Raw genomic sequence first — 115,343 nt, 5'->3', positions numbered from 1 at the left:
ATCTAACGAGAGTCGAACTTTGTCTAGCTGTTTTCGTACTTACTTATTCTTGCACATCCCAGACCTGCAGGATGCGTAGCCCCAACGGGATTCGAACCCGTGTTAACGCCGTGAAAGGGCGCCGTCCTAGGCCGCTAAACGATGGGGCCGAGACGCCATAAACCTCATGGCTTCCGACGCATAAGCATACGGTCTACCGCCCGGGAATCTCAAATCGAGAGCAAAAAGTGTTCCTTCCGGGGGTGTCGCAGGCATTGAGCCCGTGAATTTCCCAGGTTTCGCTTGGCGGGCCGCTAGATTCAAGGGGGGTGTTTTTACCCTGTTGTTGTTACTCTGAGTCGGTCTCAAGCAGTAGCAGATGTGTGTAACGAGCCCGATCGGGGAGTAATGAAGCGCACGGCAGTTCTCTTCAGCCGGGAAGCACGAGCGGAAAAGGGGGGTGACGGATCCGCGGGCAGCAGGCGCAGTCGCCGCCACCGTGTCAGCCTGGCGACCGGTTTCGTCGCTGCGCTCTCCCTCTTTGTTTCCCTCATCGGTCCGGCCGGCCCGGCCCAGGCCATCGACTATCCAACGTGGCAGGACGTGCAGAACGCCAAGTCCAACACGGCCGCCGCCTCGGCGCAGGTCAGCCAGATCCAGGGTCTGATCGCCGACCTGCAGACCCAGGTGGAGCAGACCCAAGCCGAATCCGAGGCCCGCGGAGCGGAACTGCAGGCGGCGCAAGAGAAGTTCGACGAGGCCAGCCGGCGCGCCGCCGACCTCGAGGCGCAGTCCGCCGCGAGCTCCGCGGTGGCGGCGACCGCGACTCGCCAGGCCGGCCAACTTGCCGCCCAGCTCTACCGCACCGGCGGCACCGACCTGAGCGTGAACCTCTTTCTCGACGGCGAGGGGCGCGGCGAAGACGCCGATGCGCTCCTGTCCAAGCTGGGCAGCATGAGTAAGCTCGTCGAACGCAGCAGCAGCGTCTACGAGCAGGCGCAGACCGCCACCAACGTGGCCGAGTCTCTGGGTGACCAGGCCAAGGTCGCCCAAGCCGAGCGCGAGAAGCTTCGCGTCGCGGCCGAGGAAGCGCTCGTCGCTGCGCAGGCCGCCGCGCAGGCGGCCGCCAGTGCCCTAGCCGAGTCGGAGGCGAAGAGAGTCGAACTCGACGCCCAGCTGGCGTTCATGCAGGATGCGCAGGCCACTACGTCGGCCGGCTACGAGGCCGGAGTGGCCGAGCGGGCGCGACTGGCCGCCATCGAAGCGGAACGGGTGCGCGTCGAGCGCGCTGCGGCCAGCGCGCGGGCGGCCGCAGCGGCCGCAGCTGCAGCGGCCGCGAGGCCGAGCAACGGGGGAGGCTCGTCCAGCAGCTCCGGCGGCTCAGTCGGCGGCGGTGGCTGGGCGGTTCCATCCGGCGGGCGCATCACGGACGGCTACGGCCCGCGTGCGCAGATCTGCGGCAACGAGGGCTGCAGCAAGGGCTTCCACAGCGGCACGGACCTCGGCGCCGGCTGCGGCTCGGGAATCTACGCGGCCAGCAGCGGCACCGTCGTCTACGCCGGTCTCTACGGAACCTACGGCAACTTCGTTTTGATCCAGCACGCCAACGGCATCTCCACCGGGTATGCCCACATCCGCTCGGGCGGCATCTTCGTCTCCAACGGCGAGAGCGTCTCCGCGGGGGAGAACATCGCCAGCGTTGGGGAGACCGGTGCGGCCAGCGGCTGCCACCTCCACTTCGAGGTGCGCACCAACGGCAGCCAGATCAACCCGGTTCCGTTCATGTCGGACCGGGGCGCTTCCCTTGGCTAGGGACACCGACCGACGGGGGTGGCGCAAGAAGCCCTCCCGTCTGTTCGCGGCGGTCGCCCTCGGAGCTGTCTCGGCATCCGTGGGCGTCGCGGCGCCGGCGGCGTTCGCCGTGCCCGGCTACCCCAGTTGGGACGACGTGGCGAAGGCCAAGCTCAGCGAGGCCACCAAGCAGGCCGAGATCGAATCGATTACCGAGCTGCTCCAGGGCCTGCAGATCTCGGCGGCGGCGGCCACCAAAGCCTCGCTGATCGTGGCGGAGGCCTACCGGGTCGCGCTAAACGACCTCGAAGCGGCCACGGCCCGTGAAGCGAGCCTGGCGAGGCAGGCCCAGACGGCGGAGGCCCGTGCCGCGACCTCGAAGCTGCGGGCTGGCCTGATCGCAGCCCACCTGGCGAAGACCGGCGCCCAGGATCTGTCGCTGAGCCTGTTTCTCAACGGCGACAACTCCGATGAGTTGCTTGGACGGCTCGGCACCGCGAGCAAGCTGAGTGAGCAGTCGGACACGATCTACCGCGAAGCACTGCAGGATAAGAACACCTCCGAGTCGCTCGGGAAGCAGGCGGCATCCGCTGCCGAGGAACGCACCCGGCTCAGCGCGGAATCGCTGGCCAGGTACGAGGCGGCGAATGTGGCCGCGCAGGCCGCCGAGACGGCCTACGAGACCGAGCAGCGGCGCTCCACTGAGCTGTTCGCGCAGCTGGCCCTGTTGAAGGACACCACGGCCGAGGCCGAACGCGCCTACCAAGCCGGTCAAGATGCCGAGGCGGCGACGGCGGCCCTCGCCCGGGCGCAGGCGGCGGCCGCCCAAAAGACCGCAGCCGACGCCCAGAAGGCCGCGGGCGGCAAGAGCACGCCCCGGCAGCCGGCGGCCCAGCCCGCGCCCCAGCCCGCAGCACAGCAGCCCGCTTCACGGCCGGTCACCCCGGCCCAGGCGGCCCAGCCCGCTGCCGCGGCAGCTCCTGCGGCTCCGGCCCCGGCAGCTCCTGCGGCTCCTGCGACTCCGGCCCCGGCGGCTCCGACCACCGCGGCCCGGGCCCCGAGCGCCGGAGCGGTCGACACGGCGCTGTCATTCGCCACCCAGCAGCTCGGCGACCGCTACGTGCTCGGCGGCTCCGGGCCGAACGTCTGGGACTGCTCGGGGCTGACCAAGGCCGCCTACGCGGCGGCGGGCATCTACATTGGCTCGCACTCGGCCACCAACCAGTACCGCACCATGGCCAACGAGGGTCGCCTGGTGCCCTTCAATCAAGCTCAGCGCGGCGACCTCGTATTCTGGGGCGGTGGTGGCGACTACTACCATGTGGCTATCTACGTGGGCGGCGGCAAAATCCTCGAGGCCCCGAACCCGTCCTCGCCCGTGCGCATCCACGGCATCTGGTCTGCGGGCGACGTGGCTCCCTACGTGGGACGACCCGGCTGACCGGCGAAACGGATCACCGGGTTGTCGGGTGCGCGGGCATCCGGGGCGTGTCTGCGAATTCGTGTCACCACACCACGATGGCGCTCAGGACAGCTCCGCCCCGGTAAGTGAGGGCGGGTTTGTCGTGGCGAGTGGCAAGTCCGCGCCACAGCTTGCGGGTGTGGCAACCCGGCGTCGCCGCTCGAGGAGCGCGGGGACGAACGAGGCGGCAGCACGTGTGGGGTCGCCACTTCATGGGTTGCAGCAGTCGCACCATTCTGGGGCTGCCAGTGCGTGATTTCGTGGTGGTCGGATCTGGTGAGTCCACCGGCCGCAACCGTGGATATCGGCTGTGATGGCCTGGGTTGCCGATCCGCAGAAGGAGCAGGGCAGGCCGTGTTCGACGTCGACGTGGCCAAACCCGGGCGCCCGGGAGGCCGGACACTCGGTTGAGAGACGCTGGGCCATTTTCTCGCACAGTGCTCGGATGGCTGCGGCGCGGGATGGTGCCTTGTGGGCGCGGTAGTCCGGAAGTATCGCAACGGATTGGTGCTGTTTCAGAAGTGCTTCAGCGGTGTCGCCGAGGATCTCGAATTGGGTGATGCTTTTGTGGGTGACCGTGTGGTTCTTCTGTGTGCCGTGCAGGATCACGCCCTGGTCCAGGAAGCCGATAGCCGACGCGAACGTGATGGCTTCGCTGGCGCTAACGATGTGTCGTCTTCCGGCCACTGGCGAGGTGCTGACGCTGCCTTCGGCAATCTCCGGGCCCAAGGTGGTTCACGTCCCGCCGGGCGACTGCATCCCGGCGGGCACGCGGGCCCGGTGTGGCTGGACATCGGCGGGATGATCTCCGGTCTGCGCGTGATCTCGGCCCGGGACGAGTCCCGGCAGCCCGCCCTCACTCACGCCCGCCCTCACGGCAGTACGAGTCACGGGTCGACTCTGCCGACAATCCTCACCGGACTGAAGGAGACGCGTCCTAGTGGCCCTCTTCCGCCAGTTTCGTGAGGCCGTCGCGCACGATCTGGTCGGCCTCCGCGGCGTCGCCCCAGCCCTCGGTCTTGACCCATTTGCCGGGTTCGAGGTCCTTGTAGTGCTCGAAGAAGTGCTCGATCTCCTTGCGGGTGTACTCCGGGATGTCGGTGACGTCCTGGATATAGTCCCAGCGCGGGTCGCCCGCGGGAACCGCGATGACCTTTGCGTCTGAGCCGCCGTCATCCGTCATATTGAACACGCCGACCGGGCGAACCGACAGGCCGACCCCTGGGAAAAGGGGAAACTCGATCAGGACCAGGACGTCGACCGGGTCGCCGTCGAGTCCCAGGGTGTTCTCGAAGAAGCCGTAGTCGGTCGGGTACACGAAGCTCGTGTAGAGAACCCGGTCCAGGTACACCCGCCCGGTCTCATGATCGACTTCGTACTTGTTGCGGCTCCCGCGAGGGATTTCGATTACTGCGTCGTATGCGGCCATGGCCTGGTCTCTCCCTTGTTCACAGTCTGTCGATAACGTTACTGGATGGAGTCCCCACGCCGCCCGAGGCTCACCCCGGCGATCGCCGATGTGCGCCGCCATGTACGCACCCTGCTCACCGAGGCCGGCCCGGCCCGCGGCGGCGGCCTGGTGCTGGTCGGCCTCAGCGGGGGAGCCGACTCGCTCGCCCTGGCCGCAGCCACCGCTTTCGAGGCGCCGCGCGCGGGCCTGCGCGCCGGGGCGGTCATCGTCGACCACGCCCTGCAGGCCGGCTCGGCCGGCGTCGCGGCGGCCGCGGCCGGGCAGGCGCGGGAACTCGGCCTCGACCCGGTTCTCGTTCTTCGGGTCACGGTCGACCACGGCACGGATGCCGGCGGTCCGGAGGCCTCCGCCCGCACCGCTCGGTACGCGGCCTTCGACCAGGCGCGGCGGGAGACCGGCGCGAGCCACATCCTCCTCGGGCACACACTCGACGATCAGGCCGAGACCGTGCTACTCGGCCTTGCCCGGGGATCGGGCCCCACAAGCCTGCAGGGAATGAAGCCGGTCGGCGGGCCGATTCTGCGGCCGCTGCTGGGCATCCGTCGCGCCCGGACCCGGCAATTCTGCGTGGATGCCGGCCTGCACCCCTGGCAGGACCCGCACAACGACGACCCCCGCTTCCAGCGGGTGCGGGTACGCCAGACCGTGCTGCCCGTACTCGAGCGGGAGCTGGGGCCCGGCGTGGCCGAAGCACTCGTGCGCACGGCCGGGCAGCTGCGCGAGGACTCGAGCGCGCTCGACGACATGGCCCGTGGTCTCAGCGAGCAGCTGAGCGAACCGCTCAGCGACTCTGCCGACGGCGCCGGAATCCGGCTGGACGCGAGCCGGCTCGAGACGAATCCGCCCGCGGTGCGCCAGCGGATCATCCGATTCTCGGTCGAACGGGAGTTCGGGGTGTCCCTGGAACGCGTGCACACGCTGGCCGTGCTGCGCCTGGTCACCGACTGGCACGGGCAGAAGCCGCTTGACCTGCCAGGCGTTAGGGTTATACGGCAGGACGGCTGGCTGATATTGACCGCGCCTGGACACGCCCCGAGTAAAGGACCCTCCCGCTCCCATGGAACCCCGCGACATTGAAGGCGACCTCACCGAGATTCTGATCGAGGAGGAGCAGATCCGCACCCGGCTCGCAGAGCTGTGCCGCCTGATTGAGGCGGACTATGCCGGCAGGGACCTGTTGCTGGTCGGCGTGCTCAAAGGAGCGGTCATGGTCATGGCCGATCTGGCGCGCGAACTCGTGCACCCGATCACGATGGACTGGATGGCGGTCAGCTCCTACGGGTCCGGCACGCAGTCCAGCGGCGTCGTGCGCATCCTGAAGGATCTCGACACCGACCTGCTCGGCCGCAACGTGCTCATCGTCGAGGACATCATCGACTCCGGTCTGACGCTCTCGTGGCTGCTGTCCAACCTGAAGTCTCGCGGCCCGGAATCCGTTGAAATCTGCGCCCTGCTGCGCAAGCCGGATGCCGCTCGCGTCGACATCGACGTGAAATACCTCGGTTTCGACATTCCGAACCAGTTTGTCGTGGGCTACGGTCTCGACTTCGACGAACGCTACCGCAACCTGCGCTCGGTGGGCGTTCTCGCCCCGCACATCTACAGTTGAGCCTGGTAGCGCTTTGGGCGAACACACGGTCTTCGTCCAGCGCGGTCACGGTAGCCTGTCACCACGATGAACGTCAAGAAGCTACTGCGCGGGCCGCTCCTCTACATTCTCCTGGCGATTGTTGCTGTGTGGGTAGGGTCGAGTCTCATTACCATGTCGGGATTCAAAGAGATTCCGACCCAACAGGGACTGGAGTTCCTGAAAGACGGGAAGGTTTCCGAGGCCACGATCGTCGACGGCGAGCAGCGCGTCGACCTCACCCTGACCAAGGCGGATAAAGACCTCGGTAGCGAGGTCCAGTTCTACTACGTCGCCCCGCGTGGCGAAGAGGTCATCACGGCCGTCACCACTGCCAATCCGGCCGACGGCTTCACCGACGAGGTGCCGAAGTCCAGCTGGATCCTGTCGCTGCTCGGCATCATGCTGCCCCTGCTCCTGATCGGCGCTTTCTTCTGGTTCATGCTCGCCGGCATGCAGGGTGGCGGCAACAAGGTGATGCAGTTTGGCAAGTCGAAGGCCAAGCTGGTATCCAAGGAGAGCCCCCAGGTGACGTTCGCGGATGTCGCGGGCGCCGACGAGGCCATCGAGGAGCTCGAGGAGATCAAAGATTTCCTCAAGGAGCCGGCGAAGTTCCAGGCCGTCGGGGCGCGCATCCCCAAGGGCGTTCTGCTCTACGGCCCTCCCGGAACCGGTAAGACCCTCCTCGCCCGGGCCGTGGCCGGCGAGGCCAACGTGCCGTTCTACGCGATCTCGGGCTCCGACTTCGTGGAAATGTTCGTCGGCGTCGGCGCGAGCCGCGTGCGCGACCTGTTCCAGCAGGCCAAGGAAAACGCCCCGGCCATCATCTTCATCGATGAGATCGACGCCGTTGGCCGTCACCGCGGCGCCGGCATGGGCGGCGGGCACGACGAGCGCGAGCAGACCCTCAACCAGCTGCTGGTCGAGATGGACGGCTTCGACGTCAAGGCGAACGTCATTCTCATCGCGGCCACCAACCGGCCCGACATCCTCGACCCGGCGCTGCTACGCCCCGGTCGCTTCGACCGTCAGATCGGCGTGGACGCGCCCGACATGCTCGGTCGCAAGCGCATCCTGGAGGTGCACTCCAAGGGCAAGCCGATGGCTCCCGGCGTCGACCTCGAGGTGCTGGCGCGCAAGACGCCCGGCTTCACCGGCGCCGATTTGGCCAACGTTCTCAACGAGGCCGCGCTGCTCACCGCGCGTTCCAACGCGCAGCTGATCGACAACCGCGCCCTCGACGAGGCAGTCGACCGCGTGATGGCCGGTCCGCAGCGCCGCAGCCGTGTCATGCGTGACAAAGAGAAGCTGATCACCGCGTACCACGAGGGCGGCCACGCGCTCGTGGCGACCGCAATGCGCAACACCGACCCGGTCACCAAGATCACGATCCTGCCCCGCGGCCGCGCCCTCGGCTACACGATGGTTATGCCGGTCGAAGACCGCTACTCCGTCACCCGCAACGAACTACTCGACCAGCTCGCCTACGCAATGGGCGGTCGGGTGGCCGAGGAGATCATCTTCCACGACCCGACCACCGGCGCCTCGAACGACATCGAGAAGGCCACCTCGACCGCGCGCAAGATGGTCACCGAGTTCGGCATGAGCTCGGCTGTCGGCCCGCTCAAGCTCGGGCAGGGTTCCGGTGAGGTTTTCCTCGGCCGCGACATGGGCCACCAGCGGGACTACTCCGAGCGGGTCGCCGAAAGCGTCGACGCCGAAGTGCGCCAGCTGCTTGAAGACGCGCACGACGAGGCTTACCAGGTGCTGATCACGAACCGGGCCATCCTCGATGAACTGGCCGCCGAGCTGCTCGAGCACGAGACGCTCGACCAGCACGCGCTGGCCGGGCTCTTCACGGGCGTCGTCAAGCTGCCCCCGCGGCCGCAGTGGCTGTCCAGTGACAAGCGTCCGGTCTCCGACCTGCCGCCCATCGCGATGCCGACCCCCAAGGCCCTCATCGAGAGCGGAGTCGCCGATGGCAGTACCGCTGGCGAGACCGCCGCGCGCACTCCGGCCCGCACGCCGGCCCGTACCCCTCGTCCTGCCACCGCGTAGGCCCCCGGGTGGCAGTGGACAGGGTTCGGATCGAAGCCGCGGTCGCCGAGATCCTCGCCGCAATCGGTGAAGATCCCGCCCGTCCGGGCCTCAGGGCGACCCCTCGCCGGGTGGCCGAATCCTACGGTGAGCTCTTTGCCGGGCTGGCGGTGGACCCGGTCGACCACCTGCGTGACGCGATCCCGGTGGGCCCGCACACGGGTGAACTGGTGCTCCTGCGCGACATCGCCTTCCGCTCCGTCTGCGAACATCACCTGCTGCCCTTCCTCGGCATCGCCCACCTTGCCTACGTGCCGAACGAACGGGTCGTGGGTCTGGGCAAGCTGCCGGCTGTCGTCGACACGATCGCCGCCCGGCCCCAGATGCAGGAACGCCTCACCGAGGAGATCGCCGAGGCGCTCCAAATCGGGCTCGCACCGCTCGGCGTACTGGTCGTGCTCGACGCCGTGCACGGTTGCGTGACCGCCCGCGGTTCGCGCCAGACCGCCAGCTCGACCGTCACGATGGCCAGCCGCGGGTCCCTCGCCGAACCCGTGAAGCGCGCCGAGATCATGGCCCTGATCGGCTCCGGCCGGTGACCCGGCCGCGCACCCTGATCATGGGGGTGCTCAACGTCACACCGGATTCCTTCAGCGACGGCGGCCGGTGGGCATCGACGGATGCCGCGATCATCCACGCCCTCGACCTGCAGTCCCAGGGAGCCGACCTGATCGACGTGGGCGGCGAGTCCACGCGCCCCGGCGCCGGCCGGGTCGCGCCCGCCGAGGAGCAGTCCCGGGTGATCCCGGTGATCAGCGAACTCGCCCGGCAGGGGCTTTCGATCAGTGTCGACACCCTCAATTCGAGCACCGCGGCCGCCGCGGCCGCCGCCGGGGCGCAGATCATCAACGACGTCTCCGGCGGCCTGGCGGACCCGCAGATGGCATCCATCGCCGCACGCAGTGGGCTGACCTACGTCGCCATGCACTGGCGGGCGCACGCCCCGAAGATGGACGACCTCGCTGTCTATGGCGACGTCGTCGCCGAGGTGCGGGCCGAGCTGGTTTCGCGGGTCGACATGCTCACCGCGGCTGGCCTGCCGCCGGAGAAGATCGTGCTCGACCCGGGGCTCGGCTTCTCGAAGCTGCCCGATCACAACTGGCGTTTGCTGGCCCACCTGGACGCCTTCGCCGACCTGGGGTTCCCGGTCATGGTCGGTGCCTCTCGCAAGCGGTTCCTCGCCGGGGTGCTCCCGGCCGACGCGGGCGTGCTGGAACGCGATCTGCCGACCGCCGTGGTCAGCGTGCTGGCCGCGCAGGCCGGCGCCTGGGCGGTGCGCGTGCACGACGTCGCGGCGACGCGAACGGCGCTGAATGTGCTGGCACTGGCGGATTCCGCCAGAATGGGACCATGAGAAGCGACTCCATCACGCTCACCGGCCTGCGGGTCAACGCGCACCACGGCGTCTACGACTTCGAGCGGGAAAACGGACAGGACTTCGTCATCGACGTAACGGTTTGGCTCGACCTGCGGCGTGCCGCCGCGAGCGACGATGTGACGCAGACCATCCACTACGGCGAGCTCGCCGTGGAAGTGACGGATGCTGCCCGGCACAACCCGGTCGACCTGATCGAAACCGTCGCCGAGCGCATCGCCGTTGCGGTGCTGGCGCACGACGCCGCCGACACGGTGCAGGTGACGGTGCACAAACCACAGGCACCGATCTCCGTACCGTTCACGGATGTCGCGGTGCAGATCGTGCGGACGCGCGCATGACCGACGCGACCCCGGCGCTGCTCGCCCTGGGCAGCAATCTCGGCGACCGCATGGCCACCCTCACCGCGGCGATCGACGCGCTGGAGCAGGTGCCCGGGCTCGAGCTGACCGGCGTCTCCCCGGTCTACGAGTCCGCCGCGGTGAAGGTCGGCGGCGTCGACGACGAGGCACCGCGCTATCTGAACCTGGTGGTCGGCATCCGTTACACCGGGCACCCGCACACCCTGCTCGACGCGGTGAACGCCATCGAGAACGACCACGGTCGGGTGCGGGTCGAACGCTGGGGCGACCGCACCCTCGACATCGATATCATCGTCTTCGGAACGGCCTCGCTGCACGACGAGCGCCTGACCATCCCGCACCAGCGGGCCGCCGAGCGCGACTTCGTGCTGGCCCCGTGGTTGGACCTCGACCCGGCCGCAGTGCTGCCGGGCCGCGGCCCGGTGCGCGCGCTGCTCGGCGCGATCAACACCACCGTGCAGCGGTACCCCGCACTGCCGTCCGCGGGCGGCAACCGGTGAAACGTACGCAGCCGTCGGCGCTGATCGCCCTGGGTCTGGCCGGCCTGGTCGTCGTGTTCCTGCTCGAGCTGGCCGCCGCGGCCGGCGGCTCGGCGATGTTCCTGCCCCCGGCCACCCTGCCGATCGCGTTGATCGCGATCGGGATCGGCGTCCTGGCGCTGGCCTGGCCGATCCGTCAGGCCATTCGCGGCACGGTGCGGAAACACGTCAACCCGTTCCTGGCCATCCGGGTGGCGCTGCTGGCGAAGGCGTCGGCGCTGAGCGGGGCGCTGCTTCTCGGCGGCGGACTGGGAATCGTGCTCTACATCCTGACCCGCTCGGTCGTGCCGGCGGTAACATCGTTATGGCCTGCAATCGGGACGGCGGTAGGCGCCGGGATCCTTCTGACCCTGGGGCTCGTGGCCGAGCACTTCTGCACGCTTCCCCCCGATGACGACGATCAAGAGCAGGGAGAAGTGCGTGCCTGACGCGGCTGTAGGACTGGACCTCCCCGACGTGGAGGAGTGGAAGCGCGTCTCCCCGCGTTATGTGGTGGTGGAGACGGTCGGCACGATCGTCTTCGGACTGGTGCTCACGGCCATGGCCGCGGCGGTGTGGCTGCTTCTCGACGTGCAGTGGGCGCTCTACGTGATCGGCGCGATCGTGTTGATCACCGGGGCCAGTGTCGCCTTCGAACCGCGCCGGGTGCGGGCCATCGGCTATCAACTGCGACGCGACGACCTGCTCTTCCGCCGGGGCATCATGTTCACCCGGTTCGTGTCCGTCCCTTACGGGCGGATGCAGCTGGTCGATATCACGCGCGGCCCGATCGCGCGCTGGCTGGGTCTGGCCGACCTCAAATTCGTGACCGCGGCGGCCTCGTCGGGGGTGCTCATCCCGGGGCTCGCCGAGGCCGACGCGGAGAGCCTGCGCGACCGGCTCGTGGAGTTGGCCGAGAGTCGCCGGGCCGGGCTGTGACCACGCTCGCCGACGGGGAATGGCACCGGCTGCATCCGGCCAGCCCACTGCTGCGCGGCGGCATCTTCATCGTCGCCGTGCTCGGCTTCATCATCGCCAACCTCCGCGAGCGGCTGATCGACGTCTTCTTCGGGGTGCCGAGATACGGCGGCGACCCGATCGACGCGATCCTCGAGCGCGGCGTCGTCGGCTGGGCGCTGCTCGCGGTCGCGGTCGTGCTTGTGCTGATCCTGGCGGTCTTCTACCTGTCCTGGCGCATGCACACCTTCCGGGTCACCGGGGAGGTCGTCGAGGTGCGTAGCGGAATGCTCTTCCGCAGCAACCGCCGGGCCCGCCTCGACCGCATCCAGGGTGTCAACATCGTGCGCCCGTTCATCCCTCGCCTGATCGGCGCCGCGAAGCTCGAAGTCAGCGTGGCCGGTCAGGACGCCAATGTGCAACTGGCCTACCTGGGTTCGACCCTGGCCGACCAGCTGCGACGGGACATCCTTCGCCTCGCGTCCGGACTGCGGCAGCAGGCCGTTCCCGCCCCGGATGCCGCGCTGGCCCAGACCTCCCGTCTCAGTCACGCTCCCGCGTCACCCCTCTCTCCCGCGACCGCCGCCGCCGACCGGGCCCGGGATCTCTTCGCGCCCGAGCTGGACCCCGACGCCGCCCCGCCGGAATCGGTGGTGCGGATTCCGCCCGGGCGGCTGATCGGATCCGTCGTGTTCAGCGGCTTCACGGTTTTCGTCGTGCTCGCCGGAATCGCCCTGATCGTCGGCGTGACCGCCGGCGGCAGCGACTGGCTGCTCGTAGCCTTCATCCCCACCCTGATCGCCAGCGTCAGCTTCTATTTCACCAGGGTCATCAAGTCGCTGCGCTACAGCATCGCCGGCACCCCCGACGGCGTGCGGGTCGGCTTCGGGCTGCTCACTACTAGCAACGAGACCCTGCCGCCGGGCCGGGTCCACGCGATCGGCGTCTCGCAGCCGTTGCTCTGGCGCCCGTTCGGCTGGTGGCAGGTGCGCATCAACACGGCCGGCCACTCCAGCACCCAGGGTGCCGCCGGCGAGGCCAACACCACAACCCTCCCGGTGGGCACGCTCGCCGACGTCGCCCGGGTGCTCGAATTGATCCTGCCCGGGTTCGACTCGGCGGAGCAGCAGGCCCTGATCGAACGGGGCCTCCGCTCGAAGGGCGGCGACGACGGCTTCACGAACGCGCCGCGCCGGGCGGCCTGGCTGCATCCGTTCTCGTGGCGCCGCACCGGCTACACCGTCGTGGGCGGCATCGCTCTGCTCCGGCGCGGCGTGATCTCGCGGGAGCTGGTGCTGGTGCCGCTGGCCCGGTTGCAGAGCGTCGCCATCTCGCAGGGCCCCGTGACTCGGATGCTGCGCCTCGCCTCCGCCCGGCTGCACACCGTCGCCGGGCCGGTCTCCGCCTACCTCGGGGTGGTGGCCGCCGCAGAGGCCCTGGTTTTCTTCGACCGGATCGCCTCCGGGGCCATCTCGTCGGCCCAGTCCGACACCAGCCACCACTGGAACCAGCCGATCCAGGACCAGCCGACCGCGGCCCAACCCACCTGGAAGCAACCGAACGGAGTCATCGAATGACGCCGCGTCCCGGACGCCTCGGAATCGGCATCATCGGTGCCGGCCGGGTCGGCCCCATCCTCGGCGCCGCCCTCGCCGGCGCGGGCCACGCGATCGTCGGGATCTCCGCCATCTCGCAGTCCAGCCGTGACCGGGCCGAGGCGATTCTTCCGGGCGCGCCCATCCTCACCGTTCCCGAGATCGTCGAGCGCAGCGAACTGGTCATCATCGCCGTGCCCGACGCCCAGCTCGAGAGCCTCGTCAGCGGGCTCGCGGCCGCCGGAACCTGGCAGGCCGGCCAGCTTGTGTTGCACACCTCGGCCCGGTATGGCACCTCGGTGCTGGCCCCGGCGCTGGCCGGTGGCGCAATCCCGCTGGCCATCCACCCGGCCATGAGCTTCACCGGCACCAGCATCGACCTGGCCCGCCTCGCCGACAGCTACTTCGCGGTGACGGCGCCCACGCCAGTGCTGCCGATCGGGCAGGCGCTGGTCGTGGAGATGGGCGGCGAGCCCGTGATCGTCGCGGAGGCCGACCGGGCTGCCTATGCCGAGGCCGTTGACACCGCCACGGCGTTCTCCACCTCGATCGTGGAGCAGGCCACCGGGCTGCTGGCCGGCATCGGCATCGAGCACCCCGGAGCGGTGATCGCGCCGCTGATGCGGTCCGCCATGGAGAACGCGCTGGCCCGAACCAGCCCCGACCGTCTCGACCTCTCCCAGCTCGACGCGCTGGACGCGCTCGACACCCGCGACCAGGACGGTTTCGACGAATGACACAACCGCAACACACCGGAGGACGAGTGAACGTGCTCACCAAACCAGCAGTCATCGGCAGCATCGAGGAACTGCGGAGCCGCCTGACCGACGCGCAGAGCCGCATCGAGAGCGCGCGCGCCGGGCGCGGCGAGGCCGGGCTCGGGCGACCACGCATCGTGCTGGTCCCGACCATGGGGGCCCTGCACGCCGGGCACCTGACCCTGGTTCGCCGGGCCCGCAGCCTCGGCGACATCGTCGTGGTGTCGATCTTCGTCAACCCGCTGCAATTCGGGGTCGGGGAAGATCTCGGCAGCTACCCGCGCATGCTCGAGGCCGATGTCGCGGCTCTGGCCGCGGAGGGCGTGCCGTTCGTATTCGCGCCAACCAGCCAGCTGATGTACCCGGACGGCGCCGCTTCCACCCGGGTTGTCGCCGGCGCGGTCGGCAGCCTCTTCGAGGGCGCTGCGCGCCCCGGGCATTTCGACGGCATGCTGACGGTGGTTGCGAAGCTGTTCAACATCGTCGGCCCCGACGTGGCCGTGTTCGGCCAGAAAGACGCGCAGCAGGTCTTCCTGGTCGAACGGATGCTGGCCGACCTCAACTTCCGCACCCGCATCGAGGTCGTCCCGATCGTGCGCGAAGACGGCGGCCTCGCCCTCTCCAGCCGCAACCGCGCGCTCGAACCGGCGCAGCGCGCCGCCGCCCGGGCGCTGTCCGCGGGGCTCGAGGCCGCAGCATCCGTCGCCGCCCAGGGGGTCGGCGCCGCACTGCAGGCCGCCCACGCGCGGATCGACGTGCAGCCGCTGGTTAAACTGGACTATCTCGTTGTCGTCGACCCGCGGACCTTCCTTCCGGTCGGGGGCGAGCATCACGGCCCGGCCCGCATGCTGGTCGCCGCGCTGGTCGGCCACACCCGGCTGATCGACAACGTGGCCCTGGACCTTCCCTAGGCCGCACCACCCGCACGACCGTCACCAGCCAGACCCTCACCAGCCCGACCTTTCATCAACACGTCGTCACATCAATGAGCACGCGCGGGAGCGACGGGCATCGCCCGGCCGCCACCTGCCACGGAGAACCGCATGAGCGAGCAGAACCCAGCACCGACCGAGGCCGAAATCGTGGCCGCCGCAGCGGCGGAGGCCGAGACCAACGAGCAGAAGGTCGTGCGCCTGGCCAAGCGTGACCGGTTGAACGCCGCCGCGACCAGTCCCGCCGGCGGCGCCTACCCGGTGTCCGTGCCCGTCACCGACACGATCCCCGCCGTGCGTGCGCAGTTCGGCGACCTCGAAGCGGATGCCGTCACCGGCGTCATCGTCGGCCTCGCCGGCCGCGTCGTGCACCTGCGCAATACCGGCAAGCTCTGTTTCGCGAGCCTGCAGTCCGGGGACGGCAGCCGCATCCAGGCCATGATCTCCCTGGGGGCGGTGGGGGAGGAATCCCTCGCCGATTGGAAAGACCTCGTCGACCTCGGCGACCACCTCTTCGTCTCCGGCGAGGTCATCTCCTCCCGCCGCGGCGAGCTCTCCGTCATGGCGTCGGAGTGGCAGGTCGCCGCCAAGGCGCTGCTGCCGCTGCCGAACCTGCACACCGCGCTCAGCGAGGAGACCCGCGTGCGCAGTCGGTACCTCGACCTGATCATTCGCGAGCAGGCCCGCCGCAGCGTGATCCAGCGCTCGCAGACCGTCGCTAGCCTGCGCCGCACCTTCACGGAGCTGGGCTTCATCGAGATTGAGACGCCGATGCTGCAGGTCATGCACGGTGGCGCATCCGCTCGCCCGTTCACGACCCACAGCAATGCGTTCGACACCGACCTCTTCCTGCGGATCGCGCCGGAGCTGTTCCTCAAGCGCGCCGTGGTCGGCGGCATCGACCGGGTCTACGAGATCAACCGCAACTTCCGCAACGAGGGCGCCGACTCCACCCACTCGCCGGAGTTCGCGATGCTGGAGGCCTACGAGGCTTACGGCGACTACAACTCGATCGCCGACCTCACCCAGAAACTGATTCAGGATGCCGCGTTCGCCATCGCCGGCTCGCACGTGGTGACCTGGGCCGACGGCACCGAATTCGACCTGGGCGGCGACTGGGACCGCATCGGCATGTACGACAGCCTGTCCGCGGCCGTGGGCTACGTGATCTCGCCGGCCACTCCGCTCGCCGACTTGAAGGTGCTCGCCGACACGGAGGGGCTCGATATCGACCACCCCATCCACGGCAAGTACGTCGAGGAGCTGTGGGAGCACTTCGTGAAGGGCGGCCTGACCCGCCCCACGTTCGTGCTGGACTTCCCGATCGACACCAGCCCGCTCGTGCGCGGCCACCGCGGTGTGGCCGGGGTGGTCGAGAAGTGGGACCTGTACGTGCGCGGCTTCGAGCTGGCCACCGGCTACTCCGAGCTCGTCGACCCGGTCGTGCAGCGTGAGCGCTTCGTCGAACAGGCGCGCCTCGCCGCCGGCGGCGACCCCGAGGCCATGCGCCTCGACGAGGAATTCCTGCGGGCCCTCGAGCACGGGATGCCGCCAACCGGCGGCATGGGCATGGGCATCGACCGTTTGCTGATGGCGCTGTCCGGGCTGGGAATCCGGGAGACCATCCTGTTCCCACTGGTGAAATGATCATCCGATGAGGTCGAATCCGCCTCGCGAGCCTGTGCCCGGCGAGCCTGTGCCCGGCGAGCCTGTGCCCGGCCAACCGATCCCGCGCGTCCGTCGTCGTCCGTCCCTGCTCGAAATCTCGATCTGGGTCGGCGTCGGGGGAACCGGGATCTACGCAATCGGAACCGGTATCGCAGGGCTGCTGAACACGTAAACGCCGCGCGCCCGCCCGCCGTTTTCCCGTATCGTTGGAGACATCATGGATAACTTCTGGGTCAGCGCTTTCTGGGCGCTCCTGCCCACCGTCGCCGTCGGGCTGATCTTTTGGATCGTGATGCGTTCCATCGTGCGGGCGGACCGCACGGAGCGTAAGGTCTACGCCCGGATCGAGGCGGAAGAGCGCGCCAAGCTCGGGCTCGATAAACCGGTTACGTAGCACCGAATGTTCGGCATCGACATCTCGACCATCATCCTCGTGATCGCCCTGGTGGTCGATTTCTCCATTCGCGTGGTGGCAATCGTCGTCGTTCCTCGCAACCGTCGGCCGACATCGGGCATGGCGTGGCTGCTAACGATCTTCTTCCTGCCCTTCATCGGCGCCTTACTCTTCCTGCTCATCGGCTACCGAACCCTGCCGAAAAAGCGACTGGAAATGCAGGAGGAGATCAACCAGTTCATCCTCGACAGCACCGAGGGAATCGATCAGGTGCGTCGCGATCATCCGTGGCCGCTCTGGCTCGACTCGGTCGTCGAACTCAACCGCAATCTGGGGGCGATGCCGCTGGTCGGCGGCAACGAGGCCCGCCTGCTCGGCGACTATGAGGGCACGTTCGCCGAGATGGTCACGGACATCGATCGGGCCCTCAATTTCGTGCACGTCGAGTTCTACATTCTTTCCCTGGATCCGACCACGGCACCATTCTTCGACGCCCTCGAAAACGCCGTCAAGCGCGGCGTGACCGTGCGCGTGTTGATGGATCATATCCAGTCGATGCGCAAGCTCGGCTACCGCGAGACGCTGCGCCGGCTCACCGACTCCGGCGTGAAGTGGGAGCTCCTGCTGCCGCTGCAGCCGCTCAAGGGAAAGTGGCAACGGCCGGATCTGCGCAACCACCGTAAGGTGCTGATCATCGACGGCACGGTCGGTTACATGGGGTCGCAGAACGTCATCGACCGCACGTACAACATGCCGGGGAACATCCGTCGCGGCCTGAAGTGGAAAGACCTGATGACGCGGGTCGAGGGACCGATCGTGTCGGGTCTCAACGCGATTTTCATCACCGACTGGTACAGCGAGACCAACGACCTTCTGACCCGGGACATCCAGCCGGTGTCAACCGAGGTTGTGCCGCACTCCCTGGACTGCCAGGTCGTGCCCAGCGGACCCGGCTTCGAGGGCGAGAACAACCTGCGTCTGTTCCTCGCTCTGCTCTACTATGCACAGGAGCGCATCATCATCACGAGCCCGTACTTCGTGCCAGACGAGTCGATCATGTACGCCATCACGACGGCCACTCAGCGCGGGCTGCGGGTGGAGCTGTTCGTTTCCGAGGTCGGCGACCAGGCCCTCGTCTACCACGCGCAGCGCTCCTACTATGAGGAGCTGCTTCGGGCGGGCGTGAAGATCTACCTGTACAAGGCTCCCTACGTGCTGCACGCCAAGCATTTCACGATCGACGACGAGGTGGCCGTGATCGGGTCGAGCAACATGGACATGCGCTCGTTCAGCCTCAACTTCGAGGTATCGATGATGGTGCGCGGACGCTCCTTCGTGCAGCAGTTGCGGGCGGTGGAAGACGGCTACCGGGAGGACAGCCGTGAACTCACCCTGGCGGAATGGATGAAGCAGCCGCTGCGCTCCACGGTGCTCGACAATCTCGCCCGGCTGACCTCCGCGGTGCAGTAGCGGCGTCCGGCTCGGCTCCGAGCCCCGGCACCTCGCCTCACCCAATTCGGCGGTGGTCGAGGGGGCACTCCCTCGACGATGCGCGACGTGCCCAACAGGCGTTCACGAGCCGGAGACCGCACGACCAGGAGCTCGGTTCGGTGGTGAACCAATTCGACGGAGATTTTGGGAAAGAGGGAAGTTTTTCAAGCTAACCTAACCGCTTTTGCCAAAATCTCCGTCGAATTCGTTCGGGGGCGCGGGTGAAACGTGTTTTTGGCCGGTGCCCGTGCAGAGGCGTGTGTGCATAGTACGCTTCCGCTCATTCTCGCCACGTTCATGTTCTTGCTCACGGTGCTGCGGAGCATCCGTTCTGACGGCGTGATCGCTCTGGTTTTCTTCCTGGCTCACCTGGCGATGCAGATCCGGGTCGAGGTGATCGCACAAATCTTTCTCCCGCACAGGGGTTTTATGCCGGTCGACTTGGCTGGTTCCGAACCCGGGGCGCGCGGTTCGAAAGCGCCGTCTCCGGGTTCCTGCTGGACATCGTCGCCACGGCCGCCTGTGCGGCCGTCGTCGGACTCGCTGAAACTCGAGCAGAGGCACAACTCCACGCCCGATCTCAATACCTGCGTGCACTCACTGAGACCGAGTGCGTGGAGCCGGTCGCAGGTGTCCTCAGCCGGTGGCTGGGTGCAGGCTCGACGCAGCGACCCGCGCCACCCGGGGAAGGGGTGCGTTCTCCCCGGATACGATGCTGCGAATGACGGCGATCGGCAGTTTGGGCTCCCGGTTCGCGTCGGTCAGGCCGTTGGTCTCCTGCATTGTGTCCGTCAGCTGGGTGTAACAAAAGCCCGAGAGGATCGGGTTGTCCCGAAGGCTTCCCACGAGACCTGATACACGATTTTCGAAGTCCTCATGGCTTGTAGCTGTCGTGTAGCCCCACGAGTCATCGGCAGCATCGGGCGCGAAGCTGACCCCGCCGAATTCAGTGACCATGATCGACTGGCCATCGACTTCGCGGGGGATGAGCTGCAGGCGACGCCCTGCCGGACCCATACCCGCAACGAGGGATCGGATGGCGTCGATGTCCTTGTAATTGGCGTCGAGCTGCTCGGCCGTGCCCGCATAGTCGTGGATTGTGAGGATGTCAGATATGGCGTGTTCCCAGCCGTCATTGGAGATGACGGGGCGGCTCGGATCGAGCGCGCGAGTCAGGTGGTAGAGCGACTGGGCGAAGCTCAACTGGGCGTCGTCGTGTGCGATCTGTTGAACACCCCAACTCTCGTTGAGGGGAACCCAGGTGACGATTGACGGATGCGATCGGTCGCGGCGCACTACTTCGGTCCATTCGCGGGTGACTCGCGATACTGCCTCCGAAGAGAACTCGTAGGTGCTGCCCATTTCACCCCAAATGAGCAAGCCGAGCCGGTCCGCCCAATAGAGGAATCGAGGGTCCTCGACCTTTTCATGGATTCTCGCGGCGTTGAACCCGAGGGCCTTGATGAGTTCCACTTCGGCTCGCAGAGCTTCGGCCGAGGGCGCAGCGAGGTGCGACTGCGGCCAGTAGCCCTGCTCCAGCACCGATCGTACGAAGTACGGTCGGTCATTGAGCAGGAACCTGCCGCCCGCGACACCGACGCTGCGAAGCCCGAAATAGGAGAAGGACTCGTCGAGAATGCTTCCGTCGTCAGCAATGATCGAGACATGCGCGTCAATCAGTCGTGGGTTTTCCGGTGACCAGAGGAGAGCTTCACAGGCCTGACCGTTCGCCTGCCGAGAAATCTGAATGGTTGCCTGTGATCGCGGCTCAACGGCCAAGAAAGACTGCCGGGCGAGAATTTCGCCCGCGATGGACAGTTCCACCTGAACAGTAACGCTCGGCGCCGGTCGCCGCGTCAGCTCCACCTCGATCGCGACGTCCCCAGCCGGCACGTTTGGAATCCAACGCAGTGCCGTGATGCGCTGATCCGGCACAGACTCGAGCCAGACCGGTTGCCAAATCCCCGTAGTGCGGTGGTACCAAATGACGTGCGCATCCTCAAGCCAATCCTGTTTGCCCCGCGGCTGAGCTACGTCGTGGGGGTCATCCTCGGCACGAACCACGAGCACGCAGTCCTCTTGGGGCGACAGAGCTTCGGTGATGTCAAAGGAGAATGGCGTCTGGCCGCCCTCGTGAGACCCGATGAACTGGCCATCGATCCACACAGATGCGCGGTAGTCGACCGCCCCAAAATGCAACACCACTCGGTCACGCCCGCGGGACAGTCCGCTCGCGGCCACGTCTTCGGGGCTGATGATGCGGGAATACCAGACAACGGGATGGAAGCCCGGCTCGGCGATTCCTGACATCTCCGACTCAGGCGGAAACGGAACAGTGATGACCCGGCCAAGGTGTGCAGGGTTTGCGAACCACTTCTCGCTTCTGCCGATGTCGTGATCGTCGTGTTCGAATGCCCACTCGCCGGCGAGATCGTGCCAATTCGGGCGGACAAGTTGCGGGCGGGGATACACGCCACCCTGGGCACTGGCAGAAATCGGGAGAGAACGCGACATACCGCAATCATGCCGCCAAATTACAGCGCTGTAAAGTCTGAGTGTCGGTCGAGGCGTCAAGGAGCAAATGGAGCGCTCTCGCGCACCTCGAGTGAATGCCCCACGATCCTGTGGCGGCCAACCCCCCGGTATCCAGCGATTCGTTCCTCGAGGAGATCGAAAGCAGCCGCGGCGATAGCGGTCTTCCTCGGCGCCACGGAGGTGAGTGTCGGGGACGTGTACGCGGCCAGGAAGGTGTTGTCCCAACCGACCACGGCCACATCTGCGGGTACCGATCGCCCGGAATCATGGAGGGCTTTCAATGCTCCGATCGCAAACCGGTCGTCGCGGCTGACCACGCCGTCAAAACACACCCCGCGCTCAATCGCCTCGGCAACCGAACGAAGGCCTGCTTCAGCCGTGAATTCCAAGGCCGTGAATACCAGCTCAGGATCCAGCTGGACCCCGGCCTCCAGGAGACCCTGTTGGTAGCCGAGAAGGCGCTGATTCGTCGAACCAGTGATGTCCGCCGCTATGACACCGAGAAAAGCGATGCGTCGACATCCTCTCGCTAAGAGGTGCCGCGTGGCATCGAGAGCGGCCGAGATGTTGTCGATCATCACGTGGTCTGTCATGACAGGCATGGCCGCCTCGCCGAGCAAGACCAGCGGAGTGCCAGGATCGAGCTTCGCAATGTCGAGCGATTCCATGCGGACGGGGTGAAAGATCACGCCGTCGACCAGCCCAGCCTCCCGATCGCTGAGTACCGCCCGTTCCGCGACGGGATCGCTCAAGGTCTGCTCGATGATGACTCGGTATCCTCGTCGAGTTGCTTCTTCGGCAATGTGACGGGAGAGTTCCGAAAAGTACGGGTGGTCGATTTCGGGGATTGCCAGGGCGATCATTCCGGTTCTTCCGGTAGCCAGACGCCGCGCCGTAAGGTTGGGTCGGTAGCCGAGCTGGTCAATTGCCGCTTGCACCTTCTCGCGGAGCGCCGGGGCCACGTGAGGATAGTTGTGAACGACGTTTGAGACGGTCTTCATGGATACGCCCGCGAGCTCCGCGACGTCTATTAGTCGAACCCTTGCCATGTTTGTCCCGTCCCGTCCGGTCCATCCTAAGGCGACTGTGGCCAGGCGCTGGAAACGGTGTTTGTCGCGGATCCTCGCAGACTAGACAAACATCTTTCTAGCGCTGTACATTGACGGAAGGCGCTCGTCTGCCGCTCCGATTGGTGCGGGGAATGGGCGGCCCGCTTCGCGCATGAGTCGCGGAGCGATGTTTTCGATGAGGAGGACGAACGATCATGAAGCAGAAAGACTTCCTGGGGCGGCGAGTGATTGGGGCCACAGCTCTCGGTGCCGCACTCATGCTGGTACTGGCCGGATGCTCTGCGGGCGGAACCGGGCAGGCGGCGAGTGAGCCCTTCACCGGTGAATACACCGGACCTGAAGTGGAGCTGTCCTACTGGAACGGCTTCACCGGCGGGGACGGTCCGTTCATGGAGAAGATGGTGTCCGACTTCAATGCTGAGCATGACAACATCACGGTTGTCTCGAACACGATGCAGTGGACCGACTTCTACCAGAGACTGCCCGCAGCGGTGACCGCCGGCGAGGGTCCCGACGTCGGCGTGATGCACCTGGACCAGCTCGCGTCGAATGCCGCGCGAAACGTCATAGTACCGATCGACGATCTCGCTGAGGACTTGGGTCTCACGTCAGATGACTTCAGCGACGAAGTCTGGAATGCCGGCGTCTATAAGGACGCCCGATACGGCATTCCGCTCGATGTGCATTCACTGGCCATGTACTACAACACCGAACATTTCGCCGCCGCTGGGATCGAAGGGGCCCCGACCGACGCGGCTTCCTTCCAGGAGGCGCTCGACAAGCTCAAAGCAGCTGGGTACGAAACTCCATTCTGGATGCCGACGCGGTGGCCGAGCCACCTCATGAACCTCTCCGTGCTGTGGCAGAACGACGGTGAACCATATGGTGACGACGGGGCAACGTTTGATTCAGCAGCCGGGGTAGAGGCACTTGAGTGGCAGCGCTCCATCGTGGACGACGGTTACAGCCCGAGTGACGTCGCCATCGACTCTCAGTACGTCGCCTTCAAGAATGGTGAGACCTCGATCACATGGGACGGCATCTGGCAGATCAACGATCTCGCCGAGTCCGGTCTGCCTTACGCGGTCGCCCCGGTCCCCACAATTGGTGACACGGATGCCGTATGGGCCAACTCCCATAACTTCTTCCTTCCCCGCCAGGCAAACGCGGACCAGAACAAGGTCAACGCATCGAAGGTGTTCATCGCCTGGATGAGCGAGCAGTCCGCCGAGTGGGCAGGCTCGGGCATGATCCCCGCTCGCCAGTCGGTGCGTGATGCGGGTGCCCTCGACGGCCTGCCGCAGGAAGCAATCGCGGCAACGATCGATTCGATGCGTTTCTTGCCGCCCATTCCCGGGATCGGTGGGGTTCAGGCCGAGACCCTCGAAATCGCAGTCGCCGACGGGGTTCAGGGAACGACGACGCCGAGTGACGCGCTCAAAAAAGCCGCCGGCACGGCGACGAAACTCATGGCCGACAACAAAGCCTCGTTCGGGGACTGACCAGTGTCGACGAAGGTCGGTGAGCGCGCCCTCCCCATGGGGAGGGCGCGCCGCCCCTCGGCCTCCGACCCGGAGTCGCAGAAAAATCGTGGAGTGCGAGCGGGCACTCGGCGGCAGGGGATAGCCACCCCCTGGCTATTCCTTGCCCCCTACCTGCTTCTGTTTGGCAGCTTCGTCGTCCTCCCGGCAGTTTTAGGGGTGTGGATCAGTCTTCATTCCTGGGACTACACGTTGCCGAACAAACCCTTTGTCGGCCTCGACAACTACGTCGCCTTGTTCTCACCCGGATCGACGGTTTTTGGCCCGTTCTGGGGGTCCATGCGGGCCACCGGCATCTTCACGGTACTCAGCGTGCCATTGCTCCTGATCGTCCCGCTCGCCGTTGCCTTACTCATGAGCAGGAAGTTTCCCGGACGGGACTTTCTCCGAGCAATCTACTTCGCCCCCTACGTACTCGGCGTCGCCGTCATCTCGGTGCTGTGGCGATACCTGCTCGACAACAACATCGGGCTGGTGAACCACTATCTGGGACTCCTAGGACTTCCGGATGACACCGCTTGGACAACAACGACGCCCGCGGCCTGGGTCGCGCTCGTGGGAGTGACCGTCTGGTGGACGCTCGGATTCAACGCCGTCATTTACCTTGCCGGCCTTCAGGACATCCCGATCGAACTCTACGAAGCCGCACGTGTTGATGGGGCCGGACCGTGGATGCAGTTCCTGCACGTGACGATCCCCGGGCTCAAGCCCATCCTCTCGTTCATCACGATCATCACCCTTCTTGCATCCGCCAACATGTTTGGCCAGTCCTATCTCATGACTCAGGGCGGCCCCGGACGTGAAACGCGCACGGCCATATATCAGATCGCCGACGCGGGTCTGCGCAACTTTCAGATGGGCAGCGCCGCAGCGATGAGTTATGTACTGACCGTATTCCTCATGGCGATCAGTGCTTTTGTCTTCTACATCTTTCGCGAGAAACAGCCCAAGAAGCTCAAGAAGGAGGTGCGCTCGTGAACGCTCTCACGACCAGGATCAGTGCAGGTTCCCGTGCACGCAGTGCACGTCGACGGAGTGGCACAATCACTCGGGTCGTCGTTCTCGGCGCGATCGCAATCGCGTTCATCAGCCCGATCATCTTCATGATCGTGACCAGCTTCAAGACCCGGGCTGACGCAACGGCTATTCCACCGGCGTGGATTCCCAATCCAATTTCCGTACAAGCTTTCGCGTCTATCCTCGCTCCCGGGACTGCGACTCCGGTGCTGCAATGGTTCGCAAACAGCATGGTCGCAGCCGCCCTCAATGCCACGCTCGTCGTCGTCACGGCGTCATTGGCGGCGTATCCGCTCGCACGAATGCAGTTTCGCGGCAAGAATTTCGTCTTCGTCATCATCGTCGCGACATTGCTGGTGCCGCCGGTAATCCTGGTGATTCCCAACTACCTCATCGTGAGCGAACTGGGGTGGCTCAACTCGCTCGTCGCGATCATCATTCCCACGGCGGCGTCCGCATTCGGAGTGTTCTTCATGCGACAGTTCTTCGTCGGCCTGCCGATCGAGTTAGAGGAGGCCGCCCGGCTCGATGGGGCGAACCGATTCGTCATCTTCATGCAAGTGGTTCTGCCGCTCGCCAAACCCGCACTTGCAACACTCGCGCTGCTCGCCTTCCTCGGCAACTGGAACGACTTCCTCTGGCCCGTCTACGTCTTGTTCAGCCCGGAGATACAAACACTGCCAGCTGGACTGTCCACGCTTCAGTCCGCAAATGCGGTGCGCTACGACCTTTTGATGGCCGGCGCGGTTGTCGCGAGCGTGCCCGTGCTGGCGCTGTTCATCTTCCTCCAGCGCTTTATCATCGAGGGCGTTTCTCGCTCCGGAGTGAAGGGATAGCACGTGTTGACCTCTGCTCGCCGCGCAGCGGTAGCGTGTGTGGCTGGAGCCATCATGACCGCCTTCGCGGTGAGTGGCTGCACGGCGGCTCCGGAGCACTCGGCACCTCCGGCGTCTGCCGCAGCAGGCGCTGCGGTACTCAACACGAATTTCGCAGACCCCGACGTGGTGGAGGTCGACGGCACTTATTTCGCGTATGCCACCAACGACAACAACCGCAACGTGCAGGTCGCCTCCTCCACCGATCTCCTCGATTGGGAGGTGTTACCGGACGCGTTGCCGGATCTCCCAAGCTGGATTATTCCGGGAAAGACCTGGGCGCCTGAGGTGACGAGACTCGCCGATGATTCATTCGTCATGTACTTCACGGCGACGAATTTTGCGCCAACGCTGCAGTGCATTGGTGTAGCCACTGCCAGCGACCCGGCCGGACCGTTCATCGTTCAGAGCGACGCCATGATCATCTGTCCAGAAGACGAAGGCGGCGCGATCGATGCAAGCACCGTGCTCATCGACGACGCCTTGTACCTCGTCTGGAAAAATGACGGTAACTGTTGCGACCTCGACACCTGGATTCAGGCGGCCACGCTGTCTCCCGACGGGCTCAGCATCACGGGCGATCCCATCAGGATCCTGAAGCAAACCGAGGATTGGGAGGGCAACCTTATCGAGGCTCCCACCATTGTGGTCCGAGGTACAGGACTCCTGATGCTCTACTCCGCTAACTCTTACGGAGACGACCGATATGCGGTCGGTGCTGCAACGGCTGCCTCAATCGATGGCCCGTGGACGAAGGAAACGGGTCCGATCCTCTCGACCGAAGGGTCGGGGGGCCTATATCGCGGCCCTGGTGGCCAAGACCTGGTCTTTGGTCTGAATGGCAAGGACTATCTCGTCTTCCACGGGTGGGACACGGACTACACGTACCGCGCACTTCACGTTGCCGAGACCGAATGGGACGCCGACATTCCTCGGGTCCTGACCCCCGAGTAACCCAATTGGGGTGCGACCTTTCTTTCGCGGCGCCATCCTGGCGCCGTGGCCGAACCGAGTCGTGGATGGAAAGTACACATTCGGTGGTGTCGAGCAACAGCTCAGCATCACCGAGCCGTCGAGGGGTCACGCTCTCCATGGACTCGTGTCCTGGTTGAACTTTGCAGTGGTCAGGCAGGCGGCCGATCGGCTCGTCCTCGCGGCAACCGTCGAAGCGCGGCCTGGATACCCCCACCGGGTGACGCTGGAGGTGGATTTTGCGCTTGACGCCGGTGGCCTTCGAACGGCAGTTACGGCAGTGAATGCCGGTCCAAATGCCGCCCCTTTTGGCGTCGCTCCGCACCCGTACCTTGTTGCCGGCGATGGCCGCGTCAACGACTGGACGCTGGAGCTCGCAGCCCAGCGAATCCTGACCGTGACTCATGACCGCCTCATTCCCCTTCACCTCTGTGATCTCGATGCTGGTGATCTTGCCGTGTTTGACTTCCGCACGCCGCGGACTATCGATGACACCTTCATCGACCATGCATTCACTGGCTTCGACCGGGACGATGAAGGCATGGCGACACTTCGATTGACGACGACCGCGGGCAGTGGAGTGGAAATGATCTGGGGTCCCGAATGCCCGTGGGTTCAGGTGCATACGGCTGATCAATTAGTACCCTCGATCGACAGAATTGGACTCGCCGTCGAACCAATGACCTGTCCGCCGGATGCGTTCAACTCTGGAATGAACCTGAACGTCCTTGAGCCATCCGGCTCAACGCGCGCCTCCTGGACGGTTCGTGCAATCGACCAGCTATGCAGACCGCTCCGGAATTGACGCGACTCGCGTCGCCGAATGACCAAACCGGCACAATAGCGCTTGACCGACGATTTCACATACGTTCTGACGCGGTGGTCGCTGAACGCCCGATAGCCGAACGGCTAGCGGCCGTTCCGTCGTAAGAGAGAATGCCTCGGTACCCACCTCGGTGCCCACCTCGTGGTGTCGACGAGGCACCCCTGGCGCTGGCAGGGGGCAACGCGCAACCCGAATTCGGTCGCATCCTCGCAGTGGCGGGTCATGTGCGATCGTGATAGATCTGGGACATGCACATTTTCCGCGCAGCCTGAGACTCTGCCCGGACATTCACCGTAAATGCACCTCCGAAAGTGAGGGCGGATCTTCCGTCTTTCATGGTCAAAATTTAGGGAGTGAAAGAAATGAAAGCAGTCGTTTATAAAGGCCCCAACGCGGTCAACGTTGAAGACGTTCCGGATGCCAAGATCGAACGCCCCACTGACGTTCTTGTTCGCATCACAGCGACAAATATTTGCGGTTCCGATTTGCACATGTACGAGGGACGCACCGATTTCGAGGTCGGGCGCACCTTTGGTCACGAGAACATGGGTGAGGTCATCGAGATCGGGAACGGCGTCGACGCCGTCAAGGTCGGCGATCGGGTCGTGCTGCCATTCAATATTTCCTGCGGGTTTTGCAAGAATTGCGAACGCGGTTTCACGAACTACTGCATGACCACTCAACCAAACCCGGTCGGCGCGGGCGCCGCCTACGGCTTCGCTGGCATGGGTCCGTATCCCGGCGGGCAGGCCCAAATGCTGCGTGTGCCCTACGGCGATAACAACTGCTTGCGCCTGGGTGAAGACGCGGTAGAAAAGCAAAACGATTACGTGATGCTGTCGGACATTTTCCCTACCGGTTACCACGCTACCGAGATGGCCGGAGTGATCCCCGGTGACACGGTCGTGATTTACGGTGCGGGTCCAGTCGGACTGATGGCCGCCCTGTCCGCCACGATCAAGGGCGCGAGTAAAGTCTGGGTCGTGGATCGACGCCCTGACCGGCTGGCCCTCGCCGAGCAGATCGGTGCGATCGCCATTGATGACTCGAAGACGGACCCGGTTGAGTTCGTTTTGGACCAGACCAAGGGTATCGGCGCGGACCGGGGATGTGAATGCGTGGGTTATCAGGCCCACGACCCCCAGGGCACCGAAGATCCCGCCATGACTCTGAATCGGCTGATCCAGTCCGTGCGCATCACCGGGGGAATCGGCGTTGTCGGAGTCTTCCTTCCGGCAGATCCCGGCGGCTTCGACGATAACGCCAAGCAGGGCAAACTTGCCATTGATTATGGCCTGCAGTGGCTTAAGGGTCAAAGCATAGGCAGCGGACAATGCCCGGTGAAGAAGTACAATCGGCAGTTGCGCGACCTGATCGCCGCGGGCAAAGCCAAGCCATCCTGGATCGTTTCCCACGAGATCCCCCTCAGCAAAGCCGCGGATGCCTATAAGAACTTTGGCGAACGCACCAACGGTTGGACCAAAGTCATCCTCAAGCCGGAGTAGGCCAACCGATCCTTCGTTGGGTATCCGCGCGTGCGCCGCCGCACGGCTACCCGGGATGAGGGCAGCAGCGCGTTCCGCGATGGCGACGACGGCGGCATCCGTGTTGCCGGACATTGCCGAGGGCATAATCGAGGCGTCTGCGACACGCAGTCCGACGATTCCGTGCACCCGTAATTCCGGGGGGCAGCGGCCCGACCGTCATCAGACCGTCGGTGCCCCGGATCACGGCCCTCCGTCGTCTCACCGCGCCGATCGTGCTTCCATGCTCGGCAACATGGTGCTGATTTGCTCGGCGGTGGACCGGCCGCGGTCATCGACCACGCGACCATCGGCCAGGAGGATGATGCGGTCGGCACAGCTGGCGGCCTGCAGCGCGGCGATGACCTGCGTCTGGCTGAGCCGCAGCGCCTCTTCCCAGGCGGTTGCGATCGGATCCGAGGTCACCACCTGTTCGGCCGACGAGGCCGCCACGTGCGGTCGAGATCGCCCGCCACACCTTCCGAAATCGGCCGAAGGTGACGAGGTCGGAGCCGGTGCGCGACGACATCCGTCACGCCTGCGGCGAACAGAGGCACTCATTTCAGGGTTCGCTCGTTACTCTCGATGTATCGGCGCCACAACTGCCCTGGCGCCAAGGGAGCGATCACATGTTTGAGAGATTTACCGACCGAGCTCGACGCGTCGTTGTTTTGGCCCAGGAAGAGGCCAAAATGCTCAACCACAACTACATCGGTACTGAGCACATCCTGCTCGGCCTGATCCACGAAGGCGAGGGAGTTGCGGCCAAAGCCCTCGAGAGCCTGGGTATTTCCCTCGACGCCGTGCGTGAGCAGGTGCAGGACATCATCGGTCAGGGCCAGCAGCAGCCGACGGGGCACATCCCGTTCACGCCGCGCGCCAAGAAGGTTCTCGAACTGAGCCTGCGCGAAGCACTGCAGCTCGGCCACAACTACATCGGCACCGAGCACATTCTGCTCGGCCTCATCCGCGAGGGTGAAGGCGTTGCCGCCCAGGTGCTCGTCAAGCTCGGCGCCGACCTCAACCGGGTGCGCCAGCAGGTCATCCAGCTCCTCTCTGGTTACCAGGGCAAGGAGCAGGTGCAGGTCGGCGCGAACGAGCAGGCGAGCGGTCCGGCGGGCAGCCAGATTCTCGACCAGTTCGGGCGCAACCTCACGCAGGCCGCCCGCGACAACAAACTCGACCCGGTCATCGGGCGCGAGAAGGAGATCGAGCGGGTCATGCAGATCCTGTCCCGCCGGTCCAAGAACAACCCGGTTCTGATCGGTGAGCCCGGAGTCGGCAAGACCGCCGTCGTCGAGGGTCTCGCCCAGGCCATCGTCAAGGGCGATGTACCCGAGACGCTGAAAGACAAACAGCTCTACTCGCTCGACCTCGGCTCGCTCATCGCCGGAAGCCGCTATCGCGGTGACTTCGAGGAGCGGCTGAAGAAGGTCACCAAGGAGATCCGCACCCGCGGCGACATCATCATCTTCATCGACGAGATCCACACCCTCGTCGGTGCCGGTGCCGCTGAGGGCGCCATCGACGCGGCCAGCATCCTGAAGCCTCTCCTCGCCCGAGGCGAGCTGCAGACCATCGGTGCCACCACGATCGACGAGTACCGCAAGCACTTCGAGAAGGATGCCGCGCTCGAGCGACGCTTCCAGCCGATCCAGGTGGCCGAGCCGTCTCTGCCCCACACCATCAATATCCTCAAGGGGCTGCGCGACCGGTACGAGGCGCACCACAAGGTCTCGATCACCGACGGCGCTCTCGTGGCCGCGGCGAACCTGGCCGACCGCTACGTCTCCGACCGGTTCCTGCCGGACAAGGCCATCGACCTGATCGACGAGGCCGGCGCCCGCCTGCGCCTGTCGATCCTGTCCAGCCCGCCCGAGCTGCGCGAATTCGACGAGAAGATCGCCGTGGTGCGCGCCGCCAAGGAGACCGCCATCGAGGAGCAGGACTTCGAGAAGGCCGCCGGCCTGCGCGACGAGGAGAAGAACCTCCTCGGCGAGCGTTTGCGCCTCGAGAAGAAGTGGAAGTCGGGCGATGTCAAGACGACCGCCGTCGTCGACGAGGGCCTGATCGCCGAGGTTCTGGCCCAGGCCACCGGCATCCCCGTCTTCAAACTCACCGAGGAGGAGTCCTCGCGGCTCGTCTTCATGGAGAAGGCGCTGCACCAGCGCGTCATCGGTCAGGAAGAGGCCATCTCGGCGCTCGCCAAAACCATCCGTCGCACCCGTGCCGGACTGAAGGACCCGAAGCGCCCGAGCGGTTCGTTCATCTTCGCGGGCCCCACCGGCGTCGGAAAGACCGAGCTGGCCAAGGCGCTCGCCGAGTTCCTCTTCGACGACGAGGCCGCCATGATCTCCCTCGACATGAGTGAGTACGGCGAGAAGCACACCGTGTCCCGACTGTTCGGCGCCCCTCCCGGGTTCGTCGGCTTCGAAGAGGGCGGCCAGCTCACCGAGAAGGTGCGCCGCAAGCCGTTCTCCGTGGTGCTGTTCGACGAGATCGAGAAGGCCCACCCTGACATCTTCAACTCGCTCCTGCAGATTCTTGAAGAGGGCCGATTGACGGATGGCCAGGGTCGCGTCGTCGACTTCAAGAACACCGTGATCATCATGACCACGAACCTCGGCACCAAGGACATCAGCGGCGCGCCCGTCGGTTTCCAACTCGAGGGTGACACGTCCACCGGTTACGACCGGATGAGCGGCAAGGTGAAAGAGGAGCTGAAGAAGCACTTCAAGCCCGAGTTCCTCAACCGCGTGGACGAGATCATCGTCTTCCCGCAGCTGACCAAGCCGGAACTGCTCCAGATCGTGGACCTGTTCATCAAGCGCTTGAGCGAGCGCCTGCTCGACCGCGACATGACCGTGGACCTGACCCTCGCCGTGAAGGAGCACTTGATCGAGGTCGGCTTCGACCCCGCACTCGGTGCCCGTCCGTTGCGCCGTGCGATCCAGCGCGAGGTGGAGGACCGCCTGTCGGAAAAGATCCTGCAGGGCGAGCTCAACGCCGGCGACCACGTGCACGTGGATTACGTGGGTGGGGAGTACATCTTCACCACGACGGTGCGCGCCTCCGCCGTAGCCGTCGGCGTCAACACCACGGCCGCAATCGGCACGGGGCCGGGCTCACCCGACCTCGCGGTGACCAGCGAGTAGCGGTAACCCGTTGGACAGGGCCCGGCGGAAACATCCGCCGGGCCCTGTCTCGTGCTCGCCCGGCCCCGACTCCCTGACGAATTCGGCGGAGATTTTGCTCCTGCGGGCCTGTTTCGGGCTCAAAACGGGCAGGTTCGGCAAAATCTCCGTCGAATTCGCTCCCCCCACAGCTGCCTAGACTGAGCTGGTTGGTTCGCGTGAGTGAACCGAGAGAGATCGGTGGACAGCGAATGCAGGAGTTTTTGGTGCGCCGGGCACGCACCACCGATGTGCCCCGAATCCAGGCGCTCGTGGCGCCGCTGGTGCAGGAGCGCATTCTGCTCGGCAAGGAAAGCGTCGTCTTCTATGAGGCGGTGCAGGAATTCCGGGTGGTCGAGGATGCCGACGGCACTCTGATCGGCTGCGGCGCCCTGCACGTGATGTGGGAGGACCTGGGCGAGGTGCGCACCCTCGCCGTGACCGCCGACCGGCTCGGCCACGGCGTCGGCCACGCGCTGATGGACCGGCTCGAAGCGGATGCTCGCGAGCTCGGGCTCAGCCGCCTCTTCTGCCTGACCTTCGAGGTGCCATTTTTCGCCCGGCACGGCTTCACCGACATGGGCTCCGAAACGGTCGACCCGCAAGTGTACGCCGAGCTCGTGCGCTCGCACGATGAGGGTGTCGCCGAGTTCCTCGATCTGGCCCGGGTCAAGCCGAACACGCTCGGCAACACCCGGATGGTCAAGCGGCTCGACTGACCGTCTGAAAGCTGACCGCAGTGGGCAGAAGACAGCGAGAGACAACCCGTTCAGGTGCCGCTCAGGTGAGGGTAGTTCTGGAGATTTCTGCTCATCCGAGCGAAACGCTCAAATTCACTGATTGTTACTTCGCAGGTAGCGCACTGGCAACACCGCGTCCGTAGCATGGCGATCACTGTCGATCGTTAATAGCTGAGGAAAACTATGTCGCCTGCACCGAACAGCCGTCTGAAACTGGCTTTTTCTGCTCTACTCGGAGTGGGGCTGGTCGCCAGCCCCCTGGTGGCCCTGCCCGCCTTCGCCGACGTCGGCGGCACCGGGGTCGTGATCAACGAGGCCTACCTGAACGGCGGCAGCACGGGAGCGACCTACCTCAACAAGTTCGTCGAGCTCTACAACCCCACGGACGCTGCCGTCTCCCTCGACGGCACCTCGCTGCAGTATCGGTCGGCCACAGGCGCGGCGAACCCGTCCGGCACGCTTGCACTGAGCGGCTCGATCCCCGCCAAGGGGTACTACCTGGTGCAGGGAACGGCCAACTCGACCAGCGGCGCGGCGCTGCCCACCCCCAACGCCACCCTCGGCTTCTCTTTCGGCGGCGGAGGCGGAACCCTCTTCCTCGCCAGCCAGGCCACGCAGCTGACGGCCCCGGCCACGGGATCCCTCCTCAATGCCCCGGGCGTCATCGACCTACTCGGCTACGGCACGTCGCTCACGTTCGAGACCACGGTGGCGTCCGCCGCATCCGTCACCACCGCGCTCACCCGCGCCACGGGCCTCGACACTGACGTCAACTCGGCCGACTTCATCGTCGCGGCTCCCACCCCGACGAACGCCGCAGGCGAGGCCGCGGCGACCCCGGTCGACCCGACCGCGACGCCCACCCCGACGCCCACCCCGACGCCCACCGCGACGACTCCGCCCGTGCCTGCCGCCGCCCTTGCGATCAACGAGATCCAGGGCTCCACGGATGCCGGCGCCCAGACCGGTAAGGTCGTCACGACGACCGGCGTCGTCACCGCCACATATCCCACGGGCGGTTTCAAAGGCTTTTACCTGCAGACCCCCGGCACCGGCGGCGCGGTCGACCTGACCACGCACACCGCGTCCGACGGCCTCTTCGTCTACACGAACGCACTGGCCGCCCCGGTCACGGCAGGCGACTACGTCTCCGTCACCGGCACCGCGAGCGAGTTCTTCGGCCTCACCCAGATCACGATCACCGCGCTCAGCGACGTGACCGCGTTGGACAAGGCCGGGATCGTCGGCCCGGTGCCGGCCACGGTCGGCCTCCCGTCAACGGATGCCGCACGTGAGTCTCTCGAGGGCATGCTCGTCTCCCCGCAGGGCGACTTCACCGTCACCAACAACTACGCGACCAACCAGTACGGCGAGATCGGCCTCGCGGCCGGAACCACCCCGCTCGTCGGCCCGACCGTCACCGCCCGCCCGGGAACGGACGCGTACACCGCGGCCGTCGCCGGCAATAAGGCGCGCGCGGTCACCCTCGACGACGGCGCCACCACCAACTTCTTGTCCAGCATCAACAAGGACAAGCCCGTCCCCTACCTTTCGACGACCAGCCCGGTGCGCATCGGCGCGGCCGTCACGTTCGCGACGCCGGTCATCCTCGACTTCCGCAACAGTGCCTGGAAGTTCCAGCCGACCACCGAACTGGTGCCTGCGACCGCCGCAGCCGTGCAGCCCGCAACCTTCGCCGACACCCGCACCGCGGCACCTCGATCGGTGGGCGGCGACATCCGTCTGGCCACCTTCAACGTGCTCAACTACTTCGCCACCACCGGGGACTCGATCACCGGCTGCAGCTACTACACCGACCGGGCCGGCACACCGATCACGGTCAACAGCGGATGCGACGCCCGCGGCGCGGCCACCCAGGTCAGTTTCGAGCGCCAGCAGGCAAAGATCGTCTCGGCGATCAACGCCCTCGACGCCCACGTCATCACGCTGGAAGAGATCGAGAACTCGGCCCGCTTCGGCAAGGACCGCGACTTCGCCCTCGCCAACCTCGTCACCGCCCTGAACACCGACGCGGGCAGCCCGGTTTGGGCGTTCGTACCCTCACCGGCCGCCCTCCCGGCCAGCGAAGATGTCATCCGCACCGCATTCATCTACAAGACCGCCGCGGTCGAAACCGTCGGCGGATCGACCATCTTCGACGACGCCGCGTTCGTGAACGCCCGCCAGCCGCTCGCCCAGGCGTTCCAGTTGGTCGGCGACGCCGGCAGCAGCTTCCTCGCGATCGTCAACCACTTCAAGTCGAAGGGTTCTGGAACCGGCGCCGACGCCAACACCGGCGACGGCCAGGGAGCCTCGAATCTGTCCCGCGTGAACCAGGCGACCGCGCTCGTCAAGTTCGCCGACACGCTGAAGACCAGTACCGGCATCGCGCGCGTCTTCCTCACCGGTGACTTCAACGCCTACGACCAGGAAGACCCGATCAAGGTCATCACCGACGCGGGCTACCTCAGCCAGGAGGCCAAGAGCGGCGAGTACACCTACGTCTTCGGTGGCACCGTCGGCTCGCTCGACCACGTGTTCGCGTCACCCGAGGCAAATGCCGCGGTCACCGATGTGGACGTCTGGAACATCAACTCGGTCGAGTCCGTTGCGCTCGAGTACAGCCGCTACAACAACAACGTCACCGACTTCTACGTGGCCGACGCGTTCCGCTCGTCGGACCACGACCCGGCGATCGTCGGCTTGGACCTCGCCAGCCCCACCGACGTCGACATCAACCTGCTCAACATCAACGACTTCCACGGGCGCATCGACGGCAATACGGTGAAGTTCGCCGGAACGATCGAGCAGCTCCGCGCGGAATACGGAGACGCGTCCACTTTGTTCCTCTCCGACGGTGACAACATCGGCGCCTCCCTGTTCGCCTCGGCGTCGCAGGGCGACAGGCCCACCATAGACGTGCTGAACGCGCTCGGCCTCAAGACCTCGGCCGTGGGCAACCACGAGTTCGACCAGGGCTTCGCCGACCTCACCGGGCGCGTCGCCGACGCCGCCGACTTCGACTACCTCGGCGCGAACGTCTACCTGCTCGGAACGACGACCCCGGCGATGCAGGAATATGCGATCTTCGACGTCGACGGCGTCTCGGTCGGTGTGATCGGCGCCGTCACCAAGGAGACCCCGGCGCTGGTGTCGCCGAACGGGATCGCCAGCCTGAGCTTCGGTGACCCGGTAGCCGCGGTCAACCGGGTCTCGGCCCAGCTCACCGACGGTGACCCGGCCAACGGCGAAGCCGACGTGCTGATCGCCGAGTACCACGAGGGTGCCAGCGCCGGAACGCCGGACAACGCGACCCTCGAGCAGGAACTCGCCCTCACCGACAGTGCGTTCGCAGTGATCGTCACGCAGACCTCAGCCGAAGTCGACGCGATCTTCACCGGCCACACGCACAAGCAATACGCGTGGAACGCACAGTTGCCCGGTGCGCCCGCCGGCATCACCCGCCCGGTGCTTCAGACCGGCAACTACGGTGAGAACATCGGCCAGGTCGTGCTGAACTACGACATTGCCTCCGGTGACACCACGACCGTGAAGAACCAGAACGTCAAGCGCTCGGTCACCGCCGACGCCACCCTGGTCGCCGCCTACCCGCGGGTCGCCTTGGTGAAGACAATCACGGATGCCGCGCTCGCCCAGGCGGCCGTCATCGGCAACCAGCCGATCGGCTCCGTCACCGCCGACATCACCCGCGCCTGCCTCGGTGGCACCGCACCGTGCGCGGAGAACCGGGCCGCACCATCGGCGATGGGCACCTTGGTGGCCAACTCGCTGCGCGAATCGCTGGCTGACCCGCTCAAGGGCGGCGCCGAAATCGGCGTGGTCAACCCCGGCGGCATGCGCGCCGAGCTGCTACTCGCACCGGACGGCGTCGTCACCTACGCCGAGGCCAACGCGGTGCTGCCGTTCCTGAACAACCTGTGGACGACCAGCCTCACCGGGGCCCAGTTCAAGACGGTTCTGGAGCAGCAGTGGCAGCGTGACGCGGCCGGCAACATCCCGAGCCGTCCGTACCTGCAGCTGGGCCTCTCCGACAACGTCAACTACACGTTCGACGCGAGCCGGACCGAGGGTGACCGCATTACGGGCATCTGGATCAACGGCTCGGCAATCGACCCGGCGCGCTCCTACCGGGTCGGCTCGTTCAACTTCTTGCTCACCGGAGGCGACAACTTTCGGGAGTTCAAGAACGGAACGGGCACGCGCGACTCCGGTCTCGTCGACCGGGACGCGTGGATCTCCTACATCACGGCCAAGAGCCCGCTGACGCCGTCGTTCGCCACCCGCCAGGCCAGTGTCACGGGTGTCCCGACCGTGGCGGTCGAGCGCGGCGCCTCGGTCACGTTCACCGTGGGCAACCTGAACCTGAGCTCGCTCGGCGCGCCGAAGAACACGGCAATGTCGTTGGTCTGGGCCGGCAGCAGTGCCGGACTGGGAACGGCAGCCGTTGACGCAACGGGTGCGGCGACGGTCACCGTCTCGGTGCCGCAGGATGCCGCGGCGAACAGCGTGCTCGAACTCACCACCACGGAGTCAGGCACGATCGTGCGGGTGCCGATCACGGTCGTTGTGCCGGTTCCGCCGACGACTGAACCGGTCGCCGCCAGCCCGAAGGCGCTGACCAAGGCACTCAAGAACGCGATCGTCACGGACGCGGCCACGTATGCCGCGGGTGCCCCGGTCACGGTCGACGTCGGAGTGGCGCGTGCCGGTGAGTTCGTCTCCGTATCGCTGCAGTCCAAGCCAGTGGAGAACCTGGGCGGCTGGCTGCTGGTGAACGCGCAGGGTGAGGTCAGAACGACCCTGCCGGCCGACACCCGTGCGGGCAAGTACAAGCTGGTCGTTCAGGACGAGAACGATAACGTGCTCGGCTGGACCGAGATCAGGGTCGACAAGGCGCCGCGCGGCCGGTAGTACCGCCCGGAGCAAACCGGACCGGCGCGGAACCGAGCCTCTCGAGGTCGGCCGCGCCGGTTCGGCGTTTCCCGCCCGACACGCGCACGACACGCACAGCATTGCCGGCGGCGTCGGTATACCTCGCTAGCCTTGGGTAATGTCGACGATCAAACATCCGGTCGGCCCCCAGTCCAGCAAGGTGTACTGGCGCCGTCGTCTCGTGGTGGGCCTCGGCCTGCTCATCGTGCTCGCCCTCCTCATCCTGGTCATCTCGTCCATCGTGCGCCCGGCCGCCGGCGCCGGTGTGCCCGACAGCACTCCGGCGCCCGCGGCCGAGGCGGCCGGAGCGGAGGTCTCCGCCTCCGACCCGGCGGCCGACCCGGCCGCGTGCGACCCCGCATCCGTGCAGATCGAAGCGACCACCGACGCGGTCAGCTACGAACCGGGGGCGCAGCCGATGCTCTCGCTCAGCGTCACCAACATCGGCGACGTGCCGTGCGTGCTGAACGCGGGTACGGCGACGCAGGTGTTCACGGTGTCGAGCGGCACGGATGTCTACTGGACGTCGACCGACTGCCAGCAGGAGCCAGGCGACGCCGACGTCAGCCTGCAGCCGGGTGAACCCGTGAGTTCCGGCGAAGCGATCGCCTGGGATCGCACCCGTTCGAACCCGGACACCTGCGGCGAAGCCAGCCGCGATGCCGCGCCGGCCGGCGGAGCGGCCTACAACCTGACCGTGAGCGTCGACGGCATCGAGTCGGTGAACCCGAAGCAGTTCTTCCTCTCCTGATACCGGCCCGGCCGCCGTTCGCTCGTGGCGTGCCCCCCAAGGGTCGGATTCGGCGTGTCACTACCGCGCCAACTGGTTGAATGGAAGCCGTGACTGACGCTACTCCACCGACGCATTCCCCTGCCCTCGCTGCCGCTCTGGCCGCCCAGGATGTGGTCGCTGTGGCCTATGCCCTGCGCAACGACGTGATGATCGTGCCGCAGCTGGTCGTCAACGGGCAGGCGGAACAGGTGCGGGTCTTCGGCCGTGAAGGCACCGACCGCCGGATGCTGCTGCTCTTCTCCTCCGCCGAGAACTACGCCCGCATGGTTCCCGACGAGATCGATCCGCAGATCATGGTCGGTGACGCACAGTGGCTTCGCGAATTCCTCACCGTGCACCAGCAGGTGCTCGAGATGGTGTTCTTCGACGTCGCCGGTCCCCATGTCATGCAGGCCGCACCGGCGGACCTGATGCGCGCCCTCGGCCCGCTGCCCGGCGAGGAAGAAACCGGCACGAGCGAACCCGGCCGGTAGCGCCCGATTGACCCCCTCAGGCTGGGGGTCCCCAGACCCCCGGCCGCGGAGTCGGCCCGCGCTAGGCTGGCGCTAGACAGTGTTCGGCCCGCTCCCGAAGCGGAATCCGACGGACTTTTCACGGTCAGCATTCAGCCTGTCAGGGAGCAGGTCAATGTGGTGGAGACCGAACAGGGTCTGACCGATGCCCGCCTCGCGGGCGTCGAGCGACAGTACTGGATCGACCGCAATGTCGCCCTCCGGGACGCCGAGGCCTGGCTAGCCGAGTTCGGCGACGGGGAGCACGGAGCGACTGCGCGACGGCTGCAGGTTGTCGTCGCGGCTGTGCGCATCCGTCGCGGCGACCCGAGTCAGAGCGCCGTTGACGTGCAACAGATCCTGAGCTGGGCGGAGCAGCACGGCGAGCTCGCCCTGCAGTCGCGCTGTCACGACGTGCTCGGTTCCGTGTTCGAGATGGTGGGCGACCGCGCCCTGGCCCTGGAACACGCCGTCGCCGCGAACGACCTGCTCGAGGAGTCGGAGGTTCCACTCATGCGTGCAGCCGCCCGCAAGTGCCTGGCCGACGCGCTCGGCTCGGCCGGGTCCCTCGACGAGGCGCGCCGCCGCTACGACGATGCCCTCCGCCTCGTGATCGATGACCCCGAGACCATCATCCGCTACAACATCCTGAACAATCTCGCCTACACCGAATACCTGGCCCACAACCAGGTCGAGGCCCTCGCGGCCGTGGAACAGCTGATCGGCCTGTCCGAGGTGGGCGACCGACAGATCGGCATGTACGCCCTCGACACGGTCGCGCGCGTCTACCTGACGGCGGGGCGGCTGGACGAGGCGGAAGCGAAGCTGCTGCCGGCTATGGACCCGGCCGTGGGCAACCTGCATCCCGACGGGTCCGCAGTGGCCCTGGTCACGCTGGCCGAGATCTATCGCACGCAGGGCAATCTGGCCCGAGCGCAGACCGTCATCGACCGGTGCCGCGAGCTGTCCCAGCGGTTCGGGCTCACCCGCTGGTCGACGGAAGCGGCAAGGGAGCAGGCCGAGATCCATGCGGCCAACGGCGATTTTCGCGCCGCGTTCGAGGCGTACCGGCACTTCCACGAACAGTCCGAGGCGCTCGGTGCGAGCGAGAACGAGTCGCGCGGGCGCATCCTCGAGGCCATGTTCCAGACCGCGGAGTCCCGCCGAGAGAGCGAGCGGTACCGAGAGCTGGCTGAGCGCGATCCGCTCACCGGGCTGCACAACCGCCGGTTCGTCGACGAACATCTCAGCGCCGCGCTGATGCGCCTGCGCGAGGGTGGGCCGAGCGTGGCCATCGCCATGGTCGACCTCGATCACTTCAAGCGCATCAACGACACGCTGTCGCATGAGGTCGGCGACACTGTGCTCCGCGAGGTGGGCAGCATCCTGATCGCCGCTGCGGCATCCGCGGCCGACGGCATCGCCGCACGCCTGGGCGGCGAGGAATTCCTGCTGATCATGCCGGGGATTGACGCCACCGAGGCGCACCGGCGTTTCGAGGCGGTCTGCCGCTCGATCGCTGATCACGACTGGTCGCCGATCACCGGCGCCCTGCCGGTGACCGCGAGTCTCGGGATTGCCCTGGCGCCTGCCGACGGCCAGCAGAGCTCGGACCTGCTGCGCGCCGCCGATGTGCGTCTGTACGTGGCCAAACGCGACGGTCGCAATCGGGTCGTTCACGCCGCCATCGTCTCCACGTCGACCCCGGAGGCGGAACTGCTCGAGGCCCGATGATCACGGTGGGTCGGGCTTCCCGCTGGTCGAGCGCCCGGTGGTTGAGCTTGTCGATACCCCGGTGACCCGAACCTGCCGCTCGCCCGGGACATCCGTGGCGGCCCGCGCCGGATGCTCCCTGCTAGAACGCGCGGTCGAGCTCGGCGTCCCGTGCGGACTGGCCGGTCGCGATCGCCGCGGCGACCGCGGTGCCGATCGCGCCGGCCTCGGCATCGAGTCGGATGGTGAAGCCGAGCCGGGCGGCCTCGGCTGCGCGCAGCTTGGCCGCTGACACCGGTCGCACCTCGCCGGCGAGGCTGATCTCGCCGAACGCCACGGCCCCTTGAGCGATCGGCTTGTCCTTGAACGCGGACGCGATGGCGAGGGCGATGGCGAGGTCGGCGGCCGGTTCGGTGAGACGGATGCCGCCTACGGTCGACACGTAGACATCCATGCTGCCCAGCCCCGACAGGCTCGCCCGGCGCTCGAGCACCGCGAGGAGCATCGCCACCCGTGAGGAGTCCACCCCGTTGGTGACGCGGCGGGGGTTCGGGGCCTGGGTCTTGATCACCAGAGCCTGCACTTCGACCGGCATCGCCCGGCGGCCCTCGAGTGCCACCGTGACGCAGGTGCCGGACACGGGGGTGGAGCCGCGGCTGAGGAACAGCGCGCTCGGGTCGGGCACCTCGGCGATGCCGTCGCCGGTCATCTCGAAGCAGCCCACCTCGTCGGTCGAGCCGAACCGGTTCTTGAGCGCCCGCACGAAGCGCAGCGCGCTCTGCCGGTCGCCCTCGAACTGGCACACTACGTCGACAAGGTGTTCGAGCAGGCGGGGGCCGGCGATCGAGCCGTCTTTGGTGACGTGCCCGACGAGCAGGATGGGCAGGTTGCGGTCTTTGGCCACCCGGATCAGCGTGGAGGCCACCTCCCGCACCTGGCTGGGCATGCCCGCGAGGCCGTCGGAGAGCGAGCTGGCCACCGTCTGCACCGAGTCGACGATGACGAGGTTGGGTTGAATGGCGTCGATCTGGCCGAGGATGGTGGCCAGGTCGGTCTCGGCGGCGATGTACAGCTCGGGTTGCAGCGCCCCGGTGCGCTCGGCGCGCAACCGCACCTGGCTGACCGATTCCTCGGCGCTGACGTAGAGCACGCGGGACTTGGCGGCCGCTGCCTTGGAGGCCACCTCGAGCAGCAGTGTCGACTTGCCGACGCCGGGCTCGCCGCTGAGCAGGATGACCGAGCCAGGCACGATGCCGCCACCCAGCACCCGGTCGAACTCGGCGATGCCGGTAGGCCAGTGCGAGACGGCCGTGGTGTCGACGTGAGTGATCGGGCGGGCGACGCCCGCGCCGGTGACGCTGGCCGGCTTGAGCGCGCGGGCCAGGCTCGCCTTCTCGGTGGTGTCCACCACGGTGCCCCACTGCTGGCATTCGCCGCAGCGGCCTGCCCACTTCAGGGTGGTCCAGCCACACTCGGTGCAACGGAAGGAGGAAACGGGTCTGGCCATTCTGCGAGCCTAGCTCGGGCCGCTGACACCACCCGATTCCGAAGTGTTCGCCACCGGAGTCGACGCGGGTTCCGGCGTGGGGGAGGGCAGGCCGGCCGGCACGGCCGAGGGCAGGCCGGCAGGCGCGTTGGGGGCATTCGGCCCGGCCAGGTCGGCAGGCCGGATGCCCCGCACCAGATGAGCGCTCAGCGCCGGAACGAACGCCTCGGCCCAGGCCCGGTAGCCGCGGTTATTGGGGTGGAACAGGTCGCCCGCGACGTGCGTGGCGACGCTGCGCAGCCCGAGCCGCTTCGTCGTGGCGTGGAGCGGCACCACGCGTAGCTGGTACTCCGCGGCCACCTGGCGGATGATGCGGTTGGCGACGGCGACCATCCGTTCGTTGCGGGGCAGGTGGAAGCAGGGCAGGTCGGCGACCAGGGCGTGCGGGGGCAGCGCCGCGCAGACCTGCCGGATGCCGGCCTCGAAGACGGCGGCGTCCCAGAGGGCGATGTCGTTGGCGCCGATCGCGACCGTGACGATGTCCGGGGTGAGCTTCGCGAACGTGGGCAGCTGGTCGCGCACAGCCATTTCGACGGTGGCGCCCGACACGCTCAGGTTCACCACGCGCACCGAGCGGCCGGTGGAGAGACGGATGTGGTCGGTCAGGATTCCGACATAGCCGCGGTGCGGGGAACTCGCCCCGATCCCCTGCGCGGCACTGTCTCCGATGACGGCGTAGATCAGCTCGCCCTTGTCTTTCGCGCGGGCGCGCCACCAGAGAGAGTGCACCGGCAGGGTCTCATTGAGAATCACCGAGCTCTCGGCGATGCGACGCTGGAAGCCCCGGTAATTGACCACGGCGGCGGCGCCGAGGCCGGCCGCTGTGGCCAGGGTTCCGGCAGTGAGGGCAAGGGAACGGAGCCTGTGGTTCACGGTGATCACCCGGTGAGAATACCGCTTCGTGCTGGGTTCTCGTCGTTCAGGGCCGTTCGGGGCCGTTCAGGGCCGTTCAGACACGGATGTTCGCCGCCGCGATTCGCGCAAGGCCCCCGATTTCAACTAAACTCTCTCTCGGTACCGTGTCCGAGCGGCCGAAGGTGCAACTCTCGAAAAGTTGTGTGGGGGAGACTCCACCGTGGGTTCAAATCCCACCGGTACCGCCACAGAAAACCCTCTGCAGCCCTGTGTTTCACTGGGACTCAGGGGGTTTTTTCTCGCCGGGATTTCCCCAGCGGTAACGCAGCGGTAACGGAACATCTGTGAGCGGGTGTGAGCAAGTGCGAGTTGAGGCATGCGGTGGATGGTGACGCACGTGACTGCCGGGTGGCCCGCACCTTCCTGGCGACGATCTCCATGGTGCGCTGTGGCGGCTCGAGAGCAGTCGAATCGACGTCCTCGCATCGGTCACGGCGAGCCCGGTGCGCTGCCGGTGAGCGCGGGGGGATACGCGTCCTCGACACGCCCGACGTGTCTGGGAATAAGCTGTGTGGCCGCTATCTCCGAAATGCACACATACACATTCACCCTCGCCGGTACGTGTACGTGTACGTGTACGTGTACGTGTCCGGAAGCGGTGCGACCCATACGAGACAAGGGGAGCGGGCATATCCAGCTTCAACGGTCGTACACATTCTCGCGGCGACAACTCAAGTTCAGGACCCCCCCCCGGCGCGCACAGATTCAAGGGAGTTGGGAGGAGAGTGCACATCTGTACACATACTTATCGTGGGCGCGAGCAGAGTCGCTAGGATTGTCGATCCGGCGGTACAAACGGCAGAAGCGGTCCGTCCACCCGAGATCCGCGTAAATCCGCGGAGGTTAAGGGAAATTCGCAGGGTTTTCGATTTTTCAAAAGCGTTACATCGCCGGTGCTTTTCCGGAGGGCTCGCGCCTGACGCACGACGACCGCCACGTCTGAACGCATGATGTGCTAACAAACTGCTCTTAAGGCAGGGAGCCGGAGCCACCGGAACTTAGTCGCACTATCAGAGGCGAGTGCCGTCGTTCTTGTTCCAATCTGGAGGCCACTCCTTGCGCGCAGCGTCCACCCACTCCGGTGACCTGTCTGGCCAACCTGTCGGCAGTGTGTCCCTTTGAACGTAGTAATGGCTTCGGTGCTCCGCGCCGCCCGTCCCCAGCACAGCTCCCCCAGGAGTGCGGCGCCAGGCGCGCCATACTTGTCCTCGCTCGGCGGTCTCGACCACGAATCGAAGATCAAGTCCGCCAAAAAGCACTTCGCCGCGATCGGCATCGACGACTACGCAAAATCGAGCCCGGAGAATTGGAATCTGTGATGCATATGCGCTGGCGTCGATCGATTTGAAGGGTGATTCCCCGCTAGTTGTTTGCATAGTCATTGCCGGTTTGCTGCCCGAGTCACCAGAGACGGGCCTCCGCGAATTTCCCGGTTCTGATGTGCTCAAGACTCGTTGCCAGAATCAAACGTCGCCAGCGGAGCGCTACCGGGATTGAAGCTCAGGTTGGGCGATCCTCATGCCAATCTGGGTACACCCCAACTAGACGTCAAGCGTACGTATTCAATGCCGTCAGGATAGGGTCATATCTGGATAGTTTGACAGCCCTCGTTTCTGGGTCTTAGAGTTCAACCTGACAGAAGAGGCAGGAGATCCCCGTGACGGGTCAACGAGTTGGCTACGTGCGAGTCAGCACTCTCGATCAGAACACCGTTCGCCAACTGGATGGCGTCGACGTCGACCGTGTGTTCGAGGACAAGGCGTCGGGGAAGGATCTGAATCGGCCTGAGTTAGAGGAGTTGATCAAGTTCGTTAGGGATGGCGATACTGTTCTCGTGCACTCGATGGATCGCCTTGCCCGCGATTTGGAGGATCTCCGCTCGATCGTGCGCCGTCTCACGGCGAAGCAGGTCCGGGTCGAGTTCGTGAAAGAGCAGCTCTCTTTCACGGGTGAGGACAATGCGATGGCGAACCTGCTTCTCAACGTTATGGGAGCCTTTGCTGAGTTCGAGAGGTCTCTGATCCGGGAACGTCAACGCGAGGGCATCACCCTGGCAAAGACGCGCGGGGTCTACCGAGGTCGCGCTCCGTCGCTCGACGCTACGCGCGCCGCGGAATTGCGCGAGAAGGCTGCCGCGGGGGTTCCGAAAGCCGCTTTGGCTCGAGACTTTGGGATCAGTCGCGAAACTGTCTACGCCTACCTTCGCGCCGAGGTCTGAAGATTCTCTGCCTAAGGCAAATCTTCACGCCATTGGCTGGGGTGATCAGATCGAGTTCGCAGTCTCTCGCTGTGGAATAGGCCGCTGGTGGATCTCGCTCGCGGGCGCTCGAGCTGTATGAGTGGAACGCGAGGCTAAGCGCAGCTTTTTTGCATGACCTGAGCCATCTGGAAGTCGGCCTTCGCAATGCGTGCGATCGACAGCTCGCGGCCGCGACGCTACCGGGTGACACGCATTGGACGGATCCAGCCACGCTTTTGACGCTGTTTCCCATTGTGATGCGCAAGGACCGGGACACAGGTCGCACGCGCGACGTAAATAGAATTCCTCGGGGCAATGTCGAACGGGCTCGGAACAACGCTGCCGGGGCACCCTCAAGCCCACCCTTGCCGGGCAAGGTCGTCGCCGAACTCATGTTTGGTTTCTGGACGTATCTCTTCGTGGACGCTCACGAGAAAACCATCTGGGTTCCACACCTCCACAAAGCCTTCCCGGCTGGCACCGATAGAAACGCGCTTAACGACGCCTTGGCTGCTCTTCGAGATTTTCGAAACAGAGTGGCTCACCACGAGAACATCCTCAGTGGCTCTGAAAGCGAACGCCGCCGAATCGTCTACGTTATTCGGTTGCTTTCGTCCGACGTGCTTGCCCATGTCAAAGCCAGTAGTGAGGTGTCCGCCATCCTGGCAGACCGGCCCTAGAGCCATCTCTAATGGTTAGTAGCTGGCCTGGGGCTGGCTGGCGAGCTGGTATCGGCCTTTCCCAACGTGACTCAAGAGCCATCTGTCCCGCGCAAGCGGTGGCTTTCACACGACCTGTCCGCTGGGCTAGGTCGGTGCCGGCCTGACACGTTTCGATGGCTTCATAGAAGGTTGTCCACCCACGCTCCGGCGGGGGTGTGACTCATTAGAGATCTGCCTCGCGACGATTCTCCCAGGCCCGGATACGAACCATTTACCGGAAGAAGACACTTCGTGAGCACCGTGGCTGACACATACAAATACGTCATCGGCGTGGATACCCACGCCAAAACGCGCACCTACGCAGTCGTTGCTGCCGCTACTGGCGCAGTCATTGACACCGCTTCATTTCCCACCACCGACGCTGGCACCGCCCGCGCGATCGCATGGATTGAGCGACGCTCGGATGGGCAGCAGCTTGCCGCTGTCGAGGGCACCGGCTCCTACGGAGCCACCGTGACTCGCGCTCTCACCATCGCGGGGATCCGCGTCTGCGAGGTCAAACCACCCAAACGGCAGGCCCGGGATGGTCACGGCAAAACCGACCAAATCGATGCCGTGGCTGCCGCCCGCACCGCGCTTGGCACCGATGCGACCGCGCTGATTCTGCCGCGCGCCGACGGGCTTCGCAGCGCCCTTCGAGTTCTGCTCGTCGCGAGACACAGTATCGATTCCCAACGCACCAGCGACCGCAACGCGCTCAACGCGCTCCTGCGGATAATCAACCTGGGCCTCGACGTCCGCGCACCCCTGACCAACACGCAAGTCGACATCATCGCCGCATGGCGCGATCGCTCCAGCGATGACACTGCCGCTGCCGTCGCCCGATCTGAAGCCCGCAGGCTCGCCTCCGCGATCCACCAGCGCACTCGCGAGTTGGAAACGAATCACGCGGCCCTGTCAAAGCACGTCGACGAACTCGCTCCAGGCATCTAGGACATCCCCGGTGTCGGACCGTTCACGGCCGCTATCATCCTGACCGCTTATTCCCACCAAGGCAGAGTGCGCTCGGAAGCCGCCTTCGCGGCGTTGGCTGGCGTTAGCCCAATTCCGGCATCATCGGGAAATACGACCCGGCATCGCCTCAACCGCCACGGCGACCGTCAACTGAACCGAGCGCTCCACATCATTGCCCGCTGCCGCATGATCACCGACCCCACGACGAAAAGCTACGTTGACAGAAGAACCGTCGAAGGCAAGACCCGGCGAGAGATCCACCGCTGCCTCAAACGATTCATCGCCCGCAGCATCTATCGCTCACTGCGACCCTTACTGCTTGACTTCAACCATAGAAGGGTCGTGTGATGTGTCTTTCTGTGAGTTCTTTGATCGGTACTCACTGACCATCGCACGATGGTTTCCTACGTTGTTAATCCAACGCCCCAAGACCGGGAACTACACCACTCCACGGGACGTAACCCAATTCTCAACCGTCTCCGACAAACTCTGCAGCTTTCTTCGTTGAGAAGCCGCACCGCTGACAACCGCTCTGTGTGGAGGAGTGGTCGGGTTTGCGATAGCGAGAGGTCACTCGTCACACCCCCTTTCGCCGTGCTTGTCCCGTCTCCTCGCAGGGGTGGGGCTCCGGTTCGGTGTGCGAGTGCGGGGGCCGGGGAGCGTCTCGCGCCGGCCTCAGTGGGCGACGCCGGAGCGCTGGTGTCGGGCGCGGGCTTGCGCCCGCGCATAAATGAGCGTAGTCCTTAATGAATCAACTCATTGGAGGTGTCATGGCCGGTCTGCCGGATTACCCGGACGCGAAACGCAGCCCTACCCGAGGCCGCCGCGAACGAAGCATGCAGGACAAGCAGTTGCGGATCTTCAAGTCCGCGGCCGCTCTCTTCACAGAGCGCGGGTTCGACGCGGTGGGGACGCAGGAGATCGCCGAACGCGCCGACGTGGCTGTCGGCACGGTGTTCCGGTACGCCTCGTCCAAGGCCGAGCTGCTACTCATGGTCTACAACCGCGAACTGCGCGACGCGATCAGCACCGGCGTGCGGGCCTCGGCCGAGGCCGCTGACCCGGTCGAATCGGTGAACGTGCTCGTCCAGGCCGTGCTGGCGAGCTCGGCGCGCAACCCGGCCAACGTCATCGCCTACCAGCGCGAGCTGCTGTTCGGTTCGGCCACCGACGAGCACCGGACCGCGGGCCTCGCGCTTGTCGGCGAGCTCGAGGACGCGATCGCGTCCCGCCTCGCCACGGCGGCCCGGTCAGCCGGGGTCGATGGCGAGCCGGTCCTGCGCGAGGGACAGCGGGCCGCCCGCACCGTTTTCGCGGCGCTGGCGCTCCTGCTCGCTGGGCCGTCCACGGGCGCGCATCCCGGAGCGGACCCCATCGAAGAGCTTCGCGGGCAGGTCACGCAGATCGTGCGCGGCTTCCTCGCCACCTTGCCATCAACCATCGAAACATACTACGGAGACTGACTATGTACTACAGCAGCGGCACTATGGAGGCGTTCGCGCGCCCCCGCAAGCCTGAGGGGGTCGAGAACAAGACCGCGTGGTTCGTCGGCGCCGGCCTGGCGTCGATGGCCTCGGCGGCGTTCATGATCCGCGACGGACAGATGGACGGGTCGAAGATCACTATCCTGGAACGGCTGAAGCTGCCCGGCGGGGCCCTGGACGGGATCGATGAGCCCAAGAAGGGCTTCGTGATCCGCGGCGGCCGTGAGGTGGACGACCACTACGAGTGCCTGTGGGACCTGTACCGGTCGATCCCCTCGATCGAGGTCGACGGTGCCTCCGTGCTCGACGAGTTCTACTGGCTCAACAAGGACGACCCGAACTTCTCGCTGCAGCGGGCCACCGTCGAGCAGGGCAAGGACGCCGGCACCGGCACCCTCTTCACTCTCTCGAAGCAGGCGCAGAAGGAGCTCACCGGGCTCTTCCTGGCCACCCGTGAGTCGCTGGAAAACAAGCGGATCAACGAGGTCTTCGGCACGGAGTTCTTCGCCAGCAACTTCTGGATGTACTGGCGCACCATGTTTGCCTTCGAGGAATGGCACTCTGCGCTGGAGATGAAGCTGTACGTGCACCGCTTCGTCCACCACATCGGCGGCATGCCGGACTTCGCCAACGTGCGGTTCTTCAAGTACAACCAGTACGAGTCGATGGTGCTGCCGCTGTACCGATGGCTGCTGGACCAGGGAGTGACGTTCCAGTTCGACACCGAGGTCACCGACATCGACTTCGCGATCACCGCCGACCGAAAGCAGGCCACCGCGATCCACTGGATCCGTGAGCGTGTCGTCGGGGGCGTCGAGCTCGGCGAGAACGACCTTGTGCTCGCCACCATCGGCTCTCTCACCGAGAACTCCGACAACGGCGACCAGCACACCGCGGCGAAGCTCGACGAGGGACCGGCCCCGGCCTGGGACCTCTGGCGGCGGTTGGCCGCCAAAGACCCGTCATTCGGGCACCCGGACGTGTTCGGCGCACACATCCAGGAGAGCAAGTGGCAGTCGGCCACCGTCACAACGCTCGACACGCGCATCCCCGCCTACATCGAGAAGATCGCCAAGCGTTCGCCGTTCGGCGGCAAGACCGTCACCGGAGGGATCGTCACGGCCCAGGACTCCGCCTGGCTGCTCAGCTGGACAGTCAACCGCCAGCCGCACTTCAAGAAGCAACCCGAAGACCAGATCGTGGTCTGGGTGTACTCGCTGTTGGTCGACGTCCCCGGCGACTATGTGAAGAAGTCGATGCAGGAGTGCACCGGCGAGGAGATCACCCAGGAGTGGCTGTACCACATGGGTGTCCCCGTGGCCGACATCCCCGAGCTCGCGGCGAATAGTGCCACCTGCGTGCCGGTGATGATGCCCTACGTCACGGCGTTCTTCATGCCCCGGCAGGCGGGCGACCGGCCCGACGTGGTCCCGGCCGGCGCCGTCAACTTCGCGTTCCTCGGCCAGTTCGCCGAGACACCCTCCCGGGACACGATCTTCACCATCGAGTACTCGGTGCGCACCGCGATGGAGGCGACTTACCAGCTGCTCGGCATCGACAGAGGCGTGCCGGAAGTCTTCAACTCCACCTACGACGTGCGTACGCTGCTCGCCGCCGCCAGCCTGCTGCGTGATGGCAAGGAGATCGAGGTGCCCGGCCCAGCCATGGTCCGCGATCTGCTGATGAAGCAGATCAAGAACACCGAGATCGGGGAGCTGCTCAAGGAGTCCGGCCTGCTGACCTGACCGAGCCGGCGAACCATGCGCGGGGCCCGGGACACGACGTCCCGGGCCCCGTTGCGGCGGCCGATCTAAGGCTCATCGACGAGTACGAGCGCATCGATGCGTCGGTGAAGGTCGCCGTCAAGGCTGAGGAAGTCGGCCTTGACGTCTTCGCGATGGGCGAGCACCACAACGCCCCGTTCGTTTGGCACGGCTCCATTCGCACCCCCGAGATCGCAGAGCAGGCGGCGTCCGTCTCATCACCAGCGCTGTGCTCGGTGTAGCGGGGCCACGGCTCGGCTGCCGTCGCATCGGTCTCAGTCACGATTCCGATGTATGTGTCACCGTCATAGACGCGCCACACCTGAGAATCGACCTCCGCTAGGCGGTAGGTCTTACCGGCGAAGTCATAGGAGCCTTCTGCGAACTCTGGGCCGTCTTCCATGACCCCACATTGCTAGGGTCGGCGCGGCAGCGTCCGCGAAGTGGTGGCGCGTTCCAGGGCCCGGTAGACCGTCGCGCGGCCGATCGTGAATAGCTCGGCTAGTTCCGCGATCGAGTGGCTGCCGGCGGCGTGCAATTCGACCAGGTGATTTTCTTGGGCGGGGGAGAGCTTGGGGCTGCGCCCGCGTAGCCGGCCCTTTTCTCTGGCCACCGCCATGCCCTCACACGTTCGGGCCCGGATCAGGTCTGATTCGAACTCTGCGACCATCCCCTACCGGGCGCCTGGTCCGGTAGCCGTGTTGAGCTCAGATGCGTTCCAAGTCGGCCGGCCCGGACCTCCTGAAGGAGAGAGCGGCGCTTTCATTCGGAACCCCTACCGTCATCCGGCATGATCACCACAGATAGGACTGGCTGACGTCGTAGCCCAGACCCTCGAGGTAGACGTTGAGCTGCTGTTGAGCATCGGCGCGGTTCCGGAAGCCGGCGAAACTGAATCCGCTCATGTCGGCATCCTCAAGAACCCTGAAAATCATGGCGGTGCCAAAGGCGAGGACACTGATGTGGGCCATACCGAAATTCCTACCTGTTTGGGCTGTAGCTGCTCGATGCCAAACGAACGAGAACAGCTACGACTTTTTGGGCTGGCGAAGCACTTGGTTACCCAAGACTTCTTTCACACTGGCGTCCGTAGGGTCCATGGTCGCGACTCGGTCCCGTTTGTGAGCGGCGGCGCGGATGGTTGCTTGCAGAGCCTCGTCGTTCGCCCAGGCCCAGTTTGCCTCCTCGCCGTCGAGCGAATTGCCAGCATCAGTCAGCTCGGACAGCAGATCCGCGTAGGCCTGGCTTATCTGGTAGGCCGCCTCCGCTCGGTCCTCGGCGTCGGGAAGGCCGGCGAGGTAGTTCTTGACGGTTTTCTTGATTTCTTCGTGACGTGCCATGCCATGACCTTAGCTAAAACGAGCACCGTGACCGGTCGCCCCGGTGGAGGAGTGGCCAGTTAACCATCCCGTAATGCGCGACACGCCGTAGACCGAAGACGACCCAGGCACTTTCCTCTGTGTCCTTGAGTAGCGCCACCCGCATCCCTGGTTGGCGAGCTGTGTCATGGGAAGCCCTGAACGGTACAAAACCGACGAATCGTTCATGAAGACGGGCGTGTGTTTGAGCGATTTCGAACCAAGGTCTGAGTGATCGCTCTCCCACACATCCTTTGGACAACGGGGCTGCACCCTTCCGCTTACCCCCGCTATCCGACGAGCGCATGGCCCGATTGAGGCCTCTTTTTTGGCCCTAAACTGTGACTTAGGCGGAAGCTAAAAACCACTTCGTGAGATTTCAGATTTCGCTTAGAACAAAAGTGGCCCAGTACTCGCTGGCGAGAAAGCTAGCAAGTCTGGGCCGAACTATGAGCAAGTAAGACAAAGTCGGTTACCGCCGACTCCTGCAAAACCCCATGCACCAACGAAGGAACGGACCCCATTTTGGACCAAGGATCAAGCACGAACATGTCTGACTCTGCACACAACGATAGCGCACCGTCTGAGAATCAGAAAAATGCGCCTTCGGCTTGGCCGGGCCGCTTTCGATGGCTTCGGACGGTGATATCCATGCTCCCGGACATCAGACGGATCATCGACATTGTTGAAGCGTTCATGACTCTCATGCGCTCGTTTGGGTTCACGCTCGCTCAAGTCGCGTAAGCGGATATCGTGACCGGTCAGGCCTCCGCGCGGTCTGGTGGCTTGATCGGTCTGTGTATCTTTGCTGGGGTGGGTCAGTCGAGACCGCTGACTGGTCGATTCCGCATGAGATTCTCGATCACCGTCGGCGATCCAGTCAGCACATCACGCTCTAGCCATCGGACCGGGTGAACGAGGGCGACGGGACCATCGTCAGCGTCTTGTATCCCATGGGATACAAGACGCCGGCTCCGGCTCCGGCTCCGGAGCGATGCGGGCATACAGCTCAATACGCCAAATAGCGATCACAGAACGCCGCCACAAAGCACAAACAGTCACATTGGACGATTTGGTCGTCGTTTGCAGCACGCAGAATAGATGACTGGTTATGTGACAATTTCTGAGTCCGTTGAGATGACGATCACGTTGTCACTTAATCGGACGTTTAAATGACAGGGGTCGAGCATGCTCGTCGGATACATGCGCGTGTCAAAAGCTGATGGTTCGCAGAGCACTGATCTACAACGAGACGCACTCCTGGCCGCCGGCGTCGCTGCAGGGGATCTCTACGAGGACAAGGCATCCGGCAAGAAGGACGACCGGCCAAACCTTGCGGCCTGCCTGAAGGCGCTTCGTCATGGTGACACGCTCCTGGTTTGGAAGCTGGACCGGCTCGGCCGAGACCTGCGTCATCTGGTCAATACGGTGCATGACCTCACCGACCGTGGCATCGGCCTCAAGGTGCTCACCGGAGAGGGGGCAGCGATCGACACCACGACGGCACCTGGGAAGCTCGTCTTCGGAATCTTTGCTGCTCTCTCCGAGTTCGAGCGGGCGCTCATTTCTGAGCGCACTGTCGCCGGGCTTGCCGCAGCTCGAGCACGGGGGAGGACGGGCGGGCGGCCGTTCAAGATGACGCCGGCCAAGGTCCGCCTGGCCATGGCCGCGATGGGTCAGAAGGAAACGAAGGTTGGCGACCTCTGCAAGGAGCTCGGGATCACCCGGCAGACGCTGTACCGCCATGTCTCACCGGCGGGGGAGCTGCGGTCGGACGGTGCGAAGCTCCTATCGAAGAAGTAGTGGCCCCACCTGGTCACTGTCAGTAGGGAACGCCTTCCGGGCTTCTCCTAGACTCGGTCCCGTGAGTGGCAATGTGGTTCGGGATGCATACGCCGGTCGGGCGGAGGAATACACAGCGCTGCTCGGATCGATGGCTCACACACACGAATCGGATCAGCGGCTTGTCACCCAGTGGGCGCGCGACCTGCGCGGCGCGGTCATCGACGCGGGGTGCGGTCCTGGACATTGGACCGATTTCCTGAAACGGCGTGGTGTCGATGTGGAGGGTGTCGATCAAGTTCAGGCGTTCATCGGGCAAGCGAGAAAGAGATTTCCGACGGTCCCGTTCCGAGTCGCGTCACTGTGCAATCTCGAGGTCCGAGACGGATACGCAGCTGCAATTCTTGCGTGGTATTCCGTTATCCACCTTGCCCCGAGTGACTTGCCAGCGGTTTTGCGCGAGTTCGCCCGCTGTATTGCTCCTGGAGGCAGCCTCCTCCTCGGTTTCTTCGAAGGCGACACCGTCGAGCCGTTTCCGCACGCCGTTACGACCGCCTACTTCTGGCCTATCGGTGAGATGAGCACGCAGCTCGAGGCCGCAGGGTTTCACGTTCAGGCGGTGAACACCCGAACCGATCCGGGCAAGCGGTCCCACGCCGCGATCATCGCCCATCGAATCGACGGTTCAGCGCCCTCAGAAGCTCCGCGCTAGCCACAAGCTCCGACGCCGATTCGTCCAAGGAACTTCAAAGATCTATATGTAAACAGCCTGTGTCAGAGGCCGAACCTCCTGCGGGTCACGGTCGGATCTCACGGATCTCAGGGATGTGCGGTGGTCGCGACAGAGATTGGCCGGTTGGATCGTGAAGTTCGCCGTTAGAGCTCAAATGGCCGGCCGTCGGTGCCTCTGAGCCCCATATGGTGGGTGTTACGCTCGGCAGAACTGTGATGGTGGGTGGGGAGTCTCAGAGGTGGCAACAGTCAGTGAATCGTTTGAGTTTCGTGTTCGGGCGAGGGTTGCGGGAATGTCCATGTGGCGCTTGGCCCTCAGCGCACTATTTTTCGCTGCTGTAGCGGTTGTGGGAGGTATTTCGGGTTCAGTGATGATCCTGGTCTCGGGTGTGCTTTTTGAGAACCCTTGGTTGGTGGCGTTCTGGGGCGCCGCATCAGCAAGCCTTATTTTGTCTTTCCTAACGGTATTTCTTTTGGGTAAGCAGATGAAGCGGGAATTTGCGGCGGGGTACACGACCAGTCGGTTGGGGTATCCGAATTTGGAGCAGGTGGATGAGTCGACCGGTCTCATTGTGCGTGCGGCTGGGGAACCCTTGATATCGCGGCAGGAGCACCGCACTCGAGTTCAGGCATTTAGGGCAAGCCTCGTGGACTTGTGAAGGCGAGTTCGCCGCGCTGGACGGTGATCGCACCGGGGGCTGTGTTCGGCGCGGCCATGGTGGGCCTTACCATCTATCGGATCCTGCGGGCCTCGGGCGATGATCCCATGAAGGCATTGGTGTTCTTTGGCGGTCTGATTGTTGCCTTGTGCGTGGTGGCTGCCATCGTGGTGCTGACGTATCGTGCCGCGTCGACATCGACCCAGAGCGTGCTGACGGTTCTGGAAGAGAAACACCAGGGCCAGGCGTTCGCCATCTTGAAGACCGAGGGTCTGCAAGCAGATGTAGCAACCCTGGCTCCCGCACTGCGGGGCGCACCTTGGAGCAAACGCACGGTCTACGCCGTGGTCATGATCGACGCCGATTCGATCACGTTCTGGGATGGCCCAGTGAAAGCACCGTTCGTGACCGCTCGGTTGGCCAGAAGCGAGGTGACAAGCGTCGAGGTCTCCCGCGGCCTCACGAGATTCTTCACAGTTCGCGCCTATGAGGTTGCTCTCCTGCATGCCGGGACGATGCTGCGGGTGACGTTCGCGCCCGTCGTCGTCGGAGGCCTGATCGCGCGGCCGATTGACGATGATGCTTTCATGGCCTTGCGATCTCTTCTGACCGACACGAGTGACGCGTCACTCGGTCCCGCCTGAATCAGAAATCAGCGATTCAGCGGCGCGGCCTGCGTCGAGGAAATGAACGGGTGTGTTGGCACTCGAGCGAAACAAGTTGGGATGAATTGCCGAGACAGGGCTGGGCTCGCTCACTGTTTCGCAGCGGGACCTTGACGGCGCAGATTCGGCGGCGAATTCGCGGAGGTACCGAAGACTTGGGGGGAGTGGCTTTTTGGAAGCCCAAGCGCGCAATGCTCTGGCCGTTGCGGCTCAGCTAGCCGGTCATCGACTTCCAACGGGGCATTTCTTGTACGGTCTTCGGGGGTACTCGTCGAAGCCGGATGGACGATCTGAAGTAAAAGAACGCCAATGACGCATCGAGTACTGCACCAAGCACGTACGTGAAAATCAAGTCGCGCGGCTCTGAGACCGCACCATACACGCCGGTAGCGGTACCAAGGATAAGCAGCGACCCGATGACAAAACCGGCTCGCGGACGAGAGGTCATTCTCCACCAGAAGCGGGGCGGCCCAATTGGTTCCCCTGCACCGCGGAAGGACCGCACGCCTCCGACATAAAGCAGGACGTCAAGTAAGTTTGCAATCAATGGGTAGATCGGATTCGGGAATATGTAGGGACGAATCGCGGCCTCGAGCACGAAAATAACGACAACGCCCACAGCAATATAGCCGATCTTCCAGCGCGTTCTGCGGATGCGGAACATCGCCTAAGCCTAGCGAGACAAGAACGTGCCGGTTTCTCTACCATCGCTCAGATCTTCGAGGCCAACTCTTCACGGGATCGGTCGCGGAACCTCTGTCAGTGCCCCAAAGGGGACCCTCATGGGCACAGAGCCAAGGCCCGTGGTGGCGTAAATGAGCGGTGCCTGCGAGTGCGGAATTTGTGCTGCCGAGTACGGAAATCGACACGAAACGGCCAGGGAGCTTCTGCTGAAGGGGCCGTCCCGTTTGCTCCGCCCGGGAGAATTCGCAGTCAGGCGCGTCTAAAGGAACGTCGGTCCCGTGAATAGCGCCGGGAACTTCACGCTCTCCGTCTCCACATCTGGATGACGTTGTCCGCGGCCTCCGTCTCGACCACAACCCGCTCCCGTTCTTGCTCTGCGGCCTGGCGTGCCCGAACTTTCCCTCCCACGTCGAGCAGGTCCCACATTTGCTCGCCGGTCACTGACACGCCGCGGGCGCCGGTGCGCCGGGTGCGGCCGCGGATGAGGGCGTAGTGGGTGCGGAACACGGGTGCCCCGATCGCAGCTTGGGCGTCGTGGAAGAACACCACGTTGGATACCGGCCCACTGCCGTCGTCGAGGGAGAGGAAGACTACGCGTTTGCCGCTGCGCATTGGGGGTGTGTGGGTGGCGCGTCGGACCCCGGCGACGAGTACCTCGGTGCCGCCCGGCAGGTTCACGAGCTCCGACGCCGGCGTGACTCCGAGTTCTTTGAAGAGTGGGTAGAAGCGGGTCATTTGGTGCTGGCTGACGGCGAGGCCGAGGTCTCGGAGTTCGACGTCTGTTTGGGTGCGGCCGCGGAGGTCGAGGGCGGTGACCGACCGGTAGAAGTCGGGCAGGGGTAGTTCAATGTCGAAGGCGAGCTGGTCGGGGCCGACGGGCAGGGCCTTGCCGCCGAGGCCTTGGATGTGGGCGAGGAGGTCGCCGCGGCGGGCACGGTCGTAGCCGATGAACGAGTCGAGGGCGCCGACCCGGGCCAACGCTTCGAACGTGCGCCGGCGCGGCCGCACCCGGTCGCGGAAGTCCTGCAAGGAGGAGAACGGTTGATGCTCCGCGATCCGCTGCCGCTCCACCGCACTGGACCCGGCGAGTTCGGGCAGGGCCAGGCGGATGGCGAGCTGCCCGTCGCCCAGCTGCTCCACCCGGTAGTCCAGCGCGGACTTCTGCACATCGAGGCCCAGGACGGGCACGCCGAGGTTGCGGGCTTCGGCGACGATCAGGTCCTTGGGCCACATGCCCGGGTCGTGGGTGAGGAGCCCAGCGAAGAACGTGGCCGGGTGGTGCGTTTTCAGCCAGGCGCTCTCGTAGGTGGTGCGGGCGAATGCGGCCCCGTGTGCTTTGGCGAAGCCGAAACTGCCGAACCCGGACAGCACCTTCCACGCCCGGTCGATGACCGGGGCCGGGAACCCGCGGGTGGCGGCCTGTTGCCGCACGTACGCTTCAATCTCCGCGAGGTCGCCGGATTTCCCGAGGTGACGGCGGAACACATCCGCCTTGCCCATCCCGCAGCCGGTCAACTCATCAAAGAGCCGCATCACCTGCTCGTGAAAAACGACGACACCGTTGGTTTCGGCGAGGAACGATTTGAACCGGGGGTGCATGTGGTCGGGTGCGACCTCCCCGTGCCGTGCCTTCAGATATTGCAGGGGCATGTTCGCCTGCATGGGGCCGGGGCGGAACAGGCTGATCTCTACGGTCAGGTCGTTGAAGACTTCAGGTTGCAGCTTCCCGATCAGTTCCATTTGCCCGGGGGACTCGAGTTGGAAGACGCCGAGGGTGCGGGTGGTGCGGAGCATCTCGTAGGTGGGTTCGTCGTCGAGGGGGACCCGGTCCAGATCGATGGTCTCCCCGGTGATTCGCCGGTGCTCCTCGATCGCGTAAGCCATCGCCGATTGCATCCGGACGCCGAGGATGTCTAGCTTGATCAGACCCATCGGGTCCATATCGTGTTTGTCGTACTGGGACATCGGTAGCCCCATCCCGGAGCGTTGCACCGGGGTCCGGTCCAGGAGAGACGTGTCGGAGAGGATGACGCCGCAGGGGTGGACGCTGATGTGGCGGGGGAGCCGGTCGAGCTTCGCGGTCAGGTCCACCAGCTGGTCCAGCTGCTGCGACTTACGCACCTGCGCGGCAAGGTCCGCCAGCTCCGGCTTCTCCTCGAGCGCCCGGCGGAAGTCGCGGGCGTTGAACCGCCACATCTGCTTCGCGATCGCCGCGACCTGGTCTTCGGGCATGCCGAGGGCGAGCCCGGCGTCCCGGACGGCGCCCCGCCCCCGGTACGCGTTGGTCATCGACATCAGCGATACCCGGTCGGCACCGAAGACTTGGAACACTTCCCGGTAGATGTCATGGCGGCGCGCGGATTCGACGTCGATATCGATGTCGGGGAGGGTCTGCCGTTCGGGGGAGAGGAACCGCTCCCAGATGAGCCCGTTCTCGATCGGTTCGACCGAGGAGGTGCGAAGCGCGTAGTTGAGGACGGAGCCGACACCGGAACCGCGCGCTTGCACCCGGACGCCCATGCCGCGGATCAAGTCGGCGACCCGTGCCACGGTCAAGAAGTAGGCGGCGAACCCAAGGTGCTCGACCGTCTCCATCTCATGTGCGAGCTCCGTGTGGGCGGCGCTCACGAGGGTGGTGCCGGCGTAACGTTCGTCGATGCCGTGCCGGGCCCGCCGCCACAGCTCAGCCACCGGGTCGCCGACCACCCCGATGATCGAAGCCTCCGGCATCCGAGGTGTGCCGAGTCCGATGTCCGCGGCGGGGTCGAGGGCGCACCGGTCCGCCAGCTCCTGGGTGGTGCGGAGCAGTTGGTCGAGGGCGCCGGGGTTCCGGGCGCCGGCGTCGACGACCATCCGGGCGACCTGGCGCATGTGCGACCAGTCTTTCAGCCATGCTTGCCCGTTTGCCTGCGGTTCCTCGAGCTGGGCGAGTGGGGTGAGGAGCCGGGTGGCGTCGGCGAGATCCGCGGTCGTCGCGTCCCCCGGCTCCCCATAGCGGACGGCGTTGGAGAGGATGGCGGGGGTCCCGGTGTCCTCGGCGAGGCCCAGCATCCGGGTGGCGGCGGCCACGGAACCACGCAGGCCGGTCGGTGCCAGGTGGCAGACGACTTCGAGGGTGACGGAGCCGATCGGCATGACCCGGAGCCACGCGCGCAACTCCGCGACCGATTCCGCGCTGTCCCGGCGTTCCACGGCGAGCCCCACATCAGAGAGCGGCCCGAGGAGAACAGTCAGGGCATGACTCTCCGCCCAGGTGGCAAGCCGTCGCCGGTCGATGCTCGGCACCCGGCCGGCCTCGTGCGCGGAGCTCACGGCCCGGCAGAGCGCGGCATACCCGCGTCCGTCGCCGCCGTGCGCGAGCAGGGTCACCCGGCCGAGTGGCCGGTGTTCATCGTCGTGGACGGCCAGGTCCGCGCCGAGGCCCGCCCGGATCCCAGCGTCCGCACACGCCCGCACGTGCTTGACCGCCCCGTATAGTCCATCCCGGTCGGTGAGGGCGAGGAAGTCTGCACCGGCGGCCAAGGCCTGGTCGACGAGGGCTTCGGGCATGGTGACGCCGTAGTGCGGCGAGTACGCGGAGGCGACGCGGAGGTGCGGGAAGCTCTGTCCCAATCCGTACCTCCAACCCCTGCTATCGAACGTTTATTCGATATGGGGAGTGTAGGTCCGGGGTCTGACACTGGCAAGGGCTGCCTGCGACAGACGGAAGTCGCAGTCGCATCATCTGCGTTGCAGGAGCTGATACAGACGTTGAGGTCATCGGCAGACACCGACGCGGTGACGACACGGACTCTGCCCGCCGGCGTCGCCAGTTCGGCTCCTCGGACGCTGGTCAAGCCAAATAACGAGGAGTCCTGGTGCCCGACTGTATAGGTCGGAGCACGTCAACTTTGTTGCTTTTCGTCTGGGGGATTGTTCACTGCGTGCTGCCGGCGTCAAGCCGTCGTCACAGTTTCAGCAAAAACTCCTTCCCCCGCTGCGCTCCTGCTCTGGGCGGTTAGCGATCGTTCGATATGACTCCAGCTTTTAGCTGTTGCGTGCGGGGTCTTTTTCCTTAAGCAGCAAGTCCGTCGTCTCGCTTATCGTCAGAATACGAAGGTCGTCATTGGACACTCGCTTGGCGAGCCACGTGTGCCCTGATGCGAAGACAACACCGTCCAGGTTTCGAGCATCAATGGCCAATACGACTACTGGCTGGCGCTGGCGTCGTGAAGCGCTGAGTGCGACATCAACGGAATCTGTCATGTGCACCCACTGGCGTTGTCCCTTCCGAATACCGTCCTGCGCCTCAAGGATCGACGGCAGATTGCGGAGGGGAGTGGCGTGAAAGAGTGTTTCAGGTGGTCGACGAGCCTCGTATTTAAGCGCAGCTTTGGTCGTCGAATGACCATACGATGAACGGATTTCATCGCCGTCCAGTTCAAATCGCGGTTCGCCTAGAGCTCCCGCGATTAAGAGCAGTTGAGGAGCGGTCACCTTGTGTCCGTTAACTGTCAGCAGATCTGCCAGTTCCTCGGCGTGGATCCACCCATCCTTCGTCACAGGAGCTTTTTCATTGTGACGGAGATGAAATGACATTGCGCGACTGATCCTGCGCCTTTCAGCGTCCACAAGCGGCACAAGTTCATCGTCGGAAGCCATCCCGGTTCGCTTGGCCCAGGCACGAACCAAGTGGTTTGCGAGGGCACCGACAGCAGACCCGGTGAACTCCCTGGCCACCGAAACTAGGAGTTCACCACCGTGCGCCCGAGACTGACTGTCGAGTAGCGGGCTGCTCAAGGTTCGCACGGCGCGGGCCAGAACGCCCGCTGCATAGAACTCCAGCAATTCCTGTTCAGAGTATTTGAGTTCAACCCCAAAGAGCGTTAAATCTTCGACATAGGTGCGCAGGCACGTGGCCCTAGACGACCAATCATGAACATCGAAAACAGGCGTATCCTCCAACAACTGGGCTAGCTCATACCCGAACGGCCGCCATCCAATTGATTCGAGATCTACGGCAACGATCCGCGCGTCACCCTCGACCAGCCAGTTCATGGCATGAGCATCTCGCCGCGGCAAGGTGGGTGCCGACTCGAGGCATTGCCACCATTGACGGAAGAACTCAGAGCGTTCTTCACCAACTGAGATCGAGCGAAGCCACCGTCCCATTTCTGTTTCCCAGATGGAGCGCCTGACACCCGACACCTCGTCGGAATAGCTGGGGTTGGCGTGGATCAGTGCCAAGAACGTGATTGTGCGGATCACAAGCCTGCGTGTGCCCAATTCTCCGGCCATGATGACGGCGTGGAGTGTCCGACCATTTCGGAATCTGCGGACCGACACGACTGCGTCAGGTGATGTGTCCACAAGCCCAGCTGCCTCGGGCGACATCGTCGACAAGTGTTCGATGACACCGAAACGCTCGGACAGGCCCGCGTCGGTGATTGCTTGGGTAATCGACTCCGTCGCTAAGCGATCACGTTCGAGAGCGATTTCTCGTGAGACCTTGTAGACGAAAGTCTGGCCTATTCGAGTTGCGGAATCACGCAGCGCGATCACGCCCCCTCGCCCGCCGAGTGCAATTCGAGCGAGATCGTGACTCTGGGTCGCGGCCCGAGCGGCACGTTCATACAGAGCTCGACTATCACCATTACGTATAAGAAGGGCGAGCTCGGATTCCACTGGCAGCAGTGCGCCTATATAAGGACCGTGGTTCTCGATGTCCCTAGCGAGAACGCTCAATCGAGTTGCGCTTTCGGCATTGGTATCAGCGTCACTCGCAAGAAAAAGCAGGCCGAGCATTCTGGCTTGCGGGTTAGAGGCCAGTTCAGCGAGAAAGAGCTGGTCTTCCGCTTGCGCCAGGCCGACACGCCTGCCCTTGAGCTGCCTTTGGTTTCCCAGCCCTCGGCGAAGAGAGATAGCCTCAGTCACCAGTTTGACGGCCTTGGCTGATGAAGACCTCCCATCTCTCGCCATGTACGAAAGCAATTCAGCAGTTACGTCCCTGTACAGATAGCTGCCGGCCGAAGCGCTGGCTCGAAGCCGACCAGCGATTTCATCTCCAAACGCATAAAACTCTGACGGCAGGTCAATATGAGTCGTGCGCAGTGCGAACGGGAATCGCACTCCGCTGCATCCCAGTTCTCTCAACGAACTGCTTGTTCTATCTCGTAGAGCAGAGAGATAAGCGTCTTGCATTTCAAATGCAAGGCGATCAATCACATGACCAATCGACTCTGGGTCGACACGGTGGAGCGTGTTTAAAGCCTTGTCGAGAAAGCTGTTCTGAGCCGGGTAGGACGAGGCACAGCTTGCCAATTTCGACCAGACTGCCGCTGAATTTAGGACCCACGATATGTTCATGGGCGAGGTCGATGCATCGTGTTTATTGATGGTTCTAGCGGCTAATTGCAGTGATTCTCGTAGGTCGAACGCGTCGTAGAGCCAGAGGCAGCCTTCAAGGAAATAGGTCAGCACATGTTCGTTCATTCCGTCGTGTGCTTCCAACAGAGTCGCGCACGCCGCTTGAAGTTCCTCTTCGCTAACCAGGGCAAAACGAGCTGTCAGAATCGTCGCAATCCCAAGCCGGGCGGTTAGCAGCGCATTGTGCTCTCGTCCAGCGATCTCGTCGGCTTCGAGTATGAACTCGAGATATGCGCGAGCCAGCCTCAGTGTCCGGGCGAACACTGTCCGACGCTCCCAAGATGTTTCGAAGGCCGCGTCGTATGCAGCTCCGGCGACATTTATACGAGCTCGAATTAGGCAAGTCTCGAGCGTCATACCGTTCATCTGTAGGTAGGGAGCAATTTGAGTTGCTCTTGAGGACAGCTGCGCCTCTTGGATCAGCCGCCCGAGCAAGGGAGTCTTGTCGGTGACCGCCGCGTCCCTGGATCGCATCGCGAGTTGTGGTCCTGAAGTTGCATTGTCGACCCAATCGGCAACTGACGCGCTGCCGGCTATTTCTATCCAGGCCTTGACGCTCGGTCGAATGTCTACGCCGGTCTGCTCGGCTGTCCAGAGCACGGATGGGAAAGACTCCCGCAGCTTTTTTGTAATGCTGTCGGCCGATTCTCTCGTCCGAAGCAGCTCGGTGCGGGCGGCGAGTTGAGTCGGCGACGGGATGTTCACTGGACACATCTCGGAGGCCAGGCGAACAGTTCAGGACTGACGTTCCTGCAATCAGACATATCCCCCCAGGGCATTCTCACAAAGTCAGTGTCGAAGACTGACACCACATTTGAATCCTACGGTGCGGCGTGCGGTCGAATGCCGGAGTATATATCCCGGCCATCCCCAGTTTGGGTGATCGGTCGAGTCCCGGAATACGGGCGCCTAAGGCGAACAAATTCTAGCGGCGGCCGCGAGCGATTTTTACGGAAACTGCATGCAGGCGAGTTCATGGGCTCAACGGGTTGAAGACTTTTTTACTTCCCGAAGAGCGATGCCTAGGCGGTCGGCAACTTCTGCACGCGGTGTGCCGAGTTCAACCATGGTGTTAATCACTGCGGCAGCGGTCGAGCGCGCAATTGCACTTTGTTTCGCTGCGCGTTCCTGGATGGTTGCGATTTCCGCTTGTGCTGCCGCGTCGATCTCGTCGAGCGAGTCAGTGGCGACGAAGTAGTCGGTGGCGAGCTGCTCGAGATTGTCTTCTTTTGCGCGGAACTCTGCTGCTTTCTCGCGTGCGCGAGAGCGGGCGGCAGTCTGCTTCGCAGACTTACGGACATCGGCCATGGGTGTACCCCTTTCGTGGGTGAAGAACCAGTATGCGGGAGTACAGCGCGCATGCTTAGCCGCCAAAAGCCAACGCCGGGGAGGGTGCCCGGTTGCGCAGGGAGGCGCGCGTTCAATTGCGAGCTGTGCACTGCCTGCTCCGCCAACTCGATAGCCCCTATCTACAGTCACCCGTCGATCTCAGCCTCAACATCCGAGCACCCCAATCTTCGATCGTGACCACCCTGCATCCTCATTCTTCGTACAAGTATTTGTCACCCCCTGGCATTAGTAATAGACGAGGTAAAGTGAGCGGGTGATGACCATGCATATCCTCTCTGCGGGAGACGGGTATGTGTACTACACCAACGAGGTCGCGACCGGTGATTCGAAGCGGGAGAGCGGCCGTGAGCTGGGCGATTACTACACCGAGGATGGCAACCCTCCCGGTGTCTGGGTCGGCGGGGGACTGGCCGCACTCGGCGTCTCCGGGGTTGTCACGGAGGAGCAGATGAAGGCCCTCTACGGTGAGGGTTTGCACCCCGACGCCGAACGGATCATTGCTGAGGCGCAGGCGCAGGGCAAGACCGTGGGTGAGGCCACGAAGGCTGCCAAGCTCGGCCGCTCGTATTACGGCTACAGCGTCGACGGCACGGACCTGTCTGCGGAGATCGCCGCCGGCTACACCGACTTCACGAAGGTGAACGGGCGCGAACCAAACGTCGCCGACCGCCGCGCGATCCGTGCCCGTGAGGGCGACCTGGCGTTCCACGACGCGAAGGGCCGGCCGCCGGCGGACAAGGACGAGCTGGGCCGGTTCATCACAGCGGCGACGCGTCCGACGCAGCAGGCTGTCGCCGGATTCGACCTGGTGTTCTCGCCCGCGAAGAGCGTGTCCGTGCTCTGGGGCCTCGGCGACGAGGACACCCGGAAGACGATTGAAGATGCCCAGGCCGTCGCGATCCTCGACACCGTCTCGTACCTCGAGCGGGAAGCGATCGCGACCCGTGCGGGCACGAACGGGGTCGCACAGATCGACGTCGAGGGCGGGCTCGTGGCGACGCGGTTCCGTCACTATGACTCCCGGAATGGTGACCCGCAGTTGCACGACCACCTGGTCGTGGCGAACAAGGTCAAGGGTATCGATGGGAAGTGGCGCACGATCGATTCCAAGCTCCTCCACCGTCAGGGTGTTGCCGCGTCCGAGTTCTACAACCAACGCGTCATGGACGAAGTCACCACCCGCCTCGGCCTGACCACGGAGCTGCGGGAAGTCACCCCGGGCAAGCGGCCCGTGGTCGAGATCGCCGGTGTCGACGAGCGCCTCACCGGGGCGTTCTCGACCCGGTCCGCGGACATCAAGAAGGTCGTCGGCCAGCTCGAGAAGGACTACCGGGCCACCCACGGGCGCAGCCCGGACGCGGTCGCCCGGATCAAGCTCGCCCAGCAAGCCACCCTCGAGACCCGCCCCGCGAAAGCTCACGCCCGCTCCCTCGCCGGCCTCCGCACCGAGTGGGCTACCAAGGCCGCGGAACGCGTTGGAACCGCCACGGTAGAGAACCTCCTCAAGGATGCCCGGTCCGTGGCGCCGGCCACGAGTGGCAGGGCGGGGGAGCCGCGCCTGGTGGATGTGGACCGGGCTGCACGTGAGGTCGTGGCGACGGTGTCGGAGCATCGCGCGGTCTGGGGTCCGCACATGATCGAGGCCGAAGCCCGCCGCTGGGTCCAGAAAGAAACCAGCCTCGGACCCGTACCCGCAGACACCGTCGAGCAGATAACACGCCGTGCACTGGAGACGGACTCGATCGCTGTGACCCCGCCTGCCCCGCACGGTTCTTTTGAGCCTCTGACTCGCAGGGATGGGTCGAGTATCTACGAGCACAAGGGCCGCATGCTCTTCACCTCCACTGGCCTCCTCGCCGCCGAAGACACCCTCCTTGCTGCTGGCCAGACCCGCACGATCGCCCCCATCACGGTGGCCGAGTTCGACCGCGCGGCCGCCCGCCACACCGGACCCTTGGATGCCGGGCAGCGGGCCCTGGCCCGTGAGTTCACGACCTCCGGTACGCTCCTCGTCGTCGCGACCGGGCCCGCCGGTGCCGGGAAGACCACCGCCCTCGCGTTGGCTGCCCGCGCCACCGAGCAAGCTGGCGGCCGCCTGATCGGGTTGGCCCCGTCGGCGACGGCGGCCGCCGTGTTCCGCGACGCCGTCGAGGTCCCGGCGGCCACGATCCACTCCTTCGTCCGCGCGTACGACACCCACGGGGATGCCAACCCGGACAGTCGCCACCCGGACGAGTTGAAGCTGCGGGCGGGGGACATCATCGTCGTCGACGAGGCCGGCATGGCCGGCACCCTCAACCTCGCGAAGGTCACCAGCATTGCCGAGCGTCACGGGGCGCACGTACGTTTGATCGGTGACGACCGTCAGCTCGCCGCCGTCGAGTCCGGCGGGGCGCTGCGCCTACTTGAACGCGAAGTCGGCTCCGTCAAGCTCGAGGAGATCCACCGGTTCACATCCCCAGCCGAAGCCGAAGCAACCCGGCAGCTGCGCGACCCAGCCACCGTGGGGGACCCGTTCCGCTGGTACGTGGACAACAACCGGGTCACCGGTGGCAGCATCGACCGGATGACCGACCACGTCTTCGCCGCCTGGCAGCACGACGACGAAACCGGCAAGAACACTGTCATGCTCGCCCAACAAAACGTGACCGTCGCCGACCTCAACACGAGGGCTCAGGCGTACCGTATGGGCTCCGGCCTGGTCTCCGGGAAGAAGTCCTCGCAGCTGCGCGACGGATTGGCCGCGTACCAGGGCGACCGGATCGTGACCCGGCTCAACGACGCCACCCTCCGCACCGGGCGCGGCACCGACCGGGTCAAAAACGGTGACGTCTGGACGGTGGGAAAGGTGCAAGCCGACGGGGCGTTGACCGTCACCCACGCCGGGCACGGCGGCCGCATCACCCTCCCCGCCGAGTACGTGCAGAACAATGTCGAGCTCGGCTACGCGTCGACCATTCACCGGGCCCAGGGCATGACCGCGGACACTGCTCACGTCCTCGCCGACTCCTCTACCTCCCGCGAACTCGTGTACGTCGGGTTGACCCGTGGGAAGGAAGCTAACCATCTCTATGTCGAGACCGAAGACGCCCAACCCATGAGCGACGTCCTGGCCACCATCGCCGGCCATAGCGACGGGATGCTCTCCGCCACCGAAACCATCCGCGCCGAACAAGCCCGAGTCGATAACCTGGTCACTCTCATCGACCAATACGGTGACGTCGCCGAACGCGCCAACACCGTCCGCTTCACCCAACTCGTCGGCAACACCCTCGGGGAGCAGGACGCCCGGAACCTCACCGGTTCCGAGAGCTGGGGGGCCGTCACCGCCGCCCTCACCCGCGCTGAAACCCAAGGCCTTGACCCGGCTCAGGTGCTGCGGGCGTCGTGGAACGAGCGAGAACGCGGCACCGCCGATGACGTCGGCGCGGTCCTCTCCCACCGGATGGAACGACGCATCGAAACAGCCCCCGCCGACCCGGCTCCGGTGTCAGCGGTCGACCTCTCGGAAGTACCGGCGTGGATCGCCGATCGCCGGGTACTTGACGCAGCCGGCACCGCTCCCGCATGGCGGGACCACCTGGCCGAACGGTACGAGTACCTCGCTGTGCGCCTCGAGGAACGCGGCACGGCGATCGCTGTCGAACAGCCCGACTGGGCGCAGCAGCTCGGCGACATCCCGGCCGAGGGCGCCCGCCGGCAGGAATGGGTGCGCCTCGCGGCCGAAGTCGACGTGTTCCGTGACCGGTACAAGGTCGAGCCCACCCAGACGCAGGCGATCCCTGAGGCGTATCTGGAGCGTAGCGTTGGTGCGGAGCTCGCGGCGCGCGTATCCGCACTGCAGAACACCCAGGCTCAGAGCACCCAGACGAATGGCCCCGAGGCCGGCCGGCAGAAGCCAGCCACAGCGCTCGATGCGATGCGCGTCGCTAATCGCGCCGCGGCCGACCGGCAGCGCGAAGCGCAGCGCGCCGCTGGCCTCACGGTGAATGCCCGCCAGGCCACCACCCGTGGCGACCAAGCGATACCCGCTGAGCAGCGCACTCGCGACGATGGCCGCGAACGGTAAAGGAACGGGCGTCCGCGGCCGTTGCGGTCACCATGCTGGACGTTGCAGAGCTCAGCACATATCGACCTCTATGCGGTGAGTTTGGGTTGTGCGGGTGAGGCGCCGACTCCGTCTACGAAGTAACTGACGGAAGCGCTCAGGAGCTCCGATTCCGCGAGATCGTTGCCCAAAACTGGATGCACGGCAAGCCCGAACAACATCGCCAGCAGCGAGATCGCGGCGAGTGTAGGGTCACACTCGGCGCGAACCCGGCCAAGGTTCTGCTCCGCGGCGAGATACAGGGCGATATCGTTTGGCGGCCCTTCCAGTGGCATCTGTGCCCGTTCTCCGAGCGGCGGGGCGAGGGTCGGGTCGGCGATCATCGCCTGCTCCAGCGGCAGCAGGTCCTCCTGAAGCTGGGCAAGGTTTCGGACGACCTCGAGCAGGTTGCCCAGTACCGTGCCCTGTCCGGCCAGGGAGGGCAGCGTCTCCGTTGCTGCGACGATGGGTGCGTTGCGGTCCAGCACCGCGGCGTAGAAGAGTGACCGTTTGTCGGCGAAATGCCGATAGAGGGTGCCCTCGGCGACACCAGCCGCCACCGCTATCGAGCGAGTCCTGACGTTCGCGTAGCCGACCTCTCGAACGAGGGCCGTGGTCGCGTCGATGAGGCGTTTTCGGGTGCTGTCTCCGCGGATGGTCATAGGTCTATCCAATCGGACTATTCGGTTATCGGTCTGCGAATGAAGATCACAAGCCCGATGATGAGGCCGACCGCCGCGTAGATGCAGCCGATCAGAACGGCGCCCGCAAAAGACAGGTCATCGGTTCCACCCTGCGCCAGTGCGGTGAGAGTAGTTCCGGGCAGCCACTGGCCCGCGTCACTCGACGCGGTCTTGATGATCGTCTCGATGAGGAGAACCCACCCGACCCCCACCGAAATGGCGATCGCCGAGGAACGGCTCAGCAGGGCGAGCACGAGTCCGATGATTCCCCAGACCACGCTGGCGCTGAACGAAGTCAACCAGGCGCGTGCGATCTCGCTGACCAGGTCATCCATCCAGAAGTCAGTCGAGATTTCCGCGGCTTCCGCCGAGGGGAGCGCGGCCGCCAGGTTGACGACTACCGCCACCGTCGTTGCCAGGACCGTCCAGATCAGCAGGGCGCCTATCTTTCCGAGCAGCAGCCTCCAGCGGTGTGGCTGGGCGGCGGCAAGCAGGCGGATCAGGCCCGTGCTGTAGTCCGAGGCCGTTGCAATGGCCCAGAACGAGAGCGTGATCACTCCGAACATGCTGGCCGCCGAGGAGACTCCCGCGACGATTCCCGATGAACTCTCCAGAGTCGCCATGCTCGGGAAAGCGACTCCCGGACCTCCGCCGGGAGGTGCAGACCCGTTCGCTGCGATTGTGTAGATCACCGTGTTGATCAGCACGGCGAAGACCGCCATGAGGCCCAGCCACCCGAGCCAGATTCCCCGTCGGTTGAGGCGGGTGAGTTCGCTTCGTAGCTCACGCATTGGTGGCAGCTTTCTTTCGGGCGCCCTGAGAGGCAGCTACTGGGTTGCGGGTCGGTGCCGCCGTCATCTCGAGAAACACGTCCTCGAGGGATTCGTCGATCGGGGTCAGCCGGCTGAGCGTGATGCCGGCCTCGTGTGCAGCGCGATTGAGCGCCGCCGCGTCGGCGGCGGAGCCGTGCACGACGAGCGAGTCATCCTCGATCGACCACCCCGCCGCGGCAAGAGCAACGCGCAGCCGGTCGACATCAGCGGGATGCTCCGGGGCAACCTCGATGCGCGCGCCGGCCTTGTCGAGCAGCTCGCCCATCGGTCCCGAGAACATCAGCTCGCCGAAACGGATGATGACGAGATAATCGCATGCCGCCTGGATCTCGGCGAGCAGATGGGATGAGACCACCACCGTGCGCCCCTCAGCTGCCAGAGTCTTGAGCAACTGCCGAATCTCCACGATCCCAGCCGGGTCCAGGCCGTTGGTGGGCTCATCGAGGATCAGCAGGGCGGGGTCAGGCAGCAGCGCCGCGGCGATGCCGAGCCGCTGCTTCATCCCGAGAGAGAAGCGGCGAACGGATTCGTTTTCCCGACCCTCGAGACCCACGATGCGAATGACCTCGGCGACACGGGTCGTGGGCAAGCCGCGCAGACGAGCCAGCGACAGGAGATTCTTGCGAGCCGAGAGCCCCGGAACGAACGACGGTGCCTCGATGAGCGCTCCGACGTCGCCCGCGTAGCGGGCCGGTTTCGTGGTCGGGTGGCCGAGCACGGTGGCCTGGCCCGACGTGGGAGGAATGAGCCCGAGCAGGATGCGGATCAGAGTCGACTTGCCGGATCCGTTGGGGCCGAGGAGGCCGACCACACCGCCCCGGGGAAGAGTCACGGTGACCCGGTCAAGTGCAGTCAGGCTGCCGAACTGGCGCAGCAGGCCGTCAGTGGTGATGGAGGCTGCGGACGTATCCGTTTCGATAATTGATGTGAGCACTCACTCACATTAGACGGCAGAATCGCCCAGGGCAAGAGCGACTTCGCAGGACGGGCGTGAACATACGCAACGACTGACCCGTGGGGGCTGCCAAACGCCGGCCGAACTCGCCGTATCCCAGTGTGAATCGTGGGAGTTCGCGCTGTCTTCGACTTTCGCCAAAGCCGTTATCAGGGGAGCTCTATTCAGCACATTCTGCAATAGATGCACTTTAAATCTGACATAATGACCATTATCGGTCATATTGGGTGGGATTCGGGCTGGGATATCTAGTGTCACTGGTACTGGTATGGAGGTAGGCTATATACATGTCACTAACCACTCCCGGACTGCGGGCATACGAGATTTCCATTCGTTCGGATGTTGCTGAACTTGTCGGCCAGCTGCGCGAGATCCTGGGCGCCCAGCTGGTTGCTTATCTGGGTTCCGTCACGGAAACCCGCGCCGTACGGCAGTGGGCCGATGGCGTCCGAAAGCCACCGGCCGAGGTCACGCGCCGGCTGAGGCTCGCGTACCAGGTCGCCGGGCTGCTCACCGAGCGGGACCAGCCTCGTGTGGTTCAGGCCTGGTTCCAAGGGATGAACCCCCAGCTCGAAGACATCGCGCCGGCACGACTCATCCGCGAAGGCAATCCGGACGAAGTTGGCCCACGCGTGCTGGCCGCTGCTCGCGCGTTCGCCGCCGTCGGATAGTGGACAACACGCCGGACAGAGCCGATCGCATGGCCGTCCGCCCCGACCCCGGCGAGGTCTGGCGCATCGGGTACGGGCCGGCTCCCTGGAACTGGGTTGATTGGGCACACGCCATCAACGGCCGATTCAACGGGCGCTGGGACTCGCTCGACTCGGCCTACCGTACGATCTACGCGGGGTCGAGCCTGTTCGCCTGTCTCGTCGAAGTCCTCGCGCGCTTCCGCCCTGACCCGATACTCCAAACCGACATGGGCGGCATCCGCGTCGATGAAGCCGATGCCTCCCTCTATGCGTCCGTACCCGTCGGCATAGTCGACGAGTCCTGGCTCAGCGTCCGTCAGGCCTCCCGCGCAAACTTAAGCGGCAGATACTGCGACGTCGCAGACTCCGCAACGATCGCTGCACTTCGCCCCACTTTCGGCGCACTCACAGTTGGCTTTGGATTGGCTGATTTCGACTCGTCGGCACTTCAGAACAGCGAACCACGTGAGCTCACCCAGCGCGTCGGCCGCGAGATCTACGAGATGTCAAACGACGACGGACAGCCCTTGTTCGATGGCGTTCGGTTCCTTTCTCGACACGGCAACGATCTGGAACGGTGGACTATTTTTGAGCGGTCGACTGATGGCGCGTTCAGCGCGCAGCTGAGCAATATCGTTGTTGGTGACCTTCGCCCTGGTGACCCAGATGTGGAGGCAGCGATGCGGCTCCACGGTCTGAGCTGGGGATAACAGCAGCCCGCGCAGATCCAATTGCTGCCCCGTTTGACGCACGCGACTACGAATCCCTTCCGGGCGGGGTTTACGCGACGGCTCCTTCGGCACAAGTCCCCGGATCCTATTCGTGGCGCCGGCGTGTGGTCAAGGTCCCCTCTACGTGAAACTGCGTTATCCATTCCAATCGCGATCGATGAGAATCAGGGTCCGCCCTGAGCTGTCGGTCCCTGTGATTACCTCGGTAAAATATCGGCCGTGAGAGAAGGACATCACACCGTCGGTGGATACAAAACCAAGTCGCTCGAATCGCTCCATTCGGTACGCGTTGAACATTCCGGCCGGAACAGGCGGAAGCTCAGGTGGTTCAGCAGCCTCAGGCAACCGCACGAGCCCCCACTCAGATCCGGCGAAGAGAAATTTACCCGTTCCGGAATCAAGAACTTCGCTGTTATCAGGAAGGTCGAGTCGCCCTACGCCCTCGAGAAAAGACAACTTCAGGTCGACGCAGCTGTTCGGGTCATAGACCGCGCAAGTTCCCGTAGACGTTTCTTGCATGGGCCAGATGAAAGCTTTGACGGCGAACCAGCCAGCGAAAATCAGCATCACGCACACAGCAACAAGCATGATCACGGTGAACAGGGCCTTGCTTACCCGACCGGTGTGCCCTGGCAAAGCAGTTTGTTCAACGGCGTCGGGCATCAGGTCTCTAATGTTTCCCATCAAGCCACAGCATAGAGGTCGACAAGTCCGACGGATCGGCGAGTGCAGATAGCGCCTTACGGTGTCTCACAGAGTGGCGGCCGGACGACCAACCTTGATCGAGGGGCCCTGTCCATGCTGAAACGGAGCGGCGATACGATCAATTTCATGAGATCGCCTGCCCAGACCTGTTTCGCCGCTGTCCTTGTAGTGATTCTGGGAACCGTTATCACGGGATGTGCGACCCAACCTCAACCCGACAAGAGCACCCAGACCCCCTTGGCCAGCTGCGACAAAATTCTCCCGAAGAAATTGGCGCAGGATATCCTCGGGAGGTCCGGCACGGTCATGTGTGCCTCCGATGTCTGAAACTGCTCTCATCCAGCTCATGTCCACACCAGGCCGAAACGTTGCCCTTACGCAGTTCCTATTTCGCAGAGCCGACAGCGCAGGAACGAACGTGCCCGCACCGCACCCGCACACGGGCTCCGCCACTGTGAGCGCCCGCAGAGGGTTCCGCTACCGGGACGCTGGGGACTTACCAGACATAGCCGATGAGCGTGCGCTCATTCCGCCCAATAGGACTGTGTCTAGCGACCTCAGTAGATTCTATCTATGATAAGCACGACCGCGGAGGGCAGAGCCTTGACCGACCTTTATCTCGAAACCAAGTTCATATGGGACGTTGAGACAGTTGTCGACAAGGCAGCGACTGCGGCCACCCTGATGGACCTTCGGATTCACAAGCGAACTCCCAACGGCTTTGTCGCCGGTAGTCAATGGTGGGGCAGTTATGAACTGGCGATCCACGCGAACACGGTCTTTCGGACCAAGCTCACGGTGGGGGCGAGTACCTTGAAGATCGGCTTTCAGGACACGCTCAGGAAGCGGGCACAACTCTTCATCGACTTGGCGCGTGACCCACAGAACGCAGTCGGCCGGCGTGAGGGCGTAGAGATCGTTGAAAGAGCCCCCACCGTTGCCTATGGTGACTGGAAAGAGTTCGTTCCCGATGACGACAACTCGGACGTTGTGCAGACCCAGACGCTTGCAATGCAGGCGGACAGAGGGCGCCTAGCCATCGAATCTCTGCGCAAACGAGTGAAGAGTATGCGCGGCGTCGACTTGGGGACCGGCCAATGGGATCAGCTGAGTGAGATCACGGCCGAGGCCCTTTCAAGTGCGCCTGCCACTCTGCCGATCTACGTGGAAACGCCGCTGGACATCGAGCGCTGGTACGGATACCTGCAAGAGCAATGGGCACTGGCACCTGAGATGGTCGAGTCGTTGTCAGAGGCCATGAACGAGAACCGTCGGCTCAACGCCCAATGGTTTCAGGCGAACGGGCACGGCGGTCACTGAAGGGCGGATACCCCCGCAGAGGCATGCGCACACGCCCGATCACCCGGGGAGCACTGCACGTCGAGGTTCGAGGCGCCATCTTGCTTAACCCTGTCGACACCACCGAGCTCCTGGTGATCGTCCGCACCAGCTTCTTGGCCATTACCCCTCGGGCTCAGCATCCAATTGCCGTCTGCTTCGCTCTCGGCCACAGCAAAGCACGAATCATCAATTATGCGATCCTCATCGCCTTCTTTGGGGCGGTGTGGCTGGCATTCCCAGTTATTCGACACGATTTGGACAGCATTGCAACGGCCGTCAGCAGCCCAATCTTCTACGCGACAACCCTAATCGGAGGCGCGTCGGTCCTCCGCACATCAGCGCTCCTGGCAATACGCGCCTACCAAAACTGAGCACTCTAGGATCGCAATCGGGACTGCCCGCCGGCAATTCGCTATCCGTCGAACCGCGCCGAGACATCTGGAATCCGACTGGCGAACTGCCCGTGTGAGGTTCGGCTACGGGCTTTGACTCTGTAGGCCGGCGATTCCTTCGTTCCAGTCTTAAGGCGCTTACACGGTGTCTGGCAGCACGTAGTTTATTCAGTAGGGGGTACACGAAATGCAACTGCAAAGACCGGCTTTTCCCGTGCTCCTCGCCGTGACTGCGCGGTCTTGGATCCTCGGCATTTCGTCGATGGCCCTCATGGCCTTGGCTGGGCTGCAGCTCGCGTTCATCTCACATGCGGGCATCGGTGAATCCTGCTATCAGAATCCCGAGCTAAGCAATCTGGCTCTGCCCTCAGCAGGATGGACCGCGGACGGGGCACTTTCGTTCTTTCCCGTTGGAGTCCGATGCTCTTATTTCACGAGCGACCACGAACTCCTCCTGGTGCACACCCAGTCGAGCGTGTGGGACTGGGGAATCACCTTCGCCGCGATCCTCGGAGTCATTGGCGTTGCGCTCTTCCTGACCGCCCGGCTCGCCACTCGACGAACCTGGCACGCATCGCTCTAAAGACTCAGACCCAGACCGTCCCGATGGCGGTTCCCGTGCGGACCATGGACGGGGTCACCCGCCACCCGCCCGTCTCGCGCAACGAATGCTAGGAGACGCCCGGTCCCCGAGTTCAGCCGAGACTCAACGGCGGCGCATGAAGAGCGGGAGTATTGCCAGCGTGAGCATCGGAATGTAGAACGCCCACGTCAGCATCGGGACCAGGAGGAAAGTGAGGGGGAAGGAGAAGCCGCCCAAAACGAAACTCAGGGTCATCGCTGTCACGAGGAATACGGCCTGTTAACGCCGACCCAAAACAGGGCCAGTAGTGCCGTTTGAAAACAGGGCCACTGTGTGTGTTTCTACTATGCCGTACCGGGTCCGGCTGGTGGCTTCTGAGCCGGTAGCTGGTGCCTTTGAGGCTGATCACGTCGGCGTGGTGGACGATGCGGTCGATCATTGCGGAGGCGACGGTCGGGTCGCCGAAGACCTCGCCCCAGAGCCCGAATGACAGGTTGCTCGTCATGATCAGCGACGCGTGTTCGTAGCGGCTTGCGACGAGCTGGAAGAACAGGTTCGCAGCGTCCTGATCGAACGGGATGTAGCCGACTTCATCGCAGATCAGGACGCTGTAGCGGCGCAGCCGGGTCAGCTCCGCGGCGAGTTTCCCGCGGGAGTGGGCGTCTTGGAGGCGGGCGACCCAGCCCGTTGCGGTGTCGAAGAGGACGCGGTGGCCGTGTTTGGCGGCCTGAACGCCGAGTGCGACGGCGAGGTGTGTCTTGCCGGTGCCGGGTGGGCCGAGGAGGACGACGTTCTTCGCCTCAGTGACGAAGGTGCTCGTGCTCAGGTGCGCGATCAGGTTCCGGTCGGCGGAGGGTTGGTGATCGAAGTTGAAGTCCTCCAACGTCTTGTGCCCAGGGAACCGGGCGGCTTTGATCCGCAGCGCCGCACCTGACGCTTCCCGCTCAGAGACCTCGCGGGAGAGGACCGCGGCGAGGTATTCCTCGTGCGACCAGCCGGCGTCGCGGGCTTGGTCGCCCAGGCGCCGGAACGCGTCGCCGATCCTCGGGGCGCGCAGCGCGCGGGCGTAGTACTCGATCTGAGATGCGGTCGCGCTCATGCGATCAGGCTCAGATCAGTCAGGCCGCGACCGGTGTCAACACCAAACACGTCGTCGTAGGACGAGAGGCTGGCTGTCTCGACGAAAGCGACGTGAGCCTGGGGTCGTTGATGGCGGCGCAGCGTCTGAAACTGGCGGCGCAACACGGCCGCCTGGGCGACGTGGTCAGGGTCGGTGACGGTCAACTGCCTGGCCCACGCGCGGTCGTGGGAGGTGACGGTGACACCGTTGTGAGCGACGTGGATGCGCTCGAGGTCAGCGGTCACGTCCACGACCCGGCCGATCAAGGCCGGCGCGACGGAGTAGTCGTTCGAGTGCACCCGAACGTAGTAATCCCGGGGCAGCCGAACCGTGTTGCGGAACAAAACGTCTGGGACCACGGGTGAGAGTGGGCGCATCGCGGCCCGGTCCTGGGCGATCAGGTCGATCGGACTGGACCGCCGTGAGCGGGAGTACCGCGCGTTCGCGATCGGCAGCCAGGCCGCCATCTGTTCGTTGAAGTCCTGCGGTGAGGTGAAGTCGCGGCCCGGCATGAACGACGAGCGGAAGAACCGGTTGCGGCGCTCGACCATGCCCTTGGACTCCGGATCAAGCGCCTTGAGGAGCTTGATCTCGGTGCCCAGCGTCCCGGCGAACGCGGCCGCAGGCTCGGTGAGTTTGCCGCGGCCGATGCCGGTCTCGTTGTCCCAAAGCAGCCGTTTCGGCACCGCCTGCGCGGCTTGCAGCAGAGACCACATCCCGCCGAGCAGATCGGGTGTCTTCCGCGACGGCAACATCACCGCCTGGAAGAACCCGGAGAACCTCGACGTCATCACCAGCACCGGCGGCATGCCCTCTTGCCCGTGTCCCAGCGGCAACGGCTCGTGCGGGAACCACAAGTCGCACTGAACCTGCCGGCCCGGCTCGTGAACGAGGCGGTCCGCGGGATCCGGCGGGACATACTCCGGCCGGACGCCGGCGACCTTCTCGCGGAACACCGACGCGGACCCGGGCCAGCCGACGCGCTCGGCCAACGTCGACGCCGGCATCGACGGCGTCACGGCCAACAACGCCCGAACCTGCGGGGCGAACGCGTCGAAACTCGACCCGACAGCGGGCCGCTGGTACTTCGGCAGCCGGTCCGTTTCCAGCGCCCGCTCCACCGTCCCCCGCGAGACGCCGACGAGCCGCCCGATCTCCCGCTTCGAGTACTCACCCGTCGAAAACAGTTGGCGTATCTTCGCCCAATCGTCCATATTGATCACCTTCCATACTGGTCGGTGGTCCTGTTTTCAATCGGCGTTAATGGTCCTGTTTTCGGTCGGCGTTGACACACTAACAACGGAACCTCTTGGACCCGCATCGCGGCCGTCAAGCCGAGCACGCAGTTCCCGTCTCTCACCCGTACCTCCCAGCCGTCGCTGTACGAAACACCGGTTCAGCTGGGCACGATGCCGGCCGGAACCCTGCTCCTGTCGGGCATGATCATGCCCACCGATCGCTCGAGCAGCCGCCTGGTGATGTACAAGAGCCTCGACCACGGGGTGACCTGGTCGTTCGTGAGTACCGTTGACACCGGAGGGCCGGCCACGTACGACCCGAGCCCGACCTCCACCACCTCGACGGTTTGGGAGCCATCCGTCGCTGTCGACGCCAACGGGGGTCTGGTCACCTACTTCTCCGACGAGCGGCAGAAGGCCAACAACGTTTTGCAGGCGGTGAGCTACCGCCGGTCGACCGACGGCGGCCTCACCTGGGGCGGGGTGGTGAACGTTTCGGCGCCGACCAATTCGAGTGATCGCCCCGGCATGATCACTGTGACGCGGCTGCCCGATGGTCGCTACCTGGCCACCTTCGAAGTGGTTAACCGCCCGAGCCAGCAGAACAACACAGCTCCGGTGTATTTCAAGACGTCGCCGGATGGTTTGACCTGGTCACCGGAGACGAGCATCGGTACCAAGATCGTGCTCGCGAATGGGCGCGGCATCGGTTCGTCCCCCGAGGTACGTTGGGTGCCGACGGCTGGCACCGCCAACGGTATGATCGTGGTCTCGTCGAAGTGGGCGCTCGATGCGTCGGGCAACATCAGCGGAGGCCAGAACTTTGTCGTCAATCGCAACCTGGGCAGCGGGTCCTGGGAGCAATTGCCGTACGCAGTGACCTACGACTCTGCGGACACCGAGGGAGGAACGTTCAGCGGCTTCGCACAGGGCTTCGACAGCAGCGCCGATGCCAAGACGCTTTACCAGGCGACCAACGTCGAGAACCTGACGACTACGTATAACGACGTCCGGGTCGGGTCCATCCCGATCAACGCCCAACAGTACGAGGCCGAGTTGGCGTCGCTCACCGACACCAGCCTTGTCACACAGCCGGATGCTAAGGGCGGCTCCAAGGTTGGCAACATCAACAACGCCACCAGCATCGTGAAATTCACGGTGCAGGTGGCGACCGCCGGAAACTACACAATGAACGTGCGCTACGACAACGGCACGGGTGCCGCGAGCACGCACACCGTCAGTGTGAACGGAGGAGCGCTCTCGTCGGTGGCGTACCCGGCCACGCCCAACTGGGGTCGCTTCGGCTGGGCGCAGAAAACGATCGCTCTGGTGGCCGGCACCAACACGATCACCTTCACAAAGGGCACTGGCTTCGCCGAGCTGGACCAAATTCAGCTCTACCAGCCGTAGTTCCTGACTCCGTTGACGCGAACGGGTACCTAAGATCAGGCCGACGTCCTGCTCGAGCCAACGGCCACGAAAAATGTTCAGAAAGGCGGGCTGTGAAACCCAGGGTCGTCGGCCCCACCCATCGGGGTGGGGCCAGACAGCCGTCCCTGATTTCCTGCCGCTTTCTGGTGATACGACTCGGACGTGCCCAAAAATACCCGAGAGAGGTTTGCGAGCGATCGGTTCGTGTGCTTGATCGTTTAAAGGACTGCCTGTCACTGTGGCGGGGTGTCACGGCCAGACGACGAAGCCGAGCTGCTCGGCAGAAAACCTGCGGAAGCCGGTCGCTCAGGCACAAGCTGAGGCACGGGACGTGCGGCGGAACATCCACAATCGCGGTCACCTTATACGTCGGCTACTCTGCGCCGCTGAGCGCCATATCGTTGCGCGTGTGTTGAATTCCACAGAGGGCACCCCGTCAGCTACCGCGTCCAACCCTTAGGTGTGACGTGGTGGCAACTTCGAGAGTCGTCCACATGACCAGTTTACGAGGCCTACTTCAAACCGGGCAATAAGTTCACAACAAGGTCACGGTGCGAATAGAGCGGCTCGTCCTTGAGATTAAGCCGCTCTCGCGGGACGAGGAGGCTTGTTGGTGGCGGTAGAGAGTCGCTCGGCTCCAGCCCACGAGGTGGGCCGCGTCTTCAGTGGTGCGCCCCTTCGCTCGAGCGGCGGTTGCGATCGCGAGTTTGTCGGCGATGACGGCTGGGTCTGAAAAAGGCCGGCCGAAGCGGGTGCCGGATTGACGGGCGGTGGCGATGCCAGAGGTGACGCGCTCGACGATGAGTTCCCGTTCGTATTCGGCGAGAGTGGCCAGCATGTTTAGCATGAGCCGTCCGGTGGTGGTGGCTGGGTCGATGCCGTCCGAAATGGACCGCACATTCACGCCGCGCTCGCGCAGCAGAGTGACCGTATTCAGGACATCGATCAACGATCGTCCCAAGCGATCCACCCGCCACACCATGACAGTGTCATCAGGATCGGCATACTCGAGCAACTTCGTCATCCCCGGCCGCTCAATCGCGGTCTCACTCCCGGGCGGGATATCAGCGAACACATCTCGCTTCTGCACCCCGGCGGCGGCCAGCGCATCCAGCTGAAGTTCAGCCGCTGGCTCCGGGGCCTCACTGCACCTCATCAGCACCGACGGCGCCCCCACAGGCCTCGTTATGTTGACCCCGGCGCGAGCCGGAAGAGTTGGACGCCAGCCCAGCTCCTCGCCGACGTACTACGATCCAGCTAACCAATCAGCTCATCGTACTGGCCGCGATCGTGTTTTCGCATGTTGCGGCGAATGTCTAGTTAGTGCGATCACGCTGTGGTCCGACGTGAACATCCGTGTGGCGGCCCTGTTGCTGGTGACTTCCGCGATCGGGATCGTCCCCGGGACCCTGATCGCAAAGTCGCTGCCGGCCAGCTGGCTCGGTATCCTCATCGGCGGCGTGACGCTCGCTGCTCTGGCCGCGACGGTATTCCTGCGCAAAAGCAAGCTCTTCGTAGGAGCGCGGGGCACCGGAATCGCCGGCGCCCTGTCCGGATTCATGAACGTGACCGCAGTCGTGGGCGGGCCGCCAATCGCCATCTATGCCAACTCCACCAACTGGGAGTACAAAGAGTATCTGGCCACCGTCCAGCTTTACTTCGCCGGTCTGAACGTTCTGTCGCTGCTCGCACGGGGAGTGCCTGACCTCCCGACGGCAGGATGGGCGGTCGCGGTGGGAGCCGCGGTGGCAGGTCTCGTGATCGGAAACCTCCTCAGTTCAACCATCAACGAGTCGGTCGCGAAAAAGGCGGTCCTGGCCATCGCGGGTATCGGCTCCCTAGCAACAGTGGTCCAGGGCGTGTTGACTCTTTAGAACGACCGACGAAAGCCACGATCCCCGAACGTCAACGACATGATCCGCCCAATCGCTGTGATCGGCACCGGAACGTCTTTCCTGCGACCGCCTGATGCTGTCCACAATTTGGCGGGAAGAAAGAGGGCGTGGCGAGAGAGCGTCGCGGGCCCTGATTCCTCGCGGCGGGTGCTCCAGCATCCTGCGGAATGGTGATGCTCGCTGGGGTCTGGGGTTTCACTCGCTTCCCGTTGGCGCGGTCAATGGCCATGTAGGTGCCGGGTGTGGGATAGATGAAGCGCTGGAATCCGTCCTTGTCTGGTCGGCCTTTCGGCTTCATCGCCTCCGGACTCGTCTTTCGGGCGACTTCCGACGAGGGTGAGAGCACCCCTCGCCGGCGTTCCGGAAGGATTCCACCAGCCCTCGGGCGAGTATTAGGGGGCTGGCGCACAATAACTCGGCATGCGCTTGCACTATTGCAAGCGCTTGCAGTAGCGTGACCCGAGGGTGTAGTACCTCGTTTACCGAGTTCCGCTTCCGCGGCCCGCTCGCAATCGCCCGTTCCCAATGGAGCGCGTCGGCGTGGTTCGCTGGCGCGCGCGACAAGGAGTTTCATCGTGCGCAGATCAACCCGTCCGTTGTTTGCAGCGGTGGCCGGCCTGGCCCTAGTCCTGACCCTGAGCCTCGATGTAGGAGTGACAACGCCCCGGGCGGATGCGAGTCCGCCGGGTGCCAAGGACGTCACGGCGACGCTTTTCGAGTGGTCCTTCGCATCGGTCGCCCGGGCCTGCACGGATACCCTCGGTCCCAAGGGGTATGGATTCGTCGAGGTCTCGCCGGCCCAGGAACACATCCAGGGCTCGCAGTGGTGGACCTCCTACCAGCCGGTCAGCTACGAGATCGCCGGGCGACTCGGCAACGAGGCCGCCTTTTCGAGCATGGTCAGCACCTGCCACACCGCCGGTGTCAAGGTCGTGGCCGACGCGGTGATCAACCATATGAGTGCGGGTTCCGGCACGGGCACGGGGGGCACCGTCTACAGCAAGTACGACTACCCGGGCTACTACCAGAACCAGGACTTCCACTCCTGCCGGACCCCGATCACCAACTACAGCGACCGCTCCGACGTGCAGAACTGCGAGCTCGTCGGCCTCGCCGATCTCGACACGGCGAGCACCTACGTGCAGTCCACCATCGCGGCGTACCTCAACCACCTCAGCGCCCTCGGCGTCGATGGTTTCCGGATCGACGGCGCCAAGCACATGGCCGCGGCCGACCTCTCCGCCATCAAAGCAAAGCTGACCAACTCGAGCGTCTACTGGGCGCAGGAGGTCATCGCCGGCGGGAACGAGGCGGTCCAGCCGGGCGAATACACCTCGACCGGCGATGTCGACGAATTCCGTGGGGCCTTCGACCTCAAACGCATGTTCACCAGCGACAAGATCGCCTACCTGAACACATGGGGCGAGTCCTGGGGCTACCTCGCGAGTAACAAGGCGCGGGTCTTCGTGGACAACTGGGACACCGAGCGCAACGGCTCGACCCTCAGCTACAAGGACGGCAACACTTACACGCTCGCGAACATCTTCATGCTCGCCTGGCCCTACGGCTCGCCGAACGTGTACTCGGGCTATGAATTCAGCAACACGGATGCCGGCCCGCCGACTGGCGGAACGGTCAACGCCTGCTACAGCGACGGCTGGAAGTGCCAGCACGCCTGGCGGCAGATCGCGAACATGGTCGCCTTCCGCAATACCGTGACGGGCACCTCGGTGACGAACTGGTGGTCTAACGGCAACAACGCGATCGCCTTCGGTCGGGGGAGTGGGGGCTTCGTCGTGATCAACCACGAGGGTGGCGCGATCAGCCAGACGTTCAAGACCTCCCTGCCCGCAGGAAGCTACTGCGACGTCCAGCACGGCGACCCCGGCGCGGGCGGCTCCTGCTCGGGCCCAAGCTACTTCGTCGCCGCTGACGGAACCTTCACCGCTACCGTGGGCGCCGGCGACTCGATCGCCCTGCACGCCGGAGCCCGCACGTAAGGGGATAGCCAACGCCATAGCTAGGGCTTCCGCGGCCTCGATGACTGGCCAACACCGACGTGCATTCCGTCTCAACGTGGCGATCGCGATGTGCGTTGAGGGTCGCCCAGACCAGTTCGTCGCGGTCGTACGCGCCAAACACGCGAAAGCCCCGGTTCCAGAGGTCTTGAGTGGCATCGGCATCCAACAGCTCGTGCGGGGTGGCTGGCGTGAATGGGTAGTCGGCGTTGTTTGTCTTTTCCAGCTCATACAGATCGGCCGAGGAGGTCACAGTCAATTCGAAAACGCTGAGTCCGGCAGCCTGAACTCGCGAGAGCGCCAGGCGGAAGTTCGACAGATTTGGCGGATCCGCCAGTTCAAGCCGGGCACTCCAAGATCGGCCGACGACAGTGAACCCTCGTGCCTCCAAGCCCTCTCGCTGTGGATCAACGTCTCGCAACACCAACGATCACCGCAACGACGAGTGCCGAAGGTGCCACGTGGAAGGAAGGCGTCGCGGCGCTGGAGGCTCGTTTGCGTACTCCAGCGGGTGGGAGTAGCTCGTCGTGTGCTGCTGTCTCCCCAGCGGCCCTGTCGCTGCGACCTCCCGGCCGCACCGCTGGCAGCATCTGGCGAGGCGTACGCCGTGCAGACGGGGGTCTCGGCGTCCGGTCAGGACGTGAGCACCGTCCAGTCAAGCGCGGGCGTAGCGCGACGCGAGTTGGCGCAGGGTGGCTTCGATGCCGGCGGCGTTCTTCCGAGGAACGCCGAGCAACTCAAAGACCTTGCCCTGCACGGCTGGGACGGTGCTGTAGTCGAACGTCTCAGTGACGCGCGTAGACGTGAGCGTGAGTGGTGTGAGTTCCCAGCGCCACCGGTGGCCCGCTGGGTGACGCCATTCCAGAAGCCGACCGTCCTCGAAGCGCGTCACCGTGCTGGTAATGCGATACGGGATGCCGAACTGCTTCATCGCTACCGAGAATTGTGCGCCCTGGCTGAGCCGCCGCGGACCCGACACTGTGTCGCGGACGGTGCCCGAGCCGTCCAGCTCACCGTGACGGTGCGGATCAGCCACCAACGCGAAGACGTCGTCGGCCGAAGCCGGCACCTCGACAGTGCGCGCGACTTGGCGCGGTCCTTGCTCAACCTGTTCAACCGTCATGCTCGCTAGCCTAGGTCGTTCCCAACCGCCACTCCCCCGAAACTTCAGGACCTCGGTGACTTGGCGCCGAATCTGCGTTCGTCGAGGTCCGGCCTGCGGACAGCCCGCAGCTCAGTGTCGCCGAGATTGGGAACAATGGTCTTGATGACGAATTTAGATTTAGCGCCAGATGTTCGCCTTGCATTCTCACCTCTGTCTCCTGACGATCTCGAATCAGTTTTTGGCGTCTTCAGCGATCCCGACACGTGGCGGCACTTGCCCGTGGGTCGTCACAACACTCGAGAGCAGTCCAGAAGGATCGTCGACGACGCCATCAAGAGCCGGCGAGAACATGGCATTGGTCAATGGGCTGTTCGTGTGGGCGACCGGGGATCGGATGATGCGCTGAGAGCTGGCACGTTCGTCGGTACGGGTGGAGTGAACATGACTCCAGCGCCCGTCTGGAACCTCGGGTACCGTCTCTCCCCGGCGACGTGGGGGCGAGGTTTCGCGACGGAAATCGCCATTGCTGCGGTCGTTGCCGTCCGAGCACAAAGTGACTCGGTTGCGAGATCCCGTCAATCTGGTGCTGGCATTTTAGCGGTTGCTAAGCTCACGACATGATGTCCGGACTGGAAGATCAGAATGTTCCCGCCCCCGATCGTGGGCCGGGGGGGATGCGAAGCTTCCGTTCGGAGCTTGACAGCACGCACTACACCGCGGTCGACGAACACTGGGCAGGCGGTCTCCCAGCACAGTACGGTGTCGCTCCGCGGGTGCGAATTGGTAAGAGCAAGTGGTTCAACCTGTTGTGGTTGATTCCGATCGGCTTGGTGCTCCTGGTCATCGGCATCGCGGTAGCGAAGGGGATACGCGAGCTCCCTGCCGTGCAGGATTTCATTCAACAGTATCCGGGCGAGTCTGAGCTTCCGGAGAACGCGCCGGTGGGTTTCCCTGCATGGCTGGGCTGGCAGCACTTCCTGAATGCTTTTCTGATGATCTTCATCATCCGCTCCGGCGTCACAATCATCGCCGATCACCCGCGTTTGTACTGGTCCAGACACTCCACACCGGGTAAAGACTGGTTGCGTATGCAGAAGCCGGTGCCGAGTGATCCGCTGTATACGTCGAAGCAGGATTCGATCACCTTGCCGGACGGCGTCGGCTTGCCAGGGCGTCGTCACTCCATCGGGCTCGCCCGCTGGTGGCACCTCGGCGTTGACACGTTGTGGTTACTCAACGGAATCGTGTTCTACGTTCTGATCTTCGTCACCGGCCAGTGGATGCGCTTGGTCCCCATGAGTTGGGACGTCATCCCGCATTCCATTTCGGTCGCAATCCAATATCTGTCGCTGGACTGGCCGACGGAAAACGGCTGGGTCAACTACAACGGTCTGCAACTGATCGCCTACTTCATCACCGTGTTCATCGCCGCTCCGGCCGCTCTCATCACCGGGCTCGGGATGTCACCGGCGTTGTCGACCAAATTCCGGACCATCAGTTCGGTCTTCAGTATCCAGGTCGCACGATCACTCCATTTCTTGGTGCTCGCCTGGTTCGTCATGTTCATCATCATCCACGTGACCCTCGTGCTGACCACCGGCGCCCTCCGCAACCTCAACCACATGTACGCGTCACGGGACGACAGCTCCTGGGTCGGGTTTTTGATCTTCGCCGCCTCGATGGTGGTCATCATCGTCGGCTGGGTGGCGGCGACACCGTTCACGTACCGGCATCCGCGTGTGGTGCAGAAGGTGGGGTATGCGCTGATCGGTCCCGCGCAGCGGTTGTTCGAGCACATCGATTCGAAGCCGGGTCAGTACACGGAGAAAGATATCTCTCCCTATTTCTGGCATAACGGTAAGTTCCCGGAATCGGAGGAGTACAAGAAGCTCCAAGCTGGCACCTTCACGGATTACAAGCTGCAAATCGGTGGGCTCGTTGATAATCCGGTGGAGTTGGACCTTGAGCAATTACGGGCGCTGTCACACCACGAGCAAATCACGCAGCACTTTTGCATTCAGGGCTGGTCGGGTGTTGCGAAGTGGGGCGGCGTCTCAATGCAGACCATTCTTGACATCGCGAAGCCGAAGCCGGAAGCGAAGTGGGTGATTTTTTACTCCTTTGCGGTCGGTTCTGATGGTGGGATTTACTACGACGCTCAACCGATCGAGCAGATGAGTTACAAACTGACCATGCTGGCCTATGACATGAATGATGAAACGCTGTCGTTCGGTCACGGTGCTCCGCTGCGGTTGCGCAACGAGGTGCAGCTCGGTTTCAAGCTGGTCAAGTGGATTAAGGGCATCGAATTCGTCGAAGACTTCTCCGAGGTCGGCGGTGGTCTGGGTGGGTACGACAACGACCATGAGTTCTTCGGCTATCGGCAATCCATCTGACATCCCACGCACTGACCGACAGGTTGGAACAACTTACGATTGGAAGTCGGCTAGCCACAGGTCGGGGCCGAAGACTTCGTATTGGATGTCTTTTGCGGGTACGCCGCGGGCGATTAGCGCGCTGCGGACGGATTGCATGAAGACCAGCGGGCCGCACAGGTAGTATTCGGCGTCCGTGGGCAGTTCGATGGTGCTGACGTCCATGAATCCGGCGAGTTCGCCGTCGATAGTCTGCGTGGATTTCGTGGGTTCCACATACCAGGTGATCAGGGATGCGTCGGGAAATTTGCCAAGTCTGCCCTGATTTGGTTACGCAAGGCAAAGGTGTTTGCTGAGTTGCCAGCGTGGAGAAAAGCCACCTTTCGTTGGCTGCCGGTCATCACAAGGTGGGAGAGCATGCCCGCCATGGGCGTGACGCCGATTCCAGCGCTGGCGAGAACCACCGGCCGGCCGGTGAACTCCAGGACCACATCGCGGCCAAGAGCCCGAAAGCTGGACGGGTTAGCGTTACGGGAACAAGTCGCCGTGATGCTCACCGATCGGTTCAGCCCGGAATAGGTCGCGGGCCGACTGAAAGTCGAACATCCGGAGAATCCGGAGATGCAGGTGTCACACGAGACGATCCACCAGGCCCTCTACGTGCAGGGCCGCGGATCGTTGCGCTTGAAAGTTGCCACCGCGTTGCGGTCAGGGCGTGTCACACGGCGCCCGCAGCGGTCGGAGGGTCCGCGGCCGCAGAGGTTCCGGGAGATGGTGATGATCTCCGACCGGCCGCCGGAGATCGAGGACCGCGCCGTTCCCGGGCATTGGGAGGGCGACCTGATCATCGGCTCGACCTCGTCGAAGTCCGCGATCGGAACCCTTCTCGAACGGACTACGGGATACGTGATGCTGCTGCATTTGCCCGGGGATCACACCGCTCGCACCGTGGCCGACGCGATGATCGTGGCAATGAATACCCTCCCCGAACAGCTGCGCCGTTCGACCACCTGGGATCAGGGAGCGGAGATGTCTCGACACCAGGAAATCACGATGGCGACCGGGATGCCGATCTACTTTTGCGCTCCGCACTCGCCCTGGCAGCGTGGCAGCAACGAGAACACCAACGGGCTCTTGCGCGAGTACTTTCCAAAAGGCACAGACCTGTCCTTTCACGGGCCCGGGATCCTCGAGAACGTCGCTGCGGAACTCAACCGCCGGCCCCGCAAACGCCACGGCTACCGAACGCCCGCAGAGGTCCTCGCCACGCTAACCTCGAACCCAACCAATCAAACCGGTGTTGCAGACACCACTTGAATCCGCCCGATATGAGGCGCCTAGGTTAAGTGACACACTAGATCGCGCAGGAGTGGTTCACTCCTAAGTGAAAATATCCAGCGATCAGAGCGACCTTGGATGCGAACCGCTTCAAGACCGCCCGCTTAGTGTTCCGGCCTCATATCCTGCGGTGCATGGGATCTCCGTAACGCTCGGTCGTCTCGTTGTTGCACTGGTGTCCACTTGCACGGATCACGTGGAGGGTTACATCTGGTCCGGCCTGTGCCAGCACCTGGGCACGTCGACGGGCCCGCCGAGGTCGAGCTGGCCGTGGAGCAAGACGCCGGGGATTCCGGCGAGACGGTCATCATTACGCAGCAGTTGGTCTTCCTCGAGCCGGGCCCCGTACGTGAAGTAGTGCGTCACGATGCGGGCGAACTGTAGCTGGAATGTGGGTCGGTGAAGCGAGGGCTGGGTGCCGAGCCGTGTTCGAGCGAGACGGCGGCGTCTCCCCAGTCGCACCAGCGCTGCGCTGCGTATCACTGTGGCGTCGTCGCTGTGGTTGAGTAGGCGGTCGTAGGCGGCGACGCGGTCACCGTCGCGCTCGGAGGCGGGGACTCCCTCGTGGAAGCGCTGTCATTTCTCGGGCAGGTAGCGGCCGGTCTCGTGGCGGAGCCAGCGCACGTCGCTGCGCTGGGTCATGGTGACGGAGACCAGGACTAGGGTGCGCACGTGCTGCGGGTAGCACTCGGCATAGGTGAGGGCCAGTGTGCAGCCCCAGGATCCGCCCCAGAGTCACAGCTCGGAACGGTGGAGAACCGAGGGTGGCTTGTGGCCTATTCAAATACCCGACGCTAAGTGTTTGTGGCGTTCGGCAGCGATCGTTCGCACGACATGCCCAGAAGTGGAGGAGCGCGTGTCACTTACCGTGTAAGCACCAAGGTAATGAATGCGACTCTGAGCGATACGTCATCCCGAGGCACCCATCGAGTCCACCTCGCCAAATCGATCTCGGTCGTGCTTGCGGCACTGACCTAGGGTGGACGCATGGACGCTGACATCAACTTCTACTTCGACCCGGTCTGCCCCTTCGCCTGGATGACGAGCAAGTGGGTGCGGCAGGTGCAGGAGCAACGCGACTACACCGTGGACTGGCGGTTCATCTCGTTACGCCTGATCAATGCCCAGGTCGACTACGACACGCACTTCCCTTCCGAGTACGAAGCTGGACACACCGCCGGACTCAGGCTCCTGCGGGTAGCCGCCCGCGCGCGAGCGGAGCACGGCCGCGAGGCGATGGCGCCGCTATACGCCGCCTTCGGGACCCACATCTTCGACACCGCCCCCGGCCCGGACAACCATCGGACCGAGGGTGAGGTGCGTGAGCTCCGCGGGACGCGTGAGTTTGCGGAGCCGATCCTCGCCGAGGCGGGCCTACCGCCCGAGCTGGCGGAAGCTCTCGACGACGAGTCATGGGACATCGAGATCCAGCAGGAGACGGACGAGGCACTCTCGCTGACGGGAAAAGACGTGGGCACGCCCATCATCCACTTCGAGCCGCCCGCCGGTGCGGCCTTCTTCGGGCCGGTGATCAGCCGGCTGCCACACGAGGACTCGGCGGTCGAGTTGTGGGACCACGTGGTCGGGCTGGCCCGCTTCCCGGGTTTTGCCGAACTCAAGCGCAGCCTGCGCGAGCAGCCACAGCTGGCCGCGTTCGGAGTCGACGCGGACACGGTCGGAAAGCAAGAAGACTGGCACGGCGGCAGCCGGCGGCAGCAGAAATGACCCCCTCCATTAGGGTAAATGCATGAATGAGACGAGCACCCTCAGCCACCAGGAGTCCATCATCGTCGAGGCGTCGGCCGCGTTTCTCTATGACCTACTCTCCGACATCACCCGCACCGGAGAGTGGAGCCCGGTCTGTACGTCATGCTGGTGGGATGACGAGGCCGAGGCCGGTCGGGTCGGTGCCTGGTTCACCGGGCACAACGAGCTCCCACACCGGACCTGGCAGACCCGGTCCGAGGTGGTGACGGCAGAGCACGGACGTGAGTTCGCCTGGGTGGTGGGCGGCAGCTTCGTGCGCTGGGGCTTCAGCTTCACCGCCGCGGAGACCGGGACGATGCTCACCGAGTCCTGGGAGTTCCTGCCGGACGGGATCGCCATGTTCGAGGAGAAGTTCGGCGAAAAGGCGCACGCTCAGATCACCGACCGCACCCAGCAGGCCCTCGGTGGCATACCGAAAACCCTCGCAGCGATCAAGCGGATCGCCGAGGTCTCCATCGACGTAGGGGCGAAAGCCCAGTCTTGACCGGGCCGCTCTCGGAGCGCATCGTGTCGTTGTAGAGCTGCCAATGACCGCGACCGGATCGCTTGGCGTGGAACAGGTCGGAATCGGTGTCGCGCACCAGGCTGGCTATTGTCGAGTGTTCCGTAAACAATGCGATGCCAATCGTTACCGTGGGCAGAGTGTGGCGCCCATGGATGCTCAGTTCGGTGCCGACAGCAGCGGCGATGCGCGCGGTCAGGTACTGGTGTGGCTCGGCCGTCCCCATGCGGTCTTGCCTTCAACGCTCACGTTTCGTCCCTGGCAATCCTGCAACTCGGGACAGGAGCAGATGCCCCACCGGGCGGGCCGGCCCAGCGCACACTTCCGCTAGTCATTCGTGCTTCGATCCGTCACGGAGGATCGGTAGGTACTTCCACAAATCCCGCTGCGCCAGGTGGGCGCGTGCCCTGAGGCACGTCGTCCTGCGGTCATCCGCCGATGAGGGTTCGAAGGAGCGGCAGTCTTTGCGGGAATTGGAATCAGTGGCCGCATAGGTGACAGATTCGGTTCTTTTGTGTGAATGGCAGCGCTAGATGGCGGTGAATTCGCATCGCTTCATGGCATGGGTGAACGTTGCGCGCTACTGGTGAGCGTGGGTGATGACGTGGCAGACACCGCCCGCTTCGCAATCGCCTGGGTCGAGATGCTGGCTCGCGTCGATGATGTGTTGCAGCTCTGTTTCAAGGAGTACGAGTTCTTGTTGGCGGCGGTGCACATCCGCAAGTCTTTTCAAGAGGAGGTTGGAGACGTGTTCGCACGGCACCTCGCCAGCTTCTCTAACAGTGATGATGCCGCCAATTTCGGCCAATGTCAGACCAGCCGTCTGGGCAGACCGAATGAACCGCAGGCGCGATAGGGCCGCTTCGTTGTAGTGGCGGTAACCGTTCCCCCCACGTTCGGCGTGATCCAACAGGCTGCGCCGCTCATAAAACCGGATCGTCTGTGCGGTTACGCCGCTCGCGATGGCCAGGTCTCTAATCTGCATATTCCCATTTCACCACTTGACCTTGCACTGCGGTGCAACGTTTACGGTGAAGGCATGGATATTACGTTGCAGTACTTCGATGGGTGCCCGAACTGGAAAATCGCTGCTGAGCGGCTGGCGTTGATCGCGGCTGCATGCCCCGGCATCGTTGTGACCCGGCGGTTGGTCGAGAATCTGGAAGACGCAGAGACAATCGGTTTTCGGGGATCTCCGAGCATGCTGATGGACGGAACAGACCTTTTTCCCGACCTATCGGCGTCGGTCGGGCTGGCCTGCCGCATCTACAAGACCCCCACGGGACTAGCCGGCGCCCCAACACTGGAGCAACTGCGCGATGCGATCACTACAGCATGAGCGGCATAAGTAAGGAATACGACCTGTTCGTGATCGGTGCCGAAATGGCCGGCACCACAGCAGCCAACAGGTGCGCTGCACAGGGATGGCGCGACACTAACCTTCAGCGGGCGGCTTTCGCCATGCTGCACTTGCCGATGGCGCACCTTCCGGGTGGGACTTATCGCTCGCCGCTGGCGGATCGTGACTCGGCCCATTCCGGCTGGTCCGCTCCCCACTGGCTGCCGATCCACCTGTAGCGATTCGGACCGCCGCTAATGCTGATCGCGGGTGCGGCACAGGTGACGGTCCCTTCTAACGTTTCCGCGTTCACGGTTTGGATCTCATATGGGCCGGCTTCGGTCTGCGGGGAATGAGGCTGGGCGAGTAGCTCGTGAGCGACCCGGGCCAGTGAAATGTCGACGGTCCACCCGTGCCCGTCGAGGTGGCGACGTCGAAGTGCTGACATGATCCCGGCGGCAAGTAGGTACCCGGCGGAGTGATCCAGTGCTTGGGCCGGCAAAGCTCCTGGCCTGCCGGTGCCGTCTGCGTGAATCTGGGCGATGCCGCTGGCTGCTTGGACGATGCTGTCGAATCCTCGGCGCTCGGCCCAAGGTCCGCTTTGCCCCCACGCGCTCACCCGGCCGATAACGAGCCCTGGATGGCGGTTGTGGAGTTCGACCGGCGAGAGGCCGAATTGGTTGAGGCTGTTCGGTCTGTATCCCGAGACAACAACGTCGGCTTCCGTCAGTAGCTGTTCGAGGCGGTCTCGATCCGGTTTGTAGCCGAGATCAAGGAGCGCGGAACGCTTCCCTTGCCCGGTGTCGAGGTACTGCCAGGGGAGTTCCGGCATGCCAGGATTGTCGATGCGAAGGACATCTGCCCCGAAGAACGCGAGGCTGCGAGTGGCCACCGGCCCGGCTATGACGCGGGTCAAGTCGAGCACCCGAACGCCCTCCAGGGGCGCGTGTCTGTCGGCCGACCCCAGGCTATGGAGGCCCGAGTCTCCTGCCTGCTGCACCAGGCTGATGAAGGGAGCTGCTTTCAGGGATTGGGCTTGAGGATGTCCTCTCCAACTGCTCGGGCTGCGAACCGCGCTGATCACCGCACCAGAATCTGATGCTTCATCCTCCAGATCGAGGGCGCTGCGGCGCGAAATTGCGCGAGCGACAGCCTCGGTGGTGGCGGAGCCATCCAATCTCAGTAGTGAGCGCAAAGCCGCTTCGTGATGGGGATAGTTGGCGTGAGTGCGAACCCAACCGTCGCTCGAGGCGAAGAATCCGGACAGGGGCGCCCACGCTGGCGCGGGGTCCCCGTTCCACCGAAATAGTTGGTCACTCCGGAAGGCGCCGGCGACCAGTTGCGGCGCAGAGCCCACCCGCGGAACTTCATCCGCCTTCGGATCCCGCACTTCCGAACGGACAAGGTGCAGTAACGAGGCCATCAGCTTGGTCGCTGCGATGCTGTCCGCGGCAAGATCCCCGACAGGCAAAGGCGACGAAAGCGGCACCGGCCCGGACAAACGAACACGATCGGCTAGCTCCGGAAGTTCCGCGGAATCGGAGAGAAACGTGCTGAGGAAGGTGCCCATCGGTTGCCTCCCACGCCCTCGACCGTGCACACGTGGGCGTGAAACCAGGCGACCATCGGTGATTCCCACTTTATCCCCATGTCACGGAGTGCAATTGATGTCATGAGGGGCCGAGCAATCACGGGACGGAATCAAAACGGGGGGAGAGCCGGCGATAGGCCAGCCAAGGAACCCCTTCCGCAAAGGGAAATGAAGGTCGAGGTCTATCGAACCTGGCGTGTGAGTCGAAGGCCGAATGGGTGTGGCCCGGCTAAATACCAAACGAGCGCGCCGAGTAGAGGCGCGAATACGACGGCGATCATCCAGAGGACTTTCTCCACCTCGGACTGGTCGCGGGTTCGCGCAAGGCGGTTTACGCGGTCACTCGTTCCGGCCGGCCTGCTCCACGGGCAAGGTACGTTTGATGGGCGGAGTCAATTAGTTGCTAGTTTGATCCGCACCTGAGAAAGAGACCCCATTTATGCGCTCTCGCGCCCATACAACATCCTGGCTGCGCGCCGCAGCTGCCATTATCGCCACCGTCGCTGTGGTTACGGGGTGCAGTGCCACCGCCCAGAACACCGCGGCCGACTCCACTACCCTGACCTACGCCATCAACGGTGGCACGCTCAGCGGCGGCAAGATGGACATTCACTCATCGGCCTTCCAAGCCACCGCCCTCGTGATGCGCAATTCCTTCGATTCGCTCGTCTATCAGAAGGCCGACGGCTCCTTCGTGCCGTGGCTCGCCACGTCGTGGCAGATCTCCGACGACGGCCTGCAGTACACCTTCGACCTGCGCGATGACGTCACCTTCCACGATGGCGAGCCTTTCAACGCCGAGGCCGTCAAGGCCAACTTCGAGCACGTGGTCGCTCCCGAAACGGCGTCAGCGGATGCCGCCAGCCTCATCGGGTACGCCGAAACCGGTGGCTTCTACGCGGGCACCGAGGTCGTTGACGAGTACACCGTGCGGGTCGACTTCAGCCAGCCCTACGCCCCGTTCTTGCAGGCCGTGAGCACCGCCAAGCTCGGCTTCTACTCGCCCGCGGCGCTGCGTGAGAACGCAGCCCAGCTGCCCGCCGGCGGCCCCGGCATCTCGGTGGGCACCGGCCCGTACGTGTTGAGCGAGTACACGCCAGACCAGAGCATCGTCTTCACCGCGAACGAAAACTATAACTGGGCACCGGATGGCAGCACCCACCGGGGCGCGCCGGCCATCGACACGCTCGAGTTCCGCATCCTGCCCGAATCGTCGGTTCGCACCGGCGCACTCACGAGCGGTGAAGCACAGATCGCCAGCGACATCACCCCGAACGCCGTGGGACAGATCGGTGACGAGTTCACTATCGAAAACGTGACCATGCCGGGCCTGCCGTACACCCTGTTCCTCAACGAGGCGCACGGCGTCTTCGCCGACGAGAATGTGCGCCGCGCCTTCGCCCTCGGAGTCGACATCGGTCCGGCCGTGGAGAGCATCTACCAGGGGCAGGCGGAACGCGCGTGGAGTATCCTCTCCCCGGCCACCCCGAACTCCTACGATCCGAGCCTCGAAGACAGCTGGGCCTTCGACCCCGATCAGGCTAATGCCCTGCTCAACGCGGCCGGCTGGACCGAGCGCGACTCCGAGGGCTACCGCATGAAAGACGGAGCCCGACTCAGCGCGCAGTGGCTCGCCTATAACCCTGTCTCCGATGCCAACGCGAGCTTCGGAGACGTCGTGCAGTCGGACCTGCGCGAAATCGGCTTTGAAATTGTGCGCGACAACCGTGAAATCGCCCAGTACTACGAAGCATTCGACCAGCGTAATTACGACCTATCAGACTGGAGTTTTCCCAGTGTCGACGCCGACGTGTTGCGCGCCCACCTGCACAGCGGCGGCTACAAGAACGGCTCATCCACCGCCGATCCGGTCGTTGACACGCTTCTCGACAACGCCATCGCCACGAGCGACCCGGCCGAACGCGAGTCCCTCTACCAGCAGCTACAGCAGTGGAACGCTACCCACGTCGCCATGGTTCCGATCACCGTGCCCACCGCGATCACCGCATACAGCAAGACCATCGAGAACCTGAGCTTCGACCTGTACGGGCAGCCGCTCTTTTACGAGGCGTCCCTCACGACCGCTCCGTGATCGAACGCCACGGGCACGCACGCGGCGCTGGCCGACCGGGCGCTCGCCTGCTCGGTCGGCTCGGCGGCATGGTGCTTGTGGTGTGGGGCGCCGCCACGCTGGGATTCTTCGCATTGCGGCTGATCCCGGGCGACCCGGTGAACGTGCTCATCGGGCTCGGCAACGTCTCGACACAGGTACGCGACCAGATCCGCGAAGACTGGGGCCTCGCCGACCCGCTTCTCGTGCAATACCTCGGCTACCTCGGCCGCCTCGTGCAGGGCGACCTCGGAACGTCGTACCGCAGGCAGCAACCCGTCGCCGACGTGATCGGCCAGCAACTCGTGCCCACCGTGCAGCTGATGGCCCTCGCCGTTGTGTTCGCGCTCCTGCTCGCGCTCGGGTCGGCATTGATCGGGCGCGGCCGGCGCACAGCACCGCTGGCCGGCCTGCTCGAACTCGTTGCCGTGTCGTCGCCCACGTTTTGGATCGGTCTCGTGCTGATTAGCGTCTTCGGCTTCGGGCTTGGCTGGTTTCCGGTCGTCGCCACGGTGGGGTTCGGCGCTCTCCTCCTGCCAGCAGCGACCCTCGCCATCCCGGTGGCCGGCATCATCAGCCAGGTGCTGCGGCAGGGCCTCGATGACGCAGCAGCGCTGCCCTTCGTCGACACCGTGCGTGCCCGTGGTGCCAGCCACACCCGGCTCGTCGTGCGCCACACCCTGCGCCACGCCGCCGCCAGCAGCATCACGCTCACTGGGTATATGGTCGGCTCGCTGCTCGGCGGGTCGGTGCTGGTCGAGACCGTCTTTGCCCGCCCAGGGCTTGGCCGCGTAGCCCTCAACGCCATCGTTGACCGGGACGTACCCGTGGTGCTCGGCATTATCGTGCTCGCCGCGGTGGCCTTCTCCGTGATCAACCTGCTCGTCGACCTTGTCGCCGACCGCATCGACCCGCGCCTGGAGACTAAGCAGGCCTACGCATGAGCGTCCTCGTCGCCGTCCGGTCACGTCGAGTCAAGCGGATGCCCGCCCCGGCACTCTGGGCCGCCGCCGGGTTCCTCGTGCTCCTCGTGGTGTCGGCCCTTCTGCCCGGGGTGTTCACCGCCGCTGACCCCCTGCGCACCGACATCGGTGAGGCGCTGCTGGCGCCCGGCCCCGGGCATCCGTTTGGAACGGACCAGACTGGCCGCGACGTGTTCGCACGGGTGATCTACGGTTCGCGGTACTCGCTCGCCATTGGCTTCGGTGCCACGCTGATCGCTCTGGTCGTGGGGCTCGTGATCGGCTCATTCGCTGGGCTTATGCGCAGCCTCGGCGACGGTGTGCTGAGCCGCGCCATCGAGATCGTGATGGCCTTCCCGGAGTTTCTGCTGGCCCTGATCGTGATCGCAATCATCGGCCCGGGGGAGGCGAGCCTGCTCGTGGCCGTGGCCCTCGCGGTGATCCCCTCATACGCGCGCGTCGCCCGGGTGCAAACCCTCGTGGTCAAGCGCGCCGGCTACGTGGAGGCCGCGCGCACGCTTGGTGTGTCGCCCGCGGTGACCGTGCTGCGCCACGTGCTACCCAACACCCTCGGCCCGCTGCTGGTCATGGCCACCATGGGAGTCGGCACCGCCATCACTGCCGCAGCCGGCCTGAGCTTCCTCGGCCTCGGGCCGAAGCCGCCAACGCCGGAGTGGGGACTCATCCTCTCGGAAGGCCGCAATTTTCTCGCCAGCGCCTGGTGGATCGCCGTGTTCCCCGGGCTCGTGATCACCGCCACCGTGGTGTCGACAAGCATTCTAGGCCGACACCTGCAGGCCCGAAGCGCGCGGCGGCAGCGATGAGCGTCATCACGGTGCGCAACCTGCGCGTGGTTCTGCCGGGCTCGGCGACCGCCGTGGTCGACGGCGTCTCGTTCAGCATTGCCGCCGGGCAATGCCTCGGCATAGTGGGGGAGTCCGGTGCCGGTAAGACGGTGACCGGCCGCAGCCTGATCGGACTCACCCCGGAGGGCGCACGGGTCACCGCCGAGGAACTGACCGTGGCCGGAGTTGACGCTCGAGACCTGACCGAGCCGGCTTGGCGACGCCTGCGCGGTGCCCGCGTTGGCCTCGTGAGCCAGGACGCCCTCGTCTCCCTTGACCCGCTGCGCCGGGTGGGCGCCGAGGTGGCCGAACCCCTCGAGGTGCACGAACCCACACTCGGCCGCGCCGACCGTGCCGGCCGGGTGCTGCAGCTGCTCGATCAGGTGGCCATACCAGAGCCCGCCATGCGCGTGCGTCACTACCCGCACGAACTTTCTGGTGGCCTGCGCCAGCGCGCACTCATCGCCTCGGCCCTCGCGGCTTCGCCGGCCGTGCTGATCGCTGACGAACCCACTACAGCCCTCGACGTGACCGTTCAGGCCCAGATTGTGGTCCTGCTGCGCCAGCTGAAGGAGTCGGGCCTCGCGCTGCTGCTGATCAGCCACGACCTTACGATTATCCGCCAGCTCGCCGACGACATCGCCGTGATGAAAGACGGGCGGTTCGTCGAGTTGCAGCCTGCGGCCGACCTGTTCGCCGCGCCGCAGCATCCGTATACTCGCGAGCTTCTGGCGGCGGCGTCGCAGAGCCGACCGCCGGCCCCGCCGAACACCGGCCCCGTGGTGCTCGCCGCGCGGGACCTCGCCAAGACCTACGGCCAGGCGGCCGCGCAGCTACACGCTGTGAACGGGGTCTCGTTCGAGCTGCGTGCTGGCCACACCGTGGGCATCGTGGGCGAGTCGGGGTCGGGCAAGAGCACGGTGGCACGGATGCTGCTGGGCACGGAAACCCCGGACCGCGGCGATGTTCTGATGCACGGTGAGCCCTGGAGCCGAGTGCCGGAATCGACGCGGCGGGCCCGACGCGGCGGCATCCAGATCATCCACCAGGACTCCCTGAGTGCCTTCGACCCGCGGGCGACAGTACTGCAGATCCTGTCGGAGGCAATCGCTCTGGATGGCACCCGGCTCGGGCGGCGTCGACGGCGCGAACGCCGGGCGCGGGCGATCGAGCTACTCGAGCTGGTGGCACTGAACGATTCCCTGCTGGGGCGGCGGGCGCACCAGCTCTCCGGCGGGCAGCGCCAGCGCGTGGCGATCGCCAGGGCGCTGGCCCGGCAGCCGAGTATCTTGGTCTGCGACGAGCCGGTGTCGGCGCTGGACGCGTCTATTCAGGCCCAGGTGCTCAAGCTGCTGGCATCCTTGCAGGAGACGACGGGGCTGGCGATGGTGTTCATCTCGCACGACCTCGCAGTGGTACGCGCGCTCAGCCACGACATCCTCGTGATGAAGGATGGCGTTGTCGTGGAGCAGGGACCGGCTGCGGCGCTATTTCTTGCGCCGCAGCATCCGTTCACCCGAGAACTGCTCGCCGCGCACGCCACGGCTTAGTCGGATCAGCCAACGGCCGGGTCGAATCCATGAACACCAAGATCCGACTCATCACCCGCATCGCTTTCGGCTTCACATCCCCGACGCCTGATCGCCCTCACCATGCTCAGCCTCGGCGGCCATAAACCGGTACTCCCGAGCAGGGTTTAACCCACGGTTACGACAGGACAGCCTTCACGACGACCAGTTAATTGTGATCATCCTCCGCCTCGGACATCGTCGGGAGATAGACAAATCCCGATAAGTGAACGCCCATCGGCGCACACGAAAGGAACAACATGACGGCTCTGGCCGCGCTGAGCTACGCGAGGACCTTTGAGCCCTTCGTTCGGTTGCACCGCCAGCAGAGCGTCTGGAGGTTTTCGGGCGTGCTGAGACCGCCTTTGGACACCGGCATGATGTGGTCGACCTCGAGCAAAAGGTGCGGCTTGGCAGCCACCGAGACGCTGCATTGCAAGCAGGCGTAGCGGTCGCGCTGCTTGATCTCGCCTCGGAGTCGCACCGTCATCAGCGTGCGCTGCCCAGCGGCCGACTTCGTCCAGCGGATCTTCTGGACGAGCGTCGCGGACAGTGCATCAAGGGTGGGAGTGTCGAGTGCGATGGTCGATGCCTGACCGCTGTTGCCTCCTGCGGAGGTGTACTGGAATTTGTAAACCGGGTACGGCACCTCGATGGGCGACAGGTGGGCACCGATCTGGTTCCAGAACTCGTCGGCGTGACGCTTGAGGATGAACTTCGGCGGATTGATTCTCGCGGTGATCTCTGCCTCGCGACCCTTGACGTTGGAGACCGCCTCCTCCAGCCGCGAGATGTCCTCGGCGACACGCTGAACGTCAGCCAGGGTCTCCTGGTCGGCCTTGATGGAGAAGTACTTCATGACGTACTTGATCGGCTCGACGCTGGCATTGCGGACGACCTGGAGAGATGTGTTGTGCACTTGCGGCGCGTAGTCGGAGACGTTGCGGTCGCGCCGATTGTTCCACGCCGAGTTGTTCTCAAACATGGCCAGGTGCGCATACTGACCCGCTGAGGACGCTCCCAGCTCAAATGAGCCCTGTGAGCGGATCTCGGCCACGTAGTTCACGACCTCGTTGTGCTCGGCGACAACGACGGCGATCTCGGATCGCAATGTTTGGAACTGGTCGGAACTGAAATAGCGATCCTTGCGGACCTTCCAGATGATCGGGCTGGCGATCAGAACCAGTGCAAGCGCGGCCAAGGCGGCAACTCCGCTTCCGGTGGTTCCGCCAAGGACGAGGGGCGCCGCAATGAGCAGCATGATTTAAAGCGGTTTGGGCATGATGCCATCTTTCCGTGATGTGACGTAGACAAGCTCATTCTGGCGGGCACTTCTGACACAAATGTCTCTTATCCAGCAAAAACGGGTCAACACCTCCAGTGGAAGCGAGGCAGAGGGCAGAGGAAACTCATGCGGGCTGGCGGCTGCGGATTAAATGACGATGCACGGCCAGGGATGCTCGAACGGCCGCTTTTCGGCGCTGCGAATTGTCCTGCTCGTGCGATGGAGTGATGAGTGCCGAGTGGGTGCGCGCGGTTATGTTCGGAGCGGCGGGTCGAGTTCTGCGCCGTCTGCGGCGCCGGGTAGCACCTTGAGTGGCCAGTTGGCCTTGTAGTTGGAGTGGACATCGCGGTCCCGACGTCGAGTCGTTGAACATACCGGCCCCATGCCCGTTGGGCAGTCGGGTTGCCTTGCGTTGCCTGCGTGGCACGGTCGGCAAGGAACTTAGACCGACCACTAATGCGTTGCCACTCGCGTTCACGGAGCTCTCCCGCCCGTGAACAGATACGCAATCATGGGTACGCTCGAGCCCGGTGCTACTGGCAGCATCGACTGGGATGATTACGGCAGCTTCCCGATCGAAATCACCGAGGTGGTGCCCGACGGCTCGTTCGGCTTCCGTTGGTCGGGAATCCCCGCAGAAGAGCTCGACGAGTACTCGACGCACGTGCGCTTTACCATCGCCGATGCTGGTACCGGGACGGATGTCACGGTGATCGAATCGGGCTTCGACACACTCCCCGGCGGCACCCGCTACCGTCGCGAACGTTTTGAGCAGAACCGAGAGGGCTGGGACGTCGTACTCGACGAGCTCGCGATTTTACTCGAGGGTGTCACCCAGTAGTTCACGATTACGGGGGAGTCGCTCGACGAGTTGGCCACGTTGCTCGGCCGGTAGAGGATTATTTGACAGAGCGCAGAGGATGTACGCGAAAGTACCAAAAAATTGCCCACTGATTCAGTGGCCTGTGAGTTATAGGAACAGCCCGCCACAGGGTCGTGCTCAGAACTGGTTGATTCTGGTCTTAGAACAGGTCTTAAAACGAATGGCCTCCGAGATTTCGGAGGCCATTCGTCGTTACCGGGGTGGATTGTCCTCGTGGGGAGGCGTTTCCTGACGAGGATCCCCTGGAGGCAACGAGGGCCCCGGTCAAGTCACGTGAACGCCGACTGAAGCAACCTGCTTCGGCGTCGACTTGGTTCAGGCGCGCGCTACCGTGCGTGAGTGCGGGCGAAGGCGGATGCCGCGGCGACCTGCTCCGGCCCCGGCCGCACCCCGGTGTAGCGCTCGAACTGCTCCGCTGCCTGCAGAGCGATGACCTCGGCCCCCGTGATCACGGTCTTACCTGCCGCGCGCGCGGCCAGGATGAGCGGAGTCTCCGCGGGCAACGCCACCACGTCGAACACGCAGGTCGCGTCGGCGATCACCTCGGCGGAATAGGACAGGTCGTTCGCCTCGGCACCGCCGGTCATGCCGATCGGGGTGACGTTCACGAGCAGAGGTGCGGTGAGACCGGTCGGCTCGGCCGCCCAGCGGTAGCCGAGCTCGGTGGCGAGAGTCCGGCCTCGGGCCTCGTTCCGGGCGATCAAGGTGCCATGCTCGAACCCGGAATCGCGGAAGGCCGCGGCGACGGCCTTCGCCATTCCGCCGCTGCCGCGGAGCAGGAACGGAGTGGTCGGGTCGAGGGCGCGCGCGCGGATCAGATCGGCGGCGGCGATGTAATCCGTGTTCGAGGCCCGCAGGCAACCGTTGTCGTTGACGATCGTATTGATCGACGCGATGGCGCTCGCCGAGTCATCCAACTCGTCGACCAGGGCGATGACATCTTCTTTGAAGGGCATCGACACGGAGCAGCCACGGATGCCCAACGCACGCACGCCGCCGATCGCGGCGGCAAGATTCGTCGTGGTGAACGCCTTGTAGATGAAATCGAGCCCCAGCTCGGCGTACAGGTAATTGTGGAAACGCGTGCCGAAATTGCTGGGCCGGGCGGCCAGGGAGATGCACAGGCGGGTGTCTTTGTTGAGCAGGGGCTGCAGTGTCATGCGGTCAAGTTTAGGAGCGGAATCGCCAGCGGATGCCCGGGCGGAAGGAGCGGGACCCAGTCAGCCGGCGGTGGACTCCCGCACGATCAGCTCCGGTTGGAACTCGATCTGCTCGTGCACGAAATCGTCGCCGCCGGTGGCTTCGCGCAGCAGCAGGTCGACGGCCGTGTGGCCGATCAGGGCGCTCGGCTGGTGGATCGAGGAGAGCGGCACGATGGCTGCCGCCGCGAAAGCGATGTCGTCGTAGCCGATGAGCGCCACGTCTTCGGGGACCCGCACATCGCCCAGCATGCTCAGGGCCTGCAGCACGCCGATGGCGAGCAGGTCGTTCGCCGCGAACACGGCGTCCGGCCGGTCGACCGGGTCGCGGGCGCGCAACTGCTCGCCCACGAAACGCCCCTGCAGCACCGAGAGGGACTCCGTGCTGATCACCTCGAGCGACACGTTCGGATGCTCCCGCACGGCCTGCCGCGCGCCCTCCAGCCGGTCGGCAACCTGACGGATGCTCTGCAGCCCACCCACGAACGCGATCCGGGTGCGCCCAATCGAGGCCAGGTGCTCCGCGGCGAGGTGCCCGCCGGCCACGTCGTCGACGGCCACGGAGGAGAAGCTGTGGACGGCCGTCTGCCGGTCGACGGGAACGGTGGGGGTGCCGCGGGCGCGCAGCCGCATGAGCCGGTCCCCGACCTCGCCGAGCGGGGAGATCAAGACGCCGTGCACACGCTGCTCTTCGAACAGGTCGAGGTAGGCACTCTCTCGGTCGATGTTCTCGTCGCTGTTGCCGAGGAGCAGGGTGAGACCCTCTTCGGCGGCCCGGTCCTCGGCGCCGCACGCGACATCCGTGAAGAACGGGTTGGCGACGTCGAGCACGACGAGCCCGATGCTGCGGCTGCGGCCGGCCCGCAGTCGCCGGGCAGCGTCGTTGCGCACGAAGCCGAGGGCGGAGATTGCCGTCTGCACCCGCTCCACGGTTGCCGGGGAAACCTTGCCCGGCCGGTTGAGCACATTGGAGACGGTGCCGACCGACACCCCGGCGCGAGCCGCGACTTCGCGCACACTCACCGTTGCCATCGTCACCCTTTCGCCTTGCGCTTTGCTGCCTCTAGGTGAAGTGTGAATCACCGCGCCGCAGATTGAAACGACTCAATACACGAGACCTATTCGAAGTCTCGGTTGAATCTCATTTGGGGGATCGCACTTTTTCTGCTGTCGACGGACGCCCCAACCAATCCGTATATTCGCTGAATACACGTTCTCTGAAACGATTCACCCTTGTCGGTGCCGTTGAGCCATTCGGACCGGTCGTCGCCCTCGCAGACGGGAACATCGAAATCCTCCCCGGTGAGATCCATGCCCTGGTCGGCGAGAATGGGTCCGGCAAGTCCACCCTCGTGAAAATCCTGGCCGGGCTCTACCGCCTCGACGCCGGCGAGTTCCAGGTCGACGGGCAGCCGGTGTCGTTCCGCACCGTGGCCGACAGCAAGGCCCCCGGCATCTCCGCGATCTATCAGGAACCCACCCTGTTCCCCGACCTCACAGTGGCCGAGAACATTTTCATTGGGCGCCAGCCGAAAGGCCGGCTGGGCCTGATCAGCCGGGCCTCCGTGCGCACGGCCACCGCGACCTGTTCGACCAGCTCGGCGTGCGCATCGATCCCAACCGAGCGGTCGAGGGACTGTCGATCGCCGACCAGCGGATCATCGAGATCGCCAAGGCCATCTCCCAGGGCGCCACGGTGCTCGTCATGGATGAGCCGACCGCCGCGCTCTCGGACATCGAGGTGGAGCGCCTGTTCCAGGTTGCCCGCAACCTGCGGGCCCAGGGCGCGAGCATCCTCTTCATCTCGCACCGCTTCGACGAGGTGTTCGCCGTCTGCGACCGCATCACCGTGATGCGGGAGGTCGCCCCGGTGGGCGACACCGTGCTCTCCGTGAAGGGGCTCGGCCGCGCCGGCCTCTTCGCAGACGTGACCTTCGCCGTGGACGACCCCCGTTTTCTGGCACCCGGGGACATGCCGGCGCGCATCCGTTCCTACTGCGCCGAGCACGGCTTGCCGGTGCCGGGCACCCCGGTCGAACTCATGCGCAGCATCGTCGAGAGCCTGGCGGCTGCCTATGCCGAGACCCTCCGGGTCGCGAGCGAGCTGTCGGGAAGGAGCATCCGCGCGGTGCATATCGTCGGCGGTGGGTCGCAGAACGACCTTCTCTGCCAGCTCACCGCGAACCGAACGGGGCTGACCGTGCTGGCCGGCCCCGTCGAGGCCACCGCGATCGAAAACGTGCTCGTGCAGGCCCGTGCCCAAGGTCTTGTGACCGGAAGCCTCGACAGCCTGCGCGCCCTGGTCGCCCAGGCCTCCGCCCCACGGCGCTACCGGCCCACGGCCTGACGTGCGCCGGTGCTACCTGCCTCGGGGCGGAGCCGCCCCGACTGCCTGCCGTGCGCCCCCAACCAATTCGACGGAGATTCTGCCAAAATCCGGCCATTCCCACCGAGAACGGGCGGTCTAGAGCAAAATCTCCGTCGAATTCGTTCGGCGTCGGGCTGGACTGTCGCCCTCGGTCCGCGGTCGAGAAGGGGCCAGGGTGGATGGCGCACAGGGGCGCCTACGTCCCGGTGGGGTCCGGGCGGTGATGCGTGATCAGGATCGGGTCGATCGCGCGAGGCGGCCGCTCAGGCCCAGAGGCCGATGCTGACCTGGAGGCGCGCGTGGCTGCCGAGCACCGCCTGCCCCATCGGGACGATGGGAACCGGCAGCTGCCATTGCCCGTCGCTGGACTTGCCCGGTGCCCAGTCGAGCTGGTTGGGCAGCTCTGCTTGTTCGGCGATTCGAACGGCGAGGGTGCTGTTCCACTCCCAGATCACGCTTCTGGCCGCGCCCTTGTCGTTCACCTCGACGTCGACGATGAGCGTGTCCTGCCAGTCCGCGATCTGCTCGAGGTGTCCCCCGAAACCGAGGGTGCCGCCCGTCTCCTTGAGTGAGATGATCTTGAGGTTGAGGTTGAGGTCGAGGGCGTAGCGGCACTTACGCACGTTCTTCGGCTGCAGGAAGATTGTCATCGACGGGACCGGTGACAGGGGCCCGGCGATGCCCTTCTCCGTGGCGTTCAGATCGATCGGGCAATAATGATCGGCCGTCTGCTCATGAATAAGCGCAGGCACGCCACGGATGGCCAGCCTCGCCTCGCCCTGCCAGATGCGGTCGTTGCGATCGAGCTCCACCCCGTGCGGGGCGACCTCCACCCGCAACCCGCCGAACAGGAAGCGGGAAAGGTTCTGGTACGTTTCCTCGGAGTTGACCAAGCCGTATCGACCCGAGTGGGAGCGATGGATGTAGGCCCGCGCGCCCCCGTAAACGTAAGCGTTGCGGATCGCGACGAGACCATCGCTCTGCACGCCCATGACCGCGGATGACAGCCCGGCGGCCACGGAATAGTCGCGTGAATTCGTGCCGACGATGCTGAGGATGCGGGAGGGAGGGAAGGAGCCCACCATGCCCGGGGGTCCCACCGGCCCGTTTTCGGGTCGGTTTCCCGGGCAGGGTCGTGGGTGGCCGACAGCATGTACTCCTGCATGTGCCGGGGGAGAAGATATCGCTGCCCAGCGGCCCGAACCGGTCCATGAGCCAGCCCCCGATCGGCCCGCCGAGCTCGGGGGAGATTCCTCCATGCGGGGTCCCGATCGTGCAGAGTTTCGACACCGCTTCGGCGGGGTCGGCCAGTTCGCGCTGCAGGACGGTGCGGCAGATCAGCCCGCCCATGGAGTGCGCCACGAGGTAGACGGGTGGTCCGCCGCGAGTCTTGGCATGCACCAGATCGATGAAATCGACGAGACCCCTGGCCGCGCGGCCGATGTCGTACGATTGCGGCTCGACCCCGAATGTGCCCATGCGGCGTCGTGGAACTGGTGGATCCAAACGGAGTCCGGTTCCAGCGTTCCGGGATAGGCATTGATCAGGACGTTCTGCTGTCAGAAAAGCCTCGCACACAAATGACGGGGTAGCGCTCGCTCATCGCGTCTTCATTCGCGCGTCACGTGTCACGACAGGAGATCTTGGTGGCACGATTGGAGGCGTTCGACAAGCGGATGACGGTCCTGAACCGATTTCCGCGCTTACCCCACGCCGAAACCCGTCGATAAAGAGTTGAGAGGTGCAAGACGATGGACACAGAGCCGCGCGAAACCGCAAACACGACTATCAGCCTACTCCTGCGCCACGTGCGTGAGCGCGGTGGGGAGGGAGCCGTCATCGAGGTGCTCGCCCGGGCGGGCGTACAGCAGGATGCAAAGACTCTCCAGAACACGTCCGCGTGGGTCAGCTACGCCACCCGAATCCGGCTGTTCGAGGCCGCAACCGCGGTGCTCGGTGACCCGAACACCATGTTCACCGTGGGTACCGGTGCGGTCCGCGGTGACGTCCAGCCCGTGCTGGTGCAGCTCCTGAGTGTGTTCGCCTCACCTGGAGCAATTTTTCGTCAGCTGCCACGCATGGTGCCGAAGTTCACCACAACGTCGACGATGGATGCAGTCCGGGTCGGACAGACCAGCGCGACCGTGCGCTACCGCCTCCACGACGGCTATCGTCCGTCCCGACTCGACTGCCAATACGCCCAGGGACTGTTTTCGTCCGTGCCGGCCATTTTCGGACTCGCCCTTGCCCACATCAGCCACCCGCAGTGCCAATCGGACGGCTACCCGGCGTGCGAATACGTGCTGACCTGGTCAACGCGGGTGCGTTGGTGGTCCTGGCGCACGCGGAGTCGCTGGGTCGACGCATCCCTCGGCGTACTGCGCGACAAGGTGCGGGAGGTGCAACTGGCCGCGGCTGACCTCGTTAGCAGCGACGATGTCGACGAGGTGCTCGCCCGAATCGTCGATCGCGCCGCCTCCGCCGTGCTCGCGCCGTCATACCTCCTCATCGTCGAACCTGCCGGGGGCGGCGCGCCGCTGGTCCGCCACCGAGGGCTTGGCGACGAACGTGGCGCCGATCTCGTGGCACGGATGCTGCGCGGAGAGCAACTGGGCGAGCGCGCGCTGGTCGTTGACATCGCCTCCAATCGCAGGATCCACGGGCATCTGGCCGCCGTGTTCACGGAGGGACACACCGCGATGCTAGGAGATCGGGCCCTGCTCGAGGCCTACGCCGGACACGCGGCCGCAGCCCTGGACCTGTTCACGGCTCTCGAGGAATCCCGCCGGGAGGGAGTTCGCACGACCGCACTGCTCAACCTCGCCCACCAACTGGCGATCAGCGACAGCGTCGAGGCGATCGCGGAAGTCATCGCGTCGGCACTGGCGGCGATCGTCGGCAGTGACGCGGCATCCGTTCTCCTCTGGGACGCCGACCTTGGTGAGCTTCGCCCTGCCTCAGCCGTCGGTTTCGAGCCTGCCGATCGCGAATTCTTCATGCGTACGACGCTGACTGTGGAGCAGACGCCGGAGCTTCTCGGCGTTCTCAGACGGCAGGAACGCGTTCTGATCACGGCTGACGACGCCAGCCCGGCCCTGGCGGAGCTGCTCCGTGCCATCGGTTCACACAACGTGGTCGCCGTCCCCCTTCTCGCCGGGGATATGTTGATGGGCGTCGCAACGGCCTGCTGGGTTGCCCCCGTCGCGGCCGAGGTCCTGGCGGAGGCCATCACCCTGATCGAAGGTGTCAGCCACCAGGGAGAAACGGCCATGCAAAGGGCCCGGCTGCTCGAGACAGTGAGGCACCAATCCCAGCACGATGCCTTGACAGGCTTGCCCAACCGAGCGCTGTTCGCGCTGCTGCTCGACACCGCCCTGGCAGAGTGCCAGCCTCACAGCCGAACGGCGGTGCTGTTCTGCGACCTCGACAACTTCAAACGCGTCAATGACCGGCTGGGCCATCGCGCCGGGGACGAGCTGCTGCGGCAGGTCGCGGCTCGCCTGCGCGCCGAGGTTCGAACCAATGACACTATCGGCCGCCTCGGCGGCGACGAGTTCGCGGTGCTTGTCACCGATCTCGACGGCGAAGATTCGGCCATCGAGCTGGCCCACCGAGTAGTCGGCTGCCTGAATCCCCCTTTCCACCTGGCCGGCCAGCACGTGCGCATCTCCGCCAGTGTGGGTGTTGCCTCGCACAGTGGACAGGGGGGTCGCGGCGAGCAGCTCCTCGACGCGGCCGACGCCGGGATGTACGACGCAAAGAGAACGGGACGGAATCAGATCGCCGTCGCCCGCACCGAGGTGCCGGGCAGTGCATCATCGAACCCGGAATCACCGGGGGACACCGACACGTCACTGCTGGTCGAGCTGGCCCGTGCCGTCGAGGCGAACGAGATGAGGCTCTACTACCAACCTGTCGTGGACATCTCCCGTTTCGGCGAGGAGACGGTGGTGGGTGCGGAAGCCCTCATCCGCTGGGCGCACCCGCGACTGGGCGTTTTGGCCCCGGGCGCCTTCTTGCCGCTGGCGCAGGAACGCGGCCTCATCACCGAGATGGATCTGTGGGTGATCGCGACCGCGTGCCGGGACGTGGTCGAGTGGCCGCAGTTAGGCGCTCGGCCTCTAGGCGTCGCGGTCAACCTCGACGCCGCCACCCTTCTGGACTGCCGACTCGTGTCGACGGTTCGCACGGCTCTCAACCGCAACGACCTCGCACCGGAGCGACTGACCCTCGAGGTGGTGGAGAGCAGGTCACTGGTCGACCTCCCCGGCATCGTCGAGCGCCTCGTGGAACTGCGCCGCCTGGGCATCCGCATTTCCCTTGACGATTTCGGCACCGGCTTCTCGACCCTGGCCTGGCTCAACACCCTTCCCGTCGACCAGATCAAGATCGACCGCAGCTTCATTCAGGACCTTCCCAACGCCTCCTCCGTCTCCCTCGTGCAGGGAATCCTGGCGCTGGCGTCGAAGCTCGACGTGGAGGTGATCGCCGAGGGGGTGGAGACCACGGAACAGCTCGACAGTCTCCGCACCAGCGGCGCCGTGCTTGCCCAGGGCTACCTGTTGGGCCGCCCGAGCGCGACCTGGGACCCGATGGCTGGAAGCGCGGTTGCGGCGGCCCGACGCGGGGCATAGCGCACGAGTCCGGGCGTGCTCGCCCCAGATCGCGGCCTGGCCGCCGTCGGCCGGCAGGACGGCCAACTGGTTTATCCGTTCGGGGACACATCGCTCGCGATGACCCGGGCACCCTCGCTGGCGAAACGGATGGCCGGGGCCCGGCCGAGCCCGGACCCCGCACCGGTCACGATGGCCGTCTGGCCCTGCAAACGGTACGGGGCGAATGCGGGTGCCATGGAATCCGAACGAGCTGGCGCTGATCGCCTTGCGGCTCTTCCGGAAGCGCGAATTCGATGCCTGCAGCGGGGCGGACGTCGCATCCGCCGCCAGGGCCAGCCGGCGCACCCTGTTGCGTCACGTCACGTCACGTCTAGGTCCGATGGCGGCACACGCCTTGTCGGCGGCGGCCGATGTGGCCCCGTTCTGGTGGGTCGAATTCAGCGTTGGAGAACAGCAGGCGCTCGTCGGCCAGGTGATCGATCGGATCGGCCGTGCTCTGGGCGACTGAATGCAGTTGGCAGGCTCAGGCCAGCATGCTGCGCAGCATCCACGCCGTCTTCTCGTGCACGTCGAGGCGACGCACGAGCAGATCGGTGGAGACCTGGTCGGGCGCACCCTCGGCGAGGGGCAGTACCTCCCGGATGGTGCGGGCCGTGGCCTCGTGGGCGGCGACCAGACGACGGAGCATCTCCGGGGCATCCGGCAGGTCGGTGTCCTCGCGCACGACGGCGAGCTCGGTGAACTCACGGTAGGTGCCCGGCGCCGGGGTGCCCAGTGCACGGATGCGCTCGGCGATGTCGTCGACGGCCAGGGCCAGCTCGGTGTACTCGTCCATGAACATGGTGTGCAGAGAGTGGAACATGGGGCCAACGACGTTCCAGTGGTAGCTGTGAGTCTTGAGGTACAGGGTGTACGAGTCCGCCAGCACCCGGGACAGGCCGTGAACGATCTTCTCGAGCTGCTGATCCGGGATACCGATGTCGATTATCTGACTCACTGGTGACTCCTTAGGTCGTGTGGGTATTCACGCTACACACCCGGGGTGTGACGCCGCCGTGAGGACCGGTGGCCAACCGGAGTGACCGCGAACCCGGTCAGTCGATCCGGGCCACGGTGACCGCGATCTCGGTCACGACCGGGTTACCGTTCTGGTCGAGCTGATCCGTGATCGCATCGTGCACGCGGCGGCTCACGTCGGGGGCCGCGAAGGGTGCGGCGACGCCGATCTTGACCGCGATCTTCAGGCCGCCCTCCTTCTCGGAGACGGAGACGGAGACGGAGCTGGTCGACCGCGGCTTGCCGGTCACGGCTTCGACGGTGGTTGCGATCACCGAGGCGACCACGGTTGCCACGAGCGGGGCTGCCGAATACAGCGTATCCACGCCGGGGACTGCCAGCACCGCCCCCTCGAGTTGAGCGGTCAGCTGGGCCGGCGTCCCGGGGTCGGGCGGCGGCGCTCCAGGTGCAAGGGCGTCACTCATCGCTGCTCGCTTTCGCTTTCGCCGGCGGGGGTACGGGTTGGTACAGGTCGCGGATGGTGATGTCGACGGCCTCGACGGCGAGTTCCGTGTGCTGGCTAAGTGCGGTGTAAAGAGCCTCCCGGAGCTGCTCGGCGAGCGGTGGAATGTTCTTGCCCTCCAGAACCGTGGCATCCACGCGCACGGTGACGGGTGCGCCGGGCTCGCTGACCTCGCCGTCGAGGCGGCACCGGCCGACGATGATGTTCGGCACGCCGTCACCGGCGGCACGCAGAATGCCGCGCACCGCACCTTCGGTCACGCTCAGGCGAGCGGTGGGGGAGGGGTGGCTGATCGGGATGTCCCGGCCCGCGCGCGCCTCCAGATTGATGTGCTGCAGAATCGAGTTGACCCAGCTGTCCTCGCGCTCGGATTCGCGCTCCACGTCTTTCCGGAGCAGGGCGCGCTGCGTGCGCCGGAGCCGCTGCATGCCGCGCAGGGCGATCTCGCACTCGGGGAAGCCGTCGATGCTCGGGTCTGCGGGGGTGCGGTCCCGGTCGAGGTAGTCGCTCAGTTCTTCGAAGGTGTGGCCCGCGAGCTCATCGGAGGGGTTCATCATCGCCATTCCTCCATCTCTTGGAGCAGAGTCTTCCGAGCTCGGGCGAGAAGCCCACGAACCGTTGAAACGGGAAGTTCCAGTTCCTCCGCGATCTCGCCGTAGCTGCATTCCGCGAGTTCTCGCAGCATCCAGCAACGGCGCTGGTCTTCCGGCAGATCGCCGAGGACACGCGTCAGAGCTTCGGTTTGAGACTCCACCTCCGCCAGTCTATGGGGGGAGTGGCTCTCCGGTGCCGGGGCGTCGGTGAGATCGACGTTGAGGTGCGGACGCCGGGCACGTAGCCGGTCGACGCTTTTCCGGCTCACGATCCGCATCAACCAGCTTCTGACGGCGGCGCCGTTGTCGAGAGTGGGCAGCTGCTGCCAGGCGGTGATGAAGGACTCCTGAACGACGTCGTCCATCTCGTCATTTGATCCCAGGACCCGGCTGGCATACACCCGCATCAGTGGGCCGTAGCGACGCACGAGCGCCTCGAACGCCCGAATGTCCCCGTCGGCGGCGCGGTCGGCCAGGGTCTGGTCGGTGAATGACTCAAACGGAGATGCGAGCGGTGCCCGGATTGGGGTCGTTGGCATCATTTCTCCACCCTCTCACCCGCCGTGTCCAAAAATTACTTGACAAATCCGTGTGACAAATATGCCACAACACACGTCGTATTACTGACAGCCTTTGTCAGCCGCAGAACGGAAGGATTCCCGATGTTCCACTCACCCGCCGTCGACGACAGCATATCCGCCGGTGCCGTCATGCCCACGTTCGATTCGTTGCTCGTCGGTCCGGCCGATGATGATGATGACGCCGGGGACTCGACGGCTGCGACCGCATACGTCTGGGGCACGCGCGCCTGGCTGCCAGCGACGCAACACCACTGGAAAGGGAAGACACTATGAGTGCATCCGACAAGATCGAAAACGCCGCCCAGGACCTCAAGGGCAAGGCCACTGAGGCCGTGGGCAAGGTCACCAAGGATGATTCCAAGGTTGCCGACGGCAAGGCGGAGCAGTCTTCGGCGAGTGTGAAGAAGGCCGGCGAAAACGTCAAGGACGCTTTCAAGCACTAAGTTCTTCACGCATGGAGCGTCAGATCCAGTCGTTGCGCTTGAACAGCACGTAGAGCAGTGCCGAGAGCCCCACGATCAGCGCGGCCGAGCTGTAATAGCCCAACGGCTGGGCGAAGCCGGGGTAGGGCACGTTCTGCCCGTAGAAGCCCGTGATGGCTGTGGGCACGGCGATGATGGCCGCGTAACCAGTCACCTTCTTCGTGATCACGTTGAGCCGGTTGCCTTGAATCGCCAGATTCGCCTCAAGGATGGCGGTGGCCTGGTCACGCAGGCTCTCCGTCCATTCCATGACGCGAAGCACATGGTCGTATACGTCCTGGAAATAGGGACCCATTTCGTCCCGCAGCAGGTGCAGATCGCGCCGCAGCAGCGTGTTCACGACCTCGCGCATAGGAAGGATGACCCGGCGTATCGTCACGAGACTCTTGCGCAGTTCGAAGGAGGCCCGCTGCACCGCTTCCTGCTTGGTACCAGGCAGGAAGAGTTGGTCCTCGAGTTCTTCGACTTGTTCGTCCAGTGCTTCAACGGCGTCGAAATAGCCGTCGACGAGGTGGTCGAGCAGCCCGTGCAGGAGGAAGGCCACTCCGTTCCGGGCCAGATCGGAGGCCGAATCCCAGCGGGCCACGACGGCCTCCAGGTCGAAGCCTTCAGTGTGCACGGTCACCAAGGCCCGGTCGGTGATGAACACCGCGATCTCGTGCGTGGTGACCTGAGCGGTCGCCACGCCGAATTCGGCCGAGTACGCGGACAGGAACAGGTGGTCGGGGTAGCGGTCGAGCTTGGGCCTCTGCCGCAGCGTCAGGGCGTCTTCGACCGCCAGCTCGTGCAGGCCCAGTTCGCCCGCGAGGCTGACGAGATCCACTTCGCCGGGATCGGCGAGGTCCACCCAGACGACGGCGCCGGACAGGGCGAGGTGCTCAGACACCTCGGCGAGCGGGAAATCCTCGTCGACGAGAGAGCCGTCGCGGTAGCAGCGGGTACGGGGTGTGGGCACACTCCAGTCAAGCCCGATCTCGACCGATCGAATAGGTCAGCGCGCGGGGGGCTCCCAGGCGGCGACGGATGTGACGGTGTCGAGCACTTGCGTGCGTCCGGCATCCGTCAGCTCGATGCGGAGGCTCGGTGAGTCCAGCGTCATGGCCACGGTGAGTCGCGCGACGGCGTCCGTACCGGTCCAGAGGAGTTCGAGTCGGTCGTCGCCGATGGCCGTCCAGGAGAAGTCGCCGTCGAAGGCCGGGTGCGTGCTGCGGATGCGGGTCAGGCCGAGCTGGGCCCGGGTCACGTCGGTCGCGAGGGCACGTTCGACCTCCTCCGCCGTGTAAACGTGGCGGTTGACGTCGCGGCCATTGCCGGTGCGCTCGAAGAGTTCGGTGTCGTCGAGGCCGCCGAGCAGTCCCACGTAGTACACCTGCGGTCGGCCGGGCAGGAAGTGCTGCACGGCGCGGGCCAGAAGATAGGGCACTTCCTCGCCGCCGAGGACGCTGTAGAACGTCGCGTTGATCTGGTGCGGCAGCGTGAACCACTCGGGCACGACGGATGCGATGGAGGAGTGGCCGTGTGTGGCACGCTCCGCCCGCGCGAAGATGTCGATCATCTCGGCCTGGGTCAGCAGGCCCGGCTTGTCGCCGATCGGGCCCGCGTCGATGACGCCGATACCGTCGTGAGTGTCGAGCACGGTGATGGCGTTCGCGGGGCGGATCTTGAGCCAGTCCGCGAGGCGGTCAACGGTTCCGGTGCCGAGCGAATGTAGAAGCAGAGGTGCCAGCGCGAAGTCGTAGACGCGGTCGACCAGCGGGGCGATCGCGAGCTGCTGGCTGTAGTGCGCGTGTACCTCGACCAGCACCTCGAGGCTCTCCTCGTGGGCCATGGCCACGACCGTGCGGGCGAACTCGAGGGTCTGCTCGGTCATGAAGCTGTCGGTTCCGGGGGTCTTCACGGCGTAGCCGACGGCGTCGAGCCGCACCGTTGTGACGCCGCCGGCGGCCAGCGTCTGCAACACCCGACGCAGATAGGCGAGGGCCGCGGGGTGGTTCACGTCCAGGTCGACCTGGGTGGGCATGAAGGTCGTCCAGACGAGGTGACGGCTGCCGTCGGCGCCCTGGTAGGCGGTGAAGGGGAGTCCGGGTCGCGGCCGGTAGAACGCCGTGATGTCCTTCTCGGTGCCGCCGTTCGGGAACACGGTGTCGAAGGTGAGGAACATGCCCTCGGAGGTGGAGGCGGTGCCACGGGCCAGCCAGTCGATGAACTCGACCGACGAGGAGGAGACGTGGTTGACGATGAGGTCCGCGGTGAGCCCGCGCGTGCCGGCGAGGCTGCGCATGTCGTCCCAGGTGCCCAGTCGGGCATCGACCGCGGTGTGGTCGATCGGGTCGAAGCCGGCATCCGCGCCGTCGAAGGGAACGTAGAACGGCAGCACGTGCACGCTGCCGAAGGCCCTCAGAGGGCCGTCGAGCAGCGTCTGCAGATTGTGGATGGTGCCGCCCAGGCGGTCGGCGTAGACGAGCAGCTCGATTGTGGTCATGTTTAACTCCGGTTCGACTCGGCGCGGCAGCGAACAGCACCGATTCAGAAGTTACGGCACCCGGTGGGCCAGGGCAATTCCGGCTGTCCTTCAGGCTGTCCTTCCGGCGGCTCCCCCTCGGTGGTCGAGCGTGCGAGACCCTGGAGACCCAACCCGGCCAGGGACCCCGTGACGTTGGTCGAACCGGTCGAGCCTAGGGCCCAGTACCCCCTTACTCGTCGTCCCGGGTTGCGTTTTTCCGTTCGATGGTGGCCGTCATGCGGGTGCGGGTGCGGGTGCGGGTGCGGGTGCGGGTGTCGGTGTCGATGTCGGTGTCGGTGTGGGTGTGGGTGCGGGATTTGGTCGTGTTTCGCCCTGTGTGGGGCCCGGTTTCGAGCCGGGGTGGTGCCATGGTCTGTGCGGCTCCGCGCAGCATGCGGATGGCCCGTCGCTCCGCGCGGAGAAAGCACGCTCCGGTGCGCCCCGGGCGATGATGCGTCCGCCATCGTTGATCACGGCCTTCTGTTGGCCGCCGTTGCTGATCAGATCTCTGACGGCGAGCGCGTCGGGCCTGGACCGGTCGGCGACCTCGGCCGCTGCCGCCACCCGAACCGCGTCCACCCGTCTCCCGTGGACCCCGACCGCCGCGGTCACCTGCAGCAGGTCGTCGTCGTCGTCGAAGCCGCGCACCGCCGAACACCGCCGAGCACCGCAGAGACTCCCCACGCCCCACCGCGAGGGCCTGCCACTCAGCGACCGCCCGGGCCGCCGCGGACGGGCCGGGCACGGCAACCGCTTCGAAGCTTTCCCAGAGGTTGATCACAAACAAAAGGTTGCCAAAATTAAAACAAAGAAATGAGGGTCTTTCCTATTGTGGATAAGTGCTATTCGAAATCTATGTTCAATTTGACCGTTACGCCTCGATGAGCGAATCCTGACGGCTGCGGGCGATGATGGATCACGAATTGGGGGTTTCGGGGCGGTTGTTCCTGGTGCCGACGTAGACGAGCAGTGGACCGCTACGCGGGATCACCGTGCGTGCCGAACGCAGTGTGCCCGAACGCCCTGCTCCGAGTCCGAGGCCGTGCGGCAACGCCGCTGAACGAATTCGGCGGAGATTTTGGCTCCCCTGCTGTATCCGTGGGTGTTTCGGAGCGCCTTAACGGCCGCACGCCGCTTCCTGTCTAGGTTTC

The 115,343-nt window shown here is 64.7% G+C and carries 98 protein-coding genes, 2 tRNA genes and 10 pseudogenes; 68 read left to right on the top strand and 42 right to left on the bottom strand.

The window, feature by feature from the left end; translation table 11 throughout:
- Positions 1 to 76: 76 nt before the first annotated feature.
- Positions 77 to 149 (bottom strand) — tRNA-Glu (locus CXY79_RS13515).
- A 238-nt stretch (positions 150 to 387) separates the two neighbouring features.
- On the opposite strand from CXY79_RS13515, the gene CXY79_RS13510 reads away from it, so the two are divergent.
- Both CXY79_RS13510 and CXY79_RS16610 read left to right on the top strand, forming a co-directional pair.
- A complete protein-coding gene (locus tag CXY79_RS13510; RefSeq protein ID WP_104102476.1) occupies positions 388 to 1,791 on the top strand; it encodes a M23 family metallopeptidase in 1,404 nt (467 codons plus the stop codon).
- Positions 1,784 to 3,211 carry an NlpC/P60 family protein gene (locus CXY79_RS16610; protein WP_146068149.1) on the top strand — a complete coding sequence of 476 codons (1,428 nt, stop codon included), beginning with the start codon at positions 1,784 to 1,786 and terminating at the stop codon, positions 3,209 to 3,211. The genes CXY79_RS13510 and CXY79_RS16610 overlap by 8 nt, the downstream gene beginning before the upstream one ends.
- A gap of 231 nt (positions 3,212 to 3,442) precedes the next feature.
- Here the strand turns inward: CXY79_RS16610 and CXY79_RS15770 are convergent, their stop codons facing one another.
- Positions 3,443 to 3,961 carry a DUF6671 family protein gene (locus CXY79_RS15770; protein WP_134342633.1) on the bottom strand — a complete coding sequence of 173 codons (519 nt, stop codon included), beginning with the start codon at positions 3,959 to 3,961 and terminating at the stop codon, positions 3,443 to 3,445.
- A 208-nt stretch (positions 3,962 to 4,169) separates the two neighbouring features.
- The gene (locus tag CXY79_RS13490) at positions 4,170 to 4,661 is read right to left on the bottom strand and encodes an inorganic diphosphatase (protein ID WP_104102469.1); all 492 of its coding nucleotides are present in this window, start codon (positions 4,659 to 4,661) and stop codon (positions 4,170 to 4,172) included.
- Between the two features lie 45 nt (positions 4,662 to 4,706).
- Here CXY79_RS13490 and tilS point away from each other — a divergent pair, with 45 nt between their 5' ends.
- The 15 genes from tilS (at position 4,707) to cls (ending at position 18,456) form a co-directional block, all read left to right on the top strand.
- A complete protein-coding gene (gene tilS / locus CXY79_RS13485; RefSeq protein WP_104102466.1) occupies positions 4,707 to 5,780 on the top strand; it encodes a tRNA lysidine(34) synthetase TilS in 1,074 nt (357 codons plus the stop codon).
- The gene (gene hpt / locus CXY79_RS13480; protein ID WP_104102464.1) at positions 5,761 to 6,312 is read left to right on the top strand and encodes a hypoxanthine phosphoribosyltransferase; all 552 of its coding nucleotides are present in this window, start codon (positions 5,761 to 5,763) and stop codon (positions 6,310 to 6,312) included. Before tilS ends, hpt begins: the two co-directional genes overlap by 20 nt.
- 66 nt (positions 6,313 to 6,378) lie before the next feature.
- A complete protein-coding gene (gene ftsH, locus CXY79_RS13475; RefSeq protein ID WP_104102461.1) occupies positions 6,379 to 8,388 on the top strand; it encodes an ATP-dependent zinc metalloprotease FtsH in 2,010 nt (669 codons plus the stop codon).
- A gap of 8 nt (positions 8,389 to 8,396) precedes the next feature.
- The gene (folE, locus tag CXY79_RS13470; protein ID WP_104102458.1) at positions 8,397 to 8,966 is read left to right on the top strand and encodes a GTP cyclohydrolase I FolE; all 570 of its coding nucleotides are present in this window, start codon (positions 8,397 to 8,399) and stop codon (positions 8,964 to 8,966) included.
- Complete coding sequence (gene folP / locus CXY79_RS13465; RefSeq protein WP_369827988.1) at positions 8,963 to 9,781, top strand: dihydropteroate synthase; 819 nt, start codon at positions 8,963 to 8,965, stop codon at positions 9,779 to 9,781. Before folE ends, folP begins: the two co-directional genes overlap by 4 nt.
- Positions 9,778 to 10,143, top strand: a complete 366-nt coding sequence (folB, locus tag CXY79_RS13460; protein ID WP_104102455.1) for a dihydroneopterin aldolase — start codon at positions 9,778 to 9,780, stop codon at positions 10,141 to 10,143. The genes folP and folB overlap by 4 nt, the downstream gene beginning before the upstream one ends.
- Positions 10,140 to 10,664 (top strand): 2-amino-4-hydroxy-6-hydroxymethyldihydropteridine diphosphokinase, encoded by a 525-nt coding sequence (gene folK, locus CXY79_RS13455; RefSeq protein WP_104102453.1) that lies wholly within the window; start codon positions 10,140 to 10,142, stop codon positions 10,662 to 10,664. The genes folB and folK overlap by 4 nt, the downstream gene beginning before the upstream one ends.
- Positions 10,661 to 11,131: a DUF3180 domain-containing protein gene (locus CXY79_RS13450; RefSeq protein WP_104102450.1), complete on the top strand. Its 471-nt coding sequence runs from the start codon at positions 10,661 to 10,663 to the stop codon at positions 11,129 to 11,131. The genes folK and CXY79_RS13450 overlap by 4 nt, the downstream gene beginning before the upstream one ends.
- Positions 11,094 to 11,621, top strand: coding sequence for a PH domain-containing protein (locus CXY79_RS13445; protein ID WP_104102447.1), 528 nt, complete (start codon positions 11,094 to 11,096; stop codon positions 11,619 to 11,621). The genes CXY79_RS13450 and CXY79_RS13445 overlap by 38 nt, the downstream gene beginning before the upstream one ends.
- Complete coding sequence (locus CXY79_RS13440; protein ID WP_104102444.1) at positions 11,618 to 13,216, top strand: PH domain-containing protein; 1,599 nt, start codon at positions 11,618 to 11,620, stop codon at positions 13,214 to 13,216. The genes CXY79_RS13445 and CXY79_RS13440 overlap by 4 nt, the downstream gene beginning before the upstream one ends.
- Complete coding sequence (locus CXY79_RS13435) at positions 13,213 to 13,971, top strand: Rossmann-like and DUF2520 domain-containing protein (RefSeq protein WP_104102442.1); 759 nt, start codon at positions 13,213 to 13,215, stop codon at positions 13,969 to 13,971. The genes CXY79_RS13440 and CXY79_RS13435 overlap by 4 nt, the downstream gene beginning before the upstream one ends.
- Before the next feature lie 32 nt (positions 13,972 to 14,003).
- Positions 14,004 to 14,903: a pantoate--beta-alanine ligase gene (panC, locus tag CXY79_RS13430; RefSeq protein WP_233191489.1), complete on the top strand. Its 900-nt coding sequence runs from the start codon at positions 14,004 to 14,006 to the stop codon at positions 14,901 to 14,903.
- A gap of 132 nt (positions 14,904 to 15,035) precedes the next feature.
- Positions 15,036 to 16,571, top strand: a complete 1,536-nt coding sequence (gene lysS / locus CXY79_RS13425; protein WP_104102437.1) for a lysine--tRNA ligase — start codon at positions 15,036 to 15,038, stop codon at positions 16,569 to 16,571.
- A 238-nt stretch (positions 16,572 to 16,809) separates the two neighbouring features.
- Complete coding sequence (locus tag CXY79_RS16255) at positions 16,810 to 16,986, top strand: hypothetical protein (protein WP_166784554.1); 177 nt, start codon at positions 16,810 to 16,812, stop codon at positions 16,984 to 16,986.
- A gap of 6 nt (positions 16,987 to 16,992) precedes the next feature.
- Positions 16,993 to 18,456 carry a cardiolipin synthase gene (gene cls, locus CXY79_RS13420; protein ID WP_104102434.1) on the top strand — a complete coding sequence of 488 codons (1,464 nt, stop codon included), beginning with the start codon at positions 16,993 to 16,995 and terminating at the stop codon, positions 18,454 to 18,456.
- A gap of 657 nt (positions 18,457 to 19,113) precedes the next feature.
- Here cls and CXY79_RS13415 read toward each other — a convergent pair.
- Positions 19,114 to 21,051, bottom strand: a complete 1,938-nt coding sequence (locus CXY79_RS13415; protein WP_347232374.1) for a sugar-binding domain-containing protein — start codon at positions 21,049 to 21,051, stop codon at positions 19,114 to 19,116.
- Positions 21,048 to 22,061: a LacI family DNA-binding transcriptional regulator gene (locus CXY79_RS13410; RefSeq protein WP_104102425.1), complete on the bottom strand. Its 1,014-nt coding sequence runs from the start codon at positions 22,059 to 22,061 to the stop codon at positions 21,048 to 21,050. The genes CXY79_RS13415 and CXY79_RS13410 overlap by 4 nt, the downstream gene beginning before the upstream one ends.
- Positions 22,062 to 22,276: 215 nt before the next feature.
- On the opposite strand from CXY79_RS13410, the gene CXY79_RS13405 reads away from it, so the two are divergent.
- From CXY79_RS13405 to CXY79_RS13380, 6 genes are all read left to right on the top strand, one after another.
- The gene (locus CXY79_RS13405; protein ID WP_104102422.1) at positions 22,277 to 23,584 is read left to right on the top strand and encodes an ABC transporter substrate-binding protein; all 1,308 of its coding nucleotides are present in this window, start codon (positions 22,277 to 22,279) and stop codon (positions 23,582 to 23,584) included.
- Between the two features lie 3 nt (positions 23,585 to 23,587).
- Positions 23,588 to 24,601 (top strand): carbohydrate ABC transporter permease, encoded by a 1,014-nt coding sequence (locus CXY79_RS13400; RefSeq protein WP_233191485.1) that lies wholly within the window; start codon positions 23,588 to 23,590, stop codon positions 24,599 to 24,601.
- A complete protein-coding gene (locus tag CXY79_RS13395; protein WP_233191484.1) occupies positions 24,598 to 25,476 on the top strand; it encodes a carbohydrate ABC transporter permease in 879 nt (292 codons plus the stop codon). Before CXY79_RS13400 ends, CXY79_RS13395 begins: the two co-directional genes overlap by 4 nt.
- A gap of 54 nt (positions 25,477 to 25,530) precedes the next feature.
- Positions 25,531 to 26,469 carry a glycoside hydrolase family 43 protein gene (locus CXY79_RS13390; RefSeq protein WP_104102419.1) on the top strand — a complete coding sequence of 313 codons (939 nt, stop codon included), beginning with the start codon at positions 25,531 to 25,533 and terminating at the stop codon, positions 26,467 to 26,469.
- Between the two features lie 10 nt (positions 26,470 to 26,479).
- Entirely contained in the window at positions 26,480 to 27,292 is an 813-nt protein-coding gene (locus CXY79_RS13385) for an aldose 1-epimerase family protein (protein WP_255409042.1), read from the top strand.
- Positions 27,293 to 27,675: 383 nt separating this feature from the next.
- A complete protein-coding gene (locus CXY79_RS13380) occupies positions 27,676 to 28,818 on the top strand; it encodes a glutathione-independent formaldehyde dehydrogenase (protein ID WP_104102415.1) in 1,143 nt (380 codons plus the stop codon).
- Between the two features lie 78 nt (positions 28,819 to 28,896).
- Here CXY79_RS13380 and CXY79_RS16775 read toward each other — a convergent pair.
- Together CXY79_RS16775 and CXY79_RS13370 are read right to left on the bottom strand one after the other, a co-directional pair.
- Positions 28,897 to 28,986: pseudogene (locus tag CXY79_RS16775) on the bottom strand (GMC oxidoreductase); the annotation flags it as partial.
- Positions 28,987 to 29,058: 72 nt separating this feature from the next.
- Entirely contained in the window at positions 29,059 to 29,289 is a 231-nt protein-coding gene (locus CXY79_RS13370) for a hypothetical protein (protein ID WP_104102413.1), read from the bottom strand.
- Positions 29,290 to 29,465: 176 nt separating this feature from the next.
- Here CXY79_RS13370 and CXY79_RS13365 point away from each other — a divergent pair, with 176 nt between their 5' ends.
- The 6 genes from CXY79_RS13365 to CXY79_RS13340 all read left to right on the top strand — a co-directional run bounded on the left by CXY79_RS13365 (position 29,466) and on the right by CXY79_RS13340 (position 40,720).
- Entirely contained in the window at positions 29,466 to 31,991 is a 2,526-nt protein-coding gene (locus tag CXY79_RS13365) for an ATP-dependent Clp protease ATP-binding subunit (protein ID WP_104102410.1), read from the top strand.
- Between the two features lie 230 nt (positions 31,992 to 32,221).
- On the top strand, positions 32,222 to 32,728 hold the full coding sequence (locus tag CXY79_RS13360; RefSeq protein ID WP_104102407.1) for an amino-acid N-acetyltransferase: 507 nt from the start codon (positions 32,222 to 32,224) through the stop codon (positions 32,726 to 32,728).
- Positions 32,729 to 32,932: 204 nt separating this feature from the next.
- A complete protein-coding gene (locus tag CXY79_RS13355; RefSeq protein ID WP_104102404.1) occupies positions 32,933 to 37,681 on the top strand; it encodes an ExeM/NucH family extracellular endonuclease in 4,749 nt (1,582 codons plus the stop codon).
- Between the two features lie 139 nt (positions 37,682 to 37,820).
- Complete coding sequence (locus tag CXY79_RS13350; RefSeq protein ID WP_104102402.1) at positions 37,821 to 38,453, top strand: hypothetical protein; 633 nt, start codon at positions 37,821 to 37,823, stop codon at positions 38,451 to 38,453.
- 89 nt (positions 38,454 to 38,542) lie between these two features.
- Positions 38,543 to 38,968, top strand: a complete 426-nt coding sequence (locus CXY79_RS13345) for a dehydrogenase (protein WP_233191481.1) — start codon at positions 38,543 to 38,545, stop codon at positions 38,966 to 38,968.
- 156 nt (positions 38,969 to 39,124) lie between these two features.
- On the top strand, positions 39,125 to 40,720 hold the full coding sequence (locus CXY79_RS13340; RefSeq protein ID WP_104102396.1) for a GGDEF domain-containing protein: 1,596 nt from the start codon (positions 39,125 to 39,127) through the stop codon (positions 40,718 to 40,720).
- Between the two features lie 121 nt (positions 40,721 to 40,841).
- On the opposite strand, the gene radA is transcribed toward CXY79_RS13340, so the two are convergent.
- Complete coding sequence (gene radA / locus CXY79_RS13335; RefSeq protein WP_104102393.1) at positions 40,842 to 42,206, bottom strand: DNA repair protein RadA; 1,365 nt, start codon at positions 42,204 to 42,206, stop codon at positions 40,842 to 40,844.
- A gap of 9 nt (positions 42,207 to 42,215) precedes the next feature.
- On the bottom strand, positions 42,216 to 43,127 hold the full coding sequence (locus CXY79_RS13330; protein WP_233191480.1) for an SGNH/GDSL hydrolase family protein: 912 nt from the start codon (positions 43,125 to 43,127) through the stop codon (positions 42,216 to 42,218).
- Positions 43,128 to 43,258: 131 nt separating this feature from the next.
- Between CXY79_RS13330 and CXY79_RS13325 the strand changes: the two genes are divergently transcribed.
- The 6 genes and pseudogenes from CXY79_RS13325 to CXY79_RS13300 all read left to right on the top strand — a co-directional run bounded on the left by CXY79_RS13325 (position 43,259) and on the right by CXY79_RS13300 (position 50,304).
- A tRNA-Ser gene (locus CXY79_RS13325) sits at positions 43,259 to 43,348 on the top strand.
- Between the two features lie 1,469 nt (positions 43,349 to 44,817).
- Positions 44,818 to 45,378 carry a recombinase family protein gene (locus tag CXY79_RS13320; protein WP_104102391.1) on the top strand — a complete coding sequence of 187 codons (561 nt, stop codon included), beginning with the start codon at positions 44,818 to 44,820 and terminating at the stop codon, positions 45,376 to 45,378.
- Positions 45,379 to 45,488: 110 nt separating this feature from the next.
- Positions 45,489 to 46,079: pseudogene (locus CXY79_RS13315) on the top strand (hypothetical protein); the annotation flags it as partial.
- Between the two features lie 273 nt (positions 46,080 to 46,352).
- Positions 46,353 to 47,423, top strand: a pseudogene (locus tag CXY79_RS13310) (IS110 family transposase).
- Positions 47,424 to 47,821: 398 nt separating this feature from the next.
- Positions 47,822 to 48,538 carry a TetR/AcrR family transcriptional regulator gene (locus CXY79_RS13305; protein WP_199186769.1) on the top strand — a complete coding sequence of 239 codons (717 nt, stop codon included), beginning with the start codon at positions 47,822 to 47,824 and terminating at the stop codon, positions 48,536 to 48,538.
- A gap of 2 nt (positions 48,539 to 48,540) precedes the next feature.
- On the top strand, positions 48,541 to 50,304 hold the full coding sequence (locus CXY79_RS13300) for an oleate hydratase (protein ID WP_104102383.1): 1,764 nt from the start codon (positions 48,541 to 48,543) through the stop codon (positions 50,302 to 50,304).
- A 65-nt stretch (positions 50,305 to 50,369) separates the two neighbouring features.
- On the opposite strand, the gene CXY79_RS16810 is transcribed toward CXY79_RS13300, so the two are convergent.
- The 4 genes and pseudogenes from CXY79_RS16810 to CXY79_RS13290 form a co-directional block, all read right to left on the bottom strand.
- On the bottom strand, positions 50,370 to 50,492 hold the full coding sequence (locus CXY79_RS16810) for a hypothetical protein (protein WP_277871735.1): 123 nt from the start codon (positions 50,490 to 50,492) through the stop codon (positions 50,370 to 50,372).
- A gap of 245 nt (positions 50,493 to 50,737) precedes the next feature.
- A pseudogene (locus CXY79_RS13295) lies at positions 50,738 to 50,992 on the bottom strand (recombinase family protein); the annotation flags it as partial.
- Between the two features lie 124 nt (positions 50,993 to 51,116).
- Complete coding sequence (locus tag CXY79_RS16070; protein WP_158250299.1) at positions 51,117 to 51,293, bottom strand: hypothetical protein; 177 nt, start codon at positions 51,291 to 51,293, stop codon at positions 51,117 to 51,119.
- Between the two features lie 57 nt (positions 51,294 to 51,350).
- On the bottom strand, positions 51,351 to 51,662 hold the full coding sequence (locus tag CXY79_RS13290; RefSeq protein ID WP_104102378.1) for a hypothetical protein: 312 nt from the start codon (positions 51,660 to 51,662) through the stop codon (positions 51,351 to 51,353).
- A 1,206-nt stretch (positions 51,663 to 52,868) separates the two neighbouring features.
- Between CXY79_RS13290 and CXY79_RS13285 the strand changes: the two genes are divergently transcribed.
- From CXY79_RS13285 to CXY79_RS13270, 4 genes are all read left to right on the top strand, one after another.
- Positions 52,869 to 53,483 (top strand): recombinase family protein, encoded by a 615-nt coding sequence (locus CXY79_RS13285; protein WP_104102375.1) that lies wholly within the window; start codon positions 52,869 to 52,871, stop codon positions 53,481 to 53,483.
- Positions 53,484 to 53,544: 61 nt separating this feature from the next.
- A complete protein-coding gene (locus CXY79_RS13280; protein WP_233191477.1) occupies positions 53,545 to 54,174 on the top strand; it encodes a bifunctional 2-polyprenyl-6-hydroxyphenol methylase/3-demethylubiquinol 3-O-methyltransferase UbiG in 630 nt (209 codons plus the stop codon).
- A gap of 259 nt (positions 54,175 to 54,433) precedes the next feature.
- Complete coding sequence (locus CXY79_RS13275; RefSeq protein ID WP_146068148.1) at positions 54,434 to 54,853, top strand: hypothetical protein; 420 nt, start codon at positions 54,434 to 54,436, stop codon at positions 54,851 to 54,853.
- Positions 54,850 to 55,497: a hypothetical protein gene (locus tag CXY79_RS13270; protein WP_104102367.1), complete on the top strand. Its 648-nt coding sequence runs from the start codon at positions 54,850 to 54,852 to the stop codon at positions 55,495 to 55,497. The genes CXY79_RS13275 and CXY79_RS13270 overlap by 4 nt, the downstream gene beginning before the upstream one ends.
- A 235-nt stretch (positions 55,498 to 55,732) precedes the next feature.
- Here the strand turns inward: CXY79_RS13270 and CXY79_RS13265 are convergent, their stop codons facing one another.
- The 4 genes from CXY79_RS13265 to CXY79_RS13250 form a co-directional block, all read right to left on the bottom strand.
- Complete coding sequence (locus CXY79_RS13265) at positions 55,733 to 56,182, bottom strand: hypothetical protein (protein ID WP_104102365.1); 450 nt, start codon at positions 56,180 to 56,182, stop codon at positions 55,733 to 55,735.
- Positions 56,183 to 56,499: 317 nt separating this feature from the next.
- Complete coding sequence (gene dnaE, locus CXY79_RS13260) at positions 56,500 to 59,814, bottom strand: DNA polymerase III subunit alpha (RefSeq protein ID WP_104102363.1); 3,315 nt, start codon at positions 59,812 to 59,814, stop codon at positions 56,500 to 56,502.
- A gap of 414 nt (positions 59,815 to 60,228) precedes the next feature.
- A complete protein-coding gene (locus tag CXY79_RS13255) occupies positions 60,229 to 63,312 on the bottom strand; it encodes an RNA 2'-phosphotransferase (RefSeq protein ID WP_158250298.1) in 3,084 nt (1,027 codons plus the stop codon).
- 276 nt (positions 63,313 to 63,588) lie between these two features.
- On the bottom strand, positions 63,589 to 63,915 hold the full coding sequence (locus CXY79_RS13250; protein WP_104102358.1) for a hypothetical protein: 327 nt from the start codon (positions 63,913 to 63,915) through the stop codon (positions 63,589 to 63,591).
- 298 nt (positions 63,916 to 64,213) lie between these two features.
- Here CXY79_RS13250 and mobF point away from each other — a divergent pair, with 298 nt between their 5' ends.
- Positions 64,214 to 68,026, top strand: coding sequence for a MobF family relaxase (mobF, locus tag CXY79_RS13245; protein WP_104102355.1), 3,813 nt, complete (start codon positions 64,214 to 64,216; stop codon positions 68,024 to 68,026).
- A gap of 68 nt (positions 68,027 to 68,094) precedes the next feature.
- Here mobF and CXY79_RS13240 read toward each other — a convergent pair whose 3' ends face one another.
- The 3 genes from CXY79_RS13240 to CXY79_RS13230 are packed head-to-tail and all read right to left on the bottom strand — an operon-like array spanning position 68,095 to position 70,494.
- A complete protein-coding gene (locus tag CXY79_RS13240; RefSeq protein ID WP_104102352.1) occupies positions 68,095 to 68,706 on the bottom strand; it encodes a TetR/AcrR family transcriptional regulator in 612 nt (203 codons plus the stop codon).
- Between the two features lie 17 nt (positions 68,707 to 68,723).
- Positions 68,724 to 69,518 carry a hypothetical protein gene (locus CXY79_RS13235; protein WP_104102350.1) on the bottom strand — a complete coding sequence of 265 codons (795 nt, stop codon included), beginning with the start codon at positions 69,516 to 69,518 and terminating at the stop codon, positions 68,724 to 68,726.
- Complete coding sequence (locus CXY79_RS13230; RefSeq protein ID WP_104102347.1) at positions 69,511 to 70,494, bottom strand: ABC transporter ATP-binding protein; 984 nt, start codon at positions 70,492 to 70,494, stop codon at positions 69,511 to 69,513. The genes CXY79_RS13235 and CXY79_RS13230 overlap by 8 nt, the downstream gene beginning before the upstream one ends.
- A 308-nt stretch (positions 70,495 to 70,802) precedes the next feature.
- Between CXY79_RS13230 and CXY79_RS13225 the strand changes: the two genes are divergently transcribed.
- Entirely contained in the window at positions 70,803 to 71,186 is a 384-nt protein-coding gene (locus CXY79_RS13225) for a hypothetical protein (RefSeq protein WP_104102341.1), read from the top strand.
- On the top strand, positions 71,186 to 71,917 hold the full coding sequence (locus CXY79_RS13220; protein WP_104102338.1) for an RES domain-containing protein: 732 nt from the start codon (positions 71,186 to 71,188) through the stop codon (positions 71,915 to 71,917). The genes CXY79_RS13225 and CXY79_RS13220 overlap by 1 nt, the downstream gene beginning before the upstream one ends.
- A gap of 156 nt (positions 71,918 to 72,073) precedes the next feature.
- Here CXY79_RS13220 and CXY79_RS13215 read toward each other — a convergent pair whose 3' ends face one another.
- Positions 72,074 to 72,601, bottom strand: a complete 528-nt coding sequence (locus CXY79_RS13215) for a hypothetical protein (protein WP_104102336.1) — start codon at positions 72,599 to 72,601, stop codon at positions 72,074 to 72,076.
- 645 nt (positions 72,602 to 73,246) lie between these two features.
- Between CXY79_RS13215 and CXY79_RS13205 the strand changes: the two genes are divergently transcribed.
- The 3 genes from CXY79_RS13205 (at position 73,247) to CXY79_RS13195 (ending at position 74,959) form a co-directional block, all read left to right on the top strand.
- Positions 73,247 to 73,963, top strand: coding sequence for a hypothetical protein (locus CXY79_RS13205; protein WP_146068146.1), 717 nt, complete (start codon positions 73,247 to 73,249; stop codon positions 73,961 to 73,963).
- A gap of 80 nt (positions 73,964 to 74,043) precedes the next feature.
- A complete protein-coding gene (locus tag CXY79_RS13200) occupies positions 74,044 to 74,355 on the top strand; it encodes a hypothetical protein (protein ID WP_146068145.1) in 312 nt (103 codons plus the stop codon).
- A 208-nt stretch (positions 74,356 to 74,563) separates the two neighbouring features.
- Positions 74,564 to 74,959 carry a hypothetical protein gene (locus CXY79_RS13195; protein WP_146068144.1) on the top strand — a complete coding sequence of 132 codons (396 nt, stop codon included), beginning with the start codon at positions 74,564 to 74,566 and terminating at the stop codon, positions 74,957 to 74,959.
- 112 nt (positions 74,960 to 75,071) lie between these two features.
- On the opposite strand, the gene istB is transcribed toward CXY79_RS13195, so the two are convergent.
- Both istB and istA read right to left on the bottom strand, forming a co-directional pair.
- Complete coding sequence (gene istB / locus CXY79_RS13190) at positions 75,072 to 76,058, bottom strand: IS21-like element helper ATPase IstB (RefSeq protein WP_369827987.1); 987 nt, start codon at positions 76,056 to 76,058, stop codon at positions 75,072 to 75,074.
- On the bottom strand, positions 76,055 to 77,293 hold the full coding sequence (gene istA, locus CXY79_RS13185) for an IS21 family transposase (RefSeq protein WP_104102323.1): 1,239 nt from the start codon (positions 77,291 to 77,293) through the stop codon (positions 76,055 to 76,057). Before istA ends, istB begins: the two co-directional genes overlap by 4 nt.
- Before the next feature lie 93 nt (positions 77,294 to 77,386).
- Between istA and CXY79_RS16770 the strand changes: the two are divergent.
- Both CXY79_RS16770 and CXY79_RS16765 read left to right on the top strand, forming a co-directional pair.
- A pseudogene (locus tag CXY79_RS16770) lies at positions 77,387 to 77,965 on the top strand (sialidase family protein); the annotation flags it as partial.
- Between the two features lie 111 nt (positions 77,966 to 78,076).
- Positions 78,077 to 78,727, top strand: coding sequence for a CBM35 domain-containing protein (locus CXY79_RS16765; RefSeq protein WP_255409044.1), 651 nt, complete (start codon positions 78,077 to 78,079; stop codon positions 78,725 to 78,727).
- A gap of 556 nt (positions 78,728 to 79,283) precedes the next feature.
- Here the strand turns inward: CXY79_RS16765 and CXY79_RS13175 are convergent.
- Entirely contained in the window at positions 79,284 to 79,904 is a 621-nt protein-coding gene (locus CXY79_RS13175; protein ID WP_104102700.1) for a recombinase family protein, read from the bottom strand.
- A gap of 31 nt (positions 79,905 to 79,935) precedes the next feature.
- Here CXY79_RS13175 and CXY79_RS13170 point away from each other — a divergent pair, with 31 nt between their 5' ends.
- Together CXY79_RS13170 and CXY79_RS13165 are read left to right on the top strand one after the other, a co-directional pair.
- Positions 79,936 to 80,622 (top strand): sulfite exporter TauE/SafE family protein, encoded by a 687-nt coding sequence (locus tag CXY79_RS13170; RefSeq protein ID WP_104102319.1) that lies wholly within the window; start codon positions 79,936 to 79,938, stop codon positions 80,620 to 80,622.
- Between the two features lie 596 nt (positions 80,623 to 81,218).
- Complete coding sequence (locus CXY79_RS13165; protein ID WP_233191475.1) at positions 81,219 to 82,643, top strand: alpha-amylase family protein; 1,425 nt, start codon at positions 81,219 to 81,221, stop codon at positions 82,641 to 82,643.
- Between the two features lie 673 nt (positions 82,644 to 83,316).
- On the opposite strand, the gene CXY79_RS13160 is transcribed toward CXY79_RS13165, so the two are convergent.
- A complete protein-coding gene (locus CXY79_RS13160) occupies positions 83,317 to 83,784 on the bottom strand; it encodes an SRPBCC family protein (RefSeq protein WP_104102314.1) in 468 nt (155 codons plus the stop codon).
- Between the two features lie 135 nt (positions 83,785 to 83,919).
- Between CXY79_RS13160 and CXY79_RS17030 the strand changes: the two genes are divergently transcribed.
- Both CXY79_RS17030 and CXY79_RS13150 read left to right on the top strand, forming a co-directional pair.
- Positions 83,920 to 84,387 (top strand): GNAT family N-acetyltransferase, encoded by a 468-nt coding sequence (locus CXY79_RS17030; protein ID WP_104102311.1) that lies wholly within the window; start codon positions 83,920 to 83,922, stop codon positions 84,385 to 84,387.
- Complete coding sequence (locus tag CXY79_RS13150) at positions 84,384 to 86,162, top strand: molybdopterin-dependent oxidoreductase (RefSeq protein WP_198411557.1); 1,779 nt, start codon at positions 84,384 to 84,386, stop codon at positions 86,160 to 86,162. The genes CXY79_RS17030 and CXY79_RS13150 overlap by 4 nt, the downstream gene beginning before the upstream one ends.
- A gap of 33 nt (positions 86,163 to 86,195) precedes the next feature.
- Here the strand turns inward: CXY79_RS13150 and CXY79_RS13145 are convergent, their stop codons facing one another.
- The gene (locus CXY79_RS13145) at positions 86,196 to 86,417 is read right to left on the bottom strand and encodes a hypothetical protein (protein ID WP_104102306.1); all 222 of its coding nucleotides are present in this window, start codon (positions 86,415 to 86,417) and stop codon (positions 86,196 to 86,198) included.
- Between the two features lie 216 nt (positions 86,418 to 86,633).
- Here CXY79_RS13145 and CXY79_RS13140 point away from each other — a divergent pair.
- Together CXY79_RS13140 and CXY79_RS16065 are read left to right on the top strand one after the other, a co-directional pair.
- A pseudogene (locus CXY79_RS13140) lies at positions 86,634 to 87,458 on the top strand (IS30 family transposase); the annotation flags it as partial.
- A gap of 243 nt (positions 87,459 to 87,701) precedes the next feature.
- Positions 87,702 to 87,863, top strand: a complete 162-nt coding sequence (locus CXY79_RS16065; protein ID WP_158250296.1) for a hypothetical protein — start codon at positions 87,702 to 87,704, stop codon at positions 87,861 to 87,863.
- Between the two features lie 192 nt (positions 87,864 to 88,055).
- On the opposite strand, the pseudogene CXY79_RS16760 reads toward CXY79_RS16065, so the two are convergent.
- Positions 88,056 to 88,202 (bottom strand): annotated as a pseudogene (locus tag CXY79_RS16760) (prolyl aminopeptidase); the annotation flags it as partial.
- Positions 88,203 to 88,466: 264 nt separating this feature from the next.
- Between CXY79_RS16760 and CXY79_RS13130 the strand changes: the two are divergent.
- Both CXY79_RS13130 and CXY79_RS13125 read left to right on the top strand, forming a co-directional pair.
- On the top strand, positions 88,467 to 89,204 hold the full coding sequence (locus CXY79_RS13130) for a hypothetical protein (RefSeq protein WP_104102298.1): 738 nt from the start codon (positions 88,467 to 88,469) through the stop codon (positions 89,202 to 89,204).
- 22 nt (positions 89,205 to 89,226) lie between these two features.
- Positions 89,227 to 89,730, top strand: a complete 504-nt coding sequence (locus CXY79_RS13125; protein WP_104102295.1) for an SRPBCC family protein — start codon at positions 89,227 to 89,229, stop codon at positions 89,728 to 89,730.
- Between the two features lie 598 nt (positions 89,731 to 90,328).
- On the opposite strand, the gene CXY79_RS13120 is transcribed toward CXY79_RS13125, so the two are convergent.
- A complete protein-coding gene (locus tag CXY79_RS13120) occupies positions 90,329 to 90,733 on the bottom strand; it encodes a heavy metal-responsive transcriptional regulator (RefSeq protein ID WP_104102293.1) in 405 nt (134 codons plus the stop codon).
- Here CXY79_RS13120 and CXY79_RS17025 point away from each other — a divergent pair.
- Positions 90,620 to 91,087, top strand: a complete 468-nt coding sequence (locus CXY79_RS17025; RefSeq protein WP_369827989.1) for a hypothetical protein — start codon at positions 90,620 to 90,622, stop codon at positions 91,085 to 91,087. The genes CXY79_RS13120 and CXY79_RS17025 overlap by 114 nt on opposite strands.
- 160 nt (positions 91,088 to 91,247) lie before the next feature.
- Here the strand turns inward: CXY79_RS17025 and CXY79_RS13105 are convergent, their stop codons facing one another.
- Both CXY79_RS13105 and CXY79_RS17020 read right to left on the bottom strand, forming a co-directional pair.
- Positions 91,248 to 92,657, bottom strand: a complete 1,410-nt coding sequence (locus CXY79_RS13105) for a CoA transferase (RefSeq protein WP_104102287.1) — start codon at positions 92,655 to 92,657, stop codon at positions 91,248 to 91,250.
- 203 nt (positions 92,658 to 92,860) lie between these two features.
- A pseudogene (locus CXY79_RS17020) lies at positions 92,861 to 92,980 on the bottom strand (PLDc N-terminal domain-containing protein); the annotation flags it as partial.
- A 137-nt stretch (positions 92,981 to 93,117) separates the two neighbouring features.
- Here CXY79_RS17020 and CXY79_RS13095 point away from each other — a divergent pair.
- The 5 genes and pseudogenes from CXY79_RS13095 to CXY79_RS13075 all read left to right on the top strand — a co-directional run.
- Entirely contained in the window at positions 93,118 to 94,770 is a 1,653-nt protein-coding gene (locus CXY79_RS13095; RefSeq protein WP_104102282.1) for an ABC transporter substrate-binding protein, read from the top strand.
- Positions 94,767 to 95,732 carry an ABC transporter permease gene (locus CXY79_RS13090; protein WP_255409041.1) on the top strand — a complete coding sequence of 322 codons (966 nt, stop codon included), beginning with the start codon at positions 94,767 to 94,769 and terminating at the stop codon, positions 95,730 to 95,732. Before CXY79_RS13095 ends, CXY79_RS13090 begins: the two co-directional genes overlap by 4 nt.
- Positions 95,729 to 96,574, top strand: coding sequence for an ABC transporter permease (locus tag CXY79_RS13085; protein ID WP_233191474.1), 846 nt, complete (start codon positions 95,729 to 95,731; stop codon positions 96,572 to 96,574). Before CXY79_RS13090 ends, CXY79_RS13085 begins: the two co-directional genes overlap by 4 nt.
- On the top strand, positions 96,571 to 98,145 hold the full coding sequence (locus CXY79_RS13080; RefSeq protein ID WP_104102279.1) for an ABC transporter ATP-binding protein: 1,575 nt from the start codon (positions 96,571 to 96,573) through the stop codon (positions 98,143 to 98,145). Before CXY79_RS13085 ends, CXY79_RS13080 begins: the two co-directional genes overlap by 4 nt.
- A 2-nt stretch (positions 98,146 to 98,147) precedes the next feature.
- Positions 98,148 to 98,295 (top strand): annotated as a pseudogene (locus CXY79_RS13075) (transposase); the annotation flags it as partial.
- Positions 98,296 to 98,446: 151 nt separating this feature from the next.
- Here CXY79_RS13075 and CXY79_RS13070 read toward each other — a convergent pair.
- On the bottom strand, positions 98,447 to 99,424 hold the full coding sequence (locus CXY79_RS13070; RefSeq protein WP_104102277.1) for an HNH endonuclease: 978 nt from the start codon (positions 99,422 to 99,424) through the stop codon (positions 98,447 to 98,449).
- 517 nt (positions 99,425 to 99,941) lie between these two features.
- On the opposite strand from CXY79_RS13070, the gene CXY79_RS13065 reads away from it, so the two are divergent.
- Positions 99,942 to 100,289 carry an SRPBCC domain-containing protein gene (locus CXY79_RS13065; protein WP_134415652.1) on the top strand — a complete coding sequence of 116 codons (348 nt, stop codon included), beginning with the start codon at positions 99,942 to 99,944 and terminating at the stop codon, positions 100,287 to 100,289.
- 368 nt (positions 100,290 to 100,657) lie between these two features.
- Here the strand turns inward: CXY79_RS13065 and CXY79_RS13060 are convergent, their stop codons facing one another.
- Both CXY79_RS13060 and CXY79_RS13055 read right to left on the bottom strand, forming a co-directional pair.
- On the bottom strand, positions 100,658 to 101,491 hold the full coding sequence (locus CXY79_RS13060) for a shikimate 5-dehydrogenase (protein ID WP_104102272.1): 834 nt from the start codon (positions 101,489 to 101,491) through the stop codon (positions 100,658 to 100,660).
- 60 nt (positions 101,492 to 101,551) lie between these two features.
- Positions 101,552 to 102,562 carry a LacI family DNA-binding transcriptional regulator gene (locus tag CXY79_RS13055; protein ID WP_104102270.1) on the bottom strand — a complete coding sequence of 337 codons (1,011 nt, stop codon included), beginning with the start codon at positions 102,560 to 102,562 and terminating at the stop codon, positions 101,552 to 101,554.
- A gap of 35 nt (positions 102,563 to 102,597) precedes the next feature.
- On the opposite strand from CXY79_RS13055, the pseudogene CXY79_RS17015 reads away from it, so the two are divergent.
- Together CXY79_RS17015 and CXY79_RS17010 are read left to right on the top strand one after the other, a co-directional pair.
- Positions 102,598 to 103,032, top strand: a pseudogene (locus tag CXY79_RS17015) (ATP-binding cassette domain-containing protein); the annotation flags it as partial.
- Between the two features lie 101 nt (positions 103,033 to 103,133).
- Positions 103,134 to 103,877: an FGGY-family carbohydrate kinase gene (locus tag CXY79_RS17010; protein ID WP_369827986.1), complete on the top strand. Its 744-nt coding sequence runs from the start codon at positions 103,134 to 103,136 to the stop codon at positions 103,875 to 103,877.
- Positions 103,878 to 104,161: 284 nt separating this feature from the next.
- On the opposite strand, the gene CXY79_RS13045 is transcribed toward CXY79_RS17010, so the two are convergent.
- The gene (locus tag CXY79_RS13045) at positions 104,162 to 104,983 is read right to left on the bottom strand and encodes a hypothetical protein (RefSeq protein WP_104102268.1); all 822 of its coding nucleotides are present in this window, start codon (positions 104,981 to 104,983) and stop codon (positions 104,162 to 104,164) included.
- 666 nt (positions 104,984 to 105,649) lie between these two features.
- On the opposite strand from CXY79_RS13045, the gene CXY79_RS13035 reads away from it, so the two are divergent.
- Positions 105,650 to 108,532, top strand: coding sequence for a bifunctional diguanylate cyclase/phosphodiesterase (locus CXY79_RS13035; RefSeq protein WP_104102263.1), 2,883 nt, complete (start codon positions 105,650 to 105,652; stop codon positions 108,530 to 108,532).
- 71 nt (positions 108,533 to 108,603) lie between these two features.
- On the opposite strand, the gene CXY79_RS15755 is transcribed toward CXY79_RS13035, so the two are convergent.
- Positions 108,604 to 108,750: an SDR family NAD(P)-dependent oxidoreductase gene (locus CXY79_RS15755; protein WP_369827985.1), complete on the bottom strand. Its 147-nt coding sequence runs from the start codon at positions 108,748 to 108,750 to the stop codon at positions 108,604 to 108,606.
- On the opposite strand from CXY79_RS15755, the gene CXY79_RS13030 reads away from it, so the two are divergent.
- On the top strand, positions 108,744 to 109,022 hold the full coding sequence (locus tag CXY79_RS13030; protein WP_146068142.1) for a hypothetical protein: 279 nt from the start codon (positions 108,744 to 108,746) through the stop codon (positions 109,020 to 109,022). The genes CXY79_RS15755 and CXY79_RS13030 overlap by 7 nt on opposite strands.
- Positions 109,023 to 109,037: 15 nt before the next feature.
- Here CXY79_RS13030 and CXY79_RS13025 read toward each other — a convergent pair whose 3' ends face one another.
- From CXY79_RS13025 to CXY79_RS13010, 4 genes are all read right to left on the bottom strand, one after another.
- A complete protein-coding gene (locus tag CXY79_RS13025) occupies positions 109,038 to 109,511 on the bottom strand; it encodes a Dps family protein (RefSeq protein WP_104102258.1) in 474 nt (157 codons plus the stop codon).
- 97 nt (positions 109,512 to 109,608) lie between these two features.
- On the bottom strand, positions 109,609 to 109,995 hold the full coding sequence (locus CXY79_RS13020; RefSeq protein WP_104102256.1) for a hypothetical protein: 387 nt from the start codon (positions 109,993 to 109,995) through the stop codon (positions 109,609 to 109,611).
- The gene (locus CXY79_RS13015) at positions 109,988 to 110,590 is read right to left on the bottom strand and encodes an Asp23/Gls24 family envelope stress response protein (RefSeq protein ID WP_104102691.1); all 603 of its coding nucleotides are present in this window, start codon (positions 110,588 to 110,590) and stop codon (positions 109,988 to 109,990) included. The genes CXY79_RS13020 and CXY79_RS13015 overlap by 8 nt, the downstream gene beginning before the upstream one ends.
- Positions 110,587 to 111,165, bottom strand: a complete 579-nt coding sequence (locus CXY79_RS13010; RefSeq protein WP_104102253.1) for an RNA polymerase sigma factor — start codon at positions 111,163 to 111,165, stop codon at positions 110,587 to 110,589. Before CXY79_RS13010 ends, CXY79_RS13015 begins: the two co-directional genes overlap by 4 nt.
- 123 nt (positions 111,166 to 111,288) lie before the next feature.
- On the opposite strand from CXY79_RS13010, the gene CXY79_RS13005 reads away from it, so the two are divergent.
- Both CXY79_RS13005 and CXY79_RS13000 read left to right on the top strand, forming a co-directional pair.
- Entirely contained in the window at positions 111,289 to 111,480 is a 192-nt protein-coding gene (locus CXY79_RS13005) for a hypothetical protein (RefSeq protein WP_104102250.1), read from the top strand.
- A complete protein-coding gene (locus CXY79_RS13000) occupies positions 111,477 to 111,650 on the top strand; it encodes a CsbD family protein (RefSeq protein WP_104102246.1) in 174 nt (57 codons plus the stop codon). Before CXY79_RS13005 ends, CXY79_RS13000 begins: the two co-directional genes overlap by 4 nt.
- Positions 111,651 to 111,669: 19 nt before the next feature.
- On the opposite strand, the gene CXY79_RS12995 is transcribed toward CXY79_RS13000, so the two are convergent.
- From CXY79_RS12995 to CXY79_RS16060, 3 genes are all read right to left on the bottom strand, one after another.
- Positions 111,670 to 112,644, bottom strand: a complete 975-nt coding sequence (locus tag CXY79_RS12995) for a magnesium transporter CorA family protein (protein ID WP_104102244.1) — start codon at positions 112,642 to 112,644, stop codon at positions 111,670 to 111,672.
- Positions 112,645 to 112,680: 36 nt separating this feature from the next.
- Positions 112,681 to 114,171: a sucrose phosphorylase gene (gene gtfA / locus CXY79_RS12990; RefSeq protein ID WP_104102242.1), complete on the bottom strand. Its 1,491-nt coding sequence runs from the start codon at positions 114,169 to 114,171 to the stop codon at positions 112,681 to 112,683.
- A 211-nt stretch (positions 114,172 to 114,382) separates the two neighbouring features.
- Positions 114,383 to 114,562, bottom strand: a complete 180-nt coding sequence (locus CXY79_RS16060) for a hypothetical protein (RefSeq protein ID WP_158250295.1) — start codon at positions 114,560 to 114,562, stop codon at positions 114,383 to 114,385.
- Positions 114,563 to 115,343: the final 781 nt, after the last annotated feature.

Source organism: Cryobacterium sp. M96, assembly GCF_002929845.1.
GTDB classification, from domain to species: domain Bacteria; phylum Actinomycetota; class Actinomycetes; order Actinomycetales; family Microbacteriaceae; genus Cryobacterium; species Cryobacterium sandaracinum.
This window is presented reverse-complemented; position numbering and strand designations above follow the sequence as displayed.

What these genes read in the sequence shown, in the direction of transcription:
- CXY79_RS13510 (WP_104102476.1), top strand. Translation starts at nt 388, where the DNA reads ATGAAGCGCACGGCAGTTCTCTTCAGCCGGGAAGCACGAGCGGAAAAG.
- CXY79_RS13490 (WP_104102469.1), bottom strand. Translation starts at nt 4,661, where the DNA reads ATGGCCGCATACGACGCAGTAATCGAAATCCCTCGCGGGAGCCGCAAC.
- tilS (WP_104102466.1), top strand. Translation starts at nt 4,707, where the DNA reads ATGGAGTCCCCACGCCGCCCGAGGCTCACCCCGGCGATCGCCGATGTG.
- hpt (WP_104102464.1), top strand. Translation starts at nt 5,761, where the DNA reads ATGGAACCCCGCGACATTGAAGGCGACCTCACCGAGATTCTGATCGAG.
- ftsH (WP_104102461.1), top strand. Translation starts at nt 6,379, where the DNA reads ATGAACGTCAAGAAGCTACTGCGCGGGCCGCTCCTCTACATTCTCCTG.
- folB (WP_104102455.1), top strand. Translation starts at nt 9,778, where the DNA reads ATGAGAAGCGACTCCATCACGCTCACCGGCCTGCGGGTCAACGCGCAC.
- folK (WP_104102453.1), top strand. Translation starts at nt 10,140, where the DNA reads ATGACCGACGCGACCCCGGCGCTGCTCGCCCTGGGCAGCAATCTCGGC.
- CXY79_RS13445 (WP_104102447.1), top strand. Translation starts at nt 11,094, where the DNA reads ATGACGACGATCAAGAGCAGGGAGAAGTGCGTGCCTGACGCGGCTGTA.
- CXY79_RS13435 (WP_104102442.1), top strand. Translation starts at nt 13,213, where the DNA reads ATGACGCCGCGTCCCGGACGCCTCGGAATCGGCATCATCGGTGCCGGC.
- lysS (WP_104102437.1), top strand. Translation starts at nt 15,036, where the DNA reads ATGAGCGAGCAGAACCCAGCACCGACCGAGGCCGAAATCGTGGCCGCC.
- CXY79_RS16255 (WP_166784554.1), top strand. Translation starts at nt 16,810, where the DNA reads ATGGATAACTTCTGGGTCAGCGCTTTCTGGGCGCTCCTGCCCACCGTC.
- cls (WP_104102434.1), top strand. Translation starts at nt 16,993, where the DNA reads ATGTTCGGCATCGACATCTCGACCATCATCCTCGTGATCGCCCTGGTG.
- CXY79_RS13410 (WP_104102425.1), bottom strand. Translation starts at nt 22,061, where the DNA reads ATGGCAAGGGTTCGACTAATAGACGTCGCGGAGCTCGCGGGCGTATCC.
- CXY79_RS13405 (WP_104102422.1), top strand. Translation starts at nt 22,277, where the DNA reads ATGAAGCAGAAAGACTTCCTGGGGCGGCGAGTGATTGGGGCCACAGCT.
- CXY79_RS13390 (WP_104102419.1), top strand. Translation starts at nt 25,531, where the DNA reads ATGACCGCCTTCGCGGTGAGTGGCTGCACGGCGGCTCCGGAGCACTCG.
- CXY79_RS13380 (WP_104102415.1), top strand. Translation starts at nt 27,676, where the DNA reads ATGAAAGCAGTCGTTTATAAAGGCCCCAACGCGGTCAACGTTGAAGAC.
- CXY79_RS13365 (WP_104102410.1), top strand. Translation starts at nt 29,466, where the DNA reads ATGTTTGAGAGATTTACCGACCGAGCTCGACGCGTCGTTGTTTTGGCC.
- CXY79_RS13360 (WP_104102407.1), top strand. Translation starts at nt 32,222, where the DNA reads ATGCAGGAGTTTTTGGTGCGCCGGGCACGCACCACCGATGTGCCCCGA.
- CXY79_RS13355 (WP_104102404.1), top strand. Translation starts at nt 32,933, where the DNA reads ATGTCGCCTGCACCGAACAGCCGTCTGAAACTGGCTTTTTCTGCTCTA.
- CXY79_RS13350 (WP_104102402.1), top strand. Translation starts at nt 37,821, where the DNA reads ATGTCGACGATCAAACATCCGGTCGGCCCCCAGTCCAGCAAGGTGTAC.
- radA (WP_104102393.1), bottom strand. Translation starts at nt 42,206, where the DNA reads ATGGCCAGACCCGTTTCCTCCTTCCGTTGCACCGAGTGTGGCTGGACC.
- CXY79_RS13305 (WP_199186769.1), top strand. Translation starts at nt 47,822, where the DNA reads ATGAATCAACTCATTGGAGGTGTCATGGCCGGTCTGCCGGATTACCCG.
- CXY79_RS13300 (WP_104102383.1), top strand. Translation starts at nt 48,541, where the DNA reads ATGTACTACAGCAGCGGCACTATGGAGGCGTTCGCGCGCCCCCGCAAG.
- CXY79_RS16070 (WP_158250299.1), bottom strand. Translation starts at nt 51,293, where the DNA reads ATGGCCCACATCAGTGTCCTCGCCTTTGGCACCGCCATGATTTTCAGG.
- CXY79_RS13290 (WP_104102378.1), bottom strand. Translation starts at nt 51,662, where the DNA reads ATGGCACGTCACGAAGAAATCAAGAAAACCGTCAAGAACTACCTCGCC.
- CXY79_RS13285 (WP_104102375.1), top strand. Translation starts at nt 52,869, where the DNA reads ATGCTCGTCGGATACATGCGCGTGTCAAAAGCTGATGGTTCGCAGAGC.
- CXY79_RS13265 (WP_104102365.1), bottom strand. Translation starts at nt 56,182, where the DNA reads ATGTTCCGCATCCGCAGAACGCGCTGGAAGATCGGCTATATTGCTGTG.
- CXY79_RS13250 (WP_104102358.1), bottom strand. Translation starts at nt 63,915, where the DNA reads ATGGCCGATGTCCGTAAGTCTGCGAAGCAGACTGCCGCCCGCTCTCGC.
- mobF (WP_104102355.1), top strand. Translation starts at nt 64,214, where the DNA reads ATGACCATGCATATCCTCTCTGCGGGAGACGGGTATGTGTACTACACC.
- CXY79_RS13240 (WP_104102352.1), bottom strand. Translation starts at nt 68,706, where the DNA reads ATGACCATCCGCGGAGACAGCACCCGAAAACGCCTCATCGACGCGACC.
- CXY79_RS13235 (WP_104102350.1), bottom strand. Translation starts at nt 69,518, where the DNA reads ATGCGTGAGCTACGAAGCGAACTCACCCGCCTCAACCGACGGGGAATC.
- CXY79_RS13225 (WP_104102341.1), top strand. Translation starts at nt 70,803, where the DNA reads ATGTCACTAACCACTCCCGGACTGCGGGCATACGAGATTTCCATTCGT.
- CXY79_RS13215 (WP_104102336.1), bottom strand. Translation starts at nt 72,601, where the DNA reads ATGCCCGACGCCGTTGAACAAACTGCTTTGCCAGGGCACACCGGTCGG.
- CXY79_RS13195 (WP_146068144.1), top strand. Translation starts at nt 74,564, where the DNA reads ATGCAACTGCAAAGACCGGCTTTTCCCGTGCTCCTCGCCGTGACTGCG.
- istB (WP_369827987.1), bottom strand. Translation starts at nt 76,058, where the DNA reads ATGAGCGCGACCGCATCTCAGATCGAGTACTACGCCCGCGCGCTGCGC.
- istA (WP_104102323.1), bottom strand. Translation starts at nt 77,293, where the DNA reads ATGGACGATTGGGCGAAGATACGCCAACTGTTTTCGACGGGTGAGTAC.
- CXY79_RS16765 (WP_255409044.1), top strand. Translation starts at nt 78,077, where the DNA reads ATGATCGTGGTCTCGTCGAAGTGGGCGCTCGATGCGTCGGGCAACATC.
- CXY79_RS13175 (WP_104102700.1), bottom strand. Translation starts at nt 79,904, where the DNA reads ATGAGGTGCAGTGAGGCCCCGGAGCCAGCGGCTGAACTTCAGCTGGAT.
- CXY79_RS13170 (WP_104102319.1), top strand. Translation starts at nt 79,936, where the DNA reads ATGTTGACCCCGGCGCGAGCCGGAAGAGTTGGACGCCAGCCCAGCTCC.
- CXY79_RS13160 (WP_104102314.1), bottom strand. Translation starts at nt 83,784, where the DNA reads ATGACGGTTGAACAGGTTGAGCAAGGACCGCGCCAAGTCGCGCGCACT.
- CXY79_RS17030 (WP_104102311.1), top strand. Translation starts at nt 83,920, where the DNA reads ATGGTCTTGATGACGAATTTAGATTTAGCGCCAGATGTTCGCCTTGCA.
- CXY79_RS13150 (WP_198411557.1), top strand. Translation starts at nt 84,384, where the DNA reads ATGATGTCCGGACTGGAAGATCAGAATGTTCCCGCCCCCGATCGTGGG.
- CXY79_RS13130 (WP_104102298.1), top strand. Translation starts at nt 88,467, where the DNA reads ATGGACGCTGACATCAACTTCTACTTCGACCCGGTCTGCCCCTTCGCC.
- CXY79_RS13125 (WP_104102295.1), top strand. Translation starts at nt 89,227, where the DNA reads ATGAATGAGACGAGCACCCTCAGCCACCAGGAGTCCATCATCGTCGAG.
- CXY79_RS13120 (WP_104102293.1), bottom strand. Translation starts at nt 90,733, where the DNA reads ATGCAGATTAGAGACCTGGCCATCGCGAGCGGCGTAACCGCACAGACG.
- CXY79_RS13105 (WP_104102287.1), bottom strand. Translation starts at nt 92,657, where the DNA reads ATGGGCACCTTCCTCAGCACGTTTCTCTCCGATTCCGCGGAACTTCCG.
- CXY79_RS13095 (WP_104102282.1), top strand. Translation starts at nt 93,118, where the DNA reads ATGCGCTCTCGCGCCCATACAACATCCTGGCTGCGCGCCGCAGCTGCC.
- CXY79_RS13085 (WP_233191474.1), top strand. Translation starts at nt 95,729, where the DNA reads ATGAGCGTCCTCGTCGCCGTCCGGTCACGTCGAGTCAAGCGGATGCCC.
- CXY79_RS13080 (WP_104102279.1), top strand. Translation starts at nt 96,571, where the DNA reads ATGAGCGTCATCACGGTGCGCAACCTGCGCGTGGTTCTGCCGGGCTCG.
- CXY79_RS13070 (WP_104102277.1), bottom strand. Translation starts at nt 99,424, where the DNA reads ATGCTGCTCATTGCGGCGCCCCTCGTCCTTGGCGGAACCACCGGAAGC.
- CXY79_RS13060 (WP_104102272.1), bottom strand. Translation starts at nt 101,491, where the DNA reads ATGACACTGCAGCCCCTGCTCAACAAAGACACCCGCCTGTGCATCTCC.
- CXY79_RS13055 (WP_104102270.1), bottom strand. Translation starts at nt 102,562, where the DNA reads ATGGCAACGGTGAGTGTGCGCGAAGTCGCGGCTCGCGCCGGGGTGTCG.
- CXY79_RS13045 (WP_104102268.1), bottom strand. Translation starts at nt 104,983, where the DNA reads ATGGTGGGCTCCTTCCCTCCCTCCCGCATCCTCAGCATCGTCGGCACG.
- CXY79_RS13035 (WP_104102263.1), top strand. Translation starts at nt 105,650, where the DNA reads ATGGACACAGAGCCGCGCGAAACCGCAAACACGACTATCAGCCTACTC.
- CXY79_RS15755 (WP_369827985.1), bottom strand. Translation starts at nt 108,750, where the DNA reads ATGGCACCCGCATTCGCCCCGTACCGTTTGCAGGGCCAGACGGCCATC.
- CXY79_RS13020 (WP_104102256.1), bottom strand. Translation starts at nt 109,995, where the DNA reads ATGAGTGACGCCCTTGCACCTGGAGCGCCGCCGCCCGACCCCGGGACG.
- CXY79_RS13015 (WP_104102691.1), bottom strand. Translation starts at nt 110,590, where the DNA reads ATGATGAACCCCTCCGATGAGCTCGCGGGCCACACCTTCGAAGAACTG.
- CXY79_RS13010 (WP_104102253.1), bottom strand. Translation starts at nt 111,165, where the DNA reads ATGCCAACGACCCCAATCCGGGCACCGCTCGCATCTCCGTTTGAGTCA.
- CXY79_RS13005 (WP_104102250.1), top strand. Translation starts at nt 111,289, where the DNA reads ATGTTCCACTCACCCGCCGTCGACGACAGCATATCCGCCGGTGCCGTC.
- CXY79_RS13000 (WP_104102246.1), top strand. Translation starts at nt 111,477, where the DNA reads ATGAGTGCATCCGACAAGATCGAAAACGCCGCCCAGGACCTCAAGGGC.
- gtfA (WP_104102242.1), bottom strand. Translation starts at nt 114,171, where the DNA reads ATGACCACAATCGAGCTGCTCGTCTACGCCGACCGCCTGGGCGGCACC.
- CXY79_RS16060 (WP_158250295.1), bottom strand. Translation starts at nt 114,562, where the DNA reads ATGGCACCACCCCGGCTCGAAACCGGGCCCCACACAGGGCGAAACACG.